The sequence below is a fragment of the Micromonospora sp. H33 genome, assembly GCF_052068455.1.
GTDB lineage: Bacteria > Actinomycetota > Actinomycetes > Mycobacteriales > Micromonosporaceae > Micromonospora.
In genome coordinates, this window is sequence record NZ_JBQHDE010000015.1 from 56,688 (window position 1) to 150,639 (window position 93,952).

Annotated in this window: 95 protein-coding genes, 2 tRNA genes and 1 pseudogene (1 of these 98 running past the window's edge); 35 read left to right on the forward strand and 63 right to left on the reverse strand. The window is 74.0% G+C overall.

The features are described 5' to 3' along the window. Positions 1–116: the 5' portion of a hypothetical protein gene (locus ACTMS0_RS25210; protein ID WP_441157738.1), read on the reverse strand. The gene continues 55 nt to the left of window position 1, outside the view; only the first 116 of its 171 coding nucleotides appear in the window; the start codon lies at positions 114–116; the stop codon falls past the left edge of the window. A gap of 158 nt (positions 117–274) precedes the next feature. Between ACTMS0_RS25210 and ACTMS0_RS25215 the strand changes: the two genes are divergently transcribed. Next, entirely contained in the window at positions 275–1,177 is a 903-nt protein-coding gene (locus ACTMS0_RS25215; protein WP_441157739.1) for an alpha/beta hydrolase family protein, read from the forward strand. Positions 1,178–1,303: 126 nt separating this feature from the next. Continuing rightward, complete coding sequence (locus ACTMS0_RS25220; RefSeq protein WP_441157740.1) at positions 1,304–2,275, forward strand: alpha/beta hydrolase family protein; 972 nt, start codon at positions 1,304–1,306, stop codon at positions 2,273–2,275. A gap of 4 nt (positions 2,276–2,279) precedes the next feature. Here ACTMS0_RS25220 and ACTMS0_RS25225 read toward each other — a convergent pair whose 3' ends face one another. The 3 genes from ACTMS0_RS25225 to ACTMS0_RS25235 form a co-directional block, all read right to left on the reverse strand. Next, on the reverse strand, positions 2,280–3,242 hold the full coding sequence (locus ACTMS0_RS25225) for a zinc-binding dehydrogenase (protein ID WP_441157741.1): 963 nt from the start codon (positions 3,240–3,242) through the stop codon (positions 2,280–2,282). Between the two features lie 77 nt (positions 3,243–3,319). Then, the gene (locus ACTMS0_RS25230) at positions 3,320–4,495 is read right to left on the reverse strand and encodes an NAD(P)-dependent malic enzyme (RefSeq protein ID WP_441157742.1); all 1,176 of its coding nucleotides are present in this window, start codon (positions 4,493–4,495) and stop codon (positions 3,320–3,322) included. A gap of 143 nt (positions 4,496–4,638) precedes the next feature. After that, positions 4,639–4,989: a S24/S26 family peptidase gene (locus ACTMS0_RS25235; RefSeq protein ID WP_441157743.1), complete on the reverse strand. Its 351-nt coding sequence runs from the start codon at positions 4,987–4,989 to the stop codon at positions 4,639–4,641. An 84-nt stretch (positions 4,990–5,073) separates the two neighbouring features. Here ACTMS0_RS25235 and sodN point away from each other — a divergent pair, with 84 nt between their 5' ends. Then, complete coding sequence (gene sodN / locus ACTMS0_RS25240) at positions 5,074–5,478, forward strand: superoxide dismutase, Ni (protein ID WP_441157744.1); 405 nt, start codon at positions 5,074–5,076, stop codon at positions 5,476–5,478. 202 nt (positions 5,479–5,680) lie between these two features. Further along, positions 5,681–6,088 (forward strand): ATP-binding protein, encoded by a 408-nt coding sequence (locus tag ACTMS0_RS25245; RefSeq protein ID WP_441157745.1) that lies wholly within the window; start codon positions 5,681–5,683, stop codon positions 6,086–6,088. A 12-nt stretch (positions 6,089–6,100) separates the two neighbouring features. On the opposite strand, the gene ACTMS0_RS25250 is transcribed toward ACTMS0_RS25245, so the two are convergent. Then, complete coding sequence (locus ACTMS0_RS25250) at positions 6,101–6,490, reverse strand: hypothetical protein (RefSeq protein WP_441157746.1); 390 nt, start codon at positions 6,488–6,490, stop codon at positions 6,101–6,103. Between the two features lie 43 nt (positions 6,491–6,533). On the opposite strand from ACTMS0_RS25250, the gene ACTMS0_RS25255 reads away from it, so the two are divergent. Together ACTMS0_RS25255 and ACTMS0_RS25260 are read left to right on the forward strand one after the other, a co-directional pair. Further along, on the forward strand, positions 6,534–7,484 hold the full coding sequence (locus ACTMS0_RS25255; protein WP_441157747.1) for a diacylglycerol/lipid kinase family protein: 951 nt from the start codon (positions 6,534–6,536) through the stop codon (positions 7,482–7,484). Between the two features lie 442 nt (positions 7,485–7,926). Next, positions 7,927–8,184, forward strand: coding sequence for a WhiB family transcriptional regulator (locus ACTMS0_RS25260; protein ID WP_007072794.1), 258 nt, complete (start codon positions 7,927–7,929; stop codon positions 8,182–8,184). 124 nt (positions 8,185–8,308) lie between these two features. On the opposite strand, the gene ACTMS0_RS25265 is transcribed toward ACTMS0_RS25260, so the two are convergent. The 4 genes from ACTMS0_RS25265 to ACTMS0_RS25280 are packed head-to-tail and all read right to left on the reverse strand — an operon-like array spanning position 8,309 to position 11,746. Continuing rightward, complete coding sequence (locus ACTMS0_RS25265) at positions 8,309–9,070, reverse strand: sirohydrochlorin chelatase (protein ID WP_441157823.1); 762 nt, start codon at positions 9,068–9,070, stop codon at positions 8,309–8,311. Between the two features lie 50 nt (positions 9,071–9,120). Then, positions 9,121–9,882: a phosphoadenylyl-sulfate reductase gene (locus ACTMS0_RS25270; RefSeq protein WP_441157748.1), complete on the reverse strand. Its 762-nt coding sequence runs from the start codon at positions 9,880–9,882 to the stop codon at positions 9,121–9,123. After that, a complete protein-coding gene (locus ACTMS0_RS25275) occupies positions 9,879–10,037 on the reverse strand; it encodes a hypothetical protein (protein ID WP_441157749.1) in 159 nt (52 codons plus the stop codon). The genes ACTMS0_RS25270 and ACTMS0_RS25275 overlap by 4 nt, the downstream gene beginning before the upstream one ends. After that, a complete protein-coding gene (locus tag ACTMS0_RS25280; RefSeq protein ID WP_441157750.1) occupies positions 10,034–11,746 on the reverse strand; it encodes a nitrite/sulfite reductase in 1,713 nt (570 codons plus the stop codon). The genes ACTMS0_RS25275 and ACTMS0_RS25280 overlap by 4 nt, the downstream gene beginning before the upstream one ends. Before the next feature lie 448 nt (positions 11,747–12,194). On the opposite strand from ACTMS0_RS25280, the gene ACTMS0_RS25285 reads away from it, so the two are divergent. Beyond that, complete coding sequence (locus ACTMS0_RS25285; RefSeq protein WP_441157824.1) at positions 12,195–13,697, forward strand: glycosyltransferase family 39 protein; 1,503 nt, start codon at positions 12,195–12,197, stop codon at positions 13,695–13,697. Positions 13,698–13,748: 51 nt separating this feature from the next. Here the strand turns inward: ACTMS0_RS25285 and ACTMS0_RS25290 are convergent, their stop codons facing one another. Both ACTMS0_RS25290 and ACTMS0_RS25295 read right to left on the reverse strand, forming a co-directional pair. Then, positions 13,749–15,377 carry a histidine kinase N-terminal domain-containing protein gene (locus tag ACTMS0_RS25290; protein WP_441157751.1) on the reverse strand — a complete coding sequence of 543 codons (1,629 nt, stop codon included), beginning with the start codon at positions 15,375–15,377 and terminating at the stop codon, positions 13,749–13,751. Between the two features lie 25 nt (positions 15,378–15,402). Beyond that, entirely contained in the window at positions 15,403–16,434 is a 1,032-nt protein-coding gene (locus ACTMS0_RS25295; protein ID WP_441157825.1) for an SIS domain-containing protein, read from the reverse strand. A 187-nt stretch (positions 16,435–16,621) separates the two neighbouring features. Here ACTMS0_RS25295 and ACTMS0_RS25300 point away from each other — a divergent pair, with 187 nt between their 5' ends. Then, the gene (locus ACTMS0_RS25300; RefSeq protein WP_441157752.1) at positions 16,622–18,451 is read left to right on the forward strand and encodes a tetratricopeptide repeat protein; all 1,830 of its coding nucleotides are present in this window, start codon (positions 16,622–16,624) and stop codon (positions 18,449–18,451) included. A gap of 49 nt (positions 18,452–18,500) precedes the next feature. Here the strand turns inward: ACTMS0_RS25300 and ACTMS0_RS25305 are convergent, their stop codons facing one another. Beyond that, positions 18,501–20,081, reverse strand: coding sequence for an MDR family MFS transporter (locus ACTMS0_RS25305; RefSeq protein WP_441157753.1), 1,581 nt, complete (start codon positions 20,079–20,081; stop codon positions 18,501–18,503). Between the two features lie 106 nt (positions 20,082–20,187). On the opposite strand from ACTMS0_RS25305, the gene ACTMS0_RS25310 reads away from it, so the two are divergent. Further along, positions 20,188–20,775 (forward strand): TetR/AcrR family transcriptional regulator, encoded by a 588-nt coding sequence (locus ACTMS0_RS25310; protein WP_441157754.1) that lies wholly within the window; start codon positions 20,188–20,190, stop codon positions 20,773–20,775. A gap of 27 nt (positions 20,776–20,802) precedes the next feature. Here ACTMS0_RS25310 and ACTMS0_RS25315 read toward each other — a convergent pair whose 3' ends face one another. Both ACTMS0_RS25315 and ACTMS0_RS25320 read right to left on the reverse strand, forming a co-directional pair. After that, positions 20,803–21,306, reverse strand: coding sequence for a GNAT family N-acetyltransferase (locus ACTMS0_RS25315; protein WP_441157755.1), 504 nt, complete (start codon positions 21,304–21,306; stop codon positions 20,803–20,805). Next, positions 21,303–21,518: a biotin/lipoyl-binding carrier protein gene (locus ACTMS0_RS25320; RefSeq protein ID WP_088973021.1), complete on the reverse strand. Its 216-nt coding sequence runs from the start codon at positions 21,516–21,518 to the stop codon at positions 21,303–21,305. Before ACTMS0_RS25320 ends, ACTMS0_RS25315 begins: the two co-directional genes overlap by 4 nt. Positions 21,519–21,791: 273 nt before the next feature. On the opposite strand from ACTMS0_RS25320, the gene ACTMS0_RS25325 reads away from it, so the two are divergent. Then, positions 21,792–21,866 (forward strand): 50S ribosomal protein bL37, encoded by a 75-nt coding sequence (locus ACTMS0_RS25325; RefSeq protein WP_441157826.1) that lies wholly within the window; start codon positions 21,792–21,794, stop codon positions 21,864–21,866. 86 nt (positions 21,867–21,952) lie between these two features. Here the strand turns inward: ACTMS0_RS25325 and rsrA are convergent, their stop codons facing one another. The 5 genes from rsrA to ACTMS0_RS25350 all read right to left on the reverse strand — a co-directional run bounded on the left by rsrA (position 21,953) and on the right by ACTMS0_RS25350 (position 25,431). Then, positions 21,953–22,240, reverse strand: a complete 288-nt coding sequence (rsrA, locus tag ACTMS0_RS25330; protein ID WP_441157756.1) for a mycothiol system anti-sigma-R factor — start codon at positions 22,238–22,240, stop codon at positions 21,953–21,955. Between the two features lies 1 nt (position 22,241). Next, entirely contained in the window at positions 22,242–23,060 is an 819-nt protein-coding gene (locus ACTMS0_RS25335) for a sigma-70 family RNA polymerase sigma factor (protein ID WP_441157757.1), read from the reverse strand. Between the two features lie 370 nt (positions 23,061–23,430). Then, on the reverse strand, positions 23,431–24,045 hold the full coding sequence (locus tag ACTMS0_RS25340; RefSeq protein WP_441157758.1) for an alpha/beta hydrolase family protein: 615 nt from the start codon (positions 24,043–24,045) through the stop codon (positions 23,431–23,433). A 78-nt stretch (positions 24,046–24,123) separates the two neighbouring features. Then, entirely contained in the window at positions 24,124–24,519 is a 396-nt protein-coding gene (locus tag ACTMS0_RS25345; RefSeq protein WP_441157759.1) for a WhiB family transcriptional regulator, read from the reverse strand. Positions 24,520–24,711: 192 nt separating this feature from the next. After that, complete coding sequence (locus tag ACTMS0_RS25350; protein ID WP_441157760.1) at positions 24,712–25,431, reverse strand: SOS response-associated peptidase; 720 nt, start codon at positions 25,429–25,431, stop codon at positions 24,712–24,714. A gap of 103 nt (positions 25,432–25,534) precedes the next feature. On the opposite strand from ACTMS0_RS25350, the gene aroA reads away from it, so the two are divergent. From aroA to ACTMS0_RS25370, 4 genes and pseudogenes are all read left to right on the forward strand, one after another. Beyond that, entirely contained in the window at positions 25,535–26,836 is a 1,302-nt protein-coding gene (gene aroA, locus ACTMS0_RS25355) for a 3-phosphoshikimate 1-carboxyvinyltransferase (RefSeq protein ID WP_441157761.1), read from the forward strand. Positions 26,837–26,933: 97 nt separating this feature from the next. Then, complete coding sequence (gene rsgA / locus ACTMS0_RS25360; RefSeq protein WP_441157762.1) at positions 26,934–27,944, forward strand: ribosome small subunit-dependent GTPase A; 1,011 nt, start codon at positions 26,934–26,936, stop codon at positions 27,942–27,944. Between the two features lie 25 nt (positions 27,945–27,969). Next, positions 27,970–28,788: a histidinol-phosphatase gene (gene hisN, locus ACTMS0_RS25365; protein WP_441157763.1), complete on the forward strand. Its 819-nt coding sequence runs from the start codon at positions 27,970–27,972 to the stop codon at positions 28,786–28,788. A 59-nt stretch (positions 28,789–28,847) separates the two neighbouring features. Continuing rightward, positions 28,848–29,776 (forward strand): annotated as a pseudogene (locus ACTMS0_RS25370) (hypothetical protein). Here ACTMS0_RS25370 and ACTMS0_RS25375 read toward each other — a convergent pair. Continuing rightward, complete coding sequence (locus tag ACTMS0_RS25375) at positions 29,731–30,933, reverse strand: glycosyltransferase (protein ID WP_441157764.1); 1,203 nt, start codon at positions 30,931–30,933, stop codon at positions 29,731–29,733. The pseudogene ACTMS0_RS25370 and the gene ACTMS0_RS25375 sit on opposite strands and share 46 nt — an antisense overlap. A 203-nt stretch (positions 30,934–31,136) precedes the next feature. Here ACTMS0_RS25375 and ACTMS0_RS25380 point away from each other — a divergent pair, with 203 nt between their 5' ends. Genes ACTMS0_RS25380 through ACTMS0_RS25390 form a run of 3 tightly spaced genes read left to right on the forward strand, consistent with a single transcriptional unit; the run spans position 31,137 to position 33,530 of the window. Beyond that, positions 31,137–32,135, forward strand: a complete 999-nt coding sequence (locus ACTMS0_RS25380; RefSeq protein ID WP_441157765.1) for an SDR family oxidoreductase — start codon at positions 31,137–31,139, stop codon at positions 32,133–32,135. A 59-nt stretch (positions 32,136–32,194) separates the two neighbouring features. Then, positions 32,195–32,908 carry an ATP-binding protein gene (locus tag ACTMS0_RS25385; protein WP_441157766.1) on the forward strand — a complete coding sequence of 238 codons (714 nt, stop codon included), beginning with the start codon at positions 32,195–32,197 and terminating at the stop codon, positions 32,906–32,908. A gap of 49 nt (positions 32,909–32,957) precedes the next feature. Next, positions 32,958–33,530, forward strand: a complete 573-nt coding sequence (locus tag ACTMS0_RS25390; RefSeq protein WP_441157767.1) for a DUF5709 domain-containing protein — start codon at positions 32,958–32,960, stop codon at positions 33,528–33,530. A 16-nt stretch (positions 33,531–33,546) separates the two neighbouring features. Here the strand turns inward: ACTMS0_RS25390 and ACTMS0_RS25395 are convergent, their stop codons facing one another. Both ACTMS0_RS25395 and macS read right to left on the reverse strand, forming a co-directional pair. Then, complete coding sequence (locus ACTMS0_RS25395) at positions 33,547–34,188, reverse strand: response regulator (protein ID WP_441157827.1); 642 nt, start codon at positions 34,186–34,188, stop codon at positions 33,547–33,549. A gap of 61 nt (positions 34,189–34,249) precedes the next feature. Beyond that, entirely contained in the window at positions 34,250–35,371 is a 1,122-nt protein-coding gene (gene macS, locus ACTMS0_RS25400; RefSeq protein WP_441157768.1) for a MacS family sensor histidine kinase, read from the reverse strand. A gap of 120 nt (positions 35,372–35,491) precedes the next feature. On the opposite strand from macS, the gene ACTMS0_RS25405 reads away from it, so the two are divergent. Then, positions 35,492–35,950, forward strand: a complete 459-nt coding sequence (locus tag ACTMS0_RS25405; RefSeq protein ID WP_441157769.1) for an ATP-binding protein — start codon at positions 35,492–35,494, stop codon at positions 35,948–35,950. A 17-nt stretch (positions 35,951–35,967) separates the two neighbouring features. Here the strand turns inward: ACTMS0_RS25405 and ACTMS0_RS25410 are convergent, their stop codons facing one another. From ACTMS0_RS25410 to ACTMS0_RS25460, 11 genes are all read right to left on the reverse strand, one after another. After that, on the reverse strand, positions 35,968–36,906 hold the full coding sequence (locus tag ACTMS0_RS25410; protein WP_441157770.1) for a ribose-phosphate diphosphokinase: 939 nt from the start codon (positions 36,904–36,906) through the stop codon (positions 35,968–35,970). A gap of 83 nt (positions 36,907–36,989) precedes the next feature. Further along, a complete protein-coding gene (locus tag ACTMS0_RS25415) occupies positions 36,990–37,184 on the reverse strand; it encodes a DUF397 domain-containing protein (RefSeq protein WP_441157771.1) in 195 nt (64 codons plus the stop codon). Continuing rightward, positions 37,181–37,963 carry a helix-turn-helix domain-containing protein gene (locus tag ACTMS0_RS25420; RefSeq protein WP_441157772.1) on the reverse strand — a complete coding sequence of 261 codons (783 nt, stop codon included), beginning with the start codon at positions 37,961–37,963 and terminating at the stop codon, positions 37,181–37,183. Before ACTMS0_RS25420 ends, ACTMS0_RS25415 begins: the two co-directional genes overlap by 4 nt. Before the next feature lie 101 nt (positions 37,964–38,064). Beyond that, the gene (locus ACTMS0_RS25425; protein WP_441157773.1) at positions 38,065–38,898 is read right to left on the reverse strand and encodes a phosphoribosylaminoimidazolesuccinocarboxamide synthase; all 834 of its coding nucleotides are present in this window, start codon (positions 38,896–38,898) and stop codon (positions 38,065–38,067) included. Positions 38,899–39,109: 211 nt separating this feature from the next. After that, the gene (locus ACTMS0_RS25430; RefSeq protein WP_441157774.1) at positions 39,110–39,361 is read right to left on the reverse strand and encodes a hypothetical protein; all 252 of its coding nucleotides are present in this window, start codon (positions 39,359–39,361) and stop codon (positions 39,110–39,112) included. Between the two features lie 119 nt (positions 39,362–39,480). Continuing rightward, a tRNA-Met gene (locus ACTMS0_RS25435) sits at positions 39,481–39,554 on the reverse strand. A gap of 157 nt (positions 39,555–39,711) precedes the next feature. Beyond that, a tRNA-Met gene (locus ACTMS0_RS25440) sits at positions 39,712–39,785 on the reverse strand. A gap of 114 nt (positions 39,786–39,899) precedes the next feature. Continuing rightward, positions 39,900–40,805 carry a hypothetical protein gene (locus ACTMS0_RS25445; protein WP_441157775.1) on the reverse strand — a complete coding sequence of 302 codons (906 nt, stop codon included), beginning with the start codon at positions 40,803–40,805 and terminating at the stop codon, positions 39,900–39,902. Next, entirely contained in the window at positions 40,795–41,304 is a 510-nt protein-coding gene (locus ACTMS0_RS25450) for a SigE family RNA polymerase sigma factor (RefSeq protein ID WP_441157776.1), read from the reverse strand. Before ACTMS0_RS25450 ends, ACTMS0_RS25445 begins: the two co-directional genes overlap by 11 nt. Before the next feature lie 152 nt (positions 41,305–41,456). Further along, a complete protein-coding gene (locus tag ACTMS0_RS25455) occupies positions 41,457–44,456 on the reverse strand; it encodes a UPF0182 family membrane protein (protein WP_441157777.1) in 3,000 nt (999 codons plus the stop codon). A 178-nt stretch (positions 44,457–44,634) separates the two neighbouring features. Next, positions 44,635–45,648: a YlbL family protein gene (locus tag ACTMS0_RS25460; protein WP_441157778.1), complete on the reverse strand. Its 1,014-nt coding sequence runs from the start codon at positions 45,646–45,648 to the stop codon at positions 44,635–44,637. A gap of 182 nt (positions 45,649–45,830) precedes the next feature. Here ACTMS0_RS25460 and ACTMS0_RS25465 point away from each other — a divergent pair, with 182 nt between their 5' ends. Continuing rightward, positions 45,831–47,042 (forward strand): zinc-dependent metalloprotease, encoded by a 1,212-nt coding sequence (locus ACTMS0_RS25465; RefSeq protein ID WP_441157779.1) that lies wholly within the window; start codon positions 45,831–45,833, stop codon positions 47,040–47,042. Positions 47,043–47,152: 110 nt separating this feature from the next. Here ACTMS0_RS25465 and ACTMS0_RS25470 read toward each other — a convergent pair whose 3' ends face one another. Together ACTMS0_RS25470 and ACTMS0_RS25475 are read right to left on the reverse strand one after the other, a co-directional pair. Beyond that, positions 47,153–47,935: a hypothetical protein gene (locus ACTMS0_RS25470; RefSeq protein ID WP_441157780.1), complete on the reverse strand. Its 783-nt coding sequence runs from the start codon at positions 47,933–47,935 to the stop codon at positions 47,153–47,155. A 235-nt stretch (positions 47,936–48,170) separates the two neighbouring features. Continuing rightward, the gene (locus ACTMS0_RS25475) at positions 48,171–48,689 is read right to left on the reverse strand and encodes a M48 metallopeptidase family protein (RefSeq protein WP_441157781.1); all 519 of its coding nucleotides are present in this window, start codon (positions 48,687–48,689) and stop codon (positions 48,171–48,173) included. A 580-nt stretch (positions 48,690–49,269) separates the two neighbouring features. Here ACTMS0_RS25475 and ACTMS0_RS25480 point away from each other — a divergent pair. The 3 genes from ACTMS0_RS25480 to ACTMS0_RS25490 all read left to right on the forward strand — a co-directional run bounded on the left by ACTMS0_RS25480 (position 49,270) and on the right by ACTMS0_RS25490 (position 52,146). Next, positions 49,270–49,437, forward strand: a complete 168-nt coding sequence (locus ACTMS0_RS25480; protein WP_007072829.1) for a DUF5679 domain-containing protein — start codon at positions 49,270–49,272, stop codon at positions 49,435–49,437. A gap of 193 nt (positions 49,438–49,630) precedes the next feature. Continuing rightward, positions 49,631–50,803, forward strand: a complete 1,173-nt coding sequence (locus ACTMS0_RS25485; protein ID WP_441157782.1) for a hypothetical protein — start codon at positions 49,631–49,633, stop codon at positions 50,801–50,803. Further along, on the forward strand, positions 50,800–52,146 hold the full coding sequence (locus tag ACTMS0_RS25490) for an ABC1 kinase family protein (protein WP_441157783.1): 1,347 nt from the start codon (positions 50,800–50,802) through the stop codon (positions 52,144–52,146). Before ACTMS0_RS25485 ends, ACTMS0_RS25490 begins: the two co-directional genes overlap by 4 nt. An 89-nt stretch (positions 52,147–52,235) precedes the next feature. On the opposite strand, the gene ACTMS0_RS25495 is transcribed toward ACTMS0_RS25490, so the two are convergent. From ACTMS0_RS25495 to ACTMS0_RS25510, 4 genes are all read right to left on the reverse strand, one after another. Beyond that, positions 52,236–52,412, reverse strand: a complete 177-nt coding sequence (locus ACTMS0_RS25495; protein WP_441157784.1) for a hypothetical protein — start codon at positions 52,410–52,412, stop codon at positions 52,236–52,238. 62 nt (positions 52,413–52,474) lie between these two features. Next, complete coding sequence (locus tag ACTMS0_RS25500) at positions 52,475–52,837, reverse strand: WhiB family transcriptional regulator (protein WP_168000684.1); 363 nt, start codon at positions 52,835–52,837, stop codon at positions 52,475–52,477. A 130-nt stretch (positions 52,838–52,967) separates the two neighbouring features. Beyond that, complete coding sequence (locus ACTMS0_RS25505) at positions 52,968–53,225, reverse strand: hypothetical protein (RefSeq protein ID WP_441157785.1); 258 nt, start codon at positions 53,223–53,225, stop codon at positions 52,968–52,970. 124 nt (positions 53,226–53,349) lie between these two features. Then, the gene (locus ACTMS0_RS25510) at positions 53,350–55,512 is read right to left on the reverse strand and encodes an ATP-dependent DNA helicase UvrD2 (RefSeq protein WP_441157786.1); all 2,163 of its coding nucleotides are present in this window, start codon (positions 55,510–55,512) and stop codon (positions 53,350–53,352) included. Positions 55,513–55,595: 83 nt separating this feature from the next. Here ACTMS0_RS25510 and ACTMS0_RS25515 point away from each other — a divergent pair, with 83 nt between their 5' ends. Then, the gene (locus tag ACTMS0_RS25515; RefSeq protein WP_441157787.1) at positions 55,596–55,838 is read left to right on the forward strand and encodes a mycoredoxin; all 243 of its coding nucleotides are present in this window, start codon (positions 55,596–55,598) and stop codon (positions 55,836–55,838) included. 66 nt (positions 55,839–55,904) lie between these two features. Here ACTMS0_RS25515 and ACTMS0_RS25520 read toward each other — a convergent pair whose 3' ends face one another. Continuing rightward, complete coding sequence (locus ACTMS0_RS25520; RefSeq protein WP_441157788.1) at positions 55,905–57,170, reverse strand: MFS transporter; 1,266 nt, start codon at positions 57,168–57,170, stop codon at positions 55,905–55,907. A 160-nt stretch (positions 57,171–57,330) separates the two neighbouring features. Here ACTMS0_RS25520 and ACTMS0_RS25525 point away from each other — a divergent pair, with 160 nt between their 5' ends. The 3 genes from ACTMS0_RS25525 to ACTMS0_RS25535 all read left to right on the forward strand — a co-directional run bounded on the left by ACTMS0_RS25525 (position 57,331) and on the right by ACTMS0_RS25535 (position 59,173). Next, positions 57,331–58,311: a helix-turn-helix domain-containing protein gene (locus ACTMS0_RS25525; protein WP_441157789.1), complete on the forward strand. Its 981-nt coding sequence runs from the start codon at positions 57,331–57,333 to the stop codon at positions 58,309–58,311. A 141-nt stretch (positions 58,312–58,452) separates the two neighbouring features. Next, a complete protein-coding gene (locus ACTMS0_RS25530) occupies positions 58,453–58,689 on the forward strand; it encodes a DUF397 domain-containing protein (RefSeq protein WP_441157790.1) in 237 nt (78 codons plus the stop codon). A gap of 208 nt (positions 58,690–58,897) precedes the next feature. Then, on the forward strand, positions 58,898–59,173 hold the full coding sequence (locus tag ACTMS0_RS25535; protein ID WP_441157828.1) for a hypothetical protein: 276 nt from the start codon (positions 58,898–58,900) through the stop codon (positions 59,171–59,173). Between the two features lie 140 nt (positions 59,174–59,313). On the opposite strand, the gene nudC is transcribed toward ACTMS0_RS25535, so the two are convergent. The 3 genes from nudC to ACTMS0_RS25550 are packed head-to-tail and all read right to left on the reverse strand — an operon-like array spanning position 59,314 to position 62,968. Further along, positions 59,314–60,261 carry an NAD(+) diphosphatase gene (gene nudC, locus ACTMS0_RS25540; protein WP_441157791.1) on the reverse strand — a complete coding sequence of 316 codons (948 nt, stop codon included), beginning with the start codon at positions 60,259–60,261 and terminating at the stop codon, positions 59,314–59,316. Further along, positions 60,258–61,601, reverse strand: a complete 1,344-nt coding sequence (locus ACTMS0_RS25545; RefSeq protein ID WP_441157792.1) for a M16 family metallopeptidase — start codon at positions 61,599–61,601, stop codon at positions 60,258–60,260. Before ACTMS0_RS25545 ends, nudC begins: the two co-directional genes overlap by 4 nt. A gap of 56 nt (positions 61,602–61,657) precedes the next feature. Continuing rightward, positions 61,658–62,968, reverse strand: a complete 1,311-nt coding sequence (locus ACTMS0_RS25550) for a M16 family metallopeptidase (protein ID WP_441157793.1) — start codon at positions 62,966–62,968, stop codon at positions 61,658–61,660. Between the two features lie 237 nt (positions 62,969–63,205). Here ACTMS0_RS25550 and ACTMS0_RS25555 point away from each other — a divergent pair, with 237 nt between their 5' ends. The 4 genes from ACTMS0_RS25555 to ACTMS0_RS25570 are packed head-to-tail and all read left to right on the forward strand — an operon-like array spanning position 63,206 to position 66,434. Next, on the forward strand, positions 63,206–64,270 hold the full coding sequence (locus tag ACTMS0_RS25555; RefSeq protein WP_441157794.1) for an ABC transporter substrate-binding protein: 1,065 nt from the start codon (positions 63,206–63,208) through the stop codon (positions 64,268–64,270). Next, the gene (locus tag ACTMS0_RS25560) at positions 64,267–65,046 is read left to right on the forward strand and encodes an ABC transporter ATP-binding protein (protein ID WP_441157795.1); all 780 of its coding nucleotides are present in this window, start codon (positions 64,267–64,269) and stop codon (positions 65,044–65,046) included. The genes ACTMS0_RS25555 and ACTMS0_RS25560 overlap by 4 nt, the downstream gene beginning before the upstream one ends. Beyond that, a complete protein-coding gene (locus tag ACTMS0_RS25565; protein WP_441157796.1) occupies positions 65,036–65,920 on the forward strand; it encodes an ABC transporter permease in 885 nt (294 codons plus the stop codon). Before ACTMS0_RS25560 ends, ACTMS0_RS25565 begins: the two co-directional genes overlap by 11 nt. 1 nt (position 65,921) lies before the next feature. Beyond that, the gene (locus ACTMS0_RS25570; protein WP_441157797.1) at positions 65,922–66,434 is read left to right on the forward strand and encodes an RrF2 family transcriptional regulator; all 513 of its coding nucleotides are present in this window, start codon (positions 65,922–65,924) and stop codon (positions 66,432–66,434) included. A gap of 78 nt (positions 66,435–66,512) precedes the next feature. Here ACTMS0_RS25570 and ACTMS0_RS25575 read toward each other — a convergent pair whose 3' ends face one another. From ACTMS0_RS25575 to ACTMS0_RS25605, 7 genes are all read right to left on the reverse strand, one after another. Beyond that, positions 66,513–66,701, reverse strand: coding sequence for a hypothetical protein (locus ACTMS0_RS25575; RefSeq protein ID WP_441157798.1), 189 nt, complete (start codon positions 66,699–66,701; stop codon positions 66,513–66,515). A gap of 184 nt (positions 66,702–66,885) precedes the next feature. Then, entirely contained in the window at positions 66,886–68,223 is a 1,338-nt protein-coding gene (locus ACTMS0_RS25580; RefSeq protein WP_441157799.1) for a DEAD/DEAH box helicase, read from the reverse strand. Between the two features lie 209 nt (positions 68,224–68,432). After that, a complete protein-coding gene (cspE, locus tag ACTMS0_RS25585; protein ID WP_101369720.1) occupies positions 68,433–68,636 on the reverse strand; it encodes a transcription antiterminator/RNA stability regulator CspE in 204 nt (67 codons plus the stop codon). Positions 68,637–68,836: 200 nt separating this feature from the next. Next, complete coding sequence (locus tag ACTMS0_RS25590; RefSeq protein WP_441157800.1) at positions 68,837–72,343, reverse strand: ATP-dependent helicase; 3,507 nt, start codon at positions 72,341–72,343, stop codon at positions 68,837–68,839. An 80-nt stretch (positions 72,344–72,423) separates the two neighbouring features. Continuing rightward, complete coding sequence (locus ACTMS0_RS25595; RefSeq protein WP_441157801.1) at positions 72,424–75,855, reverse strand: ATP-dependent helicase; 3,432 nt, start codon at positions 75,853–75,855, stop codon at positions 72,424–72,426. 146 nt (positions 75,856–76,001) lie between these two features. Further along, positions 76,002–76,547, reverse strand: a complete 546-nt coding sequence (locus ACTMS0_RS25600; protein WP_441157802.1) for a TIGR00730 family Rossman fold protein — start codon at positions 76,545–76,547, stop codon at positions 76,002–76,004. A gap of 5 nt (positions 76,548–76,552) precedes the next feature. Continuing rightward, positions 76,553–77,404, reverse strand: coding sequence for a TIGR00730 family Rossman fold protein (locus tag ACTMS0_RS25605; RefSeq protein ID WP_441157803.1), 852 nt, complete (start codon positions 77,402–77,404; stop codon positions 76,553–76,555). Between the two features lie 154 nt (positions 77,405–77,558). Between ACTMS0_RS25605 and ACTMS0_RS25610 the strand changes: the two genes are divergently transcribed. Continuing rightward, the gene (locus ACTMS0_RS25610) at positions 77,559–77,729 is read left to right on the forward strand and encodes a hypothetical protein (protein ID WP_441157804.1); all 171 of its coding nucleotides are present in this window, start codon (positions 77,559–77,561) and stop codon (positions 77,727–77,729) included. Between the two features lie 68 nt (positions 77,730–77,797). Here the strand turns inward: ACTMS0_RS25610 and dapE are convergent, their stop codons facing one another. After that, positions 77,798–78,871 carry a succinyl-diaminopimelate desuccinylase gene (dapE, locus tag ACTMS0_RS25615; RefSeq protein WP_441157805.1) on the reverse strand — a complete coding sequence of 358 codons (1,074 nt, stop codon included), beginning with the start codon at positions 78,869–78,871 and terminating at the stop codon, positions 77,798–77,800. A gap of 24 nt (positions 78,872–78,895) precedes the next feature. Here dapE and dapD point away from each other — a divergent pair, with 24 nt between their 5' ends. Continuing rightward, positions 78,896–79,855 (forward strand): 2,3,4,5-tetrahydropyridine-2,6-dicarboxylate N-succinyltransferase, encoded by a 960-nt coding sequence (gene dapD / locus ACTMS0_RS25620; RefSeq protein WP_441157806.1) that lies wholly within the window; start codon positions 78,896–78,898, stop codon positions 79,853–79,855. Positions 79,856–79,865: 10 nt separating this feature from the next. Next, positions 79,866–80,423: a sugar O-acetyltransferase gene (locus ACTMS0_RS25625; protein ID WP_441157807.1), complete on the forward strand. Its 558-nt coding sequence runs from the start codon at positions 79,866–79,868 to the stop codon at positions 80,421–80,423. 71 nt (positions 80,424–80,494) lie between these two features. Here the strand turns inward: ACTMS0_RS25625 and ACTMS0_RS25630 are convergent, their stop codons facing one another. Genes ACTMS0_RS25630 through fdxA form a run of 5 tightly spaced genes read right to left on the reverse strand, consistent with a single transcriptional unit; the run spans position 80,495 to position 84,335 of the window. Then, on the reverse strand, positions 80,495–81,142 hold the full coding sequence (locus ACTMS0_RS25630) for a nucleoside/nucleotide kinase family protein (RefSeq protein WP_441157808.1): 648 nt from the start codon (positions 81,140–81,142) through the stop codon (positions 80,495–80,497). Beyond that, complete coding sequence (locus ACTMS0_RS25635; RefSeq protein ID WP_441157809.1) at positions 81,142–81,777, reverse strand: SIMPL domain-containing protein; 636 nt, start codon at positions 81,775–81,777, stop codon at positions 81,142–81,144. Before ACTMS0_RS25635 ends, ACTMS0_RS25630 begins: the two co-directional genes overlap by 1 nt. Positions 81,778–81,813: 36 nt before the next feature. After that, positions 81,814–82,899 carry a prephenate dehydrogenase gene (locus tag ACTMS0_RS25640; protein WP_441157810.1) on the reverse strand — a complete coding sequence of 362 codons (1,086 nt, stop codon included), beginning with the start codon at positions 82,897–82,899 and terminating at the stop codon, positions 81,814–81,816. A gap of 6 nt (positions 82,900–82,905) precedes the next feature. Then, positions 82,906–84,012 (reverse strand): succinyldiaminopimelate transaminase, encoded by a 1,107-nt coding sequence (gene dapC, locus ACTMS0_RS25645; protein ID WP_441157829.1) that lies wholly within the window; start codon positions 84,010–84,012, stop codon positions 82,906–82,908. Next, positions 84,009–84,335 (reverse strand): ferredoxin, encoded by a 327-nt coding sequence (gene fdxA / locus ACTMS0_RS25650; RefSeq protein WP_088992046.1) that lies wholly within the window; start codon positions 84,333–84,335, stop codon positions 84,009–84,011. Before fdxA ends, dapC begins: the two co-directional genes overlap by 4 nt. A 79-nt stretch (positions 84,336–84,414) precedes the next feature. Here fdxA and ACTMS0_RS25655 point away from each other — a divergent pair, with 79 nt between their 5' ends. Then, the gene (locus ACTMS0_RS25655) at positions 84,415–85,383 is read left to right on the forward strand and encodes a GNAT family N-acetyltransferase (protein ID WP_441157811.1); all 969 of its coding nucleotides are present in this window, start codon (positions 84,415–84,417) and stop codon (positions 85,381–85,383) included. 75 nt (positions 85,384–85,458) lie between these two features. On the opposite strand, the gene ACTMS0_RS25660 is transcribed toward ACTMS0_RS25655, so the two are convergent. The 3 genes from ACTMS0_RS25660 to mshB all read right to left on the reverse strand — a co-directional run bounded on the left by ACTMS0_RS25660 (position 85,459) and on the right by mshB (position 87,386). Further along, positions 85,459–85,926: a hypothetical protein gene (locus ACTMS0_RS25660; protein WP_441157812.1), complete on the reverse strand. Its 468-nt coding sequence runs from the start codon at positions 85,924–85,926 to the stop codon at positions 85,459–85,461. Between the two features lie 81 nt (positions 85,927–86,007). Continuing rightward, the gene (locus ACTMS0_RS25665) at positions 86,008–86,442 is read right to left on the reverse strand and encodes a hypothetical protein (RefSeq protein ID WP_441157830.1); all 435 of its coding nucleotides are present in this window, start codon (positions 86,440–86,442) and stop codon (positions 86,008–86,010) included. Positions 86,443–86,459: 17 nt separating this feature from the next. Continuing rightward, positions 86,460–87,386 (reverse strand): N-acetyl-1-D-myo-inositol-2-amino-2-deoxy-alpha-D-glucopyranoside deacetylase, encoded by a 927-nt coding sequence (gene mshB / locus ACTMS0_RS25670; RefSeq protein WP_441157813.1) that lies wholly within the window; start codon positions 87,384–87,386, stop codon positions 86,460–86,462. Between the two features lie 86 nt (positions 87,387–87,472). Between mshB and ACTMS0_RS25675 the strand changes: the two genes are divergently transcribed. Continuing rightward, a complete protein-coding gene (locus tag ACTMS0_RS25675) occupies positions 87,473–89,617 on the forward strand; it encodes a prolyl oligopeptidase family serine peptidase (RefSeq protein WP_441157814.1) in 2,145 nt (714 codons plus the stop codon). A gap of 132 nt (positions 89,618–89,749) precedes the next feature. Here ACTMS0_RS25675 and ACTMS0_RS25680 read toward each other — a convergent pair whose 3' ends face one another. The 4 genes from ACTMS0_RS25680 to ACTMS0_RS25695 form a co-directional block, all read right to left on the reverse strand. Then, a complete protein-coding gene (locus ACTMS0_RS25680) occupies positions 89,750–91,492 on the reverse strand; it encodes an ABC transporter substrate-binding protein (protein ID WP_441157815.1) in 1,743 nt (580 codons plus the stop codon). Positions 91,493–91,635: 143 nt separating this feature from the next. Further along, positions 91,636–92,622, reverse strand: coding sequence for an ABC transporter permease (locus ACTMS0_RS25685; RefSeq protein ID WP_441157816.1), 987 nt, complete (start codon positions 92,620–92,622; stop codon positions 91,636–91,638). 8 nt (positions 92,623–92,630) lie between these two features. Beyond that, positions 92,631–93,641, reverse strand: a complete 1,011-nt coding sequence (locus ACTMS0_RS25690) for an ABC transporter permease (protein ID WP_441157817.1) — start codon at positions 93,639–93,641, stop codon at positions 92,631–92,633. Then, positions 93,638–93,952: oligopeptide/dipeptide ABC transporter ATP-binding protein (locus ACTMS0_RS25695; protein WP_441157818.1), on the reverse strand; the 315-nt coding region annotated here is incomplete at its 5' end. The genes ACTMS0_RS25690 and ACTMS0_RS25695, both read right to left, overlap by 4 nt.

Here is a 93,952-nt window from a genome sequence, read left to right on the forward strand (position 1 = left end):
GCACCGACGAGCAGCGGCGCCCGCCCGCCGACGGCCGGCGCCTCCGGCTCAGGCGTGTTCGCGAAGGTGCGGAACGCCGCGGTGTTGCCGGCCGGGTCGGAATAGTTGTCAGGCATGCGGCCGACCATAGCGAAGGCCTTCGACGTACACGCTCCGAGGCCCGCGTGGATCCCACACGTCGAGCCGGGCGGTGGAGGTGTTCCGGCCGGGTGGTGTGCCGACCTGGACCGGTTGGCGGGACCGACCGGGGCACCTGCACACCTACCGTGGATCCGTGGGGGTGAAACGGCTGGCCGCCGCCCTGCTGGCGGCGCTGGTCCTGGCCGGTTGCGCGCCGGCCACCGCCGCCACCGGGGGGCCGTCGCCGGCACGCCCGGCGCCCGAGGGCCCGTACGCCGTCGGCGTGCGTACGTTCACCGTCGACCCGGGCTCGGCGCGGCCCCTGCCGGTGACCCTCTGGTACCCGGCCGAGGGCGTCGGCGTGGCCGACGGGCGGTTCTCCGTCGTCGTCTACAGCCACGGGCTGCACAGCCTGCCGGGGCTGCACGCCGAGCTGACCACCCGCTGGGCGGCCGCCGGCTTCGTGGTGGCCGCCCCGACGTACCCGCACACCCGGCGCGGCGCGCCCCGGTTCAGCCGCGCGGACGTCCGGCACCAGCCGGCCGACGCGTGGCGGGTGATCCGGCACCTCGTCCGCCTGGACACCCGGCGCGGTGACCCCCTCGCCGGGCACCTGGACGTGGCGCGGTTCGCCGCCGCCGGCCACTCCGCCGGCGGCTTCACCACGGCCGGCATGTTCGCCTCGGGGCACTCCGCGCGGTTGCGGGCCGGCATCGTGATCGCCGGTGGCGGGATGGCCGGCGGTCTCGCCGATCCCGTCGCGCCGCTGCTCTTCGTGCACGGCACGGCCGACCGGATCGTCCCGCTGGCGGTCGGCCGTGCCGCCTACGACCGTGCCTCCGGCCCGGCGGCGTTCCTGAGCCTGCTCGGGCAGGGCCACGGCGAGTACCTCGGGCCGGGCCGGCGGGGCTTCGACCAGGTGCTGGACACCACGACCGAGTTCCTCCGCTGGACCCTCTACGGCGACCCGGCCGCCCGCCGCCGGCTGACCGGGGCCGCCCTCTCCCCCGGCGTGACGACGTTCGAGCACCGCCTGAGCACACCGCGGTTCGGATGACGCTCGGGCGACTCCGACCGGCGTGTCGACCGGACGAGCATCATCTGATCACCCGCCGCGCGTGGCACCGGCACAGCCCGTCGATCTCCAGCGGATGGGTTTGGCGGGCGAGGCACAATCGGAGCCATGTCGCGTCGCCTGACCCCTGCCCTGCTCGCCGGTGCCCTCGTCGCGGCCGGTGTGGCGGGCTGCTCGACCGAGCGCACCGCCGCCCCGGCGAAGCCCCCCACGACCAGCGCCCCGGCCGCAGCGCCGACCACCGGCGCACCGGCGCTGGCCGGCAGCGCGCCCGAGCGCAGCTTCGCGGTGGGCGTACGCCAGCTCGACCTGACCCGCGACGGGAGCCGGAAGCTGCCGGTGACCGTCTGGTACCCGGCGGCCGGGGAGGCCGGCGGCGCCCCACGGCGGTCGCCGGACGCGGCCGACGGGAAGTTCCCGGTGGTCATGTTCAGCCACGGCCTGGGCGGGCGGCCCGCGGACTACACGCTGCTGCTGACCCGCTGGGCGGCGGCCGGGTTCGTGGTGGCCGCCCCGACGTTCCCGCACACCGCGCGGGGCGGCGACGGCAACGTGCTCGACGTCCTCAACCAGCCCGCCGACGTGTCGTACGTCCTCGACGCCGTCCTCCGCCTGGACGCCACGGCAGGCGACCCGCTGCGCGGCCGGCTCGCCACCGAGCGGGTGGCGGCGGCCGGGCACTCGGCGGGCGGGGTGACCACGATCGGGCTGTTCACCACGGGCCGGGACGAACGACTCGACGCCGGGGTGGTCTTCGCGGGCACCGCCCTTGGCGTGGGCACCGCTTTCGCCGGTGCCGCCGCCCCGCAACTGTTCGTGCACGGCGAGGCCGACGAGGTGGTCGAGTACGCCGCCGGCAAGGCGGTGTACGACAAGGTGCCCTGGCCGAAGGCGCTGCTCAGCCTCCCCAAGGGCGACCACGGCCGCGCCCTGCTCAGCGACGGCGCCTCGCTGCGGGTGGTCTCCGACACGACGGTGGAGTTCCTGCGCTGGACGCTCTACGGCGACGCGGCCGCCAAGGGCCGCATCCCCGACAACGCCGCCCGCGGCGACATCGCCACCCTCGACAACCGCCTGTAACGCCTCAGGCGGTGTGGTCGACGACCACCTTGCCGAAGACGTCGCCGGAGTGCAGGCGGGCGAACGCCTCCTCGACCTTCGAGAACGGCACGACGCTGTCCACGACCGGACGCACACCGTGCTCGGCGCAGAAGGCCAGCAGGGCGGTGAGCTCGTCCGAGGTGCCCATCGAGGTGCCGAGGATCTCCAGCTGCATGGCGAACACGCGCCGCAGGTTCACCTTCGGCTCGTACCCGGCGGTGGCGCCGGAGACGACGATCCGGGCCATCGGCGCGGCGAACTTCAGCGAGTGGTCGAAGGTGGCCGCGCCGACCGTCTCGATCACCACGTCGACCCGCTCCGGCAGCCGGGCGCCCGGCTCGACGGCGGTCGCACCGAGCGCCGCGATGCGCTCCCGCTTGGCGGCGTCGCGGCTGGTCGCGTACACCCGCTTGCCCATCGCCGCGGCGAGCGCGACGGCCGCCGTGGCCACGCCCCCGCCGGCGCCCTGCACCAGCACGGCGTCGGCCTCGTCCACCCGGCCCTTGGTGGTGAGCATCCGCCACGCGGTCAGCCAGGCCGTCGGCAGGCAGGCCGCGTCCGTCGCCGCCAGCCCGGCCGGCAGCGGCAGCAGGTTCGACCGGGGTACGGCGACCCGCTCCGCCAGGGTGCCCGGGAAGTGCTCGGAGAGGATCGAGATGCCGCGCGGGTCGCCCGGGGTGGGGATCACCGGGTAGACGACGACCTCGGTGCCGTCCGGGTCCACCCCGGCGGCGTCGCAGCCGAGGATCATCGGCAGCTGCTCCGCACGCAGCCCGACGCCGCGCAGGGACCACAGGTCGTGGTGGTTGAGCGAGCTGGCGGTGACCCGAATGGTCACCCAGTCGTCGTCCGGGTGCGCCGGCTCGGGCCGGTCGCCGACGGTGAGCGCGGCGAGTGGGTTGGCGTCGTCGAAGCGGGAGGCGAAGGCGGCACGCATGATCGGCACGTTAACAAGCTGAGCGGGCGACATGAAGGGCCCCTTCCTGTGCGAAACGCGATAGGAAGGGGCCCTTGCCTCTCTCGCTAGCGCGTCACACCGTCGCGGCGGGCGGCCTCGGCCACCGCCTCGGCGACCGCGGGCGCGACCCGCGGGTCGAGCGGGGACGGAACGATCGCCTCCGCCGTCAACGACTCGGCGACCACCCCGGCGATCGCGTCGGCGGCGGCGACCTTCATGCCGTCGGTGATCCGGGTCGCCCGCGCGTCCAGCGCCCCCCGGAACACGCCGGGGAAGGCGAGCACGTTGTTGATCTGGTTGGGGTAGTCGCTGCGGCCCGTGGCGACCACCGCGACGTGCCGGGCGGCCACCTCCGGGTGGACCTCGGGCGTGGGGTTGGCCAGGGCGAAGACGATGCCGCCGGGCGCCATGCCGGCCACCGCCGCCTCCGGGATCTGACCGCCGGAGACGCCGATCAGCACGTCGGCGCCGCGCAGGGCCTCGGTGATGTCGCCCTGCCGGCCGTCGGCGTTGGTCAGCTCCGCCAACTCGGCCTTCGTGCCGGTGAGCCCGTCGCGGTGCCGCCCGATGATGCCCCGGGAGTCGCAGACCACCACCTGCTCCGGGTTGACCCCGCCGGCGACGAGCATCTTCGTCACGGCCACGCCGGCGGCGCCGGCGCCGCTGACCGCCACCCGCAGGTCACCGAGCTTGCGGTTGAGCAGCGTGGCCGCGTTGCGCAGCGCGGCGAGCACGACGATGGCGGTGCCGTGCTGGTCGTCGTGGAAGACCGGGATGTCCAGCGCCTCGTCCAGGCGCCGCTCGATCTCGAAGCAGCGCGGGGCGCTGATGTCCTCCAGGTTGATTCCGCCGAAGGACGGCGCGAGGGCGCGCACCACCGCCACGATCTCGTCCACGTCCTGCGTGTCCAGGCAGACCGGTACCGCGTCCACCCCGCCGAACTGCTTGAACAGCACGGCCTTCCCCTCCATCACCGGCAGCGCGGCGCGCGGGCCGATGTTGCCCAGACCGAGTACGGCCGAGCCGTCGGTGACGACGGCGACGGTGTGGCCGATCCAGGTGTAGTCGTCGGCGAGTCGCGCGTCGGCGGCGATCGCCTCGCACACCCGGGCCACGCCCGGCGTGTACGCGAGGGAGAGGTCCTCCCGGCTGGTCAGCGGGACGGTCGAGGCGACGGCCATCTTGCCGCCCCGGTGCAGCCGGAAGACGGGATCAGCGGGGTCCACGGTGGACGATGACATTGGTGACTCCAGGATCTGTCGATGCAGATTGACCGACCGGTCGGGGCGCGAGGTGAGGCGCCGAGCGGCGGTGCGAGGTGCGGGGGGTCACCCGGACACCTGCCGAGCATAGTGTCGAGTGCGTCCATGGGATGTGAGTAGGGTCATACTCGACGTCGGCTGAAGAGACGGGGCCGCGGCCAGTAACGCGCCACCACCCGTCCCCGCACGTCCGCCACCCCGTACGCCCGGGAGTCGTCGGTGACCAGAGGGTTGTCGCCGGCCAGCCACCAGCCGCCCCCCTCGGGACGGACCGCGCGCTTGACGACCAGCAGGTCGGGGCGGCTGCGGAAGACCGCGACCACCACGTCTCCCGGGCTGACCCGGCCGCCTCCGCGCCGCACCAGCACCGCGTCGCCGTGCCGCAGCGTCGGCACCATCGACGGACCGGTCACGAGTACCGCCGACAGCGGCCACCGCAGACGGGAGTCGCCGGCCCGGCTTTCGGCGGACATCGGTTTCACCTCCACCGACCTCGGTAACCCCGTCCAGGAGTAATGTCGGCTTGGATCATCGCAAACTTCCCATGGAGGATCCCGATGCGACTTCCACGCATCCTTACGCCCCGCGTGACCGCCAGCGCCCACTGCGACCTGCCGTGCGGCGTCTACGACCCGGCGCAGGCCCGGATCGAGGCCGAGTCGATCAAGGCGATCTGCGAGCGGTACCAGGCCAACACCGACTTCGAGTACCGCACCCGCGCCATCATCATCAAGGAGCAGCGGGCCGAGCTGGTCAAGCACCACCTCTGGGTGCTCTGGACCGACTACTTCAAGCCGGAGCACTTCGAGAAGTACCCGCAGCTGCACGAGCTGTTCAACAAGGCCACCAAGGTGGCCGGCGCGGCCGGTGCCAAGGGCGCGACCGACCCGGCCAAGGCCGACGAGCTGCTCCAGATGATCGACGAGATCTCCAAGATCTTCTGGGAGACCAAGAAGGCGTGACGCCCGGCGCTCCGGCGCCGACGCTCCGGCCGGCACGTCCCCGGGACGTGCCGGCCGTCCGCTTTCCGCGCCACCACCAGGCGCGGTGAACCCCGTACCCGCCGACCGGCGACGCGCCCGGAGGCCCGCCGCGGGCCCGCTGCTCGCCCCCACCGCGCGCGGTGGACCGAGCGGGTAGAGTCCCCGACCGGGGGGATGACGCGTGACTCCAACGACCGGCCAGCCGACGACCGACGACGACGTGGTGCACCTGACGGTGCCCGCCGACGGCGGCTATCTGGGGGTGCTCCGCACCGCCACCGCCGGGCTCGCGGCGCGGTTGCAGTTCGCCCTCGACGAGATCGAGGACCTGCGCATCGCGGTCGACGAGGCCTGCGCGATGCTGCTCGCGATCGCCACCCGGGACGCCGAGCTGGACTGCCGGTTCTCCGTCACCGACGACGCGCTCACCGTCGAGGTCACCGTGCCGACCGTCCGTGGGGCGAAGCTGCCGGCCGAGTCGTCCTTCGCCTGGAAGGTGCTGACCGCGCTGACCACCTCGGCCTCCGCCACCGCCGCCGGCGGTCGGGCCACGATCTCGCTGCTGACCCGCCGCGCCTCCACCTGGTGACGAGTCCGCCGGTCACTCGAAGCCGAGGGCCCGGGTGGTCGGGGTGCTCACCAGCAGGGCGGCCACGCCGAGGCCCAGCGCCATCAGAGGCACACCGAGCCAGCCCAGCCCGCCCTGGAGCATGAACCAGCCGATCGGCAGCAGCATGAGCTGAAGCACGATCGCCGGCGCCCGCGCACCCGCCCGCCGCCGGGCCAGCGCCCCGCCCAACGCCCAGAGCGCGGCCGCCGCGCCGGCCGCGAACGCCGTCACCAGCAGCGCCGACGCCAGGTCGACGGTGGGCGCCGTGAGATCGGCCCACAACAGCCAGACGGCGACCAGCCCGACCGCGACCGCCTCGCCGCGCAGCAGCAGGACGGCCCAGCGGAGCGGGCCGGGGGTCGGGTCGGAGGCGACGGTCACGGGCGTCACGATACCTGTGGGGCGGCGCGGTACAGTGCCGCCCATGCGGGCCGTCCTGGTGGTCAACCCGAAGGCCACCACCACCAGTGAACGCAGCCGGGACGTGCTGGTCCGGGCGCTGCGCAGCGAAGTCGACCTCTCCGTGCGGTACACGCGACGCCGGGGTCACGCCATGGCCCTGGCCCGCGAGGCGGCCGAGGAGGGCGTGGACCTGGTGGTCACCCTGGGCGGCGACGGCACCGTCAACGAGGTGGTCAACGGCCTGATGGCGGCCCAGCCGCCGACCGTACCGACCGGGGCTTCCCCGGCCGACCGGCTGCCCGCGCTGGCCACCGTGCCGGGCGGCTCCACGAACGTCTTCGCCCGCGCCCTCGGCCTGCCCAGGGAGTGGCCGGAGGGGACCAGCATGATCCTCGAAGGGCTGCGCCTGGGCCGGCACCGCACGATCGGCCTCGGCCGGGCGGACGACCGCTACTTCACCTTCTGCGCGGGCTTCGGGGTCGACGCGGCCGTCATCCACCGGGTCGAGCAGGCCCGCCGGCGGGGGCGTGTCTCCACCCCCGCGCTCTACTTCCGGTCGACCGTCGCCCAGTACTTCCTCGCCTCGGACCGCCGCCATCCCGCCATCTGTCTGGAGCGGCCGGGCGAGGTCGCCGAGGAGCAGCTGGCGACCGTCATCATCCAGAACACGGCACCGTGGACGTACCTGGGCGACCGCGAGGTGAACCCGAATCCGGAGGCGTCGTTCGACCTGGGCCTGGACGTGTTCGCACTGCGTCAGCTCAGGGTCGCCAGCACGACACGCACGGTGAGCCAGTTCTTCTCACGGCAGGCCGACCCGCACGGCAAGCAGGTGCTCCGGCTGCACGACGTGGCCGAGTTCACGCTGGTGGCGCGCCGCCCCCAGGCGTTCCAACTCGACGGCGAGTATCTGGGCGAGCGGGAGAAAGTCAGATTCACCTCCGTACCCGCGGCGCTGAGAGTAATCTGCTAGGTCTCGGGTACTCCCCTAGGTTGACGCGCACCTGTCGCACCCGGGCGATGGGCGCCACACCGAGGGTGCAGGCCGGAAATGTCAGCAATGTCACGCGGACCGTACTATATTGATCCTCGACTGTGGTACTCGGGGTAACTGGATCACCGGCAAATCTGGACAAATGGGTTGTGGGCTTGCTCACCGCGCGGAGTTTTTCTGAGCGTCACCCTTGACATCGCGAGTGTTCGTGAAAGTATTCACAAGCGAACTTGAGTTACCGGGACATTGCCTGGATATGCTCGGCAGGTTGAGCTGTTCCAGCAGGTCCACGGGGCCAACAGCCTGCTCACGCACTGCCGAATAGTCGTACGCGAACCGTCACGGCCGGCACTGCGGACGCATATAGGAAAAGCACCACTGCACTATCTGCCACCCATCCAGAATGAGGAGTGTTGCCGCCATGGACTGGCGTCACCATGCTGTCTGCCGCGACGAGGACCCGGAGCTGTTCTTCCCGATCGGGACGTCCGGTCCGGCTCTCCTGCAGGTCGAGCAGGCCAAGGCCGTCTGCCGGCGCTGCTCCGTGACCGACCAGTGCCTGCAGTGGGCGCTCGAGTCGGGTCAGGACGCCGGCGTCTGGGGCGGGATGAGCGAGGAGGAGCGCCGCGCTGTCAAGCGTCGCGGTGGCCTCCGGGTGCTGCGCGCTCACTCCGCCTGATCACGAACGAAGCACACGCCCCGGTCGGCTCCGCCGCCGGGGCGTTCTGCTGTCCGGCGACGCCGGCCCACGCGGCCGGCGTCGCCGTTGCCGTTGCGCAGGGGCCCTTCCGCCACCGGAGACGTCAAGAAGGGACCCGTCCCTGCACCGCGGCCACCCGGCGCAGGACCAGGTCGACCAGTTCCGGAGCGTCCGTCAGGGGGGCGGCCACCGCCACGGCACCGGCGTCCCGGGCCGACGCGGTCACCGCGTCGTGGAACAGCCCGGGCGCGAGGAAGTACGCCGCGACCGCCACGCGCCGCGCGCCACGGGCCCGGAGGCGCGCCACGGCGGCACCGGCGGCCGGCGGGGCGGCGGAGGCGTAGGAGACCCGGGTGGGGGCGCCCAGCGCCGTGCCGAGGGCCGCCGCGACCCGCCCCACGGAGGCGCGGGCGGCGGGGTCCCGGGTGCCCGCCGCCGCGAGCACCAGCGCGTCGTACCCGCCCGGCTCGGCCTCGGCGAGGCGCCGCCGCAGCCCGGCCAGCAGGGCGTGGTCGACGTCCGCGGCGGCCGGGCCGAGCACGTCGGTCACCCGTACCGCCAGGCCCGGCACCGACTCGCGGGCCGCGGCCACCGCCGCCGGGATGTCCACCCGCCGGTGGTACGCGGCCGTGAGCAGCAGCGGCACCAGGACCGCGCGGGGGTGCCCGGCCGCACCCAGCTCGCGCAGCACCTCGGTCGGCCCCGGGCGGGTGTGGTCGAGCCAGCTCGGCAGCACCCGCAGGCCGGGCCGGGCGGCCGACACCGCCCGGGCCAGCGCGCAGGTGGCCGCCGCGGCCCGCGGGTCCCGGCTGCCGTGAGCCACCAGGACCACCGGGTCCGGGCACTCCCCGACACCCGGGGCCACCGGGCCGGCGCCGACAACCGGGGCGACGCCGCCGGGGACGGTCGCGCCGGTCAGACGTGCAGGCCGCACTCGGTCTTCTCGAACATCGCCCAGCGGCCGGCGCGCGCGTCCTCCCCCGACTTGGTGCGGCGGGTGCAGGGCCAGCAGCCGATCGAGCCGTAGCCGCGGCTGAACAGCTCGTTGACCGGCACGTTCCAGCGCGAGATGTACGCGTCGACGTCGGTCTGCGACCACGCGGCGATCGGGTTGACCTTCACCTTGCCCCGGCGGGCGTCGAAGGTCACCACCGGCGTGTTCGCCCGGGTCGGCGACTCGTCCCGGCGCAGCCCGGCCGCCCACGCGTCGTAGCCCGCGAGCGCCCGCTCGAGCGGCTCCACCTTCCGCAGCTGGCAGCAGTCGTCCGGGGACCGGTTGAACAGCCGGGGGCCGTACTCGCCGTCCTGCTGGCCGACGGTCAGCCGGGGCCGGATCGACCGGACGGTGACCGGCAGGGTGCGGGCCACCTCGTCGCGGACCTTGAGCGTCTCCGGGAAGTGCAGCCCGGTGTCGAGGAAGACCACGTCCACCCCCGGCGCGACCCGGGACACCAGGTGGGCCAGCACGGCGTCGGCCATCGAGCTGGTGACGCAGAACCGGTCGCCGAAGGTCTCGGCGGCCCAGCGCGCGATCTCCAGGGCGGGCGCGCCCTCCAGCTCCCGGCCGGCCTCCTCGGCCAGCGCGCGCAGCTCGTCGGGCCCCCGCCGGGCGGGGTCGGCGGGCGTCGGGCCACCGACGCCGACCAGGCCGAGGCCGGCGGCGGAGACGAGACTCATCGGGTCACCGCCTTCGCGAGCAGGCCGGTGAACTTCACGGTGAAGACGCGGGCGCAGGCGTGGCACTCCCAGGCGCCGTGCCCGGCCTCGCTCGGCCGCAGGTCCTCCTCGCCGCAGTACGGGCAGTAGAGCGGCGCAGATCGGGCATCGCTCATCGCAATTCCTCCTCGTCGACCCTGATCACCCAGTTGGCGAACGTCTCGCCCTCGTTCCGGCCGGCCAGGTAGCGGCGGGCCAGCCGTTCCACGTACTCCGGAAGCTCCTCCGCGGTGGTCTTCAGGCCGCGCAGCTTGCGGCCGAAGCCGGCGGTCTGCCCCTGCGCCATGCCGAGACCGCCGCCGAGGTGCACCTGGAAGCCCTCCACCTGGCGGCCGTCCGGGCCGACCACCAGCTGGCCCTTGAGGCCGATGTCGGCGACCTGGGTGCGGGCGCAGGCGTTCGGGCAGCCGTTGAGGTGGATGGAGATGTCCGCGTCGAAGTCGCGCAGCCGCTGCTCCAGCCGGGCCACCAGCTCCTCGCCACGCGCCTTGGTCTCGACGATGGCGAGCTTGCAGTACTCGATCCCGGTGCAGGCCATGGTGCCGCGCCGCCAGGCCGAGGGCCGGGCCTCCAGGCCGATCCCGCGCAGCGCCTCGACCAGGGACTCCGTGCGCTCCGGCGCCACGTCCAGCACCAGCAGCTTCTGGTACGGCGTGAGCCGCACCCGGTCGCTGCCGTGCGCCTCCACCACGTCGGCGAGCTGGGCGAGCTGGTTGCCGGAGACGCGGCCGACCACGGGGGCGGCCCCGACGTAGTGGCGCCCGTCGCGCTGCGGGTGCACGCCGATGTGGTCGATCGGCTTCGTCGGCAGGTCCGCCGCCGGCCCGTCCAGCAGGGCCCGGCCCAGGTACTCCTTCTCCAGCACCTCGCGGAACTTCTCCACCCCCCAGTCGGCGACCAGGAACTTCAGCCGTGCCCGGTTGCGCAGCCGCCGGTAGCCGTAGTCGCGGAAGATGCCGACCACGCCCGCCCACACGTCCGGCACCTCGTGCAGCGGCACCCACACGCCCAGCCGCTTGGCGAGCATCGGGTTGGTGGAGAGGCCACCGCCGACCCAGAGGTCGAAGCCGGGGCCGTGCTCGGGGTGCTCGACGCCGAGGAAGGCGATGTCGTTCGCCTCGTACGGCGTGTCGACCAGCCAGGAGATCGAGGACTTGAACTTGCGGGGCAGGTTGGAGAACTGCTTGTCGCCGACGTACCGGCGGACGATCTCGTCGATCGCGGGCGTCGGGTCGACCACCTCGTCCCGGGCCACCCCGGCGACCGGGCTGCCCAGCACGATGCGGGGGCAGTCACCGCACGCCTCGGTGGTCTGGAGGCCCACCGACTCCAGCCGGCGCCAGATCTCCGGCATGTCCTCGACGCGGATCCAGTGGTACTGGATGTTCTGCCGGTCGGTGATGTCGGCGGTGTCGCGGGCGAACTCGCGGGAGATGTCCGCGATCACCCGGAGCTGCGCCAGGCTGAGCTGGCCGCTGTCGACCCGTACCCGGAGCATGAAGAACTCGTCCTCGAGCTCGTGCGGCTCCAGGACGGCCGTGCGCCCGCCGTCGATGCCGGCCTTGCGCTGGGTGTAGAGGCCCCACCAGCGGAACCGGCCGCGCAGGTCCTGCGGGTCGATCGAGGCGAAGCCACGGTGGGCGTAGATGTTCTCGATCCGGGCCCGGACGTTCAGCGGGTCGTCGTCCTTCTTGATCCGCTCGTTGGCGTTGAGCGGCTCACGGTGGCCGAGCGCCCACTGCCCTTCCCCACGCGGACGGCGGGGGGCCCGGGCGGGACGGGCCGTCGGGTCCTCGGGCCGGGCCGGGATGCTGCTGACCGCCATCGCGGCGTCCTCCGTTGTCGGTGTGGCTCGTGGGTGCGCGGGCGCGGCGGCCTGCCCGGGTTACGGGCTGGAGACAACGGTGTCGGAACAGCCGGCGCGCAGCGCCCGAGACAGATGGGTCGGGCGTCGTCAGTGGGCCGGACAGATCGCGCTGCGCACGCGGCCGTAATCGACGTGGCGACGGGCCACGAAGCGGCGGACGACAGCGGCGGTCATGACGTCATGCTGCCACAGCGCCACAGGGCCGGCCAATGTGTGCGTGCGGGATCCCACATCACGGGCCGAAGAACGCACGAACGCGGAAGACGACGATCGGGATGTTTCCAGGAAGTAGTGGCCTTCCCGCACGGCGAGGCCCCTACGCCCGGGATCGAGCAGGATCTTGCGGCGTGCACCGCTCCGGCCCCGGGCGCCGGTCCGCTGTGCGAGGCTCGGCGGCGTGGGCGGAATGTCCGTGATGCGGCGACTGCCGGTGTGGGTGCCGCCGGCACTGCTCACGCTCGCCGTCACGCTCACCGGGCTCGACGGGGCACAACTGTGGCGGGACGAGCTGGCCACCTGGAGCGCAGCCACCCGCTCGGTCGACGACCTGCTCCGGCTCACCGGCACCATCGACGCCGCGACCGGGCCGTACTACCTCTTCATGCACGCGTGGGTGGCCGTCGCGGGTGACTCGGTGACGGCGCTGCGCCTGCCGGCGGCGCTCGCGATGACCGGCGCGGCCGCCCTGACCGCGGTCCTCGGCGCGCGGCTGTACGGCCGGCGGGTCGGGCTGCTCGCCGGCCTGCTCCTCGCCGTGCTCCCCGGCACCTCCCGGTACGGGCAGGAGGCCCGCCCGTACGCGCTCGCCACGCTCCTGGCGGTCCTGGCGACGGTGCTGCTCCTCCCCGCCCTCGACGCTCCGCCCGGCACCCGGCCGGCGCGCCGCCTCGCCCGCTGGGCCGGGTACGCCGCCGCCGTGGCCGCGCTCGGCCTGACCCACCTGATCGCCCTCACGCTGCTCGCGGCGCACGGGGTCGTGGTGCTCGCCGCCGCCCGCCGCGCCCCCGACGCCGGGGCGGCGACGGACGCACCCGGTCGGGCCGGACCGGCGCCCGGCCGGACGGGAGCCTGGCGGACGGTCGGCGCCTGGCTGGTTGCCCTGGTGCCGGCGGCGGTGCTGGTGGGCCCGCTGGTGCTCGCCGCCCGGGGGCAGCGCGCCCGCCAGCTCGACTGGGTCGACGCCGCCCGGCCGGAGGACCTGGCCGGGCTGGCCGGTGGCGTGGCGCAGAGCGGGGTGGTCGGAGGCCTGTTGGCCGGGCTCGCCGCGCTCGGCGCGGCCCGGCTGGGACGGCGCGCGCTGCTGCCCGGGTCAGCCGTGCTCCTGCCGGTGCTGCTGGTCTTCGCCGCCGGCGTGCTCGTACCCCTGTGGGTTCCCCGCTACCTGGTCTTCGTGGTGCCGTTCGGGTGCCTGCTGGCGGGCGCGGCGCTGGCCACCGTGCCGTTGCCGCCCGCGCTGGCGGTGGTGGCGCTGGCCGGGGCGCTGGGCCTGCCCGACCAGGCGGCGCTGCGCCGCACCCACGAGTGGCCCCGCTCCGCGCCGGTCGACTACGCGGGCGCCGCCCGGATCGTCGCCGGCGACCAGCGACCGGGGGACGCGATCGTCTACTCGCCCCGGGAGAGCTGGCTCTTCCTCGACCTCGGCCTGGCGTACCACCTCGGCGACCGCGGCCCACGGGACGTGCTGGTCACGGCGGACCAGGCGCGCCGGGGCGACCTGTGGGCCGCCGAGTGCCCGCGGCCGGCCGAGTGCCTGGCCGGCGTCGACCGCGTCTGGCTGGTGGTGGCCGGCCGGCGCGCCGACCCCCTCGCCGCCGTGCCGGGCGCCAAGGGGGACGCCCTGCGCGCCGGCTGGACCGTCGCGCGGGTCGAGCAGCGTCCCGGCCTGACCGTCGCCCTCCTCACCCGCTGACGACCGGCCGGCGCGTCGCGGGCCGTCCGGCGCCGGAGCCGAAGGCGGCGGTCAGGCGCCACGCGAGAGCGGGACGACGAGCATCGCCTCGGTGCCGCCGCTGGCGCTGTTCCGCAGCTCGATCGTGCCGCGCAGCTCGCCGGTGACCAGCGCCCGGACGATCTGGAGGCCCAGGTTGCCGCCGCGCTCGGCGTCGAAGTCCGGGGGCAGGCCGCGCCCGTTGTCCGCCACCGAGACGTGCAGCATCTTGCGGAACCGGTGCACCGAGACGACCACCTCGGGAGCCGGCATCTCCGTCGTGGCCGACGCCGACGGCACGACCGCCGGCGCCGGCTCGCCCGGTCCGGCCGCCCCGGCCGGGGCCGTCCCACCGCCGCCGGCCGCATCCGTGCCGTCGAGCCCGGCCGGAGCAGCCGCCTCGTCCGCCGGGAAGCCGTGCTCGACGGCGTTGAGCAGGAGTTCGTTGAGGACCATCACGAGCGAGGTGGCGATCTCGGCGGGAAGCACGCCGAAGCTGCCCTGCCGGCGCATGCGGACCGTCGACTCGGTGGCGGCCACCTCGGTCGCCGCGCTGGCCACCCGGTCGACGATGCCGTCGAACTCGACCGCCTCGTCGCTGGAGAGGGAGAGCGTCTCGTGCACCAGCGCGATGGAGGCGACGCGGCGTACCGACTCCTCCAGCGCGACCCGGGCCTCCGGCATGGCCACCCGGCGGGCCTGGAGCCGCAGCAGCGCGGCGACGGTCTGGAGGTTGTTCTTCACCCGGTGGTGGATCTCCCGGATGGTGGCGTCCTTCGTCATCAGCGCACGGTCGCGGCGGCGGACCTCGGTGACGTCGCGGACCAGCACCAGCGCGCCGATCGGCACCCCGGCGGGCATGAGCGGCAGCGCCCGGGTCAGCATGGTCGCCCCCCGCGCGTCGATCTCGCGGCGCGGCGGCGCCTCGCCGCGCAGGGCCGCGAGGACGCCGTTGGCCGCGTCGGTGCCCTCCAGCGGGTCGGCGGCGAGGCGCCGGTGCAGCGCGGCGAGATCCTCGCCCACCAGGTGGGAGGCGTAGCCCAGACGCCGGTACGCCGACTGCGCGTTCGGGCTCGCGTACGTGACCTTGCCGCTCGCGTCCAGCCGGACCAGCCCGTCGCCGACCCGGGGCGCCGACGTGGTCTCCCCCTGGTGCCGGGGCGGCGGGAAGGTCCCGTCGGCGATCATCTGCGCGAGGTCGTCGGCGGTGGTCAGGTAGTTCAGCTCCAGCTGGCTGGGCGTACGCGCGGTCGACAGGTTGGTGTCCCGCCCGACCACGGCGATCACCTCGCCGTGCTCCCCGTCGGTGGTCCGCAGCCGCACCGGGACCGCCTCGTGCCGGGCGGGCACGTCCCCGTACCAGACCGGATCGCCCTCCCGCCAGATCCGGCCCTGCCGGTAGGCGACCTCCAGGTGGGCCACCTCCGGCCCGCCGATGATCCGGCCCACCTGGTCGTCCTGGTACGCCGTCGGCGCGGTGGTCGGCCGGACCTGCGCCACGCAGAGGAACGTCCCGTCCCCGTCCACCGGCACCCACAGCAGCAGGTCGGCGAAGGAGAGGTCGGAGAGCAACTGCCAGTCGCCCGCGATCCGGTGCAGGTGGTCGATGTCGGCCGGGCGGAGCTGGGTGTGCTCCTCGGCGAGGTCGCGCAGCGTGGACACGCTGACCAGCGTGCCACGCCGGCACTCACATCGTCGCGGTGACCTTCTTGAGCCCCCGGGGCGCGTCCGGGTCCTCGCCGCGGGCGAGCGCGAGGGCCAGCGCGAGGCGTTGCAGCGGCAGGATGTCCAGCAGCGGGGCGTACCGCTCGTCGACCTCGGGGACGGCCATCCGGGTCGCGCCCGGGACGTCGGCGGAGCCGACCACCACCACGTCGGCGCGGCGCTCGCCGAGCCGCGGCAGCACCTCCCCCATCGACCGGCCGCCGGGGCCCGAGCCGACCACCGCGAGCACCGGCACGTCCGGGTCGGTCATGGCGAGCGGGCCGTGCAGCAGGTCCGCGCCGGAGAAGGCGAGCGCCGGCAGGTAGGACGTCTCCATCAGTTTCAGCGCCGCCTCCCGGGCGGTCGGGTATGCGTACCCCCGGCCGGTCGTGACGAGCTGCCCCGCGAAGCGGTAGCGGGGCGCGAGCTGGGTGGGGGTGTCGTCGGCGAGGGTGCGGGTGGCCAGCTCGGGCAGCGCGTCGAGGGCCGCCCGCTCGTCGGCGGGGAGCACCCCGTCGCCGGCCCGGATCCCCTCGACGAGCATCAGGAGGGCGAGCAGCTCGGCGGTGTAGGTCTTGGTGGCGGCCACCGCCCGTTCGTGCCCGGCGGCGATGTCCACGCTCAGCTCCGCGACGCCGGTCAGTGGCGAGTCGGGGGCGTTGGTGACCGCGATGGTGAGCGCCCCGGAGGCGCGGGCTGCCCGCAGCACCTCGGCGAGATCCGGGGAACCGCCGCTCTGGCTCACCCCCACCACGAGCGCGTCGGACAGGTCCGGCCGGGCGCCGTACACGGTGACGGCGCTGGGCGAGGCGAGCCCGGCGGGAAGGCCGAGCCGGATCTCGGTGAGGTACGCGCCGTACAGCGCGGCGTGGTCGGAGGTGCCGCGGGCCGTGAACACCACGTGCCGCGGCCGGCGGTCGGCGATGACGGCGGCGACCCGGGCGATCGCACCGGCGTGCTCGGCGGAGAGCAGTCGCGCGTACCCCGCCGGCTGCTCGTCGATGTCGGCGGCCATGCCGGCCCCTGGACGCGTCACGGAAACTCCTCCCGGTGCGCGGTTGCCGCGCGTTTCCTGCTCAGTCTTGCATCTTTGATCTGATCAAAGCAATGCAACGAGCAGCATTGCGCAGGCGATCACTAAGCCTTCTCAACATCACCTACGCTGACCCGACCTCGCACAGCACTGGAGCGAAGAGGACGACGTGTCCGAGCACGAGCGGGACCTGCCCGCGGCGGAGGAACTGGCCCTGGCCCGGTCGGCCCTGGCCGACGGCGACCTGGCGCACGCCGCCACGCACGTGGCCGGCGCGCTGGCGCAGGCACCGACCCTGCCCGAGGTGCACGAGGTCCTCGCCCGCCTCGCCGCCGCCGGCGGGGGCGGACTCGACCTGTTCCCCCTGCACCACAATGTGTTCGTCGGGACCGTGGTCGCCCGCGCCCACCTGCTCGCCGCCGCCGGCCGTCCCGCCGAGGGGCTGGACCTGCTCGTCGCGGCCACCGGCCACGCACCGGCGACGCCCTGGGCGGCGGTGCCCTGGGTGACCGCGCCCGACCTGGCCGAGCGTCTCGACCCGGACCGCACCGCCCGGATCCTCATGCAGGTCTGCGCGGCCACGCCCGATCCGGTGCCCCGGGCCGACCGGGCGGCCCTGGCCCCGTACCTCGTGCTGGCCCGCAACGCGGTCACCGTCCATCCGGAACACGCGCTGCTGCTCGGCGCGGCGTCCGCGCTGGCCCGGCGGGTCGGCGAGGTCGCGCTGGCGATCCGCTGGGCCACCCGGAGCGTACGCGCGGAGCCGTCGAAGATCGGCGAGGTGTGGCTCGGGTACGCGTACCGCAGCGCCGGCCGGATCCGGGAGGCGCTGTCCGCGCTCGAACGTGCCGTCACGCACGATCCGGACGACCTGGCCGTGTACGCCGACATCGCCGGCACCCTCGCCGACCACGGTCGGCTCGACGAGGCGCTCGACTGGATCGACCGGGCTCTGGCCCGGGACCCGTCCTTCGACTGCGCGGTGCACACGGCGCACCGGTTGCGGTTCCGGCGTGACGGCGACGTGGCGCACCTCGTCGCGCTGGCCGACTTCACCCGGGAACACCCGGACGACAGCCACGAGCACGCCGACCTCGCCGAGGCCTGCGCCGGCCGCCCGTGGCTCGGGCAGGTCACTCCCGCCGTCGGGCCGGCGGTCGACGCGCTGCGCGCCGTCCTCGCCGACGACCACCGCGGACTGGGCGTCGCCGTCGGGCTGGAGTCGCCGACCCCGCCGAGCGCCCTGCGTACGCTCACCGCGGCCGCGCCCGGCCTGCGCGTGGAATTGATCGGCGGACCCGGCCCGGATCCGCGCGAAGCCCGGCGGCCGACCGGCCGGCAGCTGTGGCGGTTCGACGGCGACTCGGTCACACCCGTCCTGCCGGCACCCTCGGCGGAGGCCGCCGCGCACCTCCGGCAGTTCGTGCATCCGGCCTGGCCGCACCCGCCGGCGGCGTACGACGCCGCCGTCGCACTGGCCACCCTCGACCTCGCGGACCTGCTCGGCCTGCTCGTCCACCCGCCGGCCGTCCCGCCGACCGCGCTGGGCCGGGTGCTGGACGGTCAGGACCCGACCCTGTGGACCCGCAGCGTGCAGGTCTGGGTCTGCCTGGGGCTGCTGCACCACCGCACCGACGAACCGTGGGCCGGGTCGACCCGGCGGCAGGTGCTGCTGGACCTGGTCTGGGGCGTCGAGGACTGGACCACCGAGGCGGCGCTGTTCGCCCTGGTCACCGCCGCCTGGGTCGACCCGGCGGTACGCCCCGACGTCGCGGCGGTGGTGGCGGAGCGGCTGGCCGACGCCGTGCAGGTGGCCCGGACGCGACCGGTGTCGATCGCCGCGTCGCTGGGTCACCTGGCCCTGGCCACCCCCGAGCTGGCCCCGGAGGCGCGGGTGCTGGCTCACGCGCTGGCCGGCGGCCCGCCACCGGGCCCGGCCGGTCACGGCCCGCTACGTCGCCTCTGGCGTCACCTGGCCACCCTCCTCCGCCGCCCCTGACGAGTCCCACCGCCCGCCTCGCCGGGCGCGGGCGCGGTGCGGGCCGCGGTCAGGGGGTCGGGGCCTTGGCGAGGGCGGTCTCCGCCTCGTCGGCCGGGGCCGGGGGCGGGGTGTTCGCGGTGCGCAGCGGGATCTCCTTGATGAACCAGGCGAGCACCGGCACCGCGACGGTGAAGAGCACCGCCCACAGGAAGACGTGCGAGATCGCGTCGGCGAGACCACCGAGGACCACCTCGCGGGCCTGCGCGGGCAGGTCCCGGAGCCGCTCCAGGTCCATCGCCGCGCCGGCCTCGCCGCCCCCACCGAAGGAGTCGCCGGCCGGGGAGTCGGCCAGCCGGTTGGCGAAGATGGCGCCGAACAGGGAGATGCCGAACGAGCCGCCGATCGAGCGGAAGAACGTGGCCGCACCGCTCGCCGCGCCCAGGTCGCGCTGCTCCACGCTGTTCTGGGCGATGAGCATCGAGGTCTGCATGAGGAAGCCCATGCCGGTACCGAGCACCACCATGTAGAGCGAGGACTCGGTCTTGCTGGTGTGCACGTCGAGGCGGGTCAGCAGCACCAAGCCGGCGGTCATCACCACGCCGCCGACGATCGGGAACGCCCGGTACCGGCCGGTCTTCGTGATCGCCCGGCCCACCAGCAGCGAGACCACCAGCATCCCGAACATCAGCGGGAGCAGGAGCAGGCCGGAGTTGGTGGCCGAGGCACCCTGCACGGTCTGCTGGTAGAGCGGCAGGAAGTTCATCGCGCCGAACATCGCGAAGCCGAGCAGGAAGCCGACCACCGAGATCAGCGCGAAGTTGCGGTTGGCGAAGAGCTTGAGCGGCAGGATCGGCTCGACCGCCCGCCGTTCGACGACACCGAAGGCGGCGAGTGCGACCAGCGCGAAACCGGCCAGGCCGAGGATCTGCGGGGACGCCCAGTCGTACTCGTTGCCGCCCCACGTGGTGATCAGGACGATCGCCGTGATGCCCGTCGAGAGCAGGGCGGCGCCCAGCCAGTCGATCCGGTGCTCGGTGCGGTGCCGGGGCAGGTGCAGGGTGGCGATCAGCAGCACCAGCGCGACGCCACCGAGCGGCAGGTTGACGTAGAACGCCCACCGCCACGAGAGGTGGTCGGTGATGAAGCCGCCGACGAGCGGGCCGGCCACCATGGCGATCGCCATGATGCCGGCGATCATGCCCTGGTAGCGCCCCCGCTCCCGGGGCGGGACCAGGTCGCCGATGATCGCCATCACGCCGACCATCAGGCCGCCGGCGCCGAGGCCCTGGACGGCACGGAACGCGATCAGCTCGGCCATCCCGTCGCCGGCCCCGCCGAACAGCGCGGAGCCGGCCATCCCGCAGAGCGCGGAGCCGACCAGGAAGATCACCACGGCGGTCAGGAAGACCGACTTACGGCCGTAGAGGTCGCCGAGCTTGCCCCAGATCGGGGTGGAGACGGTGGTGCCGAGGACGTACGCGGTCACCACCCAGGTGAAGTGGTCCAACCCTCCGAACTCGCCCACGATCCGCGGCAGGGCCGTGCTGACGATCATGTTGTCGAGCATCGCCAGCATCATGGCGATCATCAGGCCGAAGAGCACGAGCCGGACGTTCGGTCGTGCCGGTGCCTGGGCTGCCTGGGCCATGGGTAGGCTCCCCCCGAGATGTCTACAACTTACTTGCCGCCCGGCTAGTCAGCTTACTAGCCGCACGGTAAGTTGGACACCGGACAACGGTCAAGCGAATCGGGTGGTGAGGGTGAGGGAGAGCACAGGCGGCACGCGGGAGCGCATCAAGGCCGTCGCGCTCGAGCTCTTCACCGAGCACGGGTACGAGAAGACCTCGCTCCGGGAGATCGCCGAGCGGTTGAACGTGACGAAGGCGGCGCTCTACTACCACTTCAAGAGCAAGGACGAGATCGTCAGCAGCTTCGTCGAGGACCGCCTCGACCGGATGGACGAGCTCATCGCCTGGGCCGAGGAACAGCCGGCCACCCGGGCGACCCGGCGGACCGTCATCGGCCGCTACGCCGACAGCATGTTCGGCGGCGAGCAGCCGTCGGTGATGCGCTTCTTCGAGCAGAACCAGACCGTGCTGAAGAGCCTCGCCGCCGGCCAGCAGATGCGGGAACGGATGTTCCGGCTGGCCAACGTGCTCTGCCGGGGCGACGACTCTCCCGGCGCCCAACTGCGCGCCGCCCTGGCGCTGTTCGCCGTGCACAGCAGCTGGTTCGCGGTACGCACCCCGGGCATCAGCGACGCCGAGCGCCGGGCCATCGCCATGGAGGTCGCCGACGAACTGCTCGCGGCCATCGGCTCCCGGCCGGACGAGCCGGCCTGACCACCGCGCCGGGTTTGGCCGGGTTGCTCAGGCGGTGAGGTCCAGCCGCAGGGCGAGCAGGTCCACGCCCGCCAGCGGGGACCAGTCCTTCTCCGGTACGCGGACGAAGCCCCGCCGTTGGTAGAGCCGCTGCGCCGAGGCCGCGTAGCCGTCCCGGACGCAGATCACCACCGCGGAGCAGCCCTGCTCGGTGGCGCGCGCGACGCACGCGTCGACCAGCGCCGCCCCGACCCCCCGGCCCTGCGCGGCCGGGTCCACGGCGAGCATCCGGAACTCCGCCTCGCCGGGGCCGGCCTGCTCGGCGTACCGGGTGCCGGGCTGCACGAAGGTCACCGAACCGAGCACGGCGTCCGTGGCCGGGTCGACGGCGACCAGCACGTCGCCGTGCTCCGCCCGGCTGGCCACGTCGGCAAGCACCACGGCGTACCCGGTCTCGCCCTTGAGCTGCCCGTCGGCCTCGTAGGCGGCGACCGTCAGCCGTGCCACCGCGGCGAACTCGGCCGGCCCCGCCGGCCGCACGAGGACGCTCAATCGATCACCGCGATCAGGTCGCCGTCCTGCACCACGTCGCCCTCGTTGACCGCGAGCTGCTTCACGACGCCGTCGGACTCGGCGACGACCGGAATCTCCATCTTCATCGACTCCAGGATCACCAGCGTGTCCCCCTCGGACACGGTGTCGCCGGCCGACGCGACGACCTTCCAGACGTTCGCCACCATCTCGGCGCGGATCTCCTCGGCCATCTCACGGCCCTCCCTCTCGCGACTGCCTGCCGACGTATCCAATCATGTCGGCGGGCGGCGGTGGGTGGGAGCGGCTGGCCGGAGGCGTGATCCACTCCGACGTGCCGTCCGGCGCGCTCGCGGCGTGTCGACCGGCGCGGCGTACCCGGAGAGGGGCCCGGAGGGCGGGTGCCGGCGGTGCCGGCACTAGCATCAGCGGGTCGGAGCCGGCCGATGCGTGCCGAGGCGTCGAGGGCGCACGGCAGCGGGAGCGGTCATCACGAGGAGGTCATCATGGCGAAGAAGGCTCGCAGGAAGAAGGCTCGCAAGAAGAGCGCCGCCAACCATGGCAAGCGCCCCAACTCCTGAAACGCCGGGCCGGGCGGACCAGCCCGGTGTGGACACGACGGTGGCCCGGGTCGTCACGACCCGGGCCACCGGTGTCTGTCACGCCGTCAGTCGGCCAGTTCCCGTGACTCGCTGCTCTCGAAGACGACCAGCTCGGTCAGCTTGACCCGGAGCCGCTCGCGCAGCTGCTCGGGTGCCGTCTCGTTGCCGCAGCAGCGGGCGACCAGCGCCCTGACCTCCTGCTCGATGCCGTACTCGCGCAGGCACGGCCCGCACTCGTCGAGGTGGACCCGGATCAGCGTCCGGCGCTCCTCGGCGCACTCCAGGTCCAGGTAGAGGTAGACCTCCGCCAGCACCTCACGGCAGTCCGTCTCATGCGGCTGTCCACAGCTCACGTCACACCTCCCGGCCGGCCGCAGCGGTCGAGCCCCTCGACGACGACGCGGAGCTGAAACCCCGCTCCGCCGCGTACTGCTCGAGCAGCTTGCGCAGATTACGTCGGCCCCGGTGCAGGCGCGACATCACGGTGCCGATCGGCGTACCCATGATGTCGGCGACCTCCTTGTAGGAGAAGCCCTCGACGTCGGTGAGGTAGACCGCGAGGCGGAACTCCTCCGGCAGCTGCTGGAGGGCCTCCTTGACGTCGCTGTCCGGGAGCCGATCCAGCGCCTCCGTCTCGGCGGACCGCAGCCCGCTGGAGGTGTGCGACTCGGCCTCGGCGAGCTGCCAGTCGGTGATCTCGTCGGTCGGCGCCTGGATCGGCTGCCGCTGCCGGCGGCGGTAGGAGTTGATGTAGGTGTTGGTCAGGATCCGGTAGAGCCAGGCCTTCAGGTTCGTGCCCTGCTCGAACTGGTGGAAGGCCGCGTACGCCTTCAGGTACGTCTCCTGGACCAGGTCCTCGGCATCCGCCGGGTTGCGGGTCATCCGCAGGCCGGCAGCGTAGAGCTGATCGACGAAGGGCATCGCGTCCCGCTCGAAGCGGGCCCTGCGCTCGTCCGTCTTTTCGGTGGTCAACCGCACATCCCCTCGCGTCGGATGCTTCCCCGCCGAGGATACGCGCACGGAACTGCCCGCAGATTCACTTCCGGCGGGTGTGCCCGCGCTCACCCGGCCGGCCGGCGGCACGGCCGCGGGCCAGTCCGGACCGTCCAGCAGCTGACGCAGCTGCCGCGCGCCCCGCTCGTCCCGTTCCCGGGCCTGCGTCTCGGTCGGCACCGGTCACCCCTCTCGCCAGAAATGTCGTCCGGGGAGTGCAACGCGTGCCCACGGGCCCGACATTCCGACTGCCGGCCCTCTTCCTGGTCCCGGCTCGAACTCGGCGGAGACCGACGCTGGGACCAGGAAGGGCCTGGGAGGACCGGTACCGCCACCCGAACTGGGCAATACGGCACCATCCGGTGCAACGAGGGTGACCCACCCGGGTCACGCCGCGCCACGCAGGTCGGCCCGTCCGGCCCACGCGGCCACCTGACCCGAGGCCACGCTTTCCCCGAAAGTGCGCGGATCTTGACACCGTGAGGCCGCACTTTCCCTGAAGGTGCCCGGATCTTGCGGCGGCGGCGCGCGGGTGGCGCCACGGCGGGCCTCAGGTGGTGGCCCAGCCGCTGGCGCGGAGCCAGCCGAGCACGACAGCGGCGGTACCGGCCGGGTCCTTCCGCATGTCGTGGCGTTCCCCGGGGCGGGTCACCACCTGCACCGCCGGCCCTGCCTCGGGCACGCCGAAGGGGTCCCGGTCGCCGTTCACCACCAGGGTCGGCACACCGGTCACCAACTCGTCGGCCCGGGACCGCTCGGGGCGGCCCGGCGGGTGCAGCGGGAACGCCAGGGCGACCACACCGTCGGCGCCCACCGTCGGCGCGGTCCGGCAGGCCACCCGCGCACCGCTGGACCGGCCACCCACCACCAGCGGTACGCCCGGCCACCGCCCCCGGAGCACGGTCACGACCGCCGTCCACGCCTCGTCGAGCTGCCCCGCGGGCGCGGGCGCGCGCCGGCCGGCGACCCGGTAGGGCTGGGTCACCCGCACGACCACCAACCCGGCGGCCACCGCGGCGTCCCGGAGCGCGACCAGGTCCGGGGCGTCCACCCCGCCACCCGCGCCGTGCCCGAGCACGAGCAGGGCGGTGGGCGACCCGTCCGGCTGGTCGATGTCGACACCGGCCGGACCGCGCGCGGTGGTGATCTCCTCGTTCAGCGGCACCGGCCCATTCTGCGGCCGTTGCCCCGAGGACCCCGGCACGCCACCCGAACCGGCCCGACCGCGACCGGAGCAGCGGCGTCAGCGGGCCAGCGGCACCAGGGTGAGCAGACGGTCCCGGACCGGTGGACCCGCCTCGTCGGCGGCGTCCGGGTCGGGCTGCACCTCGCTGCGCCACGCGACCAGCATGGCCCGGCGCTCGCGGGGCGTGGTGCCGCCCCACACGCCGTGGCAGTCGCCCACCTCCAGCGCCCAGGCAAGGCAGGAGCCCTGCACGTCGCAGGTGCGGCAGAGAGCCACGGCCGAGTCGGCCGGCTCGTTCGGCGCCGGAAAGAACGTCTCCGGATCGACGCTCTGGCAGGTGCCTCTGGTCCGCCACGCCTCGTCCTGTCGGCGTTCGCGTAGGGCCCGCAGCAGGCGTGGATCTCGTCGTGCGGCGGCCACCTCGTGCGGACGGGGCATACGTGCCCGGGTCATCCACCCACCTCCCCCGTGGGACCGGCAAGATCGATGGACGTCGTCCGCCCCGTGCGAATCGACGCCCACTACCGGCGCTGTGTTGTATCGCACTTCCGGACGTCAATACAAGGGGTTACGGAGAACATGGGGCAACCAGCACGCCACGTATCACCCGTAACTCTGGCAAATCACACCCGCCGATGGGGGCCGTCAGAAGAGCCTCAGCTCCTCGGCCTCGGGCGTGCGGGCGGGCGGCACCGGCACGGCGACCCGCTCGACGAGATGCGGGCCGTCGTTGCGGACATCGCCGACGGCCGGCCCCACCGGCCGGATCTCGAGCCCGGCGAGCCACTCCGGCGTCGGCGAGACGAGCAGGCCCTCCGGCTGCCCGGTCGGCGCCAGCCAGGTGCCCCACCGCTCACGCGGCAGCAGCAGCGGCATCCGGTCGTGCACCTCGGCCAGCTCGCCGAGGGCGGCCGTGGTGAGCACGCTGCACGTCAGCAGCGGACCGCCGGGCCCGTCCCAGACCGACCAGATGCCCGCGAAGGCGAGCACCGAGCCGTCCTCGGGCGTCATGTAGTACGCCTGCTTCCCGCCCGGGTGGCGGACCCACTCGTACCAGCCGTCGGCCGGGACCAGGCAGCGGCGGCGGGCGAAGGCGCCCGCGTACGCCCGGCTGGTGGCCACCGTCTCGGCCCGGGCGTTGATCATGCGAGCGGCGCCGGCGGGTGACCGGGACCAGGCCGGCACCAGCCCCCAGCGGCCGAGCGACAGCGCGCGGTGACCCTCCGGGGTGATCCGGACCAGCGGCACCGGGTCGGTGGGAGCGACGTTGTGGTCCGGGCCGAGCCGGCCGTCCGTGTCGTCGTACGACTCGAACAGCGCGCTCAGGTCCCCCGACGACCTGGTTGTCGCATACCTGCCGCACATGCCGCACACGCTAACGCGCCGAGCGCCGCTCGGCTGTCCCGCTGACCGGGAGTACGTCCGGGCAGCCGGCGTGGCCCGTCACCGGAGGCGGCAGAATGTAACCGTGGGGAATCTGACCGCGACCCGGCCGCCGCAGCCGTGGACCGCTCCGACCGCTACGGATCCGGTCTCGGCGACGCTGCGCCTGCCCGGCTCCAAGTCGCTGACCGCGCGTGCCCTGGTGCTCAGCGGCCTGGCCAGCGGTCCGTCGACGCTGGCCGGCCCGCTGCGGGCCCGGGACACCGAGCTGATGGCCGGCGGGCTGCGGGCGATGGGCGCGCACATGTCGATCAGCGACGACGAGCGCTGGCTCGTCCGCCCCCACCCGCTCGTCGGGCCGGCGCACGTGGACGTCGGTCTCGCCGGCACGGTGATGCGCTTCCTGCCCCCGGTCGCGGGCCTGGCGGACGGGCGGATCACGTTCGACGGCGACCCGCAGGCCCGGGTCCGCCCGCTCGGGCCGCTCATCAGCGCCCTGCGCAGCCTCGGTGTCCGGGTCGACACCCCGCCCACCGGGAGCCTGCCGCTGACCGTGCTCGGCACCGGCCGGGTCACCGGCGGCGACGTCGTGATCGACGCCTCCGCGTCCAGCCAGCTCGTCTCCGGGCTGCTGCTGGCCGCGCCGCGCTTCGACCGGGGCGTGGTGGTCCGGCACGTCGGCCCGCCGGTGCCGTCCGCGCCGCACCTGCGCATGACGGTGCAGATGCTGCGGGCCGCCGGCGCCGCCGTCGACGACACCACCCCCGACGTGTGGGCGGTCGAGCCGGGCCCGCTCGCCGGCCGGGGCTGGGAGATCGAGCCGGACCTGTCGGGAGCGGTGCCGTTCTTCGCCGCCGCCCTGGTCACCGGCGGCGAGGTGACCGTCCAGGGTTGGCCGCGCAGCAGCGCCCAGCCGGTCGAGCGGCTGCGTACGCTGTTGCAGGCGATGGGCGGCGAGGTGACCCTGTCCACCGCCGGGCTGACCGTCCGGGGCACCGGCGCGGTGCACGGCCTGACCGCCGACCTGTCCGACGTCAGCGAGCTGACCCCGGTGCTGACCGCGCTGGCCATGCTCGCCGACTCACCCTCGCGGTTCACCGGCGTCGCCCACATCCGGGGCCACGAGACCGACCGGATCGCGGCGCTCGCCCGGGAGTTCGGCGCGCTGGGCGCCGACCTCAGCGAGTCCCACGACGGGCTGGAGATCCGGCCCCGGCCGCTGCGCGGCGGGGTGTTCGAGACGTACCACGACCACCGTATGGCGCACGCCGCGGCGGTCGCCGGGCTGGCCGTGCCGGGCATCGAGCTGAGCGATGTGGCGTGCACCTCGAAGACGATGCCGGAGTTTCCGGCACTATGGTCGGCGATGGTGACCGGCAAGAGCTGACACGACAGGGGGGCGGGTCCTGGCGACCAGACGACGCGAGTACGACGAGGACGACGTCCGGGTCCGACCCGGAAAGTCCTCGCGCCCGCGTACGCGGATGCGCCCCCGCCACGCCGACGCGGTGGAGGCGTTCGTCAGCGCCGTCGACCGGGGCCGGTACACCTGCGTCCTGCCGGACGACGGCCCCGAAACGCCGGCGGTGACCGCGATGCGCGCCCGGGAGCTGGGCCGCAAGTCGGTCGTGGTCGGCGACCGGGTCGGGCTGGTCGGTGACACCTCGGGGGCACCCGGGGCGCTGGCCCGGATCGTCCGGATCGCCGAGCGCAGCTCGGTGCTTCGCCGCACCGCCGAGGACGACGCGACCACGGCCGAGGGCCGGCTGGAGCGGGTGGTGGTCGCCAACGCCGACCAGCTCGTCATCGTCAGCGCGCTGGCCGACCCGCCGCCGCGCACCGGGTTCATCGACCGCTGCCTGGTGGCGGCGTACGACGCCGGCGTCGAGCCGCTGCTCTGCCTCACCAAGGCCGACCTCGCCGGCCCGGAGGCGGTGCTCGGGTACTACGCCGAGCTGGAACTGCCGTACGTGCTGATCCGGCCGGACTCGGAGCTCGACGCGCTGCGCAGCCTCCTCGCGGGGCGGATCTCGGTGCTGGTGGGGCACTCCGGGGTGGGCAAGTCGACGCTGGTCAACCGCCTGGTCCCGGACGCCGCCCGCGCCGTCGGCCAGGTCAGCGCGATCGGCCGGGGCCGGCACACGTCGACCAGCGCGGTGGCGCTGCGGCTGCCACCGCTGGCCGGGCGCGACGACGCCGCGGGCTGGATCATCGACACCCCCGGCGTGCGCAGCTTCGGGCTGGCGCACGTCTCCGCCGACAGCCTCCTGCACGGGTTCCCCGACCTGGTGGAGGGCACGGTCGACTGCCCGGCGAACTGCCCGCACACCGCCGACGAGGAGGCCTGCGGCCTGGACGCGTGGGTGGCCTCCGGCAAGGCCGACCCGCGCCGGCTGGCGTCGTACCGTCGGCTCCTCGCCTCACGGGCCGGGGAGAGCGATCCGCGTGGCGAGCCCGACCCGCGGAACCCCGGCGACCCGCTGCGGGGAGCCTGACCGGGCCGGCGCTACCGTCTGCGGCATGACCGGGTACGCCGACGACCTCACCCTCGCCCACCGCCTCGCCGACGCCGCCGACGCGGTGTCCACCGCGCGGTTCCGTGCGCTGGACCTGCGCGTCGAGGCGAAGCCCGATCTCACCCCGGTCTCCGACGCGGACACCGCCGTGGAGCGGGAGATCCGCGCGCTGCTCGCCACCCACCGGCCCGGTGACGGCCTGCTCGGCGAGGAGTACGGCGAGCAGCCCGCGACCGGCCCGGACGGGCGACGCTGGGTGGTCGACCCGATCGACGGCACGAAGAACTTCATCCGGGGCGTACCGGTCTGGGCCACGCTCATCGCGCTGCTGGAGGGGGACCGGCCGGTCGCCGGCCTGGTCTCCGCGCCGGCGCTGGGCCGCCGCTGGTGGGCGGCGCAGGGCGAGGGCGCGTACGCCGGACGTGACCTGGCCTCCGGCACGCCCATCCGGGTCTCCGGCGTGACCGACCTGGCCGACGCGAGCTTCTGCTACTCCTCGCTGACCGGCTGGGAGGAGACCGGCCGGCTGGAGGGGGTCCTGCAGATCATGCGGGACGCCTGGCGCAGCCGGGCGTACGGGGACTTCTACGGTTACATGCTGCTGGCCGAGGGCGCGCTGGACGTGATGGTGGAGCCGGAACTCTCGCTGTGGGACATCGCGGCGCTGGTGCCCATCGTCACCGAGGCCGGCGGCACGTTCACCGACCTGGCGGGCCGTCCCGCGCCTGGTGACCCCGGGTCCGCCGAGATCAGCGCGATCGCCACGAACGGCCCGCTGCACACCGACATCCTCGCCCGCCTGGGTCGGGCAACCGCGCGCTGACGTTCGCCAGCCTCTATCCTCGCCAGGTGGTCTCCTCCGGCTGGTGCTTCCTCGCGTCGATGATCGTCGCGTACGGCATCGCCAATCTGCTCCAGTCGGTCGCGGCGGCCCGCACCACCGTGCACCACTCGTTCGACCCGGGCCTGCTGCTGCGGCTCGCCGGCCACCGCACGTACCTGGTGGGGCTGGGCTGCCAGGTGGCCGGGTTCGTGCTGGCGTTCCTGGCCCGGCGGGACCTGCCGCTCTTCCTCGTGCAGTCGAGCGTCGCCGCCGGGCTCGGTGTAACCGCCGTACTCGGGGTGCTCCTGCTCAAGTGGCGGCTGCCCGCCGCCGAGGTCGCCCTGCTGGTGCTCCTCTTCGGCGGGATCACCGCGCTCGTCCTGTCGGCCCGGCCGGCGCCGTCGCGGCAGCTCGGCACCGCCGGCCTGGTCGCCCTGGTGGTGACCCTCGGCGTGATCGCCGTGCTGGGCTTCTTCGCGGTACGTCTGCACGGCGCGCCCGGCTCGGTGGCGCTCGGCTCGCTGGCCGGGCTGGCGTTCTCCGCCGCGGCCGTGGCGGCCCGGCCGCTGGCCTCCGCGCCCTCGGCGGAGGTGTTCCTCCGCGACCCGCTGCTCTACCTGCTCATCGCGCACTCGATCGTCGGTCAGCTGCTGCTCGGCCTGGCCATGCAGCGCGGCTCGACCACCGCGGCCGTCGCGGCGATGGACGCCGCCGGGGCGGTGCCAGCGGCGATCGTCGGCCTGCTGCTGCTCAACGACAAGATCTGGCCGGGGCGGGAGTGGCTGGCGGGCGTCGGGTTCCTGGTCACCCTCGCGGCGGTGATCGGGTTGACCCGGTACGCCGAGCCGCAGCACCACCACGCGGTCGCCGGGGAACGGGAGCGGGCGATGGTGGGCGCCGGCCGCCTGGGCTGAGCGCTGCGCCGACGGCTGCGGCCCGGTGTCAGGCCGCCTCGACCGGCCGCCGGCGGCCGACCACCCGCTCGTAGAGCCGTTCCAGCGCGCCGGCGGTCCGGTCCCACGTGTAGCTGCACCGCACCCGGTCCACCGCCGCGTGCCCGTACGCGAACCGCCCGGCGTTGTCGGCGAGCAACCGGCGCAGCGTCACCCCGAGGGCGCGGACGTCGCCCGGCGGCACCAGCCGCCCGGTCACCTCGTCCACGACCGCGTCGGCGATCCCACCCATCGCGTAGCCGACGACCGGCACGCCGCAGGCCATCGCCTCCAGCGACACCCGCCCGGCGGACGAGTAGCCCGGGGTGCAGGCCACCACGTCGGCGGAGCGGTACCAGGTGGCCATCTGCTCGTGCGGCACCGCCCCCACCAGGGTCACCTGGTCGGCCACCCCGCTGCGTTCGGCCAGCTCGCGCAGCTGGCGCGCCTCGGCGTGCCCGGCGAGCTGCTCGGCGGGTGGGCCGCCGGCGATCACCAGCTCGGCGTCCCCGACGAGCCGCATGGCACGGATCAGGTCCTCCTGGCCGTGGCCGGCGGCGAGCGCGGCCACGGACAGGATCCGGTGCCGCGCCTCGCGCGGCGCCGCCTCGCCGTCGGGATGGAACTGCCCGGTGTCGACTCCGGGCGGCACCAGCGCCACCGACGTGCGTTGCAGGCCCATCCGGGTCAGCTCGTCGACCTCGTCGTTGCACTGCGCCACCGCGATGTCCACCGCCCGGATGAGCGCGCGCTCCAGCGGGATCCGCTCGTCCGGCGCGCCGTAGCGGGGGCCGAGATGGCGGAGCTGCTCCACGCCCAGCGAGTGGAAGGTCTGCACGACCGGGATGTCGGTCTCGCGGACCCCGTGCGCCGCGGCCAGCCCGCCCACCCAGTAGTGCCCGTGCACCACCTCGGGCGTCCACTCCCCCGCCCACCGGTCGGCCAGCCAGCGGCCGAACTCGGCGACGTACGGGACCAGCTCGGCGGTGGGTACCGCCGCGGCGGGACCGACCGGGACACGCTCGACGACGTAGCCGTCGACCGTCTCCGTCGCCGCCTGCCCCGGGGCGTCGCGGCGCTCGTACACCCGGACGTCGTGACCCCGTACGGCCAGCTCGGCGGCCACCCGCGCGATGTGGTGGTGGGTCCCGACGGCCGGACCGCCGGCACGCCGCGACGGGTCGGCGTGCGCGCAGACGAGGCCGACGCGCATGGGTCACCTCCAGGCGATCTTCTCCGCGGTGCTCCTCCCGGTCAGAGGGTCCCATTAACCCGGGGTCCGGGAGCCGAAACCTGGCAGATCGGAAAGAGGCTGACGGGTGCCGCGGACGGTTGCCCCGCGGCAAGGGTCAAGGGGTGCCCCGATCCGACGGGATTCGCCCGCATGACCCCCACCGGGTGGGGTACGGGCGGAGAATGCCTCTCACCCGCAGAATCGCCGACGCCGTCGTGGTGATCACCGGGGCCTCCAGCGGGATCGGCACGGCAACCGCGTACGCGCTCGCCCGCCGGGGCGCCGCCGTCGTGCTGGCCGCCCGCAGCGACCCCGCCCTGCACCAGGTCGCGCAGCGCTGCCGCGAGTTCGGCGGGCGCGCCGCCGCCGTCCCGACCGACGTGACCGACCCGGCGGCGGTGGAGCGGCTCGCGGAACGGGCGGTGGCGGAGTTCGGCCGGATCGACGGCTGGGTCAACAACGCCGCGGTCAGCGCCGTCGGGCTGTTCGACGAGATCCCGGTCGAGGAGTTCCGCCGGGTGCTGGAGGTCAACCTGCTCGGCGCCGCGTACGGCATCCGCGCCGCGCTGCCCCACCTCGGCGCGGCGGGCGGCGGCGTGGTCGTGAACAACGCCTCGGTGCTCGCCGAGGTCGCCATGCCGTACCAGTCGGCGTACAACGCGACGAAGCACGGGATCCGGGGGCTGGCCGACACGGTCCGACAGGAACTGCGCGTGACCGGCCGGGGTGACATCTCGATCTGCACCGTGCTGCCCGCCGCGATCGACACGCCGTTCTTCCGGCACGCGGCCAACCACAGCGGGCGGGAGCTGCTGCCGCCGCCCCCGGTCTACCCGCCGGAGGTGGTGGCGCAGACGATCGTCCGGATGCTACGGCGACCACGCCGGGAGGCGTACGCGGGCGGCGCCGCCCGCCTCATCGGCCTCCAGTGGCGGGTCGCCCCGGCGCTCGCCGAGCGGATGCTCGGCTGGTACGCCCACCGCACCCAGTTCGGCCCGGCCGCCCGCCTCGACAGCAGCGGGAACGTCTTCGCGCCCGACGCCGCCGCCGAGCGCGAGGGCGGCTGGCACGGCCGGCGCCGGCACCTGGTCCGGATGGGCGCCGCCTTCGGCCTCGCCGCCGCCGGCACGGCGGTCGGGACGCTCGCCGCGATGACCCGACGAGGACGGGCGGACCGCTGATGGACCGGGTCGAACAGCCGGATGCGAGGCCCCGGCGGGGCGTGCACAATAGGACGATCATGCCGACCGACGTGCGCTGCCTGGTGGAGACGGACGACTCGTCCGGGGTGGTCCGGGTGAGCGGGGTGCTCGACGAGTCGAGCAGCGGCACGGTGCGGGACGCGCTGCTCGGGCGGCTCTGCGACCGGCCCGGCCCGCTCGTGGTCGACGTGACCGGGCTGCGGACGACCGACCCGGCGACGTGGGACGTCTTCGGCGAGGTACGCCGGGCGGTCCTCGACTGGCCCGCCGCCGACCTGCTGCTCTGCGACCCGTCCGCTGCGGCACGGGACGTGCCGGCGTGGCCGACGCTCGACGGCGCGTTGGCGGCCCTCGCGGCCACACCGCTCGCCGCGGTGCTCACCGCCGACCTCGAGCCGGTGGTGGGGGCCGCCCGGGAGGCCCGGCACCTGGTCGGCGAGGGTTGCGACCGGTGGGGCGTGTCCGAGCTGACCGAGCCGGGCAGCATCGCCGTCACCGAGATGGTCAACAACGTGGTCGCCCACGCCCGGACCCCGATGACGGTCCGGCTGGCCCCCCGCGACAACGCCCTGCACGTGGCGGTCCGTGACCACTCGTCCCGGCTGCCCTCCTTCACCGGCCTCGCGCCGCAGCACATCGCCGGTGGGCGGGGACTGTTGCTGATCCACACGGTGTCTCGACGCTGGGGCGCCACCCCCGTACCGGACGGCAAGGTCGTCTGGTGCGTTCTGCACCCCGAAGACCAGCTCTGACCGGTCCCCAGCCGGTTACGGGATGGTGGGCAGCGGGTAGAGCAGTGGCATGCGTGACGACCAGTACCCGACCCCCGTGTCCGATCCCGAGGCGGAGGGCCTGCCCCAGATCGCCGACGACGACTCGACCGCCAACGACGACGTCCAGACCGGGCGCGAGGCGGACGGCCCGGAGCCGGCCCAGCTGCCCGGGGACCGGACGCCAGTGGCGGTCGACCGGTTCGGGACCACCGCCGAGGAGCAGCTCGACGGCGAGTCGCTGGACTACAAGCTCGGCCGGGAGCAGTACGAGCGTCCCGCGGACGATCCGCTGGCCGGCCCGGTCGACCCGGACATCGCCGCCGAGGCGGACAGCGAGGAGCAGGCCGCCCAGGCCCAGCTCGACGCCGACGTGATGGATCCGGGCCCGACCTCCGACCCGAAGTCGCCGGTCTCCATCTACGACCACGGCCAGCTCGGTACCGTCGCCGACGCGCAGGTGGGCCGGCTGGTGGAGCCGGACGAGGGCGCACACACCGACCAGGAGACCGACTCCGTCGCGTACGACGCCGGGTCGGCCGGTGGCGGCGCGACCGCCGAGGAGCTGGCCATCCACGAGACGCGCCCGCCGCACTCGGTCTGAGCCGCAAACCAGCCGTTCAGTCGTCGAGCCCTCGCTCGATCGCGTAGCGGGTCAGCTCGACCCGGTTGTGCAGCTGGAGCTTGCCCAGCGTGTTCTGCACGTGGTTCTGCACGGTCCGATGCGAGATCGCGAGCCGCTCGGCGATCTGCTTGTACGACATCCCCTTGGCCACCAGGCGCAGCACCTCGGTCTCCCGGTCGGTGAGCCGGGGTGCGCCGCCCGCTCCCCGCTCGGGAGCGGGCGGGCCGGCCGCCAGGCGGCGGTACTCGCCGAGCACCAGACCGGCCAGTCCGGGTGTGAAGACCGGCTCGCCGGCCGCCGTCCGCCGCACCGCGTCCAGGAACTCCGCCGGGGCCGCGGACTTGACCAGGTAGCCGGTGGCGCCCGCCTTCACCGCGTCCAGCACGTCCTGCTGCTCGCCGCTGGCCGAGAGCATCAGCACCCGGACCTCGGGCAGCGCGGCGCGCAGCCCGCGGATCACCTCCACCCCGGAGACGTCCGGCAGTTGCAGGTCGAGGACGACCACCTCGGGTCGCGCGGCGGGCGCCACCCGGACCGCCTGCCGCCCCTCGCCGGCGGTGGCCACCACCTCGTGACCGGCCTCGGTCAGGTCGCGGGCCACCCCTTCCCGCCACATCGGGTGGTCGTCGACCACCATCACCCGTGCCACGCCGCCTCCTTCCGCCGTCCTCCGGCCCGGCACGCGGGCCGCTGCCGGTTCACGTCCGCTGCCGGGGGACGGTCAACTCCACCTCGGTCCCCGCACCGGAGGTGGAGGTGATCCGGACCGTCCCGCCCAGGTCCTCGACGCGCCCCCGGATGGACCGGGCAACCCCCAGCCGCCCCTGCGCCGCCGCCTCGGCCAGCCGGCCGGGGGAGAAGCCCGGGCCGTCGTCGCGGACGGACACGGTGACCATGTCCTCCTCGTCCTCGACGAGCACCCACGCGCGCCCGCCGGCGTGCCGGGCCACGTTGTCGAGGGCGGCGGCGGTCGCGGCGGCCAGTTCCCGGGCCACCGGACCGGGCAGTCGCACCGGGCCGGCCGGTGCCGACAGCGTGACCGACGGCGACGCGTACCGACCGAGCAGCGCGCGCAGGTCCGCCGGCCCGTCGTCGGCCGGTGGCGCCGCCGCGCCGGCGACCAGGGCGCGCAGCGCGGCCTCCTGCTCGCCGGCGAGCCGGGCCAGCTCGCCGGCCTCGCCGTCGAGGTGGGCCCCGCGTCGTTGCACCAGCGCGAGGACCTGGAGCACGGAGTCGTGGATGTCGCGCGCGAGCCGCTCCCGCTCCCGGGTGGCGGCCTCCAACTCGACGGCCCGTTGCAGCCGTTCCTCGGCGGTCACCGCGAGCCGGGCCACGTGCCCGACCACGACGCCGGCGAGGAGCAGCAGGATCACCCCGGTCAGCGAGGACTCGCCGATCCGGTCCCGGGTGACAAGGTCCGCCGCGCCGAGCACCAGCGCGGCGACGGTGCCCCGGCGCCGGCCGCCGGACACCGCCCAGGCCAGCACCGGGCCGGCGAGCCAGGCCACGCCCAGGGTGGGGACGCCGGCGGCGAGCGCCGCCCGGCCGACCACCCACGGGGTCGCCAGGACGACGCCGAGGACGACCACCAGGTCGGCCAGGAGCAGTGGCCAACCCCGCCGGGACGGGCGCGCGTACCCGACCGCGGTGACGGCGGTCCAGGCCGCCATCACCAGGACCACACCGGCGGCGACGAGCGGGTGGGCGTACCGGTCCGCGTGACGTAGGGCCACCACGAGCACGTACGCCAGGGACGCCATCCGGAACACGGCGATGGCCCGCCAGAGCGGGACCTCGAGACCACCGGAGGACGTCGGCACGGTCGACACGATGCCACAGCGCGACGATCCGCCGGTGGGGCCGGCTGATGCGGATCGAGAAACGCTGACGTACGGTGGAAATGCCGCGAAAGACGCCGAGATCCGCCGCGGGACGGGGCCATGACGAACGCAGAACCGCACGCACCACGTACGGTTGTGACCATCGACTCTTCCCTCCTGATCGTCGAAGCCTTCGACCAGGCTCAGGTGACCGAGCTACGACACTCGGTCACCTCCTGCGCGCGCACCTCCGGGCTCCGGGGGCAGCGGCTGGACGACTTCGTGCTGGCGGTCAACGAGCTGATCACCAACGCGGTCCGGCACGGCGGCGGCCGCGGCTGGCTGCGGTTGTGGCGGCAGCGGGGCGCTCTGCTCTGCGAGGTCGCCGATCACGGGCACGGGATCAGCCGACAGCGGCTCGACGACCGCAGCCGCCCCGCGCCGGACACCGCGGGCGGCTGGGGCCTGTGGTTGGCCCGGGAGCTGAGCGACTCGATGGAGATCGAGACCGGCGACGCCGGCACGGTCGTCCGCATCACGACGGCCCTCACCCCTCAACCCCAACCCACCCGCGACTGACCCGGGCGGGCCGGCGGTCAGCCGAACAGGGCGCTGACGGACTCGCCGTTGTGGATGCGGCGCACGGCCTCGGCCAGGGCCGGCGCGACCGAGAGGACCTGCAGCTTCGGCACCCGCTTGTCGGCCGGGATCGGCACGGTGTTCGTGCAGACGATCTCCAGCACCCCCTCCTGCTCACTGAGCCGTTGCAGGGCCCCGCTGGAGAAGAGGCCGTGGGTGCAGGCCAGCCGGATCGAGCGCACCTTCAGCTTGCGCAGGTGCTCCATCAGCTCGATCACCGTGCTGCCCTTGGCGATCTCGTCGTCCAGCACGATCACGTCCCGGTCCGCCACATCGCCGATGACCGCGCTGATCTGGACCCGGTCGTCGCTGAAGCGCTGCTTCGCCCCGGCGGCGACCGGCGTGCCGAGCCGGCGGGCGAACGCGGCGGCCTCCTTGGCGTTCCCCAGGTCCGGGGAGACCACGACGGTGTTGCTCAGGTCGTGGCCCTCGAAGTGGCGGGCCAGCTCGCGCAGCGCGTGCAGATGGTCGACTGGGACGCTGAAGAACCCGTGGACCTGCGGCGAGTGCAGGGTCATCGCGAGCACCCGGTCCGCGCCGGCCGAGGTGAGCAGGTCCGCGACCAGGCGGCCTCCGATCGAGATGCGCGGCGCGTCCTTCTTGTCCGACCGGGCGTACGCGTAGTGCGGCAGCACCACCGTGATCCGGCCGGCCGACGCGCCTCGCGCCGCGTCGATCATGAGCAGCAGCTCGACCAGGTGCTCCTGCACCGGCGGCACCAGCGGCTGGATCAGGAAGACGTCCCGCTCCCGGCAGTTGGCCTGCAACTGCACTTCCAGGCAGTCGTTCGCGAACCGGGAGACCCGGACCGGGTACATCGGGACACCGAGGTGGGCGCAGATCTCGGCGGCGAGCTCGGGATGGGCGGTTCCGCTGAAGACGGCGATGTCACGCACGTCTGCACATCGTACGGACGGCGGGCCGGGGGCGGACCGTCGACCGCTGCGCGGCATCCCCGGGGCCGGGTGGTGTCGACAGCTCAGCCCGCGGACTTGACCAGCTCGACGAAGGAGCGCCACGCCACCGGTGCGAAGGTCAAGACGACGCCGCCACGGTCCGTGGAGTCGCGGACCAGCACCCGGTCGGGCAGGTTGTCGGCCACCTCGATGCAGGTGTCCCCGCCGTTGCCGGACCGGCTCGACACCCGCCAGCGAGGGGCGGGGGCAGTGTTCACAGCTCGCTCACCAGCTTCCCGATCAGCTCGACGGACACGCTCGCGGGGAGGGCCTCGCTGAGCAGCGTGTCCCACATGACCCTGATGGTATCGACGGCGTCCGGCCGGTCGACAACCTGACCGTAGACTCCGTCCACGTAGGCCACCTCGTCCCCGTCCGGAAGCGTGGCCAGCACGAAGCCGCCGGCCAGCCCGGGGTGCGCGCCGACGGCGGCCGGGACGACGTAGAGCCGGATGTGCGGCAACGCGGCCAGCTCGACCAGCCGCTCCAGCTGCGCCCGCTGGACGTCCCGGTCACCGACCACCCGCCGCAGGGCGCCTTCGTCCACAACCGCGGTGAACCGCTTCGGGTCCTCGCCGGTCAGCAACGCCTGGCGGGACATCCGGCCGGCGACGAGCTGGTCTATCTCGTCGGGGGTGTGCGTGCCCTGGGCGCTGAGCACCGCGTGGGCGTACGCCTCGGTCTGCGTCAGACCGGGCACCAGCGACGGCTGAGAGGTGCGGAGGGCGACCGCGTCGGCCTCGATCCCCCGCCACGGCGCGAACCAGGCTGGTGACTGCTGCCGGGCCGCCGCCGCCAGCAGCTCGGCGAGGAGGCCGCCGGTGCCCAGCGCCTCATCCGCCGCCGTGGCGAACTGGGGCGTCGGCCGACGCCGGCCCGTCTCGATCGCCGCGATGGTGGACGGACTCCACCTGATCAGTTCCGCGAGGGCCTCCTGGGAGACGTCCGCGCTGGCGCGGGCGGCCTTGAGCGCCCTGATCCACATGTCGCCGTTCATCCGACCGTCCCGAAAGCCGCACGAGCACCGAAGGTGACGGGAGCATCCTCGACGGTCACGGTCGGCAGGTCCAGCCCGCCCCGGCGAATCGGGGTGTCGGATCAGTCCCAGCGGTTCCCGGTGAGCTTCTCGTAGACGTCGACGTAGCGGGCCCGGGTGGCCTCGACCACCTCGGCCGGCACCTCCGGCGCCGGACCCTGCCGGTCCCAGCCGCTCCCGGTGGCCCAGTCCCGGACGTACTGCTTGTCGTAGGAGAACTGGGCGCGCCCGGGCTGGTACGACTCGGCCGGCCAGAACCGGGACGAGTCCGAGGTGAGCAGCTCGTCGCCGATCATCAGGCTGCCATCGGCCGCCCAGCCCAGCTCGATCTTGGTGTCGGCGATGAGGATCCCCCGGTCGGCGGCCAGCTCGGCTCCCCGCCGGTACACGTCCAGGGTGATCCGGCGCAGCCGCTCGGCGGTCTCCGCGCCGACCTTGTCCACCACCTCGGCGAAGGTCATCGGCTCGTCGTGCTCCCCCACCGGCGCCTTGGTGGAGGGGGTGAAGATCGGCTCGGGGAGGATGGACGCCTCGACCAGCCCGCGCGGCAGTTCGACGCCGGAGACCGCGCCGGTGCGCTGGTACTCGGCGAACCCGCCCCCGGTCAGGTAGCCCCGGGCGACGCACTCCACCGGAACCATCTCCAGCCGCCGGCACCGGATCGCCCGGCCGGCGTACTCGGCCGGCACGTCGGTGGCGGAGATCACGTGGTTCGGCGCCAGATCGGCGAGCTGCTCGAACCACCACAGCGAGAGCGCGGTGAGCAGCTTGCCCTTGTCCGGGATCGGCGTCGGCAGCACCACGTCGTAGATGGAGATGCGGTCGGAGGCGACCAGGATGAGGTCCTCGCCGTCGGCGTAGACGTCCCGGACCTTGCCCGAGTGCAGAAGTTCCACGCGGCCTAGTACACCACGTGGCCTGCGTACGGCCCGCGCCGGTGGCCCGGGCACCGGCCGGCACGCCCGGCGCTCCGGCGCGGGCGTTGATCCGACGACACGGGCTGCGTGGATGGGCCGCCGAGCCCATCGCCGAAGGGTCACCCCCGGGTACGCGAACTGCTCCTGGCCGTCAGCCGCGACGCGTGCGCGTCGCCAGCAGCCGCCTCGGTCAGCGCGGGCCGCCGCCGCCGCGACGGTTGCGCATCATGCGCAGGATCAGGTAGACGATCACGGCCACCACCGCCAGGCAGCAGAGCAGCCCGAGGAACCCGAAGCCGCCGCCACGGCGCCGCCGGACGGCCTCGACTGCCACCTCACCCGGGCCGGTGGACGCCCAGGCGGCCACCGGCACGAACACCGACAGGACGACCACACCGAGGACGGCGCTCAGCCGGCCCCACCACTTGCCGAAAGCAGACATGACCCCATCCTCGCCGAGAAGCGCAACCCGGGTGGGACGGTCGGCGCGGATGGGGGGCGTGTCGAAGCGGCCACGGCACGACGAAGGCCCCGGAGGGATCTCCGGGGCCTTCGGACGAGTAGCGGGGACAGGATTTGAACCTGCGACCTCTGGGTTATGAGCCCAGCGAGCTACCGAGCTGCTCCACCCCGCGTCGGCTTCACTACTGTACCCCATCGCACTCGACCATGATCCGCGCCCCCCTCATGAAGCGGGAGCACCATGATCCGCGACCCCGGGATGGCGTAGGCACGACGAATCGCCCGCGCACGACGAAGGCCCCGGAGGAATCTCCGGGGCCTTCGGACGAGTAGCGGGGACAGGATTTGAACCTGCGACCTCTGGGTTATGAGCCCAGCGAGCTACCGAGCTGCTCCACCCCGCGTCGGTCCGTCAACCGTATCGCACCACCCCGGCCCGCCGCAAAACGACTGACCATCCCGCCGCAAACGTGGAGGATTCCGGCGCTCCGGAATCCTCCACGGTCCTCAGGGCGCCGTCAGCCCCGGCCGAGCCAGGACTCGATCGCCGCCACCGCACGGCGGCTGTCGGCGTCGACCTGCTCACGCTCGGACGAGGTGCCCTCCCAGCCCTGCTCCCACAGGATCGTCACCACGTCGTCGACCCGGATCGCGCGGATCAGCCGCACCTCCTCGCCGTCGACCGGGTTCCCCTCCAGGTCGCGGGCGTCGGTCCGGATCTCGAAGAGCACCGAGCCGTCGCCGTAGCGGCCGTCGTCGAGCAGCCGCAGCCGGGACGTCGCCGGGTTGCCCCCGCCCGTACCCTGCTGCTCCGGGCAGGCCCGGACCGCCTCGCGCAGCTCGCGCAGCGCGTCGTCGGCGCGACCGGCCTCGTAGATCGTGATGGTGTGGATGTAACTGCCGTCCGGGACGTAGTCGGCGGGATTCTTGGCGAACTTGTAGGCGAGGGACCGGGTCCGCCGTTGCACGATCGCGTCGTCGCTGGGGAAGCGGGCCTCGCACACCGACGGCAGCGCCTCGGTGTCCTGGAACGCCGCGAGCCCCTTGTCGTTCGCCGCCGCGAGCCGGAAGAACGCCTTGTCCGGGATCGAGGTCGGGCCCGGCCGAGCCGGGGACGTCGAGGTCGACGCCGAGGTCCGCGGCGTACCGCTGGGGGTCGTCGACGGGGTCGGGGACGGCGGGGACGGCGCCGGAGCCGTGGGCGTCCCGCCGGGCGGCGCCACCGGGGCCGGCTCGGCGGAGAACGCGAGCCGGGTGCCGGTCGCCACCCCGGCGACCAGGACCGCCGCCGCGAGGGCGGTGCCGGTCATCCGGATGCGCGCGCGCCGGTCGGCGGCGCGCCGGAGCGTCTGCGGGACGGGCAGGGTACGGGCGTCCGCCTCGTCGGCGAGCGACCGGTAGAAGTCGGACAGGTCACGCGACATCGTTAGCCTCCAGTCGTTCGTCGGTGAGGTTGGGCAGGAGGGCCGCCAGCCGGGCACGTCCCCGGGACAGCCAGGACTTCACGGTGCCGGTGGGCACGTCGGTCTCGCGGGCGATGTCCTCCACCGACATGTCGTAGAGGTAGTGCAGGGCGAGCGCCTGCCGCTGCGCGGCGGGGAGCTGCCGGAGCGCGCCGACCAGCAGCACGGTGTCCTCGTTCGGTGGCGGGACCGGATCCGGCGGGCCGGTGCGGCGGACGACCGCGCGCCAGCCGGTCAGCCGCCGCCAGCGGTCGGTGGCCAGCCGGGCCACCACCAGCCGCAGCCACGCCTCCGGCGCCGGGTGCGTGGTGAGCCGGCCCCACTGCCGCCAGGCCCGGGCGTACGCCTCCTGCACGAGGTCCTGCGCCTCGGTGTGGTCGCCAGCGACCGCGTACCCGTAGCGGAGCATCCGGTGGGCGGTGCTCCGGTAGAACTCGTCGAAACTCGCCGCGTCCCTCATGTTGCCATCACGTGTCCCCAAGGTCCGTTGCTGTCGTTGTCCTGAGAACGGGGCCGGCCCCCTGCGGGTTGCACCAGAAATGTCGGGAAAACGACTGCGCCCCCGGATCCGTTCGCGGGGATCCGGGGGCGCTGTCGGTCGCGGGTGGCGGGTCAGCCGCCGGGTGTCGGAGAGGCACTGCCGCTCGGCGTCGGCCTGGGCGTGCCGCCGGGTGCCGGCGTCGGCGCGGCCGCCGTCTGGGCCTGCTGGAAGGCGGTGATCGCCTCGTCCAGTGCCTTCAGCGCCCGCCCGTACCGCTCGAAGTCGCCGGAGGCCTGCGCGGCGCGGACCTCCGTGATCGCGGCCTGCACCCGGTTCGCGGCCTCGGCCAGCTCACCGGTGAGCGGGGGCGGGGTCGCGCCCGGACCCGGCGGGGGCGACGGCGGGGTCTCGCCCGTCGGCGGCGGGGTGGCCGGGGCGCCGGCCCGCTTGCCCTGCTCGACGAGCTGCTTGATGCCGTCGGTGAGGTTGTCGGCCAGGACCACGTACGAGCCACCGTCGCCGTACGACAGGAGCACCTTCTGGAGCAGCGGGTACGCGTCCTGCTGGTTGCTCTTCACGTAGACCGGCTCGACGTACAGCATGCCGTTGCCGAACGGCAGGGACAGCAGGTTGCCGTACTGGACCTGCGCCTGGTTCGAGGAGAGCAGGTTGAGCTGCTGCCGGATCTGGGCGTTGTTGGTCATCTGCTGGTGCACCTGCACCGGGCCGGAGATCCGGGTCTGGTCCGGCAACTCCAGCACCTCCAGCCGTGGCTGCCCGTCCACGTACGACCCGGAGATCAGCGCGGCGAGGTTCTGCCGGCCGTTCGGGGTGACCGCGGCGGTGAGCTGGAACCGCGGCGACTCCTGCCCCGGGAACTGGGTGAACAGGTAGTACGGGGGCTGCTTCTGCCCGCTGTCCGGCGCGTCCGGCACGTTCGGCACCTGCCAGAAGTCCTGGCCCGAGTAGAAGTCGCCGGGGTTGGTCACGTGGAACCGGGTGAGCAGGTTTCGCTGCACCTTGAACAGGTCGGCCGGGTACCGGAAGTGCGCGCTCAGCTCGGCCGGGATCTCCGACTTCGGCTTGACCAGGTCACCGCCGAAGGCCTTGTTCCAGGCCTTGAGCACCGGGTCGCTGTCGTCGAACTCGTACAGCGTGACGGTGCCGTCGTACGCGTCGACGGTCGCCTTCACCGAGTTGCGGATGTAGTTGACGTTCTCCCGGGCCAGCTGGAAGGTGCCCCGGTTGGTCAACTCGTCGGTCGTCTCGGTCTGCAGGTTGATCCGCTCGGCGTACGGGTAGGTGGCGGCGGTGGTGTAGCCGTCGATGATCCACTGCACCCGGCCACCGACCACCGCCGGGTACGGGTCGCCGTCCACGGTGAGGAACGGGGCGACCTTCTCCACCCGCTCGCGCGGGTTGCGGACGTAGAGGAGCTTGGAGTTCTCGTTGACCGCCTCGGAGAGCAGGAAGTTCGACTCCTGCTCCTTGATGGCGTAGAGCAGCCGGCGGGTGAACGAGCCGATCTCGACGCCACCGGAGCCGGTGTACGTGTAGTAGGACTCGGGGCCGTTGTCGCCGCCCTCGCCCACCGGCCGGTCGAACTCGGCGGGGTTCGCGTCGGGGTCGGCCCTGCCGACGATGGCGTAGTCGCCCTCCTCCATCCGCTCGCCGTAGTAGATGCGCGGCTGGCTGGCGGGGATCTGCTCGGTCTGCGAGGCGCACGCCTCCTGCGACTTCTCGCCGAGGAAGCCGGAGACGAAGAGCGGCTGGCCGCCGCACACGACCTGGTTCGCCGGGGCGGCCACCAGGCCGTACCCGTGGGTGTAGACGGTGTGGCGGTTGATCCAGTTGCTCTGCTGCGCCGTCAGCTCGCTGTAGTTGATCTCGCGGACACCGACCACGTAGTCCTGGGTCTTGCCACTGACGGCGTAGCGGTCGATGTCGAGCTTGGGACCGAAGTCGTAGAAGCCGCGGACCTGCTGGAGCTGCGTGTACGTCTCGCTGACCAACTGCGGGTCGAGCAGGCGGGCGTTCGGCACGACCGCGGTGTCGGTGGCCAGCGTCGCCGGGGGCGTCAGGTTGCTCGCCGCGTACGGTTCGGTCTCCGTGCCGGTGAGGCCGAACGCCGCCCGGGTCGCGTCGATGCTGCGCTGGATGTACGGCGCCTCCTTGTCCCGGGCGCTCGGCTTCACCTCGAACGTCTGCACCGCCCACGGGTAGATGCCGCCGATCGCGACCGCGGAGACGCCGAGCAGGGCCAGCGAGATGCCGGGCCAGACCAGGTTCCGCATCCAGGCGTTCGAGAAGACGATGATCGCGATCGCCACCACGACCGAGATGTAGGCGAGGATCTCCTTCGCCGGAAGCAGCGCGTTGACGTCGGCGTACCCGGCGCCGTACACGTTGGCGCCGTCGTTGTACTCCAGCAGCATGGCCCGCCGGTCCAGCACGTACGCGATGGCCTTGAGCAGCACGAAGACCGCGACCAGCGTGCTCAGGTGGGCGCGTGCCGCGTTGCTCATCCGGTCCCCGACGCCCTGGAGCCGGACGCCGCCGAAGATGTAGTGGACGGCGAGCGCGCCGATCAGCGCCAGCACCACGGCGGTGAAGGCGACCCCGAGCAGGTAGCGCCAGAACGGCAGGTCGAAGACGTAGAAGCCGACGTCGACCCCGAACTCCGGGTCCTTCACGCCGAAGTCGCCGCCGTTGCGGAAGAGCAGCCACTGGTTCCACCGGCTCTGCGCCGACAGCCCGGCGAAGAGGCCGATCACGGCGGCGACCAGCGCGATCCAGGTGCCGAGCCGCGGGCTCAGCAGCATCCGGTAGCGCTCCAGGGTGACCTGCTCCGGGGACTGCGGACGCATCCGCGGCCGCAGTCGTTGGGCCAGCCAGAGGTTGCCGCCCACCACGACCGCCATGCCGAGCCCGACCGCCAGGAAGAGCAGCAGCCGCGTGGCGAGCACCCCGGTGAAGACCTGCTTGTAGTCGACCTCGTCGAACCACAGCCAGTCGGTCCACGCCTGCACACCCCAGCCGAGCAGGGTGAAGAGCACGAACACCCCGACCAGGACACCGATCGTGACGCGTCCGCGTCGGCTCATCCTCGGCAGGGGGGCGCTGCTACGCATGACCACTGTTGGCTCCGCACGCTCGATGTGATCGGCTCCGACCAGGCACCCAGAGTACGGGGTCTTCCTGAACGTGTCGGTCCACGGTCACGCCGGTTCGGGCGCGGCGCTACCGGCCGGTCACCGTGACCTGGCTCGACGGGGGTTCCGGCGGGGTGCCGGACACGATCGGGAGCGGTCAGCAGCGGGCGGGCTGGCCCCCCGCGCGCAGCGTCTCCAACGCCGTCAGCGCCTCGTCCAGGGTGGCCACCCTCAGCAGCGGCAGGTCAGGCTGCGGGTTGCGGACGGCCTCGGCGCAGTTGTCGGCCGGGACCAGGAACGCGGTGGCGCCCGCGTCCTTCGCCCCGACCAGCTTCTGCGCGATGCCGCCGATCGGGCCGACCCGGCCCTCGTCGTCGATCGTGCCGGTGCCGGCGATGACCCGGCCGCCGGTCAGGTCCTCCGGGGTCAGCTTGTCCACGATGCCGAGGGCGAACATGAGGCCGGCGCTCGGGCCGCCGATGTCCTCCAGGTCGATCGTCAGCGTGAACGGGTGCGGCTGCTGCTGGTCGATCTCGATCCCGATGCGGGGCCGGCCGTCCTGCTCCCGGCTGGTGATCCGGGCGGTCGCCGCGGCGCCGTTCCGGGTGTAGCCGATCTCCAGGGCGGTGCCCGCCGGCTTGGCGCGGATCAGCTCGGTGAGCCGGGCGGCCACCGTGACCGGCTGCCCGTCGACCGAGGTGACCACGTCGCCGGGCTTGAGGAGGCCGTTCGACGGACCGTCGGCGGCGACCGTCTTGACCACCACCTGCACCGGGAACCCCAGCTCGCGCAGCGCTGCCGTCTCGGCGCTGGTCTGGGAGACCTTGAAGTCCTCCGCGTTGCGCTCCTCGACCTCCTCCTGGCTCTCCCCCGGCGGGTACACCAGCTCGCGGGGCACCACCGCCTCGTCGTCGGAGAACCAGCCCTGGATGGCCGAGCGCAGCTTGACCGAGGGCTGCACCCCCACCGTGGTCAGCCGCAACTGACCCGCCGAGGTGGAGGTCTCCCGGCCGGTGATCTGGATGACCTCCTTGCCGTCCTCGGCGCCGAGCGTGTTGACGGTCGGGCCGGGGCCGAGCACCACATACGGGATGGGCGCCGCGAGCACGCCGATGCTGAGCAGAGTGGTGAGCAGGGCACCGAGCAGGACAGTCACGCCGCGACGTCTCATGCGGCAGAGCGTACCGAGCGGCCCACGCCCCACCGGCGGACAAGCCCGGACTTCGCCCTGAGCGCAACGCCAGCAGGCGCGACCTGGGGCGCGGCGCGCGTACCGTAGACCTCGTGCCTGATATTCCGTTCGGTTTCGCGCTCCCGGGTGGGCAACCGCCAGACCCCAACGACCCTGCGCAGATGCAGCAGTTCATGTCGCAGTTGCAGCACCTGCTGTCGGCACCCGGCAGCGGCCCGGTGAACTGGGACCTGGCCCGCCAGGTGGCCGCGAGCCAGCTCGCCGCGGCGGGCGACCCGGCGGTCTCGCCGTACGAGCGCAACGCGGTGGAGGAGGCGCTCCGCCTGGCCGACCTGTGGCTGGAGCCGTCGTCGGCGCTGCCCTCGGGCATCCACGCCTCCGTCGCGTGGAACCGGAACGAGTGGATCTACAAGACGCTCGACGTCTGGCGCAAGCTGTGCGACCCGGTGGCCAGCCGGATGGTCGGCGCGATGGGTGACCTGGTGCCGCCGGAGGCGCGCGCCCAGCTCGGCCCGATGCAGTCGATGGTGGCCACCCTCGGCGGTGCGCTGTTCGGCGGCCAGCTCGGTCAGGCGCTCGGCTCGCTCGCCGCGGAGGTGCTCTCCGCCGGCGACATCGGGCTGCCGCTCGGCCCGGCCGGCACGGCCGCGCTGATCCCGGCCAACATCCGGGAGTACGGCGCCGGCCTGGAACTGCCCGAGGACGAGGTCCGCCTCTACGTGGCGCTGCGCGAGGCCGCCCACCAGCGGCTCTTCGAGCACGTGCCGTGGCTGCGCGGGCACGTCCTCAGCGCGGTGGAGATGTACGCCTCGGGCATCCGGGTCAACCGGGAGGCGATCGAGGAGGCGATGGGCCGGGTCGACCCGACCGACCCGGAGTCGATGCAGGCGATCGCCCTGGAGGGCATCTTCACACCGGAGGACAGCCCGGCGCAGAAGGCGTCGCTGGCCCGGTTGGAGACCGCGCTGGCCCTGGTCGAGGGCTGGGTGTGCCACGTGGTGGACAGCGCGGCCGGGGGCCGGCTGCCCAACGTCGTCCGGCTCGGCGAGGCGTTCCGGCGGCGCCGGGCGGCGGGCGGGCCGGCCGAGCAGACCTTCGCCGCCCTGGTCGGCCTGGAGCTGCGCCCGCGCCGGCTGCGGGAGGCGGCGGCGCTGTGGGCGGCCCTCACCGAGCACCGGGGCATCGCCGGCCGGGACGCCCTGTGGGGCCACCCCGACCTGCTGCCGTCCGACGACGACTTCGCCGACCCGGTGGCCTTCGCCCGGTCCCAGCCGGACCTCGGGGAGCTGGAGAGCTTCGACTTCAGCGCGCCGGGCGGCCCGGAGGAGAAGGCCCCGGGCGAGCCGGACGAGGGCGAGCCGCCGGCCCGCTGACCCGGTCCGCCGGGCGCGGACTGCGGAACGTCGGGGTATCCCGGTGCCGGGAGGCCCCGGCGTGCCGCAACCCTGAGTGGATCAGCCCGGCGGAACCGGGACGCGGCGGGTCAGCGGAGGCGTCCCGTGCCGGAGAGCAGGGCACGGGTGGTCTCCCACCCCGCCACGGCCGGATCGAGGAAGCGCAGGTCGGCCGGCCCGCGCAGGCGCCGCCACGCCGGCGTCACCGCCACGTCGCCGGGGCGCGGCGCCGCCGCACGCACGGTCGACGGCAGCGCGTCGTCCAGGCCCAGCGCGGGCAGCCACGCCGGCGCGGGAAGCCGGGCGGCCACGCCGAGCAGCCCCGGGCCCTCTCCCTCGGCCGGGGCGACCGCGACCGGCCTGGTGGTGAGTGGCCGGAGCAGCTTGCCGATGGTCAGCCCGGGCACGTCCGGCGCGTCGCCGGCGATGACGGCGGCCTGGTCGTATCCCCCGGAGGGCACTTCGCTGTCCGCCCCGGCCGGTCGACCGGGCTCGTCCCACGCCGGGCGCTCGGGCCGGCCGACCGCCGGCCCACCGGGTCCGTCGCCGACCGCCGGCCCGCCCGGTCCCTCGGCCGCCGCGCCACTCCGTGACTCGGACGACCGGCCGGCCCGGGCGTCCCGCCCGCACGCGGTGAGGACGGCGTTGACGGTGGGCTCCGGCACCTCGTACACCCTCGTGCCGGGCCAGACCACGGCGTCGGCCAGCCACCGGTCGGCCGGGGTCACCGCGACCGCGGTGTCGACCTCGTTCAGGGTGGCGAGCAGGTCGACGACGTCCTCCGCCAGCGCGGTCCGCCAGTCGACGGGGTCGATGCCCGGCGGCGTCCAGGCGACCGGGCCGAGCAGGGCCACCACCACACGTCGTGCCACGCACCGAACCCTACGCCCGACCGGCCCCGGCCGGGGAACGTGATCGACCCCGGCCGCCGGCACCGGGTCGTGCACCCGGCCGGGACGCCGCGATGCCGCGGCGTCGCGTGGGCCGGAGGCGGGTGCCGAGGGTGATCCACCCCACATCGGCGGCATCGCGCTGTCCGTCACGCCGGCACACCGCCATGTCGCCGGCACCGAGGGGATCATCGAGCGGAGGCGACGGCCCGGCGGATCAGGAGGCGGAGACGGCGGCGACACCCTCCAGGTAGCCGCGGGCGCGCTCGGTCTTCGGGTACCGGCCGACCAGCTCCCAGAACCGCGCGTTGTGACTCGGCACGATGAGGTGGGCCAGTTCGTGGAGCAGGACGTAGTCGATGACCCAGTCCGGCATGTCCTGGACCCGGTGCGAGATGCGGATCGTCCGGTCCGCCGGGGTGCAGGAGCCCCACCGGCCGTTCTGGTTGGTCACCCAGCGGACGCTGCTGGGGACGGCGTCCCGGCCGTGGTCGGCCAGGTAGAGCGTGATCAGTCGGGTGGCCCGGGCGAGCAGCTCGGCGTCGGACCGGGCCAGGCGGTCCTCCCGGGCGGCGAGCCGGGCGAGCATCCGGTCGACCCACTCGCTCTCCTCGGCCCGGGAGAACTGGTCGGGGATCAGGACGACGACGCGCTCACCATCCCGGTACGCGGACACCGTCCGTCGCCGGCGCTGGCTGCGCCGTACCTCGACGACCGGCTTTCGCGCCCCTGCCATCAGACGGCCGCGCAGCCCCGGATTCCTGTCACGAGGGAAAGCTACTGCGTGGTGACCAGGGGTCCGCAAGAGTCAACCCCGCGACACGCGCCCGGAAAGTGGGGATTGGTCGCCAGGAGTCCCGAAAATTTCTGTGACGGAGCGTCTCCATCTACGGTCCGTAGCGGCCCGCGGCGTCCGTCGAGCCGCGCGCCCTCCACCGTAAGTGATCATTCACGCGCACGTCACGCGGGGGTGCCCAGGGCCTGTGTCGCCGTCCCGGCGCGAATCGCGTCGGGCCCCGGCGGCACCGGTCTGTGACTTCGACACAGACCCTAAAGGCCGTTTTGAGGCCATCCGGTCGGCGTGTCCCCGCCAAACTCACTTATCCGACCTAATTCGCCGTGCACACTCTCGACGTCAACTTGCTCACAGTGTCGATGCGGAGCTGACATGGAACCGCCCAGACCTGGGTAGGGTCCGCGGACCAGCGGTCACGAGAGTGACCACGACGAAAGGCCCAGCGCCGAGCCCCCCGTGGCCCGCCGCCGGGGACACCGCCGGATGAGCGTTCGCCGGCGGACGAGACGAGGAGGGCACCGTGGCCGACCAGGCCCAGACCTACAACGGTTACTGCGTCAAGTGCAAGGAGAAGCGGGACTTCGAGGGACACATCGAGGTCTCGAAGACCGGGATGAACATGGCCAAGGGCAAGTGTCCGGTGTGCGGCACAACAGTGAACCGCATCCTGGGCAAGGCGAAGGTCTGACCCGTCCGGGTCGCGCGGAAGGGGTGGCCGGCGGCCACCCCTTCCGCCGCATCCGGCAACTGTCAGTTGCCGGACAGACACACAGAGCACCTGTGGAAAACTCGCCGCTCCCTGTGGACAACGCTGGACAGGGCCGTGCGCACCTGTGGACAACGATCGACGGACAGCAGGGACTCGGTCACGATTCGTGACCATGACCCGTACCGCACTGCCCCGACCCACTCTCCTGCCCGGCCTCACCCGGCTCTGGCGGGACCGGCACACCCTGCAACTGGGTGTCGACCCCGGCCGGGCCGTCCTGCTGGAGGTCGCCAACCCCCGGGCGGCCCGGCTGCTCGATCTGCTGGACGGCACCCGCAGCGAGCGGCACGTCCTGGAGCACGCGGCCGCCCTCAACGTCGGCCGGGACGAGGCCCGTACGCTGCTCGACACGCTGCGCGGCGCCGGCCTGGTCGTCGCCGCGCACACGCTGGTGCCGCGCGACCTGGCCGGCCCACCCCGCGCCCGGCTGGCCACCGAGGCCGGGGCACTCGCCCTGGCCGCTGCGCGACTACCCGGCACACCGGCCCAGGTGCTGCGCCGCCGGCTGGCCGCGCGGGTCGTGCTCGCGGGTGCCGGTCGCCTCGGCGCTCCCGTCGCGCTCGCCCTGGCCCAGGCCGGGATCGGCCACGTCCGACCGCAGCTGACCGGTCCGGTCGGGCCGGCCGACCTGGTCGGCACCGGGATCCCGGCCGCCGATCTCAGCCGCCCGCTCGACGACGCGGTCCGTGACGCACTCGCCCGGACCGCCCCCGGCACCGCCACCGGTCCCGTCCGCCCCGGCCGCGCCGACCTCGTCGTCCAGCTCGGTGCGGACCGGCCGGCCGCCCTGGTCGCCGCCGCCCACGCCCAGCGCCGCCAGGTGCACCTCCTGATCGACCTCCGCGAGGGCGTACCGGTGGTCGGTCCCCTGGTGCGGCCGCCCGTCGGGCCCTGTCTGAACTGCCTCGACCTGCACCGCACCGACCGCGACGCCGGCTGGCCGGCGCTCGCCGCCCAGCTCGCCGCCGGAGCGCCAGAGGCGACGTGCGCGACAGCGACGCTGCTGGCCGCGGCGGCGTACGCGACCGCGGAGGCGCTCGCCCACCTCGACGGGGGCACGCCGGAGACGCTCGGCTGCGCCGTCGAGGTGACCGCCGCGGGTCGGCTGCGCCGCCGGCTCTGGGCTCCCCATCCGTCCTGCGCCTGCTCCCGGCGACCGCACGCCGGGCGGCCGGCGTTGGTCGCCCCGGGTGCGGCGATGGCGGGCGGGTCCCCCCGGAAGGGCCCCCCAGCCCGGCCGCACGGCAGCCGCGGGCCCGTCGAGTCGGTAACAATGATCGGGTGACCGACATCCCGCGCCGGGCCGTGTCCCGGACCGCCAAGCTCGCCGCTCTGCCGCTCGGCTTCGCCGGCCGGACCGTCCTCGGCATGGGTAAGCGCGTCACCGGGCTGGCCTCCGACGTGATCTCCGCGGAGATCCAGCAACGCACCGCCGAGCAGCTCTTCAGCGTCCTCGGCCAGCTCAAGGGCGGCGCGATGAAGTTCGGCCAGGCGTTGTCGGTCTTCGAGGCGGCGCTGCCCGAGGAGATCGCGGCTCCCTACCGGCAGGCACTGACCAAGCTCCAGGAGGCCGCGCCGCCGCTGCCGGTGGCGAGCGTGCACAAGGTGCTCGCCGAGCAGCTCGGCCCCGACTGGCGGGACCGGTTCGTCGAGTTCAACGACACCCCGGCGGCCGCCGCCAGCATCGGCCAGGTGCACCGCGCGCTCTGGCGGGATCCCGGCTACGGCCCGTCGGGCACGCCGGCCAACCGCGAGGTCGCCGTCAAGATCCAGTATCCGGGCGCGGGCGACGCGCTCCTCGCCGACCTCAAGCAGCTCTCCCGGCTGGGCGGGATGTTCCGCGCGATCCAGCCGGGGCTGGACGTCAAGCCGCTCCTGGTCGAGCTGCGGGAGCGGATCACCGAGGAACTCGACTACGAGCTGGAGGCGGAGTCGCAACGCGCCTTCGCCGCCGCGTACGCGGACGACCCGGAGATCTACATCCCGGGGGTGGTCTCGGCGTCGCCTCGGGTCCTGGTCACGGAGTGGGTCGAGGGCACGCCGCTGGCCGACATCATCCGCGACGGCACCGAGGAGCAGCGCGACGAGGCCGGCCGGCTGATGGCCACCCTGCACCTCTCCGCGCCGCAGCGCGCCGGCCTGCTGCACGCCGACCCGCACCCGGGTAACTTCCGGCTGCTGCCCGACGGGCGGCTCGGCGTGATCGACTTCGGGGCGGTGGCCCGGATGCCCGAGGGCACGCCGGAACCGATCGGCCGCATCGCCGCGCTGGCCCTGCGTGGCGATGCGGAAGAGGTGGTGGCGGGCCTGCGGGAGGAGGGGTTCGTCAGCGCCTCCGAGCCGATCGACGCTCAGGCGGTGCTCGACTTCCTCCGTCCGATGCTGGAGCCGATCGCCGACGAGGAGTTCCGATTCACCCGGGCCTGGCTGCGCGGCGAGGCGGCCCGGCTGGCCAACCCCCGCTCCCCCGCACACCAGCTGGGCCGGCAGCTCAACCTGCCCCCGTCGTACCTGCTGATCCACCGGGTGACGCTCGGCTCGATCGGGGTGCTCTGCCAGCTGGAGGCGAAGGCGCCGTACCGGGGCATCCTGGAGCGTTGGCTGCCGGGCTTCGCACCGGTCGCCTGAGACGCGGGCGGGCGCGCCCGGAATGACCGGACGCGCCCGACGTGACGGATACGGCGAAGGGCCCCTCCTCCGGGAGGGGCCCTTCGTACCTACAGAACGCCCAGCTCGCGGGCCGACCGGCTGCGGGCGGCCATGGCGACGGTACGGGCGGAACGGGTTGCCTCAGTGCTCGTGGTGATGCGACCGGCCTGAGGCCGGAGCATTCGAGCCCGGGACAACGCTTCGTTGAGTAGTTGCGTCTCGGTGGTGTTGAACAGGTTCAGCATTCTCGTCAGCTTTCTCGTGGCCGGTGGGTCACCGGCGGTGGGTGGAACGGATCGGGAAGGTGTCAGGCCGCCAGCCGGACCGCGTCACGCGTGGACAGCCCACTGGCCGCCAGGCGTGCCTCGGCCTCGACCCGGAGTGCGGCGTCACGGGCGACGTCCTCCTTGCGCGGACGGCCACGGGGCCGCTTGCGCGGAACGACCGCGCCACGCTCGAAGATCTCGCCACCCCAGACGCCCCAGGGCTCGGCCCGCTCCACCGCACCGGCCAGGCACTCGACGCGCAGCGGGCAGTCCCCGCAGAGCGACTTGGCCAGCTCGAGCTCGGTGGGCGAGTCGGAGAACCACAGGTCGGGGTCGAACTTCCGGCAGGGCAGGTTCGCCTCCAGCTCGACGTTGATGTCGAGCGGGGCCAACGCCAGACTCATCGCCCGGTCACCTCTCTCTCACTTCGATCTCGTGGATCGCAATTCCGACGTACTTCGGCGGGGCAAAAAACTGAGGCCGCGGATCCCGGTGTGCGGGTTCCGCGGCCTCGAGGTGAGCCGGTGGTCTGGTTCAGACCGGTCTACCTCGAGGTGGAACACCGCGGACGTCCATGCGCCGCTTGGCGACATCGACACCCTTGCCCGTGAAGCCACTGGTCCCCTGGACCGCGTGCGGTGCCGGCGCGAGAATCAGCTCGGCCTGAGTCTCGACCTGGTGCACCTGCGGAACCGACGGTCGCGCAGCGGCGAGGGCCACCCGGACAGCCGACAGCGGAGCGACGGCAGCGGGCAGCGCCGCCGGACGCTCGTTGATGTAGAAGATCTCCATTGGTGCCACCTCCTCTGACGTTCCTCGTGCCGACTGGACCCCACGCTCGTGAGCAGCCTGAATGCCGCCGCTCGCGAGGTGTGCCATGAGGCTATGACGACCCCGGGGGCGAGGGCAAACGAATTTACGACGAGATTTCGAAAGTTTTCTCCGGGCAGATTTCGTCCACCGCCGCGCCGGCCACCAACGCCAGCACCGCCTCCCCGTAGAGCCCGAGCTTGCGGGGCCCGATCCCGGCGATCGCCGTCAGGTCCTGCGGCCGGCTCGGCCGCCGCTCGGCCAGCGCGACCAGGGTCGCGTCGGTGAAGACCACGTACGCCGGCACCCGCTGGCCACCGGCCACCCGGCGGCGCCACTCGCGCAGCCGCTCGTGCAGCTCCTCGTCGATGTCCGACGGGCAGGTGGCGCAGCGGCCCACCTTGCGGTCCGGGCCGGCGAGCAGCGTCGCGCCGCAGATCCGGCAGGAGACGATCTGGGTACGCCGCCGGTCGGCGGCGCGCCGGACCCCGCCCGCGCCGGCCCGCTCGGTGCCGCCGGAGCGGTCCAGCTGGGGCAGGAACCGGCAGGGCCGCCGGGCCCGCCCGCCCGGCGAGCGGGCCGAGGCGTACGACAGCCAGAGCCACTCGCGGGCCCGGGTGATGCCGACGTAGAGCAGCCGGCGCTCCTCCTCCACCTGCTCGGGGGTCTTCGCGTACGTGGTGGGGAGGGTGCCCTCGGAGAGCCCGACGAGGAACACCGCGTCCCACTCGAGGCCCTTCGCCGAGTGCAGGGACGCGAGGGTCACGCCCTCCACAGTGGGCGCGTGCTGGGCGGCGGCGCGCCGGGCCAGCTCGTCGGTGAAGTCGGCCAGCGTGACCGGACGCTCCACCGAGGCGGCCGGCCCGATCGGCAGGACCGGCGGGGTGGCCGCATACTCCTCGGCGAGCTGGACCAGCGCGGCGAGCGCCTCCCACCGCTCGCGCGCCGCGCCACCGGCCGGCGGGCTGTCGGGTGCCCAGCCCACCGCGGCGAGCGCCTCGACGACGGCGGCCGGCAGCGGGGTCTCCCCCGGGATCGAACGGGTGGCGGCCCGCAGCGCGACCATCGCCTGCCGCACCTCGGCGCGCTCGAAGAACCGCTCCGCCCCCTGCACCTGGTACGGCACCTCGGCCTCGGTCAGCGCCTTCTCGTACGCCTCGGACTGCGCGTTGGTGCGGAACAGCACGGCGATCTCGCGGGCCGGTGTGCCGGCGTCGACCAGCGCGCGGCAGCGGGCGGCGACCGCGGCGGCCTCGGCCGGCTCGTCGGTGAAGATCCGCAGCTCCGGCTCCGGGCCGGGCGGTCGCTGGCCGACCAGCTCCAGGCGCAACCGGGCCTCGGTGCCCCGGGCCTGCGAGATCACCGCGTTGGCGAGGCCGACCACCTGGGGGGTGGAGCGGTAGTCGCGGACGAGCCGGACCACCGTCGCGCCGCGGTGGCGGCGCGGGAAGTCGACCAGGTACGACGACGTCGCGCCGGTGAACGAGTAGATGGTCTGGCTGGCGTCGCCGACCACGGTCAGGTCGTCCCGCCCGCCCAGCCACGCCTCCAGCAGCCGCTGCTGGAGGGGGTTGACGTCCTGATACTCGTCGACGACGAAGTGCCGGTACTGGGCGCGGACCTGCTCGGCCACGTCCGGGTGCTCCTCGATGCCCCAGACCGCGGCGCGCAGCATGTCCTCGAAGTCGATCACACCGCCGGATCGCTTGATCTTCTCGTACGCGGCGAAGACCTCGGCGACCTTCATCGGCTCGTACGGGGTGTCGCGCAGCGCCTTGGCCGCCGCCACCACGTACTCCCCGGGCTCGACCAGCGACGACTTGGCCCACTCGATCTCACCGGCGAGGTCCCGGGCCCCCGTCCGGTCGGCGCGCAGCCCCACCTTCCCCGCCGCGAGGGTGACCAGCCGGACCTTGCTGTCCAGCAGTTCGGGCATCGCCCGCCCGTCGAGCAGCCGGGGCGCGAAGTACCGCACCTGCCGCAGGGCCGCCGCGTGGAACGTGCGCGCCTGCACGCCGGGCACCCCGAGCGCGGTGAGCCGGCTGCGCATCTCGGCGGCGGCCCGGGCGGTGAAGGTGACCGCGAGCACATGCCGTGGCGAGATCTCCCCGGTCAACGCCCGGTGGGCGATCCGCGAAGTGACCGCCCGGGTCTTCCCGGTGCCGGCGCCGGCCAGGATGCAGACCGGGCCGGCCGGGGCGGTCACCGCCGACCGCTGCTCCGGATCGAGCCCGGCGAGCACGCGCTCGGACGTTGAGTGAACCACCACAGCCAGGAATTGTCTCAGCTCCGCCCGACGTTGCTCTGGTTAGCCTGGCTTGACTCACGACTGCGACCCTGGAGGACCCGACGATGTTGACGATGTATTCCACTTCCTGGTGCGGTTACTGCTACCGGCTGAAGTCGCAGCTGGACCGGGAGGGCATCGGGTACGAGGTGGTCGACATCGAGCAGAACCCGCAGGCCGCCGAGTTCGTGATGAGCGTCAACGGGGGCAACCAGACGGTGCCGACGCTGCGCTTCGCCGACGGCAGCGCGCTCACCAACCCCTCGATCATCCAGGTCAAGGAGCACCTGGCCAAGCTGGCCGCCTGACCGGACCCGCAGCCGAGCGGCCGGCCCCGTCCGAGGGGCCGGCCGCTCGTCGCGTCTCCGGCCCCGTCAGGCGCGACGCCGACGTGCCGCGCCCACCACCTCCTGCTCGACCGGGCGGCGCGGGACCGGGACCGGGACGGGCGGGTGGGCCGGTGGTGGGGTCAGCGCCCGGCCCTGCCAGAGGTAGGCGCCGGCCACCAGGGTCGCCAGGCCGACCGCCGCGAAGAGCAGGCGGTAGTCGAGGACGCCGACGAGCAGTGCGCCGGCGCCGATGGAGAACGCCTGCGGACCGCTGACCACCGCCTCGGAGGCGGCGGCGACGCGGCCGATGAGTCCCGGCGGCGTACGCCGCTGGATCAGCGTGTGCAGCCCGACCATGGTCAGCGGCAGCGACACCCCGGCCAGCAGCACCGCGCCGAAGCCCAGCCACAGGCTCGGGAACGCCAGCGCCAGCGCGGCCGGCCCGAACAGCGCCACCCCGGCGGCGAGTGTGGCCACCTCGCCCGCCCGTCGGACCACCCCCGGGGACAGGAGCCCGCCGACCAGTCCGCCGATCCCCTGCACGGTCACCAGCACGCCGACGAACGCGGCGTCGCGGTGGAGCCCCTGGTCGACGTACGCGAAGATCAGCGACTCGCTGAAGCCCATCACCAGCGAGCCCAGGCCGTAGCCGAGCAGCGCGCGGCGCAGCGCCGGCTCGCCGGCCAGGTGCCGGAGCCCGGCGCCCAGTTCGGCCGACCAGCGTGGCTCGCGCACCGGCCGGGGCGTCTCGGTGACCCGGAGCAGGCCCACCACCGCACCGGCGGTCAGGAAACCCGCCATCGCGACGCCGGTCAGCAGCCAGCCCCCGGCGGCGGCGTAGAGGCCGGCCCCGGCCAGCGGGCCGACGAGGCGGAGCCCCTGGCGGACGGTCTGGAGCACCCCGTTCGCGTCGGCGAGCAGCTCGGCCGGCACCAGCTGCCGGATCAGGCCGCTGAGCAGGGCGCTGAGCGTGATGTACGACATGCCGTAGAGCGCCGCGACCAGGTAGATGATCCACACGTCGGTGCGGTCCCGGACCGCGAACAGCGGGGTAAGCAGGACCGCGGTGACGAGGTTCGCGCCGACGAAGAAGGGCCGGCGGGGCACCCGGTCGACGAACCAGCCGACCAGCGGCGCCAGCGTCATCGGCGCGATGATCGCGAAGATCGTGGCCCCGGCCCGCCCGTCCGACCCGGTCAGCTCCTTCACCCAGACGGCGAGTGCGAGCAGCAGGATCGACTCGGCCGCCATGCTGGCCAGCAGGCCCGCGAAGAGCAGCCGGAAGTCCGGGCGGCGCAGGACGGTGCGCATGTGTCCTCCGTCGAGGTGGTGCGCGGCGTGCCCGGTTTCCGACGAGACACGCCCTTGACCGGAACCTCCGGCGCCGGCCACGCCGTCCATACTGACGGTGGGGGGCGAATTTCATACAGTTACCGTCGCGTCCACGGCGGTCTACGAGAAAGAGGACATCGTGCCTCCAGCCTCACCCAGTCCCATCCTGCGACGGCGCAGGCTGGGCACCGAGCTGCGCCGGCTTCGGGAGGCCGCTGGTCTCACCGGAGACCAGGTCATCGAGCGCATCGGCTGGGCCTCCGCGTCCAAACTCTCCCGGCTGGAGAACGGTCGTAGCCGGCCGGACCCGCAGGACGTCCGCGACCTGCTCGACCTCTACCGGGCCGACGGGGCGCTGCGGGAGGAGCTGCTGGCCATCACCCAGGAGGCCGGCGACATGCGCGGGTGGCTGAGGAACTACCCGGTGATGACCCCGCAGCAGCGCAGCTTCGCCGAACTCGAGGCGGGCTGCGTCGAGATCTCCGAGTACAACCCGGTCCTGGTGCCGGGGCTGCTCCAGACCCCCGGGTACGCGCGGGTCCGGATCGCCTCGGCGCGCGAGGTCGACGAGGCGGCCGGGGAGCCGGAGGTGGCCGAGGACATCGAGACCGAGGTGCGCGCCCGGCAGGCCCGCCAGTTGCTGCTCACCCGCGCGCCGGACGCGCCCCGCTACACCGCCGTGCTCGAGGAGGCCGCGTTCGGCGGCCGGGCCGGCCCGCCCGACGTCCTGCGGGAGCAGTTGATGCAGCTGTGCGAGCTGGCCATGCTGCCGAACGTCGCGCTACACGTGCTGCCCGGGGACACCCGGGTCGCTGACTGGTACCTGCCGCCGACCGCGTTCTCCCTCTACCGCTTCGCCGACCCGCAGGACCCGGAGACCCTCGCGATCGAGGGCGGTTTTCTCAACGTCATGTCGACGGAGGTAAAAGCCCTAAATCGCTATAAAGTGGTGTTCGAGTGGTTGTGCACGGCGGCGCTCTCCGCATCGGACACCGTCTCCTGGCTGATCCAGGCCACGGGGCGGCTGCCCGACGCGGCGGCCCCGTCCACAGTGGCGTCCGGGCCGGCAACGGCGCCGACCCAACGCCGCGGGCACCACGGGCGCCTGACGGAACGGTGAATCAGGGCTCGTCTCCCGGATCTCGTCGAGCCTGGACGAGGCCCCGGCGGCGATCCAGGAGCATGCCCTGAGGCCGGCACCCCGCCGTCGGGTCGTGCGCACCACTCGTTCCATCGGTCGGTTCACCACAGGAGTGAAACCATGAACGAGACCCACAACACGCCGTCCGTCCTTCCCCCGCTGGCCGACGCGCCATGGCGCACGAGTACGCGAAGCCAGACCTCCAACTGCGTCGAGGTGGCGCCGCTGCCGACCGGCCCGGCCGCGGTCGCCCTGCGGGACAGCAAGGACCGCGGCGGCCCCGTGCTGCTGTTCGACCGGGCCGGCTGGCTGGGCTTCCTGGCCGGGACGAAGAACGGCCAGTTCGACCGGGCCTGATCGTCGTACGCCTCGGGGCCGCCGGCGTCGTGCCGGCGGCCCCGTCGCATGTCCGGATCGGACCGCCGGGCCTCGCCTGATCGGACGAGCCGCCCGGCCGATGGTCGCGTTTCACTTGCTGGGACCGCTACCCGGCGTAACATGGCCCGTGAATGACGTGGAACTTCCACCCCGTTCCTCGATCGTCGCGGCACATCCGGAGACCGACATGCGGTTCCTGATCGTTCGCACCGACGTCCGCGCGGCAGCCGACGTCGACATCGCCGCCGCCTGGGCCGGCGGTGGCCGCCTGCGCGACGAGACCCTCTCTCCCGAGCCACGCCGCCAGGTCGTGCATGCCGACGACCGGGACGCCGCCCTGGTGCTGGCCCGGGCCCTCGCCTCGGTCGGCGCGGTCCGCGCCGGCAGGCAGCGGGTGAAGGTGCTCCCGCTCGACGAGCCCACGGCGGTCTGGCCCCGCTGGACGGACGACCGGGGCAGCTGACCTGAGACGTCCGTCGTGGCCGGCCCGGCTCCCCCGCCGTGTTCCTTGCCCCAGCCGGCCACGACGGCCCGGGTTCCCGGCCCGTGACCGTCGCGGCAACGGCGGCCACGGGCCGGGACCGCGTTCCGGCCACCGACCGGTCAGCAGTGGCCGTCGAGCCAGCGGTGGACCAGGAAGAGGGCGATCGACGACGGCGGCGGCAGGATCAGCCGTTCGCCGTCCACGTCGACCGTCCGCCCGGCCAGTGCCGCGCCGATCTCGCCCCGCGTGAACCAGCGGGCGTACGCGATCTCCGCCGGGTCGACGCGGACCGGGTGCACCGGATCGGCCGTGGCCAGGAAGCCCAGCATCAGCGAGCCGGGGAAGGGCCAGGACTGGCTGCCCGCGTACGCGATGTCGGCGACCGGGACGCCGACCTCCTCGTGGACCTCGCGCAGCACGGCCGCCTCGGCCGACTCGCCCGGCTCCACGTAGCCGGCAAGGCAGGAGAAGCGGCGCTCCCCCGGGACGCGCGGCCAGGCGGCGTTGTTGCCGAGCAGGCAGCGCCCGTCCAGACCGGGGACGCCGTCGTGCACCAGCACGATCATCGCGGGGTCGGTACGCGGCCAGACCCGCTCGCCGCCCGCGTCCACGCGGGACCAGCCGGCCTCGTCCATCGTCGTGGCGTGCCCGGTCAGCGGGGAGTAGGCGTGCCGCCGGTGCCAGTTGAGCAGCGCCAGGCCGGTGGTGAAGAGCCCGGCGTCGCGGTCGCCGAGCAGATGGCCGATCTCGCGCAGGTGCGCCGGGCGGGTGCCGGGCAGCGCCGGCAGGGGCGCGTCCACGGCGAACACCGGCACGCCGTCCGGCTCGACGCCGAGGAACATCGCCCGAGCGACCGCCTCGGCCGGCACGTCACCGGGGCCGACCAGTGCCAGTATGGGCGGGTTGGCGTCCGCCGCCACCAGCGCCCGGCCCTCGTCGCCGCTGTCGAGCACCAGCACCCGGGCCCGGTCCCACGCCTGGGCGAGCCAGCCGGGGTCGGTCCGCCGGTGCGCCGCCCGGTCCAGCGTGGAACGGGCCAGCGGTGGGGCCTCCTCCCCGCCGCTCACTGCCCGGCCGGTTCGGTGACGACCGGGGTGAGCGCCTCGAGCTGCGGGGCGATCCGCTCGGCGTCGCCCAGGACGACCGTGACCGCCCGGGCCGGTGCGAGGTACCGGGCTGCCGCCTCGGCGACGTCGGCCACCGTCGCCTTCGCCAGCCGCGCCGCATGCTCGGCCAGGAAGTCCAGGCGGAGGCCGTTGCCGGCGTACGCGCTGGTCAGCGACGCCAGCCCGGCCTGGGTGGACATGCCGAGCTGGAGGGTGCCGAGGGCGTACTGGCGGGCCTGCTCCAGCTCGTCGACCTTCGGCGGGACGGAGGCCAGCCGACCCAGCTCGTACGTGGTCTCCAGCAGCGCCGGCCCGGTCACCTCGGTGGCCACCTCGGCGGCGGCGACCAGCACCGAGCCGGCGACCGAGTGCTCGACAAGCGAGTGCGGTCCGTACGTGTAGCCCTTGTCCTCGCGGATGTTCTCCACCCAGCGGGACGAGAAGTAGCCGCCGAAGATCAGGTTGGCCAGTTGCAGCGCGGCGTGGTCCGGGTGGGTGCGCGGCACCGCCGGCAGGGCCATGCGCAGTGACGACTGCACCGACCCGGGACGGTCGACGAGCAACAGCGGTCCCGGCTCCAGCGGCGGCGCGGGCGGTAGCTCGGCCACGTGCCCCGCGCCGTTCCAGCCGGCGAGCGCCTTCTCGGCCGCGTCCAGCGCCCGGTCCGGCTGGACGTCCCCGACCAGCACGAGGACCGCGTCGGCCGGGTGCACCCGCTGGGCGTGCAGGGTCCGCAGCACACCCGGTCGCACCGCCCGGACCTGCTCCGGATCGGGGGTCTGCACCGCGTAGGGGTGCTTGCCGTAGATCCGCTTGAGCAGGGCGGTGCGGGCGAGGTGCGCCGGCTGGCTCTGCGCCACCTGGATCCGGTCGATCAGCCGGTCCCGCTCGGTGGCGACGTCGTCCGCCGGGTACGTCGCCCCGGTCAGCACGTCGGCCAGGATCTCCAGCGTCCGGTCCAGGCCGGTGACCAGCCCGGCGCCGGACAGCATCAGCCGGTCCGGGTCGATCCCGGCGGACAGCCCGCCGCCGACCTTCTGCAGCTCGGCGGCGATCTGCACGGAGTTCATTGTCTCCGTGCCGGAGAGCAGGGTCTGCGCGAGCATCGCGCCCCGGGCCAGGTGCACGCGCCCGAACGGCATCCAGAGCCGCAGCTCGACCAGGGGTACGGCCGGTCGGCGTACGGCGATCACCGTGAGCCCGTTGCCGAGCGTGCGTTCGGCCTGCTTCGGCAGCTTGAGCTTGCGGGTCGGGCCGAGCGGCGGCAGCGTACGCGGGGCGGCGGGCGCCGTCGCGGTCACCGGGGCCTTCTTCGTTCGCGACCGCGGGGCTCGCAAACCCGACTCACTCCTCGCGGTCACCGGGCACCCCCGGCGACGACATCGATGGACGCGCGGCGCTCCGGCCGCAGGGTGGCGGCGGCGGCGCGGACCGCCTCCTCGGTGACCTCGCCCACCAGGCGGGGCAGCTCGTTGAGCAGGCCCGGTTCACCGCGCTGCTGTTCCAGGACGGCCATCCGCAGGGCCCGGCCGAGCACCGCGTCGGTGTCGCGCAGCAGGTGGGTGGCCATCCGGGCCTGGGTCCGGGCCAGCTCGCCGTCGGTCAGCCCGTCGGTGGCCAGCCGGTCCAGCTCCTCGTCGACCGTGCGCAGCACCTTGTCCACGTCGCCGCCGGGCGGCAGGTGCGCCTGGAGCAGGAGGGCCGTCGGGTCGCGCACGTCGAACGGGTCGCCCATGAAGCCCAGGTAACCGCCGACGCTGGTCACCGTCCGGTCCCGCAGGACCAGCCGTTCGACCAGCCGGGAGGCGTCGCCGTCGGTGAGCACCTCGGCGAGCACCACGTACGGCAGGTAGCCGGCGAAGTCGCCGACCGGGTCGGGCACCCGCCAGGCCGAGGCGACCGCGGGGAGCGGGGCCAGCTTGTCGGTGTACGACGTGCGGCGCTCGGCGGTCAGGTCCGGCTCGACGAAGCTGGGCCGCTCGGGGGCGGGACGGGCGGGGACGTCGCCGAAGTGCCGCTCGATCAGCTCGGTCGCCGCGGCGACGTCGATGTCCCCGCTGACCGCCAGCACCGCGTTGCCGCTGGCGTAGTAGCGCCGGAAGAAGTCCGCCGCGTCGGCGACCGTGGCCGACTCCAGGTCGTCGAAGGAGCCGTAGCCGTCGTGCGCGTTGGGGAACGTGTCGAACATGACCGGCGGGAGGGTCAGCCACGGGAACCCGCCGTACGGCCGGTTGAGGACGTTGACGCGGATCTCCTCCTTCACCACGTTGACCTGGTTGCGCAGGTTCTCCTCGGTCAGCCGGGGGCCGCGCATCCGGTCCGCCTCCAGGAACAGCGCCCGTTCCAGGGCGTTGCTCGGCAGCGTCTCGAAGTAGTCGGTGTAGTCGAGGTGGGTGGAGCCGTTGAAGGTGCCCCCCGCTCCCTGCACGTGCCGGAAGTGGGCAAGCTTCTCCAGGTTCTCCGAGCCCTGGAACATGAGGTGCTCGAAGAGGTGCGCGAAGCCCGTGCGCCCCTCCGGCTCCGAGCGGATGCCGACGTCGTAGACCACCGCCACCCCGATCACCGGGGCGCTGCGGTCGGGTGTCAGGACCACCCGCAGGCCGTTGTCGAGGGTGAAGCGTTCGACGGGATACCTCGTCGCTGGGATCTTCGCTCTGCGCATCGGCACGGGTCGACCCTAGCGCGTCGCCACCGCGCGTACCGGCGACCTACCGGCACCGGCCACGGCCGGTCCGGGACGCGTGTCGTCCCCTCCCGGACGGACGCCGCACAACCTATCAAGCCAGTAGGAATAACCGTCATGACTGGTATCTCCGTCCCGGGATGTGGATGCATCTTGACTGAGGCCGCGCCCTGACCCAGTCTTCCTACCAACTAAGTAGGAATACTGCGGATTGGATGGACGATGAGACGCTCTCCCCTGCGCCGGCTGGTCTCCCTGGCCACCGTCGCCGTCGTCGGCGCGGCGACCCTGGGCACCGCCGCCGCCTGCGGCGACGACAGCGAGAGCGCGGGTGGCGGGTCCGGCCCGGTCACCCTGCGGCTCGGCTACTTCCCCAACATCACCCACGCCCCGGCCGTGGTCGGCGTCGAGAAGGGCATCTTCGCCGAGAAGCTGGGTGCCGGCGTCGACCTGAAGACCACCACCTTCAACGCCGGCCCCGCCGCGATCGAGGCGATCTTCTCCGGCGCGCTCGACGCGACGTACATCGGTCCGAACCCGACGGTGAACGCCCATTCCAAGTCCAAGGGCGAGGCGGTCCGGGTCGTCTCCGGCGCGGCCTCCGGCGGTGTCGCCCTCGTGGTGAAGCCGGAGATCACGTCCTTGGAGCAGCTGCGTGGCAAGAAGATCGCCACGCCGCAGCTCGGCAACACCCAGGACGTGGCGATCCGCTACTGGCTCAAGGAGAAGGGCCTCAAGACCACCAAGGAGGGCGGCGGCGACGTCACGATCGTCCCGCAGGAGAACGCCCAGACCGTGGAGACCTTCGGCACCGGGGCCATCGACGGCGCCTGGGTGCCGGAACCCTTCGTCTCCCGCCTGGTGAACGCCGGCGGCAAGGTGCTGGTCGACGAGCGGGACCTCTGGCCGGGCGGCAAGTTCGTCATCACCAACCTGATCGTCAGCACGAAGTTCCTCAAGGAGCACCCGGACGTCGTGCGGAAGCTCGTCGAGGGTCAGGTCGCGGCGAACGAGTTCGTCAACACCAAGCCGGACGAGGCCCAGCAGGCGATCTCCGACCACATCGGCAAGATCACCGGCAAGCCGCTGGACCTCAAGCTCATCAAGCAGGCGTGGGCGACGCTGGAGTTCACCAACGACCCGATCGCGTCCTCGCTGAAGACCGGCCTCGACCACGCCGTCGCGGTCGAGCTGACCCAGCCCGTGGACCTCGCCGGCCTGTACGACCTGAGCTACCTCAACACGGCGCTGAAGGCGCAGGGCGAGCCCGAGGTCGTCCAGCCATGACGTCGACCACGACGGCGCCGCGCAGCGCGACCACGCCGGTCGCGCTGCACGGCGTGACCAAGGTGTACGGGCGCGGCGCGAACGCCGTCCTCGCCCTGGACGGGGTCTCCCTGGACGTCGCGCCCGGCGAGTTCGTCTGCCTCGTCGGCGCGTCCGGCTGCGGCAAGAGCACCCTGCTGAACCTGGTCGCCGGCCTGGACCGGCCGAGCGGCGGATCCATCGACCTGCCCGACGGGGTGGACCCGGGGCTGATGTTCCAGGAGCCCGCGCTCTTCCCGTGGCTCACCGTCGAGGGCAACGTCGAGGTGCCGCTGAAGCTGCGCGGGCTGCCCCGGGCCGAGCGCCGGGAGCGGGTCGCCGAGCTGCTGCGCACGGTGCACCTCGCCGAGTTCGGTCGCAAGCGCCCGCACGAGCTGTCCGGCGGCATGCGGCAGCGGGTCGCGCTGGCCCGCACCCTGGCGCTGGACACCCCGGTGCTGCTGATGGACGAGCCGTTCGGCGCCCTCGACGCGATGACCCGCGACATCCTGCACGACGAGCTGGAGCGGATCTGGACCGAGCGGAAGCTCACCGTGCTCTTCGTGACGCACAACGTCCGGGAGGCCGCCCGACTGGCCGACCGGATCATCCTGCTGTCCAGCCGCCCCGGCCGGATCATCCACTCCACCCGGGTCGACGTGCCCCGGCCCCGGCGCATCGACTCCCCCGAGGTCGCCGCCATCGCCGCCGACGTCACCGACCGGATCCGTACGGAGGTGGGCCGCCATGGCCAGTGACACCCTCACCAGCACCCAGCGCAGCGACGCGGAGATCTCCGGCCTGGACGCGCTGGAGATCGCGGGTCGGGAGAAGGAGCGGTCCCGCCTCAACCGGTTCTGGGCGGCGACCTGGCCCAAGCTCGCCGCGCTCGCGCTGACCATCGGCATCTGGCAGGTCGTTGTCTGGACCGGCTGGAAGCCGCCGTACGCGCTGGCGCCTCCCGGCCCGGTCTTCGCGGACCTGGCGGACTACGTCACGAGCCCCGCCCTCTGGGACGGTCTGGCCGCGACCGGGCGGCGGGCGGCACTCGGGTTCACCGCCGCCGTCGTGATCGGTCTGGCCCTGGGGCTGGCCGTGGCCCGGGTCCCGGTACTGCGCGCGGCGATCGGCTCGATGATCACGGCGTTGCAGACCATGCCGTCGATCGCCTGGTTCCCGCTGGCGATCCTGCTGTTCGGCCTCACCGAGCAGGCGATCTTCTTCGTGGTGGTGCTGGGGGCGGCACCGTCCATCGCCAACGGCGTCATCTACGGCGTGGACTACGTGCCGCCGCTGCTGCTGCGGGCGGGTCGCAACCTCGGGGCGCGCGGCGTGAACCTCTACCGCTACGTGATCGCGCCGGCCGCGCTGCCTGCCATCGTCGCCGGACTCAAGCAGGGCTGGGCGTTCGCCTGGCGCAGCCTGATGGCCGGTGAACTGCTCGTGGTCATCGCGAGCACCACGTCGATCGGCACCCAGCTCACGTACGCCCGCGAGCTCAGCGACGCGGAGCGGCTGATCTCCGTGATGATCGTGATCCTGTTCATCGGCCTGCTGGTCGACGCGGCCTTCGGCGCGGCGGACAAGGCGATCCGGCGGCGCTGGGGCGTGCTGGACCCGGCCGGTCAGTGACGTGTACGTCTCCGCGCGCAGCGACTACGCGCTCCGGGCGATGCTCGCCGTCGCCGCCGGCACCGTCGGCGGCGACGCGGCGACGACGGGGGGCGACCGGAAGCCGGCGAGGCCGGACGGGCCCGTGCCGGCGGCCGGCGGCGAGCTGGTGAAGGCGGCGGCGCTGGCCGAGGCGCAGGAGATCCCGCTGAGCTTCCTCCAGGGCATCCTGGTCGACCTGCGTCGGGCCGGCCTGCTGCTCAGCCACCGCGGCACCGAGGGCGGGTACGCGCTGGCCCGGCCGGCGGAGGAGATCACGGTGGGCGACGTGCTGCGCGCCGTTGGCGGCTCGCTGACCACGGTGCGTGGGCTGCCCGCCGAGCGGGCCGGTTACCAGGGGGTCGCCACCGGACTGCGGGACGTCTGGCTGGCCGTACACGGGGCCATCGCCCTGGTCGTCGACCGGACCACCCTCGCCGACCTGCTCACGGCCGGGCACCGTCCGGCCGCCGACGCACCGCTCGCCGGCACCTGACCGGCGGCGGGTCTGGCCGGGACCGTGCCCCGGGTCCCGGCCAGAGCCCGTTTCGCGCGCCGGAACCTTCGGGTGGACTCAGCCCTCGGTCGGGGCGGGCGCTCCGTCCGGGCTGTGCAGCTCCACCGGCGCGGCCGGGGTGGCACCGTCCGGCACGGCGTGCCACGGGGTGAAGACCGCGACCAGTGCGAGCAGCACCCCGGCGGCGGCGACCGCCACCACCAGCAGCAATTCCCGCACCGCCCCTGAGCCGGTGTCCCCCGTCATGGCGCCCCTCCCCACCGGACGGTCGGCCCGGCTCTGCTCCCCCGAGCCGAGCCTCCCTCCGGCGCGGATCCGGCACTGTCACCCATCGGACCCGCCAGGTGCTGAATGTCGACTCAGCCGACGCGCGCAGCCGGGACCTGGGGCGATCGGCCCGACCGGCGAAACGCGATCCGGGACCGGCCGGTCAGCTGGTCCGGGGACGACGGGAGCGCCGGGGACGGCCCGAGGAGCGGTGCCCGGCCCGGCTCCCCGTACCGCCGGCGTGGCCGGTCGCGTCGCCGTCCCGCCCGACGGCACCGCTCCGGCGCGGTGCGGGAACCGCCGGCGGCGGCGCGATCGTCGCCGGGACGCCCGACGGCTCCCGGGCGCCGGTCACCCGGGCCAGCTCCGGATCACCGGGGCGGACCCGGGCCGACTCGGGGCGGATCCCCGCCGTCGCCATCAGCCGGGACACGTCGTGCCGCTGCTCGGGCAGGACCAGGGTGACCACGGTGCCCGACTCCCCCGCCCGGGCGGTCCGCCCGCCGCGGTGCAGGTAGTCCTTCGCCTCGGTCGGCGGGTCCACGTTGACCACCAGGTCGAGCCCGTCCACGTGGATGCCGCGGGCCGCCACGTCGGTGGCGACCAGCGCGGTGACCTGCCCGGTGCGGAACTGCTCCAGGATGCGGGTGCGCTGCGGCTGGGACTTGCCGCCGTGCAACGCGGCCGCGCGGACGCCCTTGGCGAGCAACTGGCGGGCGACCCGGTCGGCCCGGTGCTTGGTGCCCATGAACATGATGGTGCGGCCCTCCCGGGCGGCGATCCAGCTCAGCGCGGTGGGCTTGTCCGCCGCCTCGACGTGCAGCAGGTGGTGGGTCATCGCGGTGACGGTGGCCGTGCCCGGATCCACGGAGTGGGTCACCGGGTCGGTGAGGAAGCGGCGGACCAGCCGGTCCACGCCGCCGTCCAGAGTGGCCGAGAAGAGCATCCGCTGGCCGTCCGGGGCGACCTGTTCGAGCAGGCGGGTGACCTGCGGCAGGAAGCCCATGTCGGCCATCTGGTCGGCCTCGTCGAGCACGGTGACATCAACCTGGTCGAGCCGCACGTCGCCCCGGTTGATCAGGTCGTGCAGCCGCCCGGGGGTGGCCACGACCAGCTCGGCGCCGGCCCGCAGCGCCTCCGCCTGCCGGTTCAACGACAGGCCGCCGACCACGGTGGCGCAGCGCAGCCCGACCGCCCGGGCGTACGGGTCGAGGGCCGCGGTGACCTGCTGGGCCAGCTCACGGGTCGGCACCAGCACCAGGGCGAGCGGGCGCCCCGCCCGGGCGCGGCGGCCGGCGGTACGGGAGAGGACGGGGAGGCCGAAGGCCAGGGTCTTGCCGGAACCGGTGCGGCCGCGGCCGAGCACGTCCCGGCCGGCGAGCGAGTCCGGCAGCGTCGCCGCCTGGATCGGGAACGGCGCGGTGATGCCCTGCGCGGCCAGCTCGGCGAGCAGCGCCGGGGCGAGCCCGGTGTGGGCGAACGACGGAGCGACGGTGGTCATGGTGAGCCTTCCTCGACGCGGCACGTGTCGAGGAAGGGCGCCGGGCGGCGCCGTCGACCGGCGAACCCGCCGGGACTCACAAGCACGAACCGAAAGGGTACGAGCCCGGCCCGCCCCTGCGTCGCCGCCTGGTGGCCAGGTCGACGGCGGGGCGGGCCGGTCTCGTCACCACGCCCGGAGGGCGTGGTGGGTGTCACACGATCCGAAGATCAGATCGGGCGGATGTTCTCCGCCTGCGGGCCCTTCTGGCCCTGGGTCACCTCGAACTCGACCCGCTGGTTCTCGTCCAGGCTCCGGTAGCCGGAGGACTGGATGGCCGAGAAGTGGGCGAAGACGTCGGCGCCGCCGCCGTCCGGGGTGATGAAGCCGAAGCCCTTGTCAGCGTTGAACCACTTGACGGTGCCAATTGCCATGTTCGTCTCCTAGACGGAACGTCGAACCCGCACCTGTTGCGGGATCGAGAGGAGCGGACCGCGCGGGACTGCGCGGCTCGCCTGTCGCTTCTGGTCGCCCCGCCCGGAGAACTCCGGACACAACAAAGCGCGCCTGGGGCCACAATCCGCCAGGCGCACACAGAGTCTCTGGGAACCATAACTGCAACGGCACCAACGTATCACGGATGGCGCGGAACGGCACTATCTTCCGGACTTTCCGGCACCGAGGCGATCAGCGCGGTCAGGCCGGTCACATCGAGCAGGTCCACCGGCCGGACCGTCGCCCCGTCCCGGACGTAGTGGAACGCGGCACCGACCCGCTCGACCGGCACGCCGGCCAGCTCCGCCCAGGCCAGCCGGTACACGGCCAGTTGCACCGCCGCCGCCTCGGCCGCGGGCCCGGTCGGCTGGCGGCCGGTCTTCCAGTCGACCACGTCGAAGCGGCCCCCGGGGCGAGCGAAGACGGCGTCCATCCGGCCGCGGACCACGACGCCGGCGATCACCGTCGCGAACGGAACCTCCACCTCGACCGGCGTCCGGTCGGCCCACTCGCTCGCCAGGAAGCGCTCCTGGAGCTCAGCCAGCGCCTCGTCCGGCGCGGCGTCGGCGTCCGCCGCGCCGGGCAGTTCGTCCACGTCGAGCAGCCGGTCGGCCCCGAAGCGCTGCTCCAGCCAGGCGTGGAAGGCGGTGCCCCGCCGGGCGTACGGGTTGGGCTCGCTGGGCAGCGGGCGGCGCAGCGTCCGGGCGAGTCCGGCCGGGTCCCGGCGCAGCGCCACGAGCTGGGTCACCGAGAGCTGCCCGGGCAGCGCGACCGCGATCGGGCCGGCCTGCCGGGTCAGCGCGGCCCGCTCGGCGAGGAGCAGGTCGGCCTCCCGCCGCCACCGCGCCACCTCCGGATCGGCGACCGCGTCGGTGGACGCGCCGGCCGGCACGGCCACGGACCCGCCGCCGACCACCCCCGTCGGGTCGGTTCCGGCGGCGCCGGCCGGACTGTCCCCGGGCCCGTCCGACGGGCCCCCGCCGGTCGCCGGTGAGCCCGTCGCCGGGCGGGCAGCGGCGCCGTCGGCCAGGTACCGCCGGACCAGTGCGGCCGCCTCGGCGAGGGCCGGCCGGCGGGTGCCCAGGGGATCGGCCGGCCACTCGGCCCGGAGCACCACCTCGGTCGTCGGGTTGACCGCGTCCGGAGCGGGCTCGGGGGCCCACTCGTCGACCACGTGCCCGGCGCCGCCGTCCAGGCAGGCGTCGTGCACCTCGCGCAGCAGCACGGACGGGCCGCGCGGACGCTTGGTGCCCTCACCCCACCAGTGGCCGGAACACAGCAGGAGCCGGCGGGGGCGGGTCACCGCGACGTACGCCAGCCGCCGCTCCTCCCGCTCGTCGTGCCCGCGCCAGGCGTCGGTGAAGTCCTCCAGCGCACGTGCCATTCCGCGCTGGTCCTCGACGTCGGTCAGGGCCAGCGCGGGCAGCCCGTCGGCGTCGCCGCGCAGCGGGAACGGCAGCACGCCCAGCCCGCCCAGCCAGTGGTCCGAGTTGCGTACCGGCCCCGGCCACACCCCGCGGCTGAGCCCGGCGACCGCCACCACGTCCCACTCCAGGCCCTTGGCCGCATGCGTGGTGAGGATCTGCACGGCCCCCTCGACGACCTCCACCTCGCCGGGGGTCAGACCGCGCTCCTCGTCCTCCGCGGCGGCGAGGTAGGCCAGGAACGCCGACAGGGTCGCCCCGGGCGTCTCCCCGTTGAACCGCGCCGCGACGTCACCGAGCGCGTCCAGGTGACCGCGGGCCAGGCCGGCGTCGCCCGCCCCGTCCCGGCCGGCCCGCACCGCCACCTCCACGTCGAGGCCGATGGTCCGCTCGACGTCCGCGATCAGGTCCGGCAGGGACTGGTCCAGCCGGTACCGGAGCAGCCCCAGCTCCCGGGCGTACGCGCGCAGCCGCGCGTAGCCCTCCGCCGAGTACGCCTGCGCCGGCCCCAGGTCGGCAAGGGCCTCCACCAGCGTCGCCTCGTCCAGCGCGTCCGGGACGATCTCCGGCTCGTCGCCGGCGGCGAGCTGTCGGCGGGCGGCGGCGATGGCCCGGGCCCGGCGGTGCAGGGCAACCAGGTCACGCGGCCCGATGCGCCACCGGGCGCCGGTCAGCAGGCGCAGCAGCGCCGCGCCGTCGGTCGGGTCGGCGAGCACCCGCAGGGTGCACACCACGTCCCGCACCTCCGGCGTGTCCAGCAGGCCGCCCAGCCCCACCACGTCGACCGGCAGGCCTCGCGCCCGCAGCGCCGACTCGATCGCCGGGATCTGGCTGCGCAGCCGCACCAGCACCGCCGTGGTGGGGCGCGCCGCCACCGGGATGTGCTCGGGCAGGACGCCGGGCGTCCCCGCCGCCCCCTGCCACGCGCGCAGGACGCTGTCGGCGATCCAGTCCGCCTCGTCGGCGTACGTCTCGAGGAGCGCGCAGTGGACGGTGCCGGCGGCGGCTCCCCGGGGCGTGCGGTGCGGGATCGGATCCTTGACGCTCAGCGCCGCGTGCAGCTCCGGCACCCGGGCGCCGGCCGCGCGCAGCGGTGTGGCCAGGGCGTTCGCCACGCCGAGGATCTCCGGGCGGTTGCGCCAGCTGGTGGTGAGGCTGCCTACGGCGGCCGGCGTGCCGTCGGCGCGGGCGAACTCGGTGGGGAACCGGTCCAGGGTGCCGGCGCTGGCCCCGCGCCAGCCGTAGATCGACTGGCAGGGATCGCCGACGGCGGTCACCGGGTGGCCGCCGCCGAAGAGCGCGTTGAGCAGCACCACCTGGGCGTGGCTGGTGTCCTGGTACTCGTCGAGCAGCACCACCCGGTACCGGTCCCGCTCGACCTCGCCGACCGCCGGGTGGTCGCGGGCGACCCGGGCGGCCCGGGCCAGTTGGTCGGCGAAGTCCATCGCCTCGAAGTCCTCCTTGCGCCGGGCGTACGCGCGCACCAGCGGGAGCAGCTTCAACCGTGTCTGCTGGAGGGTGAGGGCCTTCTTGACGTCCGCGTAGACGCGGCCGGGGCGGGACTGCACGTCGGCGAAGAAGCGCCCGGTCCAGGCGGCCAGGTCGTCCGGGTCGACGAGGTGCTCGTCCAGCTCGCCGGCGAGGGCCAGCACCGCGTCGGTGATCGTGCTCGGCATCCGGTCCACGTCGGACATGTCGCCGTCGTAGTTGCGCACGATGAGGTCGACGAGCTGCCAGCGGGACGCCTCGGTGAGCAGCCGGGTGGACGGCTCGTACCCGGCCCGCAGGCCGTGCTCGGTCACGATGCGACCGGCGTACGAGTGGTACGTGGAGACGGTCGGCTCGCCGGACAGGGGGTCGTCGAACCGGTCGCGCCCCCGCCGGCCCAGCCGGCGGACGAGCTGGTCGAGCCGGGTCCGTACGCGGTGCGCCAGCTCCCCGGCCGCCTTGCGGGTGAAGGTGAGGCCGAGCACCTGCTCGGGCCGGACGTACGAGTTGGCCACCAGCCACACCACGCGCGCGGCCATCGTCTCGGTCTTGCCCGAGCCGGCGCCGGCCACCACCAGCAGCGGCTCCACCGGGGCGGCGATGATCGCCGCCTGCTCCCGGGTGGGCGCCGGCAGCCGCAGCAGCTTTGCCAGCTCGACCGGCGTGTACCGGGGCCCGGCGTCCGCCGTCCTCGGGGCGGGCGTCGCGGAGCTGAACAGGGTCGGCTGGCTCACGGTGTCGTCCGCGGCTGCGGGGCTGGCACGTTCACTCCTCGCCCTCACTCAGCTTGTCTTCGTTCGCGGGGCTCGCAAGCTCACTCCTCGCGCTCACGGGTCTCCGGCCGGGGGATGACGCTCGGCGGTTCGACGACCTGCCGCCCCTGCCCGGACACCGGACAGCTCGTGCGTACCGGGCAGACCCGGCACTTCGAGTTGGCGACCGCGGCGAAGGTGGCGGCGGCCATCGTATCGGCGGTGCGTCTTACCAGGGCGGTCGCCCAGCCGGCCTCCGGCCCCTCACCGGCCGGTGGCTGGCTCTGCTCCTTCGCGTCCTTCGCGCCGGTGCCGAGCTGCACCAGGGCGGCGCCGCCGGACTCGTCCCCGTACTCGCCGAACGCCCCCGCCTCGACGGCCGCCTGGTAGGCGCCGAGCTGCGGGTGCTCCGCGAGGTCCGCCGCGGTGACCGCGGTGGACTTGCCGGTCTTCAGGTCGACCACGACGAGCCGGCCGTCCGCGTCGACCTCCAGCCGGTCCACCCGGCCGGCCAGCTCGACCGGCCGGTGCGGGTCGTCGAGCCGGACGGCGAACTCGTGCTCGATGGCGAGCAGCCGGCGCGGGTTGGCGGCCAGCCAGCGGAGCAGCTTGTCGACCATCGCCTCGGCGCGGACCCGCTCCGGCCCGGCCATCCAGCGGGCGGCCAGCTCGATCGCGTCGAACCGGGCGGCGACGTAGTCGAGCAGGGCGCCCCGGTCCGCGCTGGCGTCCTCGGCGAGCATCGCGGCGGCGTGGACCAGGTTGCCGACGCCCTGGGCGGTGCCGGCCGGCGCGCTTCCGCCGTGCCGTTCCAGCAGCCAGCGCAGGCTGCACCGCAGCGCGCTCTCCATTGCGGACGGGGTGACCCGGACCGGCTCGCCCTCGTCGATCAGCGGCCGGTCGTCCGAGAGGGGCCGCAGCCCCCACCAGTCGTCGGGGTGCGCGCCGGAGACGCCGGCGGCGGCCAGGCGGGCCAACTCGGCCGCCGCCGCGTGCCGCCGGGTGGCCGGCGCGTCCGGGTCCGTCACCGCGGTACGCAGTTCGGCCACCAACGACGCCAGGGTCAGCGCCCGGGGCGGCCGGCTCACCGGCAGCGTCGTCACCCGGTCGGGTTCCGCGTCGCCGTCCCCGGCCGGCACCGCCGCATCCCCATCCGGCTCGGGGTCGGACGGCGATGGCCCACCGGACGGGTCGCCACCGCCGTCCGTGGGCGGGTCGGTGGGGCCGAGCTCGTAGAGGAAGCGGCTGGGCTGTTCCTCGTGGTCGTCCCCGCCCACGGCGGCGGAGGCGACCGCGCTGACCAGCAGCCGGCGCCGTGCCCGCGTCACCGCGACGTGGAACAGGCGCCGCTCCTCGTCCAGCAGTGCCGAGGTCTGGCCGATCACCGTGGCGAGCCGCCCGTCGCCGGCCGAGCGACCGGCGAGCAGGTCGACGAGGCGCTCGGAGCCGAGCAGGCTGCCCCGCAGCCGCAGGTCGGGCCAGACGCCCTCCTGCACGCCGGCGACGGCGACCAGGTCCCACTCGAGACCCTTGGCAGCGTGCGCGGTGAGCAGCCGGACCGCGTCACCCCGGTCGGCGGTCGGGGCGAGCGTGTCCGCCGGCAGGTCCTGCCCCAGCACGTGGTCGAGGAAGACCTCGGTCCGCGCGCCGGGCAGCCGGTCGGTGAAGCGGGCGGCGGCGTCGAAGAGCACCATCACCGCGTCCAGGTCCCGGTCGGCCGCCTCGGCCCGGCGGCGGCGGGCGACGTCCCCCTCCCCCGCCGTCGCCGGCGTCCGGGCCAGCGCCGCCGACCACAGCTCGGCGAGCCCGCTGGCCCGCCAGACCGCCCAGAGCACGTCCTCGGCGGTGGCGCCCGGCCGGGCGGCCGTCTCCCGGGCGACCGCGAGCAGGCCGGCCACGGTCTGCGCCGGCTCCGCCCACCGGCGGTCGATCCCGGCCAGCTCGGCCGGATCGCGCAGCGCCTCGACGATCAGCTCGCCGGACGGGCGGCGGTCACCCGCCGCCAGCGCCATGACCCGCAGCCCCTGCCGCAGGCGCCGTTCGGCGAGCGGGTCGGCCCCGCCCAGCGGCGAGTGCAGCAGGGCGACGGCCGCCTCCTCGTCGAGCCGCTCCGGCTCCAGCGCGCAGCGCAGCAGGAGCAGCAGCGGGGCCACCGCGGGTTGCAGGTGCAGCGGCAGGTCCTCGCCGTGGACCACGGTCGGCACCCCGGCGGCGTGCAGGGCGCGGCGCAGCGAGGGCAGCTGCCGGGCGGTGGACCGCACCAGCACCGCCATCTCCGACCACGGCACCCCGCCGAGCAGGTGCGCCTCACGCAGCGCGTGCGCCAGCCAGGCCGCCTCGCTGGTGGCCGAGCGGAAGGTGCGGACGTCCATCGTGCCGGGGGCGGCGTCGGGCAGCGGACGCAGCCGCCGGTGCGCCGCCGGGCCACGCAGCCGGCGGGCCAGCCGGGCGCTCGCCGCCAGCAGCCGGGGACCGGCCCGGTACGACGTGGTCAGCACCACCTGGGCGGCGGGCGCCCCGGAGGCGGTGCGGAACCGGTGCGGGAAGGTCACCACGCCGGTCGGGTCGGCGCCCCGGAAGGCGTACGTGGACGAGTCGGGGTCGGCGAAGGCGACCACGCTCTTCCCGCCGCCGGCCACGGTCGCCAGCAGGTCCTGCTGAGCCGGGTCGGTGTCGGCGTACTCGTCGACGTAGACGTACGCCAGCCGGCGCCGCTCGGCCTCCAGCAGCTCCGGGTCGTCGAGCAGCATCCCGGTGGCGGCCCGGACCAGCTCCGCCGGGTCGTACGCGATCGAGCCGCGGTTGCTCACGTCGCGCAGCGCGAGCACCGCCACGTACTCCCGGAGGAAGCGCGCGGCGGCCGGCCAGTCGGCGCGGCCGAGCTTCTCGCCCAGCCGGGCCAGCTCGACCGGGCCGACGCCGCGCTCGGCGGCGCGCATCAGCAGGTCGCGCAGCTGTGCCGCGAACGCCCGGGTGCGCAGCGCCGGCCGCAGATCCTCCGGCCAGCCCACCGGGTCGTCGCCCGGCTCCTCGCCGACCAGGTCGAGCAGCTCGCGGATGATGAGATCCTGCTCGGGACCGGTGAGCAGGCGGGGCGACGGCTCGCCGCGCTCGGCGGCGGCGCGCCGCAGCAGTCCGAAGGCGTACGCCGGGAAGGTGCGCACCAGCGGCTCCCGCAGCACGCGGTGGCCGTCACCGGCGATCCGTGCCTCGATCCGTTGACGCAGGCCGGTGGCCTGCCGGCGGCCGAACGTGAGCACGAGGACGCGCTCCGGATCGACCCCGTCGGCCACCCGCGCGGCGACCGCCTCGACGAGGGTGGCGGTCTTGCCGGTGCCCGGGCCGCCGAGCACGAGCATCGGCCCGTCGGTGTGCCCGACCACCTCCGCCTGCCGCGGGTCCTCGACCCGCGTGCCCACTCCCGCCGGCGCGCCGGAGCGGCGATCCCCCCGGGCCGCGTCGGCAGGCCGGCGCACCAGCCGGTACGCCTGCATCCCCCCATCCCACCAGACCCCACCGACACACTCGCACCACCCCACGCCGACCCAGATCCGTTGATCATGAAGTTATGGAGGCGACACGCCGATATGGACGGCGATAACTTCATGATCAACCGGAACCGGTTGGGTGGGCGGGCCGGTCAGGCCAGGTGGGACTCCAGGGTGTCGAGAGCGGCGGGGACGGAATCGACCACGGTGAGCAGGGCCAGGCCCGCCGGCTTCAGGAACGTCTGCCCGGTGAGACCGCCCAGCCAGTCGAGCAGCGGGCGGTAGAAGCCGTCGGTGTCGACGAGGACCATCGGCTTGGCGTGCAGGGCCAGCGTGGCCGTGGTCCAGACCTCGAACAGCTCGTCCAGCGTGCCGAGGCCGCCCGGAAGGGTGAGGAACGCGTCCGACTTGTCGATCATGAGTGTCTTGCGGTCGGCCATCGACTCGGTGACCAGCAGCTCGTCGGAGGCCAGGTCGGCGACCTCCAGGTCGACCAGGGCCTGCGGGATCACCCCCAGGGTCCGCCCGCCCGCGGCCCGCGCCCCGTCCGCCAGCGCGCCCATCATCCCGACGCAGCCGCCGCCGCTGACCAGAGTGTGGCCGCGCCGGGCGATCTCCGCGCCGGTCTCGGCCGCGAGATCCAGCCAGCGCTGGTCGAGCGTCCGGGAGGACGCGCAGAACACGCAGATGGCCGCCACGCCGGTCAGTCCCTGCCGCCCTCGTCGGCGGCGACCCGTTGGTCCGCCGCGGTGCGTGCGACCGCCTCCTCGCGGACCGCCTCCTGCTCGGCGGAGAGCACCGCCTCCGCCTCCACGATGTGGCGGACCGCCTCGTTCACATCGTCGGTGAGGCAGATCAGATCCAGGTCCACCGGGCCGATCTTCCCCTCGGCGGACATGGTGTCGCGCAACCAGTCGATCAGCCCGCCCCAGTAGCGGGTGCCCATCAGCACCACCGGGAAGCGGGTGACCTTGCCGGTCTGCACCAGGGTGAGCGCCTCGAACAGCTCGTCCATGGTGCCGAAGCCGCCGGGGAGGACCACGAACGCCTGGGCGTACTTGACGAACATCGTCTTGCGGGCGAAGAAGTAGCGGAAGTCGATGGCCAGGTCGACCCACTCGTTGATGCCCTGCTCGAAGGGGAGCTCGATGCCGAGCCCGACGGAGAGCCCGCCGGCCTCGCTGGCGCCCCGGTTGGCCGCCTCCATCACGCCCGGGCCGCCGCCGGTGATGACCGCGTACCCGGCACGGGCCAGCTCACCGCCCAGCGCCTCGGCCAGCCGGCACTCCGGGCTGTCCGGTCGGCTGCGGGCGGAGCCGAAGACGCTGACCGCCGGCGGCAGGTCGGAGAGGGTGTCGAACCCCTCGACGAACTCGGAGAGGATCCGCAGCGCCCGCCACGCGTCCCGGGTCTTCCAGTCGTCGCGCTGCCGCGAGTCGAGCAGCCGCTGATCGGCGGTGCTGTCGGTCATGGCCGTGCGGCGCAGCGTGACGGGCCCCCGGTGCCGCTCGCGCTGCGGCTCGCCCTCCGGCGCCCGCCCGTTGCTCTCGCTCATGGGAGCAACCGTAGTGGAGTCGCACCCACCGGGCGGGCAGGGCGGGCAGGCCGGAAATTCGTCGTGATCGCGGGCAACTATTTCGGTCGCCCGTACGTCTTACTATTCACATACCGGGTATGCCCCGGCGCGCGCCTTCGGGGGAGGAACCAGCGTGATCACCAACAACGAGAGGATCCGGATCCGCCGTCAGATGCAGCGGCGGATCCGGGACGTGGTGGCCGAGCGCCGCCGCGCCCGCCTGATGGAACCGTCCAGCACGGACCTGGCCGGCGATCCGGCGGAGCCCACCGCCGGCGAGTCCGCCCTGACCCGGACGGCCTGAGTCCCACGCCCTGCCACGGCCGGGAAGATCCCGGGGGGTGACCTCCCGGCCGGCGGGGCGAGGTGGGATCAGGCGGGAGCGAGCCAGCGGTGCAGGGTGGCGGCGCCGTCGCGGATCTTGCCGATCTCGACGTGCTCGTCCCGGTGGTGGGCGAGGTTGGGGTCGCCGGGGCCGAAGTTGAGCGCCGGGATGCCCATCTCCGCGAACCGGGCCACGTCCGTCCAGCCCAGCTTGCCGACCGGCGCGGCGCCCACCGCCGCCAGGAACTCCTGCGCCGGCGGCGCGTCCAGGCCCGGGAGCGCGCCCGCCGCCGCGTCCGTCACCTCGAGGTCGAAGCCGTCGAAGACCTCGCGCAGGTGCGCCTCGGCCGCCGCCGGGTCACGGTCCGGTGCGTACCGGTAGTTGATCTCGATCTCGCAGCGGTCCGGGATGACGTTGCCGGCCACGCCACCGACGATCCGGACCGCGTTCAGCCCCTCCCGGTAGTCGCAGCCGTCCAGGGTCACCCGCCGCGCCTCGTACGTCGTCAGCCGGCGCAGCACCTCGCCCGCGCCGTGGATGGCGTTCACCCCGTGCCAGGACCGGGCGGCGTGGGCCCGCTCGCCGTGCGTGGTGACGATCGCTCGCATGGTGCCCTGGCAGCCGGCCTCGACGATCCCGTACGTCGGCTCCAGCAGCACCGCGAAGTCGGCCTGGAGCCACTCCGGGTGCGCCTCGGAGACGAGGAAGAGACCGTTGTACTTCGACTCGATCTCCTCCGCCTCGTAGAAGAAGTACGTCACGTCGTACCGCGGCTCGAGCAGCGTCACGGCCAGGTGCAGGGCGTACGCCAGGCCGGACTTCATGTCCGAGGTGCCGCACCCGTACATGAGGTCGCCACGGATCGTGGACGGGAAGTTGTTGTTCAGCGGAACCGTGTCGAGGTGCCCGGCGAGCACCACCCGCTGGGCGCGACCCAGGTCGGTACGGGCCATGACCGTGTTGCCGTGCCGGTACGTCGTCAGGTGCGGCACGCGGCGCAGCACCTCCTCGACGCAGTCGGCGATCGCCTTCTCGTTGAGGGAGACGGACTCTATGTCGACCAGTGCGCGGGTCAACGCCACCGGATCAGCCAGGACCTCGGGGGTCAGCGGGTTCTCCATGTTTCGCACGGTACCTTCAAGGTCGTGAGCAACGCAGAGTCTGCCTGGGGCATCGGCCTGGCCACCGTGACCGCTGACGATCAGGTGCTCGACACCTGGTACCCGACCGGCAAGCTGGGCCTCGGCGAGCTGCCGCTGGTCCCCGGCGAGGACGAGGCGGACGTCCTCGACCTTCCTCCGGGCGCGATCGGCGACCGGGCGCTGCCGGGCCTGCGTACCGTCCAGGTGGTCACGGTGATCGGCTCGCTGGAGGACCCGATCAAGGACGCCGCGGACGCGTACCTGCGGCTGCACCTGCTCTCCCACCGCCTGGTCCGGCCCAACGAGCTCAACCTCGACGGCATCTTCGGCAAGCTCGCCAACGTCGCCTGGACCTCGGCCGGGCCCTGCCCGCCGGAGCGGGTCGACGAGCTGCGGGTGGTCGAGCGGGCCGCCGGCCGCCACCTGGCGGTGTACGGGGTGGACAAGTTCCCCCGGATGACCGACTACGTCGTCCCCTCCGGCGTCCGGATCGCGGACGCCGACCGGGTCCGGTTGGGCGCCCACCTCGCCGCCGGCACGACCGTCATGCACGAGGGCTTCGTGAACTTCAACGCCGGCACGCTCGGCACGTCGATGGTCGAGGGCCGGATCGTGCAGGGCGTGGTGGTCGGCGACGGCTCCGACATCGGCGGCGGCGCCTCGATCATGGGCACCCTGTCCGGCGGCGGCACCGAGAAGATCCGCATCGGCGAGCGGAGCCTGGTCGGCGCCAACGCGGGCGTCGGCATCACGCTCGGCGACGACTGCGTGGTGGAGGCCGGCTGCTACGTCACCGCCGCCTCCAAGATCACCCTGCCGGACGGCCGGGTGGTCAAGGCCCGCGAGCTGTCCGGCGTGGACGGGCTGCTCTTCTGGCGCAACTCGGTGACCGGCGGCCTGGAGGCGAAGCCCCGCACCGGCAAGGGCATCGAGCTGAACGCCGCCCTGCACGCCAACGACTGAGGCGGTCCGGATGCCGTCGATGAAGGAACGCATGCTCGCCGGTGAGCCGTACATCGCCGACGAGCCGGAGATCCTCGCCGACCTCGACCGGGCCGCCCGGTTGATGGAACGGTTCAACAGCAGCTCGGCGAGCGACCCGGAGGGGCGGCTCGCCGCCCTGCGGGACCTGCTCGGCGGGCTCGGCGAGGACACCTGGATCCGGCCGCCCCTCTACGTCGACTACGGGACGCGTATCACCATCGGCCCGCGCAGCTTCGTCAACGTCAACGCGGTCCTCCTCGACGTCGCAGCGATCACCATCGGCGCCGACGTCCAGATCGGGCCGAACGTCCAGCTGCTCACCCCGACCCACCCCGTCGAGCCGGAGCCGCGGCGCGCCAAGTGGGAGGCGGCGAAGCCGATCACGATCGGCGACAACGTGTGGCTCGGCGGCGGGGCGATCGTCCTCGCCGGGGTCACCGTCGGGGAGAACACGGTGGTGGGTGCCGGCGCCGTGGTCACGAAGGACCTGCCGCCGAACGTCATCGCGGTCGGCAACCCCGCCCGGGTGGTCCGCGAGCTCGCCTGAGGCGCCCCGCGGCAGCTCGGCCACCGACCGGACCGGCGTGACCCAGCTCGGGGCCCCCCACCGGGCCGGCGTCAGGCGGGCGGCGGCTCGGTGAGGCGTACCACCAGGTCGGCCCGGTCCGCCGTGGCCGCCACCAGCGCGGCGTTGGCCTCGTCGCTGCCGCACGCCCAGGCCCGGGCCTCCTCCGGCGACCGCCCGTACGCCTCGTGCCGGGCGGTGAGCCGGCGCAGCCGCAGCTCCGCGTCGAGGTCCAGGAACCACGCCTCGTGCAGCAGCGGCCGGATCTCCTCCCACGGGTACTCCGGCAGCAGCAGGTAGTTGCCCTCGGTGACCACCAGCCGGACCTCCGGCGGCACCTCGATCGCCCCCGCCACCGCCTCCTCCAGCTCCCGCCGGAAGACCGGCGCGTACACCGAGGTGGGCTCGAGCCGGCGCAGGCGGCGCAGCAGCGAGACGTATCCGTTGGCGTCGAACGTGTCCAACGCGCCCTTGCGTCCGGCCCGGCCGAGCCGGACCAGCTCGGCCTGCGCCAGGTGGAACCCGTCCATCGGGACCAGCCGGGCGGCCGGGCCCACCGCGGCGACGACCTGCTCGGCCAGGGTGGACTTGCCGGCACCGGGGGCGCCGGCGATGCCGAGCAGCTGGCGCGGGCCGGCGTCGGCCAGCGCGCGGGCGCGCGCCACCAGCTCGTCGAGGGAGACGACCCGCGCCGGTGCCATCAGTCGAGGACCGGCTCGCTGATCGTGAACCGCGCGTGCACCGCCGCCTGCACAGCCTGCGGCCGGGGGTCCAGCTCCAGCTCGGGCGCGCCGCCGGCCTCGCCCGCGTACGCCATCCGGGCCAGCATCGGCCGGTCGGTGTCGGCGTCGGCCAGTTCGACGAGCGCCACCACGCGGGCGCCGAGCGCCTCGGCGTACTCCCGGGCCCGCAGCAGCGCGTCGGCGATGGCGGCGTGCCGGGCCTCGCGGTGGACCGGGCTGTCCGGGCGCAGCGACCACCACGGCCCGGCCACCTCGACCTGGTCCTGGTCGGCCAAGCGCAGCATCAGCTCGCCCAGTGCGGTGAAGTCCCGCACGGTGACGGTGGTGCTCACGCTGCCGTGGTACGCGACGACCCGCTCCCCGGACCGCCGGGTCTCCGGCCGTACGCGCAGCTCACCGGTCTCCCGCCGCTCGACCGCCGGGCCGTACCCGTCGAGGAGCACCCGGACGGCGGCGGCCCGTTCGGCCAGCCGGCTCAGCGTGGTCTCCCGGTCCCGGTCCCGGGCCATCGCGGTCACCGTGAAGCCGGCCAGCTCCGGCGCGACCTCCCGGTGCGCCTCGCCCCGCACCGCCACCACCGGTCCGTCCGCCATGCTTTCACCCTATCGAGGTTGGCACCGGGGCGGTGATCAGTCGAGACCCCGGCGGTGCGGCCCGGACGGGTCCGGGACGTGCGCGGTGTAGGCGACCCGGCCGGCCCGGACGTGGCAGCCGCCCAGGTGGCCGCCGGCGGCGCCCAGCTCCCGCAGCCAGGCGACCTCCTCGGTGTGGTCGCCGCCGGCCGGGAAGTCACGGACCCGGGTGGCGTACGCGCGACCGGACAGCAGCTCGCGCGCGGTGCCCGCCTCGGCGTGCAGCGCGGTGAGCCGCTCGGCGTCGCCGGAGCGCAGCGCGTCGGTCAGCTCGTCGAGGTACGCGGTCACCCCGGCCAGCTCGCGCAGCACCCGCTCGCTGTTGCCGAGCAGCATGTTGGCGGTCCGCGCGGCCGGTGTGCCGGCCACCCGGGTGCCGTCGCGGAAGCTGCCCGCGGCCAGCGCGAGGACCGCGTCCCGCAGCGCCGCCCGGCGGACCGCCCCGGCCAGCGCGCCGGCGAGCAGGTGCGGGACGTGCGAGGCGAGGGCGGCGGCGGTGTCGTGCGCGTCGGCGGCCATCGGCACCACCCGGGCGCGGAACACCTCCAGCAGCAGCCCGGTGAGCCAGCGGAACGGCCCGGTCGCCGGCCCTGGCGCCGGGCAGAGCACCCAGGCGGCGCCGTCGAGCAGCGTCGGCGCGGCGGCGGTGAGCCCGGCCGACTCGGCGCCGGCCATCGGGTGCCCGGGCACGAACCGGTCGAGCAGACCGTGCCGGGCGGCCGCCGCGGCCACCTCGGCCTTGGTGCTGCCCACGTCGGTGAGGACGCAGCCGGGCGGGCTCGCCCCCGCCACCAGCGGCAGGGTGGCCGGCAGGGTGGGCAGCGGCCCGCACAGGAACACGACGTCCCGCCCGGCGACCGCCTCCTCGACGGTCTCCGGAACCGTCACGCCCTGCCCGCGCGCGTGCTCCCGGGTGGCCGGATCCGGGTCCCACCCGGTGACGTCCAGCCCGGCGTCGCGCAGCCGCAGCAGGACGGACCCGCCGATCAGGCCGGTGCCGACGACGGCGGCGCGGACGCCCGCGTACCCCCGATCGGCCCGGGACTCCGGACGGCCCGGACCGGCGATCCCGTCGCCCGTCATCGCGACTCAGGCGGCCAGCCGGCCGGCGACCGCCGCGACGTGCTCGTCGGACTCGGTCAGCGCCACGCGGACGTGCCGGGCGCCGGCCGGCCCGTAGAAGACACCGGCCGCGACCAGGATGCCGCGCCGGGCCAGCCAGTCGACGGTCGCCCAGCAGTCCTCGTCGCGGGTCAGCCACAGGTAGAGGCCGGCCTCCGAGTGCTCGACGGTGAACCCGGCGCCGGTGAACGCGGCGTGCAGCGCCGCGCGCCGGGCCCGGTAGCGTTCGCGCTGCTCGTCGGCGTGCCACTCGTCGCCTAGGGCGGCCACCATGGCGGCCTGCACCGGTGCGGGCACGATCATGCCGGCGTGCTTGCGGACCTTCAGCAGCTCGGCGACGAGCGCCGGGTCGCCGGCCACGAAGCCCGCGCGGTAACCGGCGAGGTTGGACCGCTTCGAGAGCGAGTGCACCGCGAGCACGCCCTCGTACGAGCCGCCGCAGACCTCCGGCGACAGCACCGAGACCGGCTCGGCGTCCCAGCCGAGCGGCAGGTAGCACTCGTCGCTGGCGACGACCGCACCGCGCTCCCGGGCCCAGTCGACCACCTTGCGCAGGTGGGCCGCGGGCAGCACGCGCCCGGTCGGGTTGCCGGGCGAGTTCACCCAGACCAGGCGTACGCGGGGCGTCGGGCCGACCGCGGTCAGCGAGTCGGCGCGCACGACGGTGGCCCCGGCCAGCCGGGCGCCGTCCTCGTACGTCGGGTACGCGATCGACGGCACCACGACCACGTCGTCCGGCCCGATCCCGAGCAGCGTCGGCAGCCAGGCGACCAGTTCCTTCGAGCCGACCGTCGGCAGGACGCCGAGCCCGTTCACCCCGGCCCCGCACGCGACCGCGACCCAGGCGGTGATCGCGTCACGCAGCGCCGGCGTGCCGGCGGTCAGCGGGTAGCCGGGCGCGTCCGACGCGTCGGCCAGCGCCTGCCGGATCACCGGGGGCACCGGGTCGACCGGCGTGCCCATGGAGAGGTTGATCAGGCCCTCCGGGTGCGCCGCGGCCAGCGTGGCCGCGGCGTCCAGAGCGTCCCAGGTGAACTCGGGCAGCCGAGCCGAGACCGGCGCGGACCGGTTCAGTGGCCCTCTCCGCGCGGCGGCTGGGCGGCGACGAAGGTCGCGTCCTTCTCCACCTTGCCGATCTTCGAGGCGCCACCGGGCGAGCCCAGGTCCTCGAAGAACTCGTAGTTGGCCGCGGTGTAGTCCTTCCACTGCTCGGGAACGTCGTCCTCGTAGAAGATCGCCTCGACCGGGCACACGGGCTCACAGGCACCACAGTCGACGCACTCGTCGGGGTGGATGTAGAGCATCCGGTTGCCCTCGTAAATGCAGTCGACCGGGCACTCCTCGATGCATGCCTTGTCGAGCACATCCACGCACGGCTCGGCGATGATGTAGGTCACCGGTCTTCTCCTCCGCAAGACGCGCCGCGATCACCCGCGACGGTAAGAGCCTAGTATCTCGGCGGGGAGGAGGTCGATCGTGCTCCGACAGCAGGACGTGGGACACCGCATCGTGGTCCGCCGCATTGTGGGGATTCGCGAAGGCCGGCCCCTCTTCTCCGACGCCCTCGGCGAACTGGTCGAGCTGAGCGAGACCCATCTCACTCTCGCCACCGCGCAGGGCCGGATCGAGGTCCCGGTGGCCGAGGTGCACCGGGCGAAGCGGGTCCCGCCGGCCCGCCGGCCCACGGCCGCCGCGGTGGCCGCGCTGGAGATCGCCGCCGACGAGGCGTGGCCGGCACCGACCCGCGCCCGCCTGGGCGACTGGCTGCTGCGCAGCGCCGACGGCTGGACCGGGCGGGCCAACTCGGCGCTGCCGGTCGGCGACCCGGACCGGCCCCTGCCCGCCGCGCTCGACGCGGTGGAACGCTGGTACGCCGACCTCGGCCAGCCGGCCCGCGTCAACACCCCGCTGCCGCTGGCCGCGCCGGTCGGGGCCGAACTCGACGCGCGCGGCTGGACCAGCAGCCCGGCCGTCCTCGTGCAGACCGTCCCGCTGTCGACGCTCACCGCCGCCGCGCCGGCGTCGCGGGCGGACCGGCCCGCCCTCGACGTCGGGCTGGCCACCGCGCCGTCGGCCGACTGGCTGGCGATCGCCGCCGGCCGTAAGGGCGGCCTGCCGGACGCCGCCCGCCACGTGCTCACCGCCGTGGCCCAGGTCCGTTTCGCCGAGGTGTACGCCGGCGACACGCTGGTCGCCGTCGGCCGGGGCACCGTCACCGCGGGCGGACGCTGGCTCGGCCTGAGCCTGATCGAGGTGCTGCCGCAGGCCCGCCGGCAGGGGCTGGCCCGGCGCGTGATCCACGCCCTGGCGGGCTGGGGCGCGGCGGCCGGCGCCACCGACGCCTTCCTCCAGGTCGAGCAGCGCAACACGGCGGCGGTCGCCCTCTACCGCGCGTTGGGCTTCACCACCCACCACACCTACCTGACCCGGGTCGCGCCGCGCTGACGGGGATGCGGCATCCCGGGGTGTCCACGCGGCGGACACCGCGAGACGCCGCATCCCGAGTCGATCAAGCGACGGTCAGCGGCGGACCGGCTTGCGGGGCTTGGCGGCCTTCATCTCGGCGTACCGCTTGAGCTTCTGCGACCGGTGGTCGAGGCCGAGCGCGACGGCCAGCAGGTAGCCCAGGAGCACGCCGATGCCGGTGGCGGCCAGGTAGAGCCAGATCTGCGCGAAGAAGGTGCCGGCGCCATCGCCGAACGGGTTCTTTCCGACCAGCAACGGCCCGACGAACAGGGTGAGCGCCAGCGCGACACCGATCGCGGCGGCCACGTCCGTGCCCCACTCAGCGGCCGGCCGGCGCCGACCCCAGACGAAGGCGACCACCGCCAGGGTCAGCGCGATCACCACGAACATCCCGAGCGTCACCCGGTCGGCGGCCGCGGTGTCGTCCGCGTCGAAGCCGAACCGGATGATCAGCCGGGCGACCAGGTTGACCGCGAACAGCACACCCGCGAGCGCTCCGACCGCGCGCCACCGCTCCTTCATCGCACGCCTCCCGCCGTACCGCCCGCCGCCCTCCGGCGGGCCTTCCTGGCAGGAATATCTACCACCGGAAGCTGTGCGTCGTCAGGCCCTGGGCCGGGTGGGAGGGGCGGCGAGCACCTGCCGGAAGCCCATCACGGCGAACGTCATCGCGCCGGCCACGACGAGGAGCAGGTCCACCCATGTCCCGGTCAGCAGCACGTCGCCCTCGGCGGTGCGGATGCCGGCGACCGCGACGATGGCGAACCACGGCACCGCCGGCAGCGCCACCGCCCAGCGGCGCTCGACCGTGGCGTGGGCGAACCAGCTCAGCGCCACGTTCGCGCCGACCGCCACCAGCGCCGCCACGCCGATCAGGTACCCGCCGGCCCGGACCGGGGCGAGCAGCAGCTCCAGCGCCGCGGTCGCCACTCCGCCGACGACGGAGAGCAGGCCGCCGGCGACGCGCAGGACGAGGTCGACCGCCCGGCCGGACCGGTCGGGCAGCGGCGGGACGTCCTCGTCGGGCAGGACCGACATCGGCGCGGCGGGGAGGGTCACCGGGAACCGGCCGCGCCGACCGGGGACCGGTCCGGGCCGTCGGCGACCGCGAGCCCGGCGAACAGGTCGTCCTCCCAGCCGTACGGGCCGGAGCCGGGGCCCTTCTCACCGACCGCGAGGGTGTAGTACTCCACCCCCATGAACTCGCTGCCGAAGTTGCCGGCGATCGAGTACAGCCAGGAGTTGTCCGGGATCTGGGTGGCGTGCGCGCGCATCGCCGCCTCCTTGGCGGCGTGCTGGTCGGTGGCGTCGATCCGGGCGGCGATCTGCGGGTCGGGGGTGCAGAAGGGCATCTCGGTGGCCTCCTCGATGCCCACGAAGGGGTTGTCCGACGAGCCGGCGAAGTGGGCCATCCCGGCCTCCAGCACGCTCTGCGGCATCGCCGTCCAGTAGATCTTGGTCGGGCCGAAGCCCTCGGCGCCGGCCAGTTCGGCGGCGCGCATCGCCACCCGGTGTGCCTGGATGTGGTCCGGGTGGCCGTAGAAGCCGTTCCCGTCGTACGTGATCATGACCTGGGGCCGGATCTCGCGCATGATCTCGACCAGGTGCCCGGCGGCCTCGTCGAGGTCGGCCTGCCAGAAGGCGCGGGGGTGCTCGTTGGTGGCGAGGCCCATCATGCCGGAGTCCCGGTAGCGGCCCGCGCCGCCGAGGAACCGGTGGTCGGTGACCCCGAGCGCGCGGCAGGCCGCGGCCAGCTCCCCGATCCGGTAGCCACCGAGCTGGTCGGCCTCGGCGGCGGCGAGCTGCGCCAGCTCCGGCACGTGGATCTCACCCTCCTCCCCGAGGGTGCAGGTCACCAGCGTGACGTGGGCACCGGTGGCGGCGTAGTGCGCCATCGTCGATCCGGTGCCGATGGCTTCGTCATCGGGGTGCGCGTGGACCAGCAGAAGCCGGCGATCGGGCAGCGTCGTCACGTCCGTCACTCTAACTGGCGGTTGTCCGGTGCCGGCCCGGACGCGTCCACGCAGGTCGGCCACATCACCTCCGGCACCGTCCTACGATCCGACGTGTGGACTTTCCGGCGCTGGCCGCGCGTACCCGTCGGTTCCGCCACGGGGCACCGCGCGCCGTCTCCGTGGCCGACGACGGCTCCCGGGTGGTCTTCCTCCGCTCGGCCGGCCCGGAGGACCCGGCCGACGCGCTCTGGCTCCTCGACCTCGCCAGCGGGGAGGAGCGGCTGGTCGCCGACCCGGCGGCCCTGCTCGGCGGCGACGCCGACACGCTCAGCCCGGGCGAGCGCGCGCTGCGGGAACGCCTGCGGCTGAGCGTCTCCGGCATCGGGTCGTACGCCCTGGACTCGGCCGGCCGGGTGGCGGTCTTCGCGCTCGGCGGCCGGCTGTTCCGGGCCGACCTGGTGCACGGCGACGTGGTCGAGGTCGCCACCGCCGGCCCGGTGCTCGACCCACGGCCCGACCCGACCGGGCAGCGGCTGGCGTACGTGACCGACGAGTCCGACGGCGTACGGCGCGGCGAGCTGCGGGTGGTCGAACACGACGGCACCGACACCATGCTGGCCGGCGAGGACTCCGGGGTGACCTGGGGCCTGCCCGAGCACGTCGCGGCGGAGGAGTTCGACCGGTTCCGGGGCTACTGGTGGGCCCCGGACGGGCGGTCGGTGCTCGCCGCGCGGGTCGACGAGTCGCGGCTGGAGCGCTGGCACCTGCACGACCCGGCCGAGCCGGCGAGCGCGCCGACGAGCGTGGCGTACCCCCGGGCCGGCGGGCCGAACGCGGAGGTGAGCCTCCACCTGCTCGACCTCGACGGCGGCTGGGTCGACGTGCACTGGGACCGGGAGACGTACCCGTACCTGACGACGGTGCACTGGGCCGACGGCGGTCCGCTGATCACCGTGCTGCGCCGGTCCCAGCAGCACGGTCTGGTGCTGGCGGTGGACCCGCGCACCGGGGAGACGCAGGTGCACGCCGAGCTGGCCGACCCGCGCTGGGTCGACCCGGTCCCGGGCACGCCCGCCCACCTGCCCGACGGCCGCGTGCTGGTGGGCGGGGAGCTGGCCCACGACGGGTACGACGCCCGCTGCCTCTTCGCCGACGGCACGCTGCTGACCCCGCCGTCGCTGTACGTCCGCCGGGTGGTGGGCCGGCTGCCGGCCGTCTCGGGCACCGGGCCGGCCGACCTGGTCGTGGAGGCGAGCGAGGGCGAGCCCAGCGAGCAGCACCTGTTCCGGGTGCGCACGACCATCGGGGGTGGCGTCGACGCCCGCCGGATCACCACCGACTCGGGCTGGCACGTGGCGGCCGTCGGGGGTGACGTCCTGGTGGTCGGCAGCGCCTCGCTGGACCACGCCGGCCTGCGCTGGACGGTGTGGCAGGGCGACCGGGAGGTGGCCGAGCTGCGGTCGCTCGCCGCGACCCCGCCGTACGCCCCGCTGCCTCTGCTGGAGCGGGTGACCGACCGCCGGCTGCCGGCGGCGGTGCTCTACCCGGACAACCACGTCACCGGGCGTCGGCTGCCGGTGCTGCTCGACGTGTACGGCGGTCCGGGCCACCAGGAGGTGCTCGCCGCCCGGTCGGCGTGGCTGGAGCGGCAGTGGTGGGCCGACGCCGGCTTCGCGGTGGTGGTGGTCGACAACCGGGGTACGCCGGGCGTCGCGCCGTCGTTCGAGAAGGCGATCCACCGGCGGGTGGCGGACGTGGTCCTCACCGACCAGGTGGAGGCGCTCACCGCGCTCGCCGACAAGCACCCGGACCTGGACCTGGGCCGGGTGGCGGTCCGGGGCTGGTCGTTCGGGGGTTGGCTGGCGGGGCTGGCCGTACTGCGCCACCCGGAGCTGTTCCGGTGCGGGATCGTCGGCGCGCCGGTGACCGACTGGACCCTGTACGACACGGCGTACACCGAGCGTTACCTGGGCCTGCCGGAGGACGGGATGGACGTGTACGCCCACCACTCGCTGGTGGAGCTGGCCGCCGAACCGGTCACCGGCCCCGACCAGGCCCGCCCGCTGCTGCTGGTGCACGGGCTGGCCGACGACAACGTGGTGGCCGCGCACACCCTGCGGCTGTCGGCGGCGCTGCTGGCCACCGGGCGGCCGCACTCGGTGCTCCCGCTGACCGGTGCCACGCACATGGCCGCCGGCGGCACCGCCGAACGCCTGCTCCGCCTGGAGCTCGACTTCCTCCGCACCCACCTGGCGTAAGGAAGGGCCCCTTATTAACGCCTCCGGTAGAGGAAGGGCCCCCTGTTAACACGCGGAAGGCCCCCGGCCGACGACGTTGTCGACCGGGGGCCCGCTTTCCGCGGTGCGGGGGTTACGGCTTCACGTGCGGGGTTACGGCTTCACGTGCGCGTTCACGAAGGACGGGTACCCGAAGACGCTGGAGATGAAGACCCCGCCGGCCTTCGAGCCGTGCACGACGTACGCCACGTCGACGAAGAGCGGCACGACCGGGGCGTGCTCCTTCATGATCCGCTCGTCGAGCTTGCCCCACTCGGGACCCTGCTCGCCCGGCGGCAGGGCCAGGATGCGGTCCATCTCAGCGTTGATCGCCGGGTCGTTGAAGTACGACTGGTTGCTGTTGCCCTCGGCCTTGATGGTGCGGCCGTCGTAGAGCACCGGCAGGATCGAGGCGCCGCTCGGCCAGTCGGCCGCCCAGTTACCGATGTACAGGTCCCAGGGGTTGTCCTTCTTCTTGATCTCGTCGAGCTTCGCGTCGTCCGGGATGTTCCGGACGGTGATCTTGAAGCCGGCCCGCTCCAGGTTGCCCTTGAGCTGGGCAGCGATCTGCTGTTCGGTGGTGTTGTCGGCGACGCCGAGGACCAGCTCGGGGGTCTGGCCGCCGAGCAGCTCCTTGGCCTTCTCGACGTTGCCGGTGGCGCCGGCCGGGTACGCGTCGAACGCCTTGTAGCCGATCGTGGACGGCGGCATGAGCGTGGTCATCGGGGAGGCGACGGTCTGCCCGCCCAGTGCCTTGACCAGGCCCTCCCGGTCGATGGCGTAGTTCAGCGCCTGCCGGACCTTCAGGTCCTTCACCCGCTGGTTGTTGATGACCAGTTGGTTGGCGCTCGGCGTCGGCGACAGGATGCTGCGGGACTTGAGCGCCTGGTCGTTGGCGACCTTGGCGACCAGCGAGGCCGGGACGAAGTTCCAGGCGAGCGCGCTCTGGTCGGCGCCGTTGTCGGCGATCACCCGGTTGTTGGCGGCGTCGGCGGTCGGGCCGAACGTCCACACGAACTTGTCCGGGTACTGGTGCCGCACCGGGTCGGTGTTCGCGTCCCAGTGCTCGTTGCGCTCCAGCACGATCTCGGTGCCGGCCGTGTACTTCGTGATCTTGTACGGCCCGGACGAGAACGGCTGGTTGTCCAGGTTGACGCCGGTGTCCTTGTCGGTCGGCAGCGGCGCGGTGGTCGGCAGCGAGACCGCGAACGGGAGGTCGCAGCGCGGCTTGGCGAACTCGAAGCGCAGCGTCTTGTCATCCGGCGTGGTCAGGCCCGGGGGCAGCGCGCCCTTGTTCTGCTTGAAGTTCCACTTGGTGTCGTACTGCGGGGTGTCGGCCAGCCACTCCTGGATGTAGGTCGGGCCGCCGGTCAGGTCCGGGTCGAAGGAGCGGGCGATGCCGTACGCGATCTCCTTGCTGGTGATCGGGCGGCCGTCCTCGAACTTGACCCCGTCCTTGATCTTGAATTCCCAGACCTTGCAGTCGTTGTTGACGTTGGTGCCCGGCGTCTCGGCCAGGTCGCCGACGAGGACCAGGCCGCCCTTGCCGTCGTCCTTCCAGGTGGTCAGGTAGCGGGCGAAGAGCGGGGACGTCATCAGGCCGGCGAACGAGTACGTCCGCTGCGGGTCCAGGTGGGAGATCGGCGTCTCCCGGATGATGGTGAAGGTCCCGCCCTTCTGCGCGCCGGGAACCTCCGCCGCCGGGCCCTTCGAGTCCTTCGGGTCGGTCGCGATGACCCCGGTCTGCTGCCGGTTGGTGTCCACCGCGGTGCCCTCGCCCGTGTTCTCCGAGCAGGCACCCAGGGTCACCACCAGTGCGATCGCGCCGCCTGCGGCGGCCGCCACGCGTGGTCGCATTCCTACCTCCTCCACCCCGGTCGCGCCGGTGGACCACCGGCGTCCCGAGGATCGTAAAGAAGAAAAACTACAAGTTGTGTAACAGTTGTCGATAAATTTCACCGCCGTCCGGCCGGCGACCACCCGCCTCGTGAGCGGGTGGATCAGCCGAGCCGGACGCGGGGGTCGATGGCCGCGTACAGGAGGTCCACCAGGACGTTCGCGACCACCACGAAGACCGCCGCGATCAGGACGGTCGCCATGATGGTGGGTAGGTCACCGGCCCGGACCGCCTCCACCGCGGTACGCCCCAGCCCCTGGAGGCCGAACGTGGTCTCGGTGATGACCGTGCCGCCCAGGGCGGCGCCGACGTCGAGGCCCGCGATGGTGACCACCGGCGTGATCGCCGCGCGGAGCGCGTGCCGGCCGTACACGGTCGGTTTGGCCAGGCCCTTCGCCCGCGCGGTACGGACGAAGTCCTCCGAGAGCGTCTCCAGCATCTGCGCCCGCGACAGCCGGGCGTAGATCGCGGAGAAGAGGAAGGCCAGCGCGAGCCAGGCGAGCACCAGGCCGCTGGCCCACTTCAGCGGATTCTCGAGGATCGACGTGTAGGTCGGCACCGGCAGCAGCCGCAGGTTGTAGACGAAGACCAGCAGCAGGACCGCGCCGACGAAGTAGAGCTGGAGCGAGGCGCCGGTCAGCGAGAAGCCGATCGCCGCGCGGTCCAGCCAGGTACCCCGGCGCAGCGCGGACACCATGCCCAGCCCGACGCCCAGCAGCAGCCAGAGGATCGCGGCCGGGATGACGATGCTGAGCGTCACCGGCAGCACGCGGGTGATGGTGTCCAGCACCGCCTCGTTGTTGACGTACGACCAGCCGAGGCAGGGCGCGTCGCACCGGCCGCCCTGCGCGCTGCCCAGGTCCCGGCCGGTGAAGATGCCCTTCATGTAGCCCACGTACTGGGTGAGCAGCGGGTCGCGGAGGCCGAGTTCCTGGCGGACCCGCTCCAGCCGCTCGGGGTTGCAGTTCTTCGGGCACATGCCGCTGACCGGGTCGCGCGGCAGCGCGAAGAACATGAGGAACGTCAACACGCTCACCGCGAAGAGCGTGAGTACGGCGGAGAGGATCCGCTTGATCAGGAAGCGCGCCATGTCAGCACCTACCGGGACGACTTCGGGTCGAGCGCGTCGCGCAGCGCGTCGCCGAAGAGGTTGAACGCGAACACGAGCGCGAAGATCGTGATGCCGGGGAAGAAGACGAACGCCGGGTCGGTCTGGAGGTAGTCCAGGCTCTGGTAGATCATCCGGCCGAAGCTCGGCGTCTCCTCGGTGAGGCCGACACCGATGAACGACAGAGCGGCCTCGCTGGTGATGAACTGCGGTACCGCGAGCGAGAAGGCCACCAGGATCGGCGCCCAGATGTTCGGCAGCAGCTGCCGGAACAGCATGTGCCCGAGCCCGGCCCCGCTGGCCCGCGCCGCCTCGACGAACTCCCGCTCCCGCAGCGCGATCACCTGGCCCCGGACCAGCCTTGCCGTGCTCGTCCAGCCGAAGATCGCGAACACCGCGATCAGCACCCCGACCCCGAAGGCCGGCGGGACGGCGTCCCGCTCGCCGTAGAAGCGCAGGGTGAGCGTGGGGGTCAGCGCCAGCGCGATGATGAGGAACGGCATGGCGAGGGTGAGGTCGGTGATCCAGTTGACCACCGCGTCCAGCCAGCCGCCCAGGTAGCCGGCGAGCGCCCCGAGCACGATGCCGATCACCGTGGTGATCACCGCCGCCGCGAAGGCGATGAACAGCGAGGTCCGCAGCCCGTGCACCAGCCGGATGAAGATGTCCCGGCCGAGGCCGGGCTCCAGGCCGAAGAAGTGGTCGCCGGACACGCCGCCGACGTAGCCGAGGGGCATGCCGAAGCCGTCGAGCTTGTTCTGGAACTGGTCGCGGGGTCCGATCCCGTACAGCGCCTCGATCAGCGGCGCGGCGAGCGCCACCAGCACGAACAGGACCAGCAGCGCGCCGCTGACCACCGCCGTACGGTCACGGCGCAGGCGCAGCCAGGCGAGCTGCCCGGGTGACCGGCCGACGAACCGCTTCTCCCGGGGCGTACCGGCGTCCCCGCCGCCGGACTCGATCTCGGCCAGCGCCACGCCCTCCACCGGGGACAGGCTCATCGCGACACCTCCTCGACGGCTGGTTGCTGCCCACCTCCGGCGACGAGGGGTCCGGTTTCGGGGAAGTGGCAGGCGGTGGCCTGCCGGCCGCCGTCGCGGGACACCAGCGGCGGTTCGTCGGTGGCGCACAGGTCCCGGGCTTTCCAGCAGCGGCTACGGAAGCGGCAGCCCGACGGCGGATCCAGCGGCGTCGGGACGTCCCCGGTGAGCCGGATCCGTCCGGCCGGGCCGAGGCGGGTCACGTCCGGAATCGCCGACAGCAGCGCCCGCGTGTACGGATGCTGCGGACGTTCGTAGATGTCGGCGCGGTC

Bases quoted from the DNA above. Each gene is read 5' to 3' on its own strand.
- ACTMS0_RS25220 (WP_441157740.1), top strand. From the start codon at position 1,304: ATGTCGCGTCGCCTGACCCCTGCCCTGCTCGCCGGTGCCCTCGTCGCG.
- ACTMS0_RS25230 (WP_441157742.1), bottom strand. From the start codon at position 4,495: ATGTCATCGTCCACCGTGGACCCCGCTGATCCCGTCTTCCGGCTGCAC.
- ACTMS0_RS25235 (WP_441157743.1), bottom strand. From the start codon at position 4,989: ATGTCCGCCGAAAGCCGGGCCGGCGACTCCCGTCTGCGGTGGCCGCTG.
- sodN (WP_441157744.1), top strand. From the start codon at position 5,074: ATGCGACTTCCACGCATCCTTACGCCCCGCGTGACCGCCAGCGCCCAC.
- ACTMS0_RS25255 (WP_441157747.1), top strand. From the start codon at position 6,534: ATGCGGGCCGTCCTGGTGGTCAACCCGAAGGCCACCACCACCAGTGAA.
- ACTMS0_RS25260 (WP_007072794.1), top strand. From the start codon at position 7,927: ATGGACTGGCGTCACCATGCTGTCTGCCGCGACGAGGACCCGGAGCTG.
- ACTMS0_RS25270 (WP_441157748.1), bottom strand. From the start codon at position 9,882: ATGAGTCTCGTCTCCGCCGCCGGCCTCGGCCTGGTCGGCGTCGGTGGC.
- ACTMS0_RS25275 (WP_441157749.1), bottom strand. From the start codon at position 10,037: ATGAGCGATGCCCGATCTGCGCCGCTCTACTGCCCGTACTGCGGCGAG.
- ACTMS0_RS25280 (WP_441157750.1), bottom strand. From the start codon at position 11,746: ATGGCGGTCAGCAGCATCCCGGCCCGGCCCGAGGACCCGACGGCCCGT.
- ACTMS0_RS25285 (WP_441157824.1), top strand. From the start codon at position 12,195: ATGTCCGTGATGCGGCGACTGCCGGTGTGGGTGCCGCCGGCACTGCTC.
- ACTMS0_RS25295 (WP_441157825.1), bottom strand. From the start codon at position 16,434: ATGGCCGCCGACATCGACGAGCAGCCGGCGGGGTACGCGCGACTGCTC.
- ACTMS0_RS25305 (WP_441157753.1), bottom strand. From the start codon at position 20,081: ATGGCCCAGGCAGCCCAGGCACCGGCACGACCGAACGTCCGGCTCGTG.
- ACTMS0_RS25320 (WP_088973021.1), bottom strand. From the start codon at position 21,518: ATGGCCGAGGAGATCCGCGCCGAGATGGTGGCGAACGTCTGGAAGGTC.
- ACTMS0_RS25345 (WP_441157759.1), bottom strand. From the start codon at position 24,519: ATGACCCGGGCACGTATGCCCCGTCCGCACGAGGTGGCCGCCGCACGA.
- ACTMS0_RS25350 (WP_441157760.1), bottom strand. From the start codon at position 25,431: ATGTGCGGCAGGTATGCGACAACCAGGTCGTCGGGGGACCTGAGCGCG.
- rsgA (WP_441157762.1), top strand. From the start codon at position 26,934: ATGCGCCCCCGCCACGCCGACGCGGTGGAGGCGTTCGTCAGCGCCGTC.
- hisN (WP_441157763.1), top strand. From the start codon at position 27,970: ATGACCGGGTACGCCGACGACCTCACCCTCGCCCACCGCCTCGCCGAC.
- ACTMS0_RS25375 (WP_441157764.1), bottom strand. From the start codon at position 30,933: ATGCGCGTCGGCCTCGTCTGCGCGCACGCCGACCCGTCGCGGCGTGCC.
- ACTMS0_RS25380 (WP_441157765.1), top strand. From the start codon at position 31,137: ATGCCTCTCACCCGCAGAATCGCCGACGCCGTCGTGGTGATCACCGGG.
- ACTMS0_RS25385 (WP_441157766.1), top strand. From the start codon at position 32,195: ATGCCGACCGACGTGCGCTGCCTGGTGGAGACGGACGACTCGTCCGGG.
- ACTMS0_RS25390 (WP_441157767.1), top strand. From the start codon at position 32,958: ATGCGTGACGACCAGTACCCGACCCCCGTGTCCGATCCCGAGGCGGAG.
- ACTMS0_RS25395 (WP_441157827.1), bottom strand. From the start codon at position 34,188: ATGGTGGTCGACGACCACCCGATGTGGCGGGAAGGGGTGGCCCGCGAC.
- ACTMS0_RS25405 (WP_441157769.1), top strand. From the start codon at position 35,492: ATGACGAACGCAGAACCGCACGCACCACGTACGGTTGTGACCATCGAC.
- ACTMS0_RS25420 (WP_441157772.1), bottom strand. From the start codon at position 37,963: ATGAACGGCGACATGTGGATCAGGGCGCTCAAGGCCGCCCGCGCCAGC.
- ACTMS0_RS25430 (WP_441157774.1), bottom strand. From the start codon at position 39,361: ATGTCTGCTTTCGGCAAGTGGTGGGGCCGGCTGAGCGCCGTCCTCGGT.
- ACTMS0_RS25445 (WP_441157775.1), bottom strand. From the start codon at position 40,805: ATGTCGCGTGACCTGTCCGACTTCTACCGGTCGCTCGCCGACGAGGCG.
- ACTMS0_RS25450 (WP_441157776.1), bottom strand. From the start codon at position 41,304: ATGAGGGACGCGGCGAGTTTCGACGAGTTCTACCGGAGCACCGCCCAC.
- ACTMS0_RS25455 (WP_441157777.1), bottom strand. From the start codon at position 44,456: ATGCGTAGCAGCGCCCCCCTGCCGAGGATGAGCCGACGCGGACGCGTC.
- ACTMS0_RS25460 (WP_441157778.1), bottom strand. From the start codon at position 45,648: ATGAGACGTCGCGGCGTGACTGTCCTGCTCGGTGCCCTGCTCACCACT.
- ACTMS0_RS25465 (WP_441157779.1), top strand. From the start codon at position 45,831: ATGCAGCAGTTCATGTCGCAGTTGCAGCACCTGCTGTCGGCACCCGGC.
- ACTMS0_RS25475 (WP_441157781.1), bottom strand. From the start codon at position 48,689: ATGGCAGGGGCGCGAAAGCCGGTCGTCGAGGTACGGCGCAGCCAGCGC.
- ACTMS0_RS25485 (WP_441157782.1), top strand. From the start codon at position 49,631: ATGACCCGTACCGCACTGCCCCGACCCACTCTCCTGCCCGGCCTCACC.
- ACTMS0_RS25495 (WP_441157784.1), bottom strand. From the start codon at position 52,412: ATGCTGAACCTGTTCAACACCACCGAGACGCAACTACTCAACGAAGCG.
- ACTMS0_RS25500 (WP_168000684.1), bottom strand. From the start codon at position 52,837: ATGAGTCTGGCGTTGGCCCCGCTCGACATCAACGTCGAGCTGGAGGCG.
- ACTMS0_RS25505 (WP_441157785.1), bottom strand. From the start codon at position 53,225: ATGGAGATCTTCTACATCAACGAGCGTCCGGCGGCGCTGCCCGCTGCC.
- ACTMS0_RS25515 (WP_441157787.1), top strand. From the start codon at position 55,596: ATGTTGACGATGTATTCCACTTCCTGGTGCGGTTACTGCTACCGGCTG.
- ACTMS0_RS25520 (WP_441157788.1), bottom strand. From the start codon at position 57,170: ATGCGCACCGTCCTGCGCCGCCCGGACTTCCGGCTGCTCTTCGCGGGC.
- ACTMS0_RS25530 (WP_441157790.1), top strand. From the start codon at position 58,453: ATGAACGAGACCCACAACACGCCGTCCGTCCTTCCCCCGCTGGCCGAC.
- ACTMS0_RS25535 (WP_441157828.1), top strand. From the start codon at position 58,898: ATGCGGTTCCTGATCGTTCGCACCGACGTCCGCGCGGCAGCCGACGTC.
- ACTMS0_RS25555 (WP_441157794.1), top strand. From the start codon at position 63,206: ATGAGACGCTCTCCCCTGCGCCGGCTGGTCTCCCTGGCCACCGTCGCC.
- ACTMS0_RS25560 (WP_441157795.1), top strand. From the start codon at position 64,267: ATGACGTCGACCACGACGGCGCCGCGCAGCGCGACCACGCCGGTCGCG.
- ACTMS0_RS25565 (WP_441157796.1), top strand. From the start codon at position 65,036: ATGGCCAGTGACACCCTCACCAGCACCCAGCGCAGCGACGCGGAGATC.
- ACTMS0_RS25575 (WP_441157798.1), bottom strand. From the start codon at position 66,701: ATGACGGGGGACACCGGCTCAGGGGCGGTGCGGGAATTGCTGCTGGTG.
- ACTMS0_RS25580 (WP_441157799.1), bottom strand. From the start codon at position 68,223: ATGACCACCGTCGCTCCGTCGTTCGCCCACACCGGGCTCGCCCCGGCG.
- cspE (WP_101369720.1), bottom strand. From the start codon at position 68,636: ATGGCAATTGGCACCGTCAAGTGGTTCAACGCTGACAAGGGCTTCGGC.
- ACTMS0_RS25595 (WP_441157801.1), bottom strand. From the start codon at position 75,855: ATGCAGGCGTACCGGCTGGTGCGCCGGCCTGCCGACGCGGCCCGGGGG.
- ACTMS0_RS25605 (WP_441157803.1), bottom strand. From the start codon at position 77,404: ATGAGCGAGAGCAACGGGCGGGCGCCGGAGGGCGAGCCGCAGCGCGAG.
- dapE (WP_441157805.1), bottom strand. From the start codon at position 78,871: ATGGAGAACCCGCTGACCCCCGAGGTCCTGGCTGATCCGGTGGCGTTG.
- ACTMS0_RS25625 (WP_441157807.1), top strand. From the start codon at position 79,866: ATGCCGTCGATGAAGGAACGCATGCTCGCCGGTGAGCCGTACATCGCC.
- ACTMS0_RS25630 (WP_441157808.1), bottom strand. From the start codon at position 81,142: ATGGCACCGGCGCGGGTCGTCTCCCTCGACGAGCTGGTGGCGCGCGCC.
- ACTMS0_RS25635 (WP_441157809.1), bottom strand. From the start codon at position 81,777: ATGGCGGACGGACCGGTGGTGGCGGTGCGGGGCGAGGCGCACCGGGAG.
- ACTMS0_RS25640 (WP_441157810.1), bottom strand. From the start codon at position 82,899: ATGACGGGCGACGGGATCGCCGGTCCGGGCCGTCCGGAGTCCCGGGCC.
- ACTMS0_RS25660 (WP_441157812.1), bottom strand. From the start codon at position 85,926: ATGAAGGAGCGGTGGCGCGCGGTCGGAGCGCTCGCGGGTGTGCTGTTC.
- ACTMS0_RS25665 (WP_441157830.1), bottom strand. From the start codon at position 86,442: ATGTCGGTCCTGCCCGACGAGGACGTCCCGCCGCTGCCCGACCGGTCC.
- ACTMS0_RS25680 (WP_441157815.1), bottom strand. From the start codon at position 91,492: ATGCGACCACGCGTGGCGGCCGCCGCAGGCGGCGCGATCGCACTGGTG.
- ACTMS0_RS25685 (WP_441157816.1), bottom strand. From the start codon at position 92,622: ATGGCGCGCTTCCTGATCAAGCGGATCCTCTCCGCCGTACTCACGCTC.
- ACTMS0_RS25690 (WP_441157817.1), bottom strand. From the start codon at position 93,641: ATGAGCCTGTCCCCGGTGGAGGGCGTGGCGCTGGCCGAGATCGAGTCC.